The organism is Aurantimonas sp. (assembly GCF_964217435.1).
GTDB classification, from domain to species: Bacteria; Pseudomonadota; Alphaproteobacteria; order Rhizobiales; family Rhizobiaceae; genus Aurantimonas; species Aurantimonas coralicida.
Genome location: NZ_CAXPJM010000054.1, coordinates 109387 through 223256, shown reverse-complemented (window position 1 = coordinate 223256; position 113870 = coordinate 109387). Strand labels below are relative to the sequence as shown.

The 113870-nt window shown below is 68.1% G+C and carries 101 protein-coding genes, 1 pseudogene and 1 riboswitch (2 of these 103 only partly in view); of the genes and pseudogenes, 34 read left to right on the top strand and 68 right to left on the bottom strand.

Features of this window, described 5'->3' with window-relative positions; translation table 11 throughout:
- The 4 genes from treY to ACEQX1_RS19215 form a co-directional block, all read right to left on the bottom strand.
- Positions 1–1226, bottom strand: partial view of a malto-oligosyltrehalose synthase gene (treY, locus tag ACEQX1_RS19230; RefSeq protein ID WP_370197416.1) — the start only. 1483 nt of this gene lie to the left of the window's left edge; only the first 1226 of its 2709 coding nucleotides appear in the window; it begins with the start codon at positions 1224–1226; its stop codon lies beyond the left edge, outside the window.
- Positions 1226–3082 (bottom strand): 4-alpha-glucanotransferase, encoded by a 1857-nt coding sequence (malQ, locus tag ACEQX1_RS19225; protein ID WP_370197414.1) that lies wholly within the window; start codon positions 3080–3082, stop codon positions 1226–1228. Before malQ ends, treY begins: the two co-directional genes overlap by 1 nt.
- Positions 3079–4959 (bottom strand): malto-oligosyltrehalose trehalohydrolase, encoded by a 1881-nt coding sequence (gene treZ, locus ACEQX1_RS19220; RefSeq protein ID WP_370197412.1) that lies wholly within the window; start codon positions 4957–4959, stop codon positions 3079–3081. Before treZ ends, malQ begins: the two co-directional genes overlap by 4 nt.
- Positions 4960–5156: 197 nt before the next feature.
- Positions 5157–6254 carry a putative zinc-binding metallopeptidase gene (locus ACEQX1_RS19215; RefSeq protein ID WP_370193190.1) on the bottom strand — a complete coding sequence of 366 codons (1098 nt, stop codon included), beginning with the start codon at positions 6252–6254 and terminating at the stop codon, positions 5157–5159.
- Positions 6255–6477: 223 nt separating this feature from the next.
- On the opposite strand from ACEQX1_RS19215, the gene ACEQX1_RS19210 reads away from it, so the two are divergent.
- The gene (locus tag ACEQX1_RS19210; RefSeq protein WP_370197410.1) at positions 6478–9879 is read left to right on the top strand and encodes a DUF2126 domain-containing protein; all 3402 of its coding nucleotides are present in this window, start codon (positions 6478–6480) and stop codon (positions 9877–9879) included.
- A 70-nt stretch (positions 9880–9949) separates the two neighbouring features.
- Here the strand turns inward: ACEQX1_RS19210 and ACEQX1_RS19205 are convergent, their stop codons facing one another.
- Positions 9950–10738 (bottom strand): ion transporter, encoded by a 789-nt coding sequence (locus ACEQX1_RS19205; protein ID WP_009210816.1) that lies wholly within the window; start codon positions 10736–10738, stop codon positions 9950–9952.
- A gap of 75 nt (positions 10739–10813) precedes the next feature.
- On the opposite strand from ACEQX1_RS19205, the gene ACEQX1_RS19200 reads away from it, so the two are divergent.
- The 3 genes from ACEQX1_RS19200 (at position 10814) to ACEQX1_RS19190 (ending at position 15380) form a co-directional block, all read left to right on the top strand.
- Complete coding sequence (locus ACEQX1_RS19200) at positions 10814–13207, top strand: circularly permuted type 2 ATP-grasp protein (RefSeq protein ID WP_370197408.1); 2394 nt, start codon at positions 10814–10816, stop codon at positions 13205–13207.
- Complete coding sequence (locus ACEQX1_RS19195) at positions 13204–14100, top strand: transglutaminase domain-containing protein (protein ID WP_370197406.1); 897 nt, start codon at positions 13204–13206, stop codon at positions 14098–14100. The genes ACEQX1_RS19200 and ACEQX1_RS19195 overlap by 4 nt, the downstream gene beginning before the upstream one ends.
- A gap of 113 nt (positions 14101–14213) precedes the next feature.
- The gene (locus tag ACEQX1_RS19190) at positions 14214–15380 is read left to right on the top strand and encodes a GGDEF domain-containing protein (RefSeq protein ID WP_370197404.1); all 1167 of its coding nucleotides are present in this window, start codon (positions 14214–14216) and stop codon (positions 15378–15380) included.
- Positions 15381–15393: 13 nt separating this feature from the next.
- Here ACEQX1_RS19190 and thiD read toward each other — a convergent pair whose 3' ends face one another.
- The 15 genes from thiD to uraH all read right to left on the bottom strand — a co-directional run bounded on the left by thiD (position 15394) and on the right by uraH (position 37915).
- A complete protein-coding gene (thiD, locus tag ACEQX1_RS19185; RefSeq protein WP_370193183.1) occupies positions 15394–16206 on the bottom strand; it encodes a bifunctional hydroxymethylpyrimidine kinase/phosphomethylpyrimidine kinase in 813 nt (270 codons plus the stop codon).
- A gap of 43 nt (positions 16207–16249) precedes the next feature.
- Positions 16250–16348: riboswitch (TPP riboswitch) on the bottom strand.
- Positions 16349–16433: 85 nt separating this feature from the next.
- Positions 16434–18662: a 1,4-alpha-glucan branching protein GlgB gene (gene glgB, locus ACEQX1_RS19180; protein WP_230786274.1), complete on the bottom strand. Its 2229-nt coding sequence runs from the start codon at positions 18660–18662 to the stop codon at positions 16434–16436.
- Complete coding sequence (gene treS / locus ACEQX1_RS19175) at positions 18659–21982, bottom strand: maltose alpha-D-glucosyltransferase (RefSeq protein WP_370197402.1); 3324 nt, start codon at positions 21980–21982, stop codon at positions 18659–18661. Before treS ends, glgB begins: the two co-directional genes overlap by 4 nt.
- A gap of 27 nt (positions 21983–22009) precedes the next feature.
- Complete coding sequence (locus tag ACEQX1_RS19170) at positions 22010–24049, bottom strand: alpha-1,4-glucan--maltose-1-phosphate maltosyltransferase (protein ID WP_370197400.1); 2040 nt, start codon at positions 24047–24049, stop codon at positions 22010–22012.
- A gap of 215 nt (positions 24050–24264) precedes the next feature.
- A complete protein-coding gene (locus tag ACEQX1_RS19165) occupies positions 24265–25113 on the bottom strand; it encodes a fumarylacetoacetate hydrolase family protein (RefSeq protein ID WP_370193180.1) in 849 nt (282 codons plus the stop codon).
- Between the two features lie 142 nt (positions 25114–25255).
- Positions 25256–26647 (bottom strand): guanine deaminase, encoded by a 1392-nt coding sequence (guaD, locus tag ACEQX1_RS19160; RefSeq protein WP_370193178.1) that lies wholly within the window; start codon positions 26645–26647, stop codon positions 25256–25258.
- Positions 26644–27909, bottom strand: coding sequence for a urate hydroxylase PuuD (locus tag ACEQX1_RS19155; RefSeq protein ID WP_370197398.1), 1266 nt, complete (start codon positions 27907–27909; stop codon positions 26644–26646). Before ACEQX1_RS19155 ends, guaD begins: the two co-directional genes overlap by 4 nt.
- Positions 27910–28023: 114 nt before the next feature.
- Positions 28024–29112 (bottom strand): BMP family ABC transporter substrate-binding protein, encoded by a 1089-nt coding sequence (locus ACEQX1_RS19150; RefSeq protein WP_188075999.1) that lies wholly within the window; start codon positions 29110–29112, stop codon positions 28024–28026.
- Between the two features lie 31 nt (positions 29113–29143).
- The gene (locus ACEQX1_RS19145) at positions 29144–30070 is read right to left on the bottom strand and encodes an ABC transporter permease (RefSeq protein WP_370197395.1); all 927 of its coding nucleotides are present in this window, start codon (positions 30068–30070) and stop codon (positions 29144–29146) included.
- Positions 30067–31197 (bottom strand): ABC transporter permease, encoded by a 1131-nt coding sequence (locus ACEQX1_RS19140; RefSeq protein ID WP_370193104.1) that lies wholly within the window; start codon positions 31195–31197, stop codon positions 30067–30069. Before ACEQX1_RS19140 ends, ACEQX1_RS19145 begins: the two co-directional genes overlap by 4 nt.
- Complete coding sequence (locus ACEQX1_RS19135) at positions 31197–32738, bottom strand: ABC transporter ATP-binding protein (RefSeq protein WP_370193110.1); 1542 nt, start codon at positions 32736–32738, stop codon at positions 31197–31199. Before ACEQX1_RS19135 ends, ACEQX1_RS19140 begins: the two co-directional genes overlap by 1 nt.
- 11 nt (positions 32739–32749) lie before the next feature.
- Positions 32750–33625 (bottom strand): xanthine dehydrogenase accessory protein XdhC, encoded by an 876-nt coding sequence (gene xdhC, locus ACEQX1_RS19130; RefSeq protein ID WP_370197393.1) that lies wholly within the window; start codon positions 33623–33625, stop codon positions 32750–32752.
- A complete protein-coding gene (gene xdhB / locus ACEQX1_RS19125; protein ID WP_370197391.1) occupies positions 33622–36048 on the bottom strand; it encodes a xanthine dehydrogenase molybdopterin binding subunit in 2427 nt (808 codons plus the stop codon). The genes xdhC and xdhB overlap by 4 nt, the downstream gene beginning before the upstream one ends.
- On the bottom strand, positions 36045–37547 hold the full coding sequence (xdhA, locus tag ACEQX1_RS19120) for a xanthine dehydrogenase small subunit (protein WP_370197389.1): 1503 nt from the start codon (positions 37545–37547) through the stop codon (positions 36045–36047). Before xdhA ends, xdhB begins: the two co-directional genes overlap by 4 nt.
- Positions 37547–37915, bottom strand: coding sequence for a hydroxyisourate hydrolase (uraH, locus tag ACEQX1_RS19115; RefSeq protein WP_370193987.1), 369 nt, complete (start codon positions 37913–37915; stop codon positions 37547–37549). Before uraH ends, xdhA begins: the two co-directional genes overlap by 1 nt.
- A 170-nt stretch (positions 37916–38085) precedes the next feature.
- Between uraH and ACEQX1_RS19110 the strand changes: the two genes are divergently transcribed.
- The 5 genes from ACEQX1_RS19110 to ACEQX1_RS19090 all read left to right on the top strand — a co-directional run bounded on the left by ACEQX1_RS19110 (position 38086) and on the right by ACEQX1_RS19090 (position 44607).
- Positions 38086–38760, top strand: coding sequence for an HAD family hydrolase (locus tag ACEQX1_RS19110; protein WP_370193988.1), 675 nt, complete (start codon positions 38086–38088; stop codon positions 38758–38760).
- Between the two features lie 79 nt (positions 38761–38839).
- Positions 38840–40285: an allantoinase PuuE gene (puuE, locus tag ACEQX1_RS19105; RefSeq protein WP_370197387.1), complete on the top strand. Its 1446-nt coding sequence runs from the start codon at positions 38840–38842 to the stop codon at positions 40283–40285.
- Complete coding sequence (alc, locus tag ACEQX1_RS19100; protein ID WP_370193990.1) at positions 40282–41304, top strand: allantoicase; 1023 nt, start codon at positions 40282–40284, stop codon at positions 41302–41304. Before puuE ends, alc begins: the two co-directional genes overlap by 4 nt.
- Positions 41301–41807: an ureidoglycolate lyase gene (locus tag ACEQX1_RS19095; RefSeq protein ID WP_370197385.1), complete on the top strand. Its 507-nt coding sequence runs from the start codon at positions 41301–41303 to the stop codon at positions 41805–41807. The genes alc and ACEQX1_RS19095 overlap by 4 nt, the downstream gene beginning before the upstream one ends.
- Positions 41808–41976: 169 nt before the next feature.
- Positions 41977–44607 (top strand): glucose/quinate/shikimate family membrane-bound PQQ-dependent dehydrogenase, encoded by a 2631-nt coding sequence (locus ACEQX1_RS19090; RefSeq protein WP_370197383.1) that lies wholly within the window; start codon positions 41977–41979, stop codon positions 44605–44607.
- A 37-nt stretch (positions 44608–44644) separates the two neighbouring features.
- Here the strand turns inward: ACEQX1_RS19090 and ACEQX1_RS19085 are convergent, their stop codons facing one another.
- From ACEQX1_RS19085 to ACEQX1_RS19070, 4 genes are read right to left on the bottom strand one after another with little or no spacing between them, the layout of a single operon-like run.
- Entirely contained in the window at positions 44645–45982 is a 1338-nt protein-coding gene (locus tag ACEQX1_RS19085) for an 8-oxoguanine deaminase (RefSeq protein WP_370193993.1), read from the bottom strand.
- Complete coding sequence (ureG, locus tag ACEQX1_RS19080; protein WP_230786309.1) at positions 45979–46611, bottom strand: urease accessory protein UreG; 633 nt, start codon at positions 46609–46611, stop codon at positions 45979–45981. Before ureG ends, ACEQX1_RS19085 begins: the two co-directional genes overlap by 4 nt.
- Positions 46608–47300, bottom strand: coding sequence for an urease accessory protein UreF (locus ACEQX1_RS19075; RefSeq protein WP_370194318.1), 693 nt, complete (start codon positions 47298–47300; stop codon positions 46608–46610). The genes ureG and ACEQX1_RS19075 overlap by 4 nt, the downstream gene beginning before the upstream one ends.
- A gap of 23 nt (positions 47301–47323) precedes the next feature.
- Positions 47324–47788: an urease accessory protein UreE gene (locus ACEQX1_RS19070; RefSeq protein WP_230786314.1), complete on the bottom strand. Its 465-nt coding sequence runs from the start codon at positions 47786–47788 to the stop codon at positions 47324–47326.
- A 140-nt stretch (positions 47789–47928) separates the two neighbouring features.
- On the opposite strand from ACEQX1_RS19070, the gene ACEQX1_RS19065 reads away from it, so the two are divergent.
- Entirely contained in the window at positions 47929–48561 is a 633-nt protein-coding gene (locus ACEQX1_RS19065) for a hypothetical protein (protein WP_370194319.1), read from the top strand.
- Positions 48562–48574: 13 nt separating this feature from the next.
- On the opposite strand, the gene ACEQX1_RS19060 is transcribed toward ACEQX1_RS19065, so the two are convergent.
- Both ACEQX1_RS19060 and ureC read right to left on the bottom strand, forming a co-directional pair.
- A complete protein-coding gene (locus ACEQX1_RS19060; protein ID WP_370194320.1) occupies positions 48575–48982 on the bottom strand; it encodes an MliC family protein in 408 nt (135 codons plus the stop codon).
- 68 nt (positions 48983–49050) lie between these two features.
- Complete coding sequence (gene ureC, locus ACEQX1_RS19055; protein WP_370197381.1) at positions 49051–50763, bottom strand: urease subunit alpha; 1713 nt, start codon at positions 50761–50763, stop codon at positions 49051–49053.
- 188 nt (positions 50764–50951) lie between these two features.
- On the opposite strand from ureC, the gene ACEQX1_RS19050 reads away from it, so the two are divergent.
- Together ACEQX1_RS19050 and ACEQX1_RS19045 are read left to right on the top strand one after the other, a co-directional pair.
- The gene (locus ACEQX1_RS19050; protein ID WP_370193746.1) at positions 50952–51362 is read left to right on the top strand and encodes a hypothetical protein; all 411 of its coding nucleotides are present in this window, start codon (positions 50952–50954) and stop codon (positions 51360–51362) included.
- Positions 51363–51479: 117 nt separating this feature from the next.
- On the top strand, positions 51480–52022 hold the full coding sequence (locus tag ACEQX1_RS19045) for a hypothetical protein (protein ID WP_370193745.1): 543 nt from the start codon (positions 51480–51482) through the stop codon (positions 52020–52022).
- Between the two features lie 27 nt (positions 52023–52049).
- Here the strand turns inward: ACEQX1_RS19045 and ACEQX1_RS19040 are convergent.
- The 5 genes and pseudogenes from ACEQX1_RS19040 to ACEQX1_RS19020 form a co-directional block, all read right to left on the bottom strand.
- Positions 52050–52448, bottom strand: a pseudogene (locus tag ACEQX1_RS19040) (carboxymuconolactone decarboxylase family protein).
- Positions 52449–52459: 11 nt separating this feature from the next.
- Entirely contained in the window at positions 52460–53293 is an 834-nt protein-coding gene (locus tag ACEQX1_RS19035) for a cyclase family protein (RefSeq protein WP_370193742.1), read from the bottom strand.
- A gap of 121 nt (positions 53294–53414) precedes the next feature.
- A complete protein-coding gene (locus ACEQX1_RS19030) occupies positions 53415–53720 on the bottom strand; it encodes an urease subunit beta (protein WP_370193741.1) in 306 nt (101 codons plus the stop codon).
- Positions 53717–53839: a hypothetical protein gene (locus ACEQX1_RS19025; protein WP_370193740.1), complete on the bottom strand. Its 123-nt coding sequence runs from the start codon at positions 53837–53839 to the stop codon at positions 53717–53719. Before ACEQX1_RS19025 ends, ACEQX1_RS19030 begins: the two co-directional genes overlap by 4 nt.
- 81 nt (positions 53840–53920) lie before the next feature.
- Entirely contained in the window at positions 53921–54496 is a 576-nt protein-coding gene (locus ACEQX1_RS19020) for a HupE/UreJ family protein (RefSeq protein ID WP_277025354.1), read from the bottom strand.
- Between the two features lie 394 nt (positions 54497–54890).
- On the opposite strand from ACEQX1_RS19020, the gene ACEQX1_RS19015 reads away from it, so the two are divergent.
- Positions 54891–55154, top strand: a complete 264-nt coding sequence (locus ACEQX1_RS19015) for a hypothetical protein (RefSeq protein WP_024349748.1) — start codon at positions 54891–54893, stop codon at positions 55152–55154.
- A gap of 45 nt (positions 55155–55199) precedes the next feature.
- On the opposite strand, the gene ACEQX1_RS19010 is transcribed toward ACEQX1_RS19015, so the two are convergent.
- The 14 genes from ACEQX1_RS19010 to ACEQX1_RS18945 all read right to left on the bottom strand — a co-directional run bounded on the left by ACEQX1_RS19010 (position 55200) and on the right by ACEQX1_RS18945 (position 68685).
- A complete protein-coding gene (locus ACEQX1_RS19010) occupies positions 55200–55502 on the bottom strand; it encodes an urease subunit gamma (RefSeq protein WP_009210852.1) in 303 nt (100 codons plus the stop codon).
- A gap of 22 nt (positions 55503–55524) precedes the next feature.
- Positions 55525–56367 carry an urease accessory protein UreD gene (locus ACEQX1_RS19005; protein WP_370193737.1) on the bottom strand — a complete coding sequence of 281 codons (843 nt, stop codon included), beginning with the start codon at positions 56365–56367 and terminating at the stop codon, positions 55525–55527.
- 192 nt (positions 56368–56559) lie between these two features.
- Positions 56560–57015, bottom strand: a complete 456-nt coding sequence (locus ACEQX1_RS19000) for a YbjN domain-containing protein (RefSeq protein WP_370193736.1) — start codon at positions 57013–57015, stop codon at positions 56560–56562.
- A gap of 129 nt (positions 57016–57144) precedes the next feature.
- Complete coding sequence (gene urtE, locus ACEQX1_RS18995; protein WP_370193735.1) at positions 57145–57840, bottom strand: urea ABC transporter ATP-binding subunit UrtE; 696 nt, start codon at positions 57838–57840, stop codon at positions 57145–57147.
- A gap of 117 nt (positions 57841–57957) precedes the next feature.
- A complete protein-coding gene (gene urtD, locus ACEQX1_RS18990) occupies positions 57958–58875 on the bottom strand; it encodes an urea ABC transporter ATP-binding protein UrtD (protein WP_370197378.1) in 918 nt (305 codons plus the stop codon).
- Entirely contained in the window at positions 58872–60035 is a 1164-nt protein-coding gene (gene urtC / locus ACEQX1_RS18985) for an urea ABC transporter permease subunit UrtC (protein ID WP_370197376.1), read from the bottom strand. The genes urtD and urtC overlap by 4 nt, the downstream gene beginning before the upstream one ends.
- Positions 60032–61678 carry an urea ABC transporter permease subunit UrtB gene (gene urtB, locus ACEQX1_RS18980; protein ID WP_370197374.1) on the bottom strand — a complete coding sequence of 549 codons (1647 nt, stop codon included), beginning with the start codon at positions 61676–61678 and terminating at the stop codon, positions 60032–60034. Before urtB ends, urtC begins: the two co-directional genes overlap by 4 nt.
- 92 nt (positions 61679–61770) lie before the next feature.
- A complete protein-coding gene (urtA, locus tag ACEQX1_RS18975; protein WP_009210859.1) occupies positions 61771–63084 on the bottom strand; it encodes an urea ABC transporter substrate-binding protein in 1314 nt (437 codons plus the stop codon).
- A gap of 247 nt (positions 63085–63331) precedes the next feature.
- Complete coding sequence (locus ACEQX1_RS18970; RefSeq protein WP_024349740.1) at positions 63332–63538, bottom strand: hypothetical protein; 207 nt, start codon at positions 63536–63538, stop codon at positions 63332–63334.
- Between the two features lie 167 nt (positions 63539–63705).
- The gene (locus tag ACEQX1_RS18965) at positions 63706–64515 is read right to left on the bottom strand and encodes a formylmethanofuran dehydrogenase subunit C (protein WP_370192653.1); all 810 of its coding nucleotides are present in this window, start codon (positions 64513–64515) and stop codon (positions 63706–63708) included.
- On the bottom strand, positions 64512–65411 hold the full coding sequence (gene fhcD, locus ACEQX1_RS18960; protein ID WP_370192660.1) for a formylmethanofuran--tetrahydromethanopterin N-formyltransferase: 900 nt from the start codon (positions 65409–65411) through the stop codon (positions 64512–64514). Before fhcD ends, ACEQX1_RS18965 begins: the two co-directional genes overlap by 4 nt.
- A gap of 23 nt (positions 65412–65434) precedes the next feature.
- On the bottom strand, positions 65435–67075 hold the full coding sequence (locus tag ACEQX1_RS18955; protein WP_370192651.1) for a formylmethanofuran dehydrogenase subunit A: 1641 nt from the start codon (positions 67073–67075) through the stop codon (positions 65435–65437).
- Positions 67076–67100: 25 nt separating this feature from the next.
- The gene (locus tag ACEQX1_RS18950) at positions 67101–68147 is read right to left on the bottom strand and encodes a hypothetical protein (protein ID WP_370197372.1); all 1047 of its coding nucleotides are present in this window, start codon (positions 68145–68147) and stop codon (positions 67101–67103) included.
- 166 nt (positions 68148–68313) lie between these two features.
- Complete coding sequence (locus ACEQX1_RS18945; RefSeq protein WP_024349735.1) at positions 68314–68685, bottom strand: 4a-hydroxytetrahydrobiopterin dehydratase; 372 nt, start codon at positions 68683–68685, stop codon at positions 68314–68316.
- A 79-nt stretch (positions 68686–68764) separates the two neighbouring features.
- Here ACEQX1_RS18945 and ACEQX1_RS18940 point away from each other — a divergent pair, with 79 nt between their 5' ends.
- From ACEQX1_RS18940 to fae, 7 genes are all read left to right on the top strand, one after another.
- Positions 68765–69736, top strand: coding sequence for a beta-ribofuranosylaminobenzene 5'-phosphate synthase family protein (locus tag ACEQX1_RS18940; protein ID WP_370197369.1), 972 nt, complete (start codon positions 68765–68767; stop codon positions 69734–69736).
- A gap of 69 nt (positions 69737–69805) precedes the next feature.
- A complete protein-coding gene (locus tag ACEQX1_RS18935) occupies positions 69806–70702 on the top strand; it encodes an NAD(P)-dependent methylenetetrahydromethanopterin dehydrogenase (RefSeq protein ID WP_370197367.1) in 897 nt (298 codons plus the stop codon).
- Positions 70703–70706: 4 nt separating this feature from the next.
- Positions 70707–71825, top strand: coding sequence for an ATP-grasp domain-containing protein (locus ACEQX1_RS18930; protein WP_370197365.1), 1119 nt, complete (start codon positions 70707–70709; stop codon positions 71823–71825).
- Positions 71822–72793, top strand: coding sequence for a methenyltetrahydromethanopterin cyclohydrolase (mch, locus tag ACEQX1_RS18925; protein WP_370192639.1), 972 nt, complete (start codon positions 71822–71824; stop codon positions 72791–72793). Before ACEQX1_RS18930 ends, mch begins: the two co-directional genes overlap by 4 nt.
- The gene (locus tag ACEQX1_RS18920; protein WP_370192637.1) at positions 72786–73742 is read left to right on the top strand and encodes a RimK family alpha-L-glutamate ligase; all 957 of its coding nucleotides are present in this window, start codon (positions 72786–72788) and stop codon (positions 73740–73742) included. Before mch ends, ACEQX1_RS18920 begins: the two co-directional genes overlap by 8 nt.
- Positions 73739–74599, top strand: coding sequence for a triphosphoribosyl-dephospho-CoA synthase (locus ACEQX1_RS18915; RefSeq protein ID WP_370192634.1), 861 nt, complete (start codon positions 73739–73741; stop codon positions 74597–74599). Before ACEQX1_RS18920 ends, ACEQX1_RS18915 begins: the two co-directional genes overlap by 4 nt.
- Positions 74600–74837: 238 nt before the next feature.
- Positions 74838–75347 (top strand): formaldehyde-activating enzyme, encoded by a 510-nt coding sequence (fae, locus tag ACEQX1_RS18910; protein ID WP_009210870.1) that lies wholly within the window; start codon positions 74838–74840, stop codon positions 75345–75347.
- A 198-nt stretch (positions 75348–75545) separates the two neighbouring features.
- Here the strand turns inward: fae and ACEQX1_RS18905 are convergent, their stop codons facing one another.
- Positions 75546–76241, bottom strand: a complete 696-nt coding sequence (locus ACEQX1_RS18905) for a HisA/HisF-related TIM barrel protein (protein ID WP_370192631.1) — start codon at positions 76239–76241, stop codon at positions 75546–75548.
- A gap of 73 nt (positions 76242–76314) precedes the next feature.
- Here ACEQX1_RS18905 and ACEQX1_RS18900 point away from each other — a divergent pair, with 73 nt between their 5' ends.
- The gene (locus ACEQX1_RS18900; protein WP_370192628.1) at positions 76315–77343 is read left to right on the top strand and encodes a hydantoinase/oxoprolinase family protein; all 1029 of its coding nucleotides are present in this window, start codon (positions 76315–76317) and stop codon (positions 77341–77343) included.
- A 64-nt stretch (positions 77344–77407) separates the two neighbouring features.
- Here the strand turns inward: ACEQX1_RS18900 and ACEQX1_RS18895 are convergent, their stop codons facing one another.
- The 8 genes from ACEQX1_RS18895 to ACEQX1_RS18860 form a co-directional block, all read right to left on the bottom strand.
- Positions 77408–79645, bottom strand: a complete 2238-nt coding sequence (locus tag ACEQX1_RS18895; protein WP_370192625.1) for a xanthine dehydrogenase family protein molybdopterin-binding subunit — start codon at positions 79643–79645, stop codon at positions 77408–77410.
- Complete coding sequence (locus tag ACEQX1_RS18890) at positions 79642–80616, bottom strand: xanthine dehydrogenase family protein subunit M (protein WP_187391102.1); 975 nt, start codon at positions 80614–80616, stop codon at positions 79642–79644. Before ACEQX1_RS18890 ends, ACEQX1_RS18895 begins: the two co-directional genes overlap by 4 nt.
- Positions 80613–81167 (bottom strand): 2Fe-2S iron-sulfur cluster-binding protein, encoded by a 555-nt coding sequence (locus ACEQX1_RS18885; protein ID WP_370192659.1) that lies wholly within the window; start codon positions 81165–81167, stop codon positions 80613–80615. Before ACEQX1_RS18885 ends, ACEQX1_RS18890 begins: the two co-directional genes overlap by 4 nt.
- A 121-nt stretch (positions 81168–81288) precedes the next feature.
- Positions 81289–81864, bottom strand: coding sequence for a DUF447 domain-containing protein (locus ACEQX1_RS18880; protein WP_187391101.1), 576 nt, complete (start codon positions 81862–81864; stop codon positions 81289–81291).
- A gap of 34 nt (positions 81865–81898) precedes the next feature.
- Positions 81899–83305, bottom strand: a complete 1407-nt coding sequence (locus ACEQX1_RS18875; protein ID WP_370192621.1) for a DUF6513 domain-containing protein — start codon at positions 83303–83305, stop codon at positions 81899–81901.
- Positions 83306–83396: 91 nt separating this feature from the next.
- Positions 83397–84044, bottom strand: coding sequence for an amino acid kinase (locus ACEQX1_RS18870; protein WP_370197363.1), 648 nt, complete (start codon positions 84042–84044; stop codon positions 83397–83399).
- Positions 84045–84145: 101 nt separating this feature from the next.
- Positions 84146–85210, bottom strand: a complete 1065-nt coding sequence (locus tag ACEQX1_RS18865) for a (5-formylfuran-3-yl)methyl phosphate synthase (protein WP_370192617.1) — start codon at positions 85208–85210, stop codon at positions 84146–84148.
- A complete protein-coding gene (locus tag ACEQX1_RS18860) occupies positions 85207–85755 on the bottom strand; it encodes a DUF3280 domain-containing protein (RefSeq protein WP_277024133.1) in 549 nt (182 codons plus the stop codon). Before ACEQX1_RS18860 ends, ACEQX1_RS18865 begins: the two co-directional genes overlap by 4 nt.
- A gap of 191 nt (positions 85756–85946) precedes the next feature.
- Between ACEQX1_RS18860 and ACEQX1_RS18855 the strand changes: the two genes are divergently transcribed.
- From ACEQX1_RS18855 to ACEQX1_RS18840, 4 genes are all read left to right on the top strand, one after another.
- Complete coding sequence (locus ACEQX1_RS18855; RefSeq protein ID WP_370192657.1) at positions 85947–87143, top strand: ABC transporter substrate-binding protein; 1197 nt, start codon at positions 85947–85949, stop codon at positions 87141–87143.
- A 128-nt stretch (positions 87144–87271) separates the two neighbouring features.
- Positions 87272–88636, top strand: a complete 1365-nt coding sequence (locus ACEQX1_RS18850; RefSeq protein ID WP_370197361.1) for a histidine kinase — start codon at positions 87272–87274, stop codon at positions 88634–88636.
- Positions 88633–89262 carry a response regulator transcription factor gene (locus tag ACEQX1_RS18845; RefSeq protein WP_009210883.1) on the top strand — a complete coding sequence of 210 codons (630 nt, stop codon included), beginning with the start codon at positions 88633–88635 and terminating at the stop codon, positions 89260–89262. Before ACEQX1_RS18850 ends, ACEQX1_RS18845 begins: the two co-directional genes overlap by 4 nt.
- Before the next feature lie 96 nt (positions 89263–89358).
- Positions 89359–89535: a hypothetical protein gene (locus ACEQX1_RS18840; protein ID WP_230786400.1), complete on the top strand. Its 177-nt coding sequence runs from the start codon at positions 89359–89361 to the stop codon at positions 89533–89535.
- 38 nt (positions 89536–89573) lie between these two features.
- On the opposite strand, the gene ACEQX1_RS18835 is transcribed toward ACEQX1_RS18840, so the two are convergent.
- The 4 genes from ACEQX1_RS18835 to ACEQX1_RS18820 form a co-directional block, all read right to left on the bottom strand.
- Positions 89574–90176, bottom strand: coding sequence for a rhodanese-like domain-containing protein (locus tag ACEQX1_RS18835; protein ID WP_370192612.1), 603 nt, complete (start codon positions 90174–90176; stop codon positions 89574–89576).
- A 17-nt stretch (positions 90177–90193) separates the two neighbouring features.
- Entirely contained in the window at positions 90194–91156 is a 963-nt protein-coding gene (locus ACEQX1_RS18830; RefSeq protein ID WP_370197359.1) for a substrate-binding domain-containing protein, read from the bottom strand.
- 3 nt (positions 91157–91159) lie between these two features.
- Entirely contained in the window at positions 91160–91894 is a 735-nt protein-coding gene (locus tag ACEQX1_RS18825; protein WP_024349714.1) for a c-type cytochrome, read from the bottom strand.
- Between the two features lie 180 nt (positions 91895–92074).
- Positions 92075–93922, bottom strand: coding sequence for a methanol/ethanol family PQQ-dependent dehydrogenase (locus ACEQX1_RS18820; RefSeq protein ID WP_370192606.1), 1848 nt, complete (start codon positions 93920–93922; stop codon positions 92075–92077).
- A 214-nt stretch (positions 93923–94136) separates the two neighbouring features.
- On the opposite strand from ACEQX1_RS18820, the gene ACEQX1_RS18815 reads away from it, so the two are divergent.
- From ACEQX1_RS18815 to ACEQX1_RS18805, 3 genes are all read left to right on the top strand, one after another.
- On the top strand, positions 94137–94589 hold the full coding sequence (locus ACEQX1_RS18815) for a hypothetical protein (protein WP_370197357.1): 453 nt from the start codon (positions 94137–94139) through the stop codon (positions 94587–94589).
- A complete protein-coding gene (locus tag ACEQX1_RS18810; RefSeq protein WP_370197439.1) occupies positions 94586–95539 on the top strand; it encodes a quinoprotein relay system zinc metallohydrolase 2 in 954 nt (317 codons plus the stop codon). Before ACEQX1_RS18815 ends, ACEQX1_RS18810 begins: the two co-directional genes overlap by 4 nt.
- Positions 95540–95661: 122 nt before the next feature.
- Complete coding sequence (locus ACEQX1_RS18805; protein WP_370197355.1) at positions 95662–96552, top strand: quinoprotein dehydrogenase-associated SoxYZ-like carrier; 891 nt, start codon at positions 95662–95664, stop codon at positions 96550–96552.
- A gap of 76 nt (positions 96553–96628) precedes the next feature.
- Here the strand turns inward: ACEQX1_RS18805 and ACEQX1_RS18800 are convergent, their stop codons facing one another.
- From ACEQX1_RS18800 to ACEQX1_RS18775, 6 genes are all read right to left on the bottom strand, one after another.
- Positions 96629–96940, bottom strand: coding sequence for a hypothetical protein (locus ACEQX1_RS18800; protein WP_370195920.1), 312 nt, complete (start codon positions 96938–96940; stop codon positions 96629–96631).
- 286 nt (positions 96941–97226) lie between these two features.
- Positions 97227–97388 carry a hypothetical protein gene (locus tag ACEQX1_RS18795; protein WP_085931402.1) on the bottom strand — a complete coding sequence of 54 codons (162 nt, stop codon included), beginning with the start codon at positions 97386–97388 and terminating at the stop codon, positions 97227–97229.
- A gap of 57 nt (positions 97389–97445) precedes the next feature.
- A complete protein-coding gene (locus tag ACEQX1_RS18790) occupies positions 97446–98408 on the bottom strand; it encodes a beta-propeller fold lactonase family protein (RefSeq protein ID WP_370195916.1) in 963 nt (320 codons plus the stop codon).
- The gene (locus tag ACEQX1_RS18785; protein WP_370195919.1) at positions 98408–98947 is read right to left on the bottom strand and encodes an SRPBCC family protein; all 540 of its coding nucleotides are present in this window, start codon (positions 98945–98947) and stop codon (positions 98408–98410) included. The genes ACEQX1_RS18790 and ACEQX1_RS18785 overlap by 1 nt, the downstream gene beginning before the upstream one ends.
- 155 nt (positions 98948–99102) lie before the next feature.
- A complete protein-coding gene (locus ACEQX1_RS18780; RefSeq protein WP_370195915.1) occupies positions 99103–99909 on the bottom strand; it encodes an IclR family transcriptional regulator in 807 nt (268 codons plus the stop codon).
- A 22-nt stretch (positions 99910–99931) separates the two neighbouring features.
- Positions 99932–102007 (bottom strand): 3-hydroxyacyl-CoA dehydrogenase NAD-binding domain-containing protein, encoded by a 2076-nt coding sequence (locus ACEQX1_RS18775; RefSeq protein ID WP_370197353.1) that lies wholly within the window; start codon positions 102005–102007, stop codon positions 99932–99934.
- 273 nt (positions 102008–102280) lie between these two features.
- Here ACEQX1_RS18775 and pimC point away from each other — a divergent pair, with 273 nt between their 5' ends.
- From pimC to ACEQX1_RS18755, 4 genes are all read left to right on the top strand, one after another.
- Complete coding sequence (pimC, locus tag ACEQX1_RS18770; protein ID WP_370195911.1) at positions 102281–103486, top strand: pimeloyl-CoA dehydrogenase large subunit; 1206 nt, start codon at positions 102281–102283, stop codon at positions 103484–103486.
- A 95-nt stretch (positions 103487–103581) separates the two neighbouring features.
- Complete coding sequence (locus ACEQX1_RS18765; protein ID WP_370197351.1) at positions 103582–104730, top strand: acyl-CoA dehydrogenase family protein; 1149 nt, start codon at positions 103582–103584, stop codon at positions 104728–104730.
- Positions 104731–105236: 506 nt separating this feature from the next.
- A complete protein-coding gene (ggt, locus tag ACEQX1_RS18760; RefSeq protein ID WP_370197349.1) occupies positions 105237–107003 on the top strand; it encodes a gamma-glutamyltransferase in 1767 nt (588 codons plus the stop codon).
- A 131-nt stretch (positions 107004–107134) separates the two neighbouring features.
- Positions 107135–108919, top strand: a complete 1785-nt coding sequence (locus tag ACEQX1_RS18755; RefSeq protein ID WP_370197347.1) for an adenylate/guanylate cyclase domain-containing protein — start codon at positions 107135–107137, stop codon at positions 108917–108919.
- Between the two features lie 120 nt (positions 108920–109039).
- Here the strand turns inward: ACEQX1_RS18755 and ACEQX1_RS18750 are convergent, their stop codons facing one another.
- The 3 genes from ACEQX1_RS18750 to ACEQX1_RS18740 all read right to left on the bottom strand — a co-directional run bounded on the left by ACEQX1_RS18750 (position 109040) and on the right by ACEQX1_RS18740 (position 111558).
- Positions 109040–109714 (bottom strand): type 1 glutamine amidotransferase domain-containing protein, encoded by a 675-nt coding sequence (locus ACEQX1_RS18750; protein WP_370196078.1) that lies wholly within the window; start codon positions 109712–109714, stop codon positions 109040–109042.
- A gap of 27 nt (positions 109715–109741) precedes the next feature.
- Entirely contained in the window at positions 109742–110773 is a 1032-nt protein-coding gene (locus ACEQX1_RS18745) for an NADP-dependent oxidoreductase (protein ID WP_370197345.1), read from the bottom strand.
- A gap of 287 nt (positions 110774–111060) precedes the next feature.
- A complete protein-coding gene (locus tag ACEQX1_RS18740; protein WP_024349697.1) occupies positions 111061–111558 on the bottom strand; it encodes a lactoylglutathione lyase family protein in 498 nt (165 codons plus the stop codon).
- Positions 111559–111662: 104 nt separating this feature from the next.
- On the opposite strand from ACEQX1_RS18740, the gene ACEQX1_RS18735 reads away from it, so the two are divergent.
- Together ACEQX1_RS18735 and ACEQX1_RS18730 are read left to right on the top strand one after the other, a co-directional pair.
- Positions 111663–112016: a LysR family transcriptional regulator gene (locus tag ACEQX1_RS18735; RefSeq protein WP_370196074.1), complete on the top strand. Its 354-nt coding sequence runs from the start codon at positions 111663–111665 to the stop codon at positions 112014–112016.
- A complete protein-coding gene (locus ACEQX1_RS18730) occupies positions 111965–112555 on the top strand; it encodes a substrate-binding domain-containing protein (RefSeq protein ID WP_370196072.1) in 591 nt (196 codons plus the stop codon). Before ACEQX1_RS18735 ends, ACEQX1_RS18730 begins: the two co-directional genes overlap by 52 nt.
- 151 nt (positions 112556–112706) lie before the next feature.
- Here ACEQX1_RS18730 and pncB read toward each other — a convergent pair whose 3' ends face one another.
- Positions 112707–113870 carry the 3' portion of a nicotinate phosphoribosyltransferase gene (gene pncB, locus ACEQX1_RS18725; RefSeq protein WP_024349695.1) on the bottom strand. 141 nt of this gene lie beyond the right edge of the window, so 1164 of the gene's 1305 nt are visible here — the last part of the coding sequence; its start codon lies off the right edge, out of view; its stop codon occupies positions 112707–112709.

The following is a 113870-nucleotide window of genomic DNA, read 5'->3' as shown; positions in this document are numbered from 1 at the left end:
CCCGTCAGATAGGACAGTTCACCGGCCAGGTTGCGCTGGAAGATCGCCCGCTTCTGCCGGGTGATCATGGCCCGCAGGTCTTCCTCCTCGCCGAGGAAGTCGTGATAGGCGTCGGTCATCGGCGCCTCGCGGGCAGCGTCGACGTAAAGCCCCGACAGGGCAGTGATGAATTCATAGCCGGTCGTGCCGGCGATCTCCCAGGACGTGCGCAGGCGCTCGTCGCCGGTCAGGATCTTCTCGACATGGATCGAGGGCGAGCGGCGGACCGAATGAAATGCCTGGCGCAGATCCTCCAGATAGCCCTTCGGATCGGCGAGGCCGTCGACATGGTCGATGCGGATGCCGTCGAGCCGGCGCTCGCGGGCCAGCCGCATGATCATCTGGTGGGATTCGCGGAACACCCGGCGCGATTCCTGGCGCACGCCGATGAGGTCGGCGATCTCGAAGAACCGCCGATAGGTCAGCTTCTCGCGGGCCGTGCGCCACCAGGCGAGCCGCCAGGCCTGCGCCTCGTGCAGATCGTGCAGCGCAGCCTCATCGCCCCGGATCGTCGCCAGCGCCTTGTCCAGAGCGGAGCGGAAGGCCGGATCGGCCAGATGCTCGTGGAACCGCTCGGTCATCTCGTCGGCCTCGGTCGGCGTCGAGACGGCGAAGCGGCGGATCAGCCGGTCCTTGTCCGGATGATCCATCAGGCCGAAGATATGGCCATAGGTACGCGGATCGATCGGCAGGCCGTAGCCGGAGGCATCGAAGCGCAGGCTCGACGTCGGCTCGTCGAAGACGACGGACAGGTCGCCGTCGGCCAGCGCCTCGCCATAGGGCTTGGCCAGCACCGGCACGAGGATCTTCTCGGCTTCCCAAGAGATGTCGAAGGTGCCGGCATAGCGGCTTTCGCGGCCCCAGCGCAGCACGTCCTCCCACCAGTGGTTGGTCGGCGAGACGCCCATGTGGTTCGGGACGAAGTCGAGGATCAGGCCGAGATCGGCCTTCACCAGCGCGTCGCTCATCCTGGTGAAGCCGGCGACCCCGCCCAGATCCTCCTCGAAGGAATTGTAGTCGGTGACGTCGTAGCCATGGGTGGAGCCCGGCGAGGCGGCGAAGATCGGCGAAGCGTAGAGATGGCTGGCGCCCAGCTTGCCGACATAGGCGGCGAGCTCCGCGGCGACCGCGAAATCGGTGCCCTCGCGAAACTGCAGGCGATAGGTGGCGACGAGTTGGCGGCTCATTATGCGTTCGGCCTTTCTTCGCGCATGGCTCTGGCCATGGCCCGGAAGCGTTCGTGGTCGATCAGCCCCTCGAGGGGCACGTCGGATCGGATGCGCCAATTGGGATACTGGTCGGTGGTGCCGGGCAGGTTCGGCTGGCGCTCCTGCCCCACCATGTCCTCGAGCTGCACGGTCAGGAGCAGCGACGGCGTGCGCGCGACATAGCGATGGACGGCGACGGCGATCTCCGCCGGCAGCGCCTCGGGCAGATCGGCACCGCCCGCAAGGGTCAGCGCTTCCATATCCTTGGGCAGCAGCTTCGCCTTGGCAAGCGCCGCGAGCAATGCCACGCGGTCGTGGCGGCGCGCGGCGAGATCGCGCTCGGTCGCGGCCTCGTCCTGGGTGCCGGCCTCGGCGCGCAGCTGGACGTCGGCGCCCGTCCACCAACCGGCAAGCGTCGCCAGATCGTGGGTGGAGACGCAGGCGAGCGCCAGTTCGGGATAGTCCTGCGGCGCGACGAAACGGTCGTCCTGCCGTTCGAAATAGAGCACGCGGTAGGACAGGATGTTGGCGTCCTCCATCGTGCCGCGAAAACCTTCCGGGACCGTGCCGAGATCCTCGCCGATGACCAGGCATTCATTGGCCTCGGAGGCTTCGGCCACGGCGTCGACCATCGCGCCGAGCGGATAGCGGACATAGCCGCCACCCGAGGAGCCGGCATCCTGCGGGATCCACCACAGCCGCGCCAGACCCATGGCGTGGTCGATGCGGACGGCACCGGCATGGCGGGTCAGCGCCTCGAAGGAGGCGCGCAGCGGCCGGTAGTCGCGCTCGGCCAGCACCTTGGGCGACAGCGGCGCGAGGCCCCAGTCCTGGCCCTGGCTGTTGAACATGTCCGGGGGCGAACCGACCCGGGCCGCATTGACCGTCAGCGACGGATCGCTCCAGGTCTCGGCGCCGTCCGGCGCAACGCCGACGGCGAGATCGAGATAAAGCCCGATCGTCATGCCAGCCGACTGGGCCGTCGCCTGTGCTGCCGCCAGCTGCGCTTCGGCGGTGAATTGCAGCCACGCATGGAAGGTCAGCCGGTCGGCATGGGCGGCGGCGAATTCCGCGACCGCCGGGCTCGTCCGGTCCTGCAGTTCCTGCGGCCAGTTGTGCCAGCCCGCATGGCCGCCATCGGCCACCTGCGCTTCCGAGATCGCCTCGAACAGGGCGAAACCCGCGAGCGCTTCGCCGCCGGCCGCCCGGAACCGGGTGAAGGCCTTGGAGGCCTCGATGTCGGCGCGCTTGGCTGCAAAGACCCGCTCCAGCGCCTGCCGCTTCACCCGGCCGACAGCCGGATAATCGACAAGGTCGCCGTCGAGCGTATCGAACAGTTCCGGGCTTTCCCGGCGCAAGGCGGCCACCACCCCGTCGCCACCGTCGAGGCGGTCGATGGCGATGTAGAGCGGATTGAGGAAACTGCGGGTCGAGGGCGAATAGGGGCTGAAGCGGCCGGCATCGGCCATGAACAGGGCGTGCAGCGGATTGACGCCGACGAAGGAGGCGCCCTCGCGCGCCGCGGTCACCGCCAGATCGGCGAGATCGGTGAAGTCGCCGAGGCCGAGATTGCGCGCCGAGCGCAGGCCGTAGAGCTGGCAGGCGACGCCCCAGCGACGCTGCCCCTTCACCGTTGCCGGCAGTGCGCAGGCGCGTTCGGGCTTGTGATGGGCTTCGGCAAAGCTGCCCTTCGCGCCGGTGTCCGGATCGACGCCGAGCGCCGCCAGCAGGCTGTGCACCGCCGCATCGGAAATGCGGACCGGCTCGCCCATCTCCGACGTGTATTCGACCTGGATGCCGTGGCTTTCCGCGAGGTCCTGCGGTACGCGGCTCAAGAGACCGGCCCCGCGATCAGGTTCTGGCTTTCGAGGCGGAAGACCACGGAGGTGCCCGGCAGAATGCCGCTCCTCAGCTGCTCGTCGGCGCCCTTGGGATAGGCATGCACCAGCGTGCCGCAGGTCAGATCGCTCTTGGCGACCGTGTCGGGGATCGGCCACGGCTCGTCGTCGAGATTGGCGAAGAGGTGCAGCACTGTCCCGCCGGCCAGCTCCCAGGCCACGACGAAGGCCTTGGACGCGTCCGACGCGAACCACGTGCCGCCATTGCCGCCAATGCCCTTCAGTAGCGGGACGATCGCGGACTGGCGCTTGGCCAGCAATTGCCGCGTCAGCTCCAGCCGGCGCCGATAGGTCGGGCGATCGGGCATGGTCCAGTCGACCCGCGAATTGTGGAAGGTGCTTTCCTCGTTCGGATCGGGGATCAGCTGCCGCGCTTCCTCGTCCTGGAACGCCCCGAACTTGGCGAATTCATTGCGCCGGCCCTCGCGCACCGCGGTGCCGAGTTCGCCGTCGAAATCGGTGAAGAAGCTGAACGGATGGGTGTCGCCGAACTCCTCGCCCATGAACATCAGCGGGATCTGCGGCGATAAGAGCAGGATGGTCTGCAGGCATTCGACCGCGCGGCGCGAGCCGAGATCCGTCAGCCGGTCGCCGAAGGCGCGGTTGCCGATCTGGTCGTGGTTCTGGACGAAATTGACAAAGGCCGTCGGCGGCAGATGCGCCGAATTCTCGCCCACCTCGTGGCCGCGATGCTCGGAATACTCGCCCTGGAAAACGAAGCCGGTGGCCAGGCACTTGGCCATCTGCTCGACGCTGTGGCCGACATAGTCGGCGTAGTAATTGTCGTATTCATGGGTCGCGATGACATGGGCGCAATGATGGAAATCGTCGTTCCATTCGCCCGAGACCAGCGTTGGCTGCCCGGCTTCGTCGCGGGCGACATGCCAGGTGATGTTGCGGTCGTCCTCGGTGGTCAGATGCACGTGGCGATCGGGAAAGGCTGCCCTCACCCGCGCGGCCAGTTCCTTCACCAGCGGCGTGTCGGTGGTGTCCTTGATGGAGTCGATCGCGTCGAGGCGCAGGCCGTCGATCCGGTATTCCTCGAGCCAGTAGAGCGCATTGTCGATCATGAACTCGCGCACCGGCGCTTCGTCATAGGCGATCGCCGCACCCCAGGGGGTGTGGATCTCCTCGTGGAAGAACTCCGGCGCATAGGAGCCGATGTAGTTCCCGTCGGGTCCGAAATGGTTGTAGACGACGTCGAGGAAGACCATCAGGTCGCGCTCATGCGCCGCGTCGACCAGCCGCTTGAGACCGTCGACGCCGCCATAGACCTCGTGCGGGCAGTAGAGCAGCACGCCGTCATAGCCCCAGCCGCGCCGGCCGCCGAACTGGGCGACGGGCATCAGCTCGACCGCGGTGATCCCGAGGTCCCGCAGATAGTCGAGCCGCTCGATCATCGCCTCGAAGGTGCCGGCCTCGGTGAAGGTCCCGGTGTGGAGCTCGTAGAAGACCACCTCTTCCCAGGGCCGGCCGGCCCAGTCGGCCGTCTTCCAGGCATAGGATCGCGGATCGACCAGTTTCGACAGGCCGTGCACGTCGCCCATCTGGGCGCGCGCTGCCGGGTCGGGCACGACCATGCCGTCATCGACGCGGAAGCCGTAGCCGCCGCCGACGGCGACCTGATCGGTCGTGATCCGCCACCAGCCGGCGGCGTCCTTCTCCATCGCGAGGAAGTCGTTCTCACCGCCCGCACGTCCGACGACGAGATCGACATGTCCGGCGCCGGGCGCCCATAGCCGGAAGACGGTCCCGTCATCCCCGTGCCGTGTGCCCCAGGACGTGTCGAAGGAGAAACGATTGCCGCCTGTCATATGCCTGTCCCGTCAATTCCATGGGCCGATGCGGTCCGGCCGCGCTGCACGCGGTGGCGGGTCGTGTCGCTGCGACCGCCTTGCCGGCCGACGCTGCTTCCGTCTCCGGCTCGCATCAGCCTAACTCACGCGAATGGCATTTGTGCCACCGCCGGACCGGTCCGCGCCCGGTAATTTCGATGGTCGCGACCTGCTCGTCAGCTGCGGTGCGCGCCGGCCTTGCCCGTCGCGTTGCCGATCCGCCCATGGACCAGATCGTGGATGAAGCCGAGCTTGCCGATCACCGTTTCGGAGAGCACGAAGGGATAGAGATCCTGGTGCCCCATCGAGCGGTTGAACGAGTTCAGTGCCGCCGACAGCGGCAGCCACGCCCCGGCGATCTCCTGCGTCGTGACGCCTTCCGAGAAAACGTCGAAATCGATCCGGGTGCTGAGGAGCCCGGCCTCGTCGACCCGCGGATTGACGATGACGCCCCAGCTGTGGCCGGTCTCCAGCGTATCGACAATGTGGAAGTAGTGCGCCCAGGTCTCGGCGAAATCCTCCCAGGCATGGGCACCGGCGTAGGACGAGACGTATTCGTCCTGCCAGTTCGGCTTCGGGCCGTTGGCGTAGTGGGTCTGCAGCGCGTCGCCGTAATCCACCGTGTCGTCGCCGAAGATCTCCCGGCAGGCGTCCAGCGCACCGCCGTCGCGGACCAGCCGGTCCCAGTACCAGTGGCCGACCTCGTGGCGGAAATGGCCGAGCAGCGTGCGGTAGGGCTCGCCCATCGATGTCCGGCGCTTCTCGCGCTCGGCGTCGTTCGCCTCGACCAGCGCGATGGTGATCAGCCCGTCGTCATGGCCGGTCATGACTGATTCATTTGTGCCGGGATCGTTCGACAGGAAGTCGAAGCCCAGACCCTCATCGTCTTCGTCGCGGGTCACCAGCGGCAGGCCGAGCCGCATCGCAGTGTAGATCATCCGGTGCTTGGCGATCTCCATGCTGCGCCACAGATCGACCTTCTCGGTGTCGCCGAGGTCGGGCACCGTGACATTGTGCCGGCAGGCCGCGCACAGGCTGTCTGCGCTGTCGCCGGGGATCAGCCAGTTGCAGACGCCATATTCGCTGTTCTGGCAGTATTTCCAGCGGCCGGCATCGCTGTAGGCGCCGACCGACTTCCAGATCCCGTCGTCGGCCTCCAGCGCCAGGATACGGTTGGCCTGCGGCTCATAACCGAGCGCGTGGTGGCAGCGCTCGCAGACGGTGTTTTCGAAGAACACGGTGTGCGAACAGGACGGACAGGAAAACAGCTTCATCTTCAATACCTTTGCGGCGCCTGACGTGGCGTTAGCAGCCAGCGCGCATCAATGCGCCGATGGGCGGCAGGTTCCGGCTTTGTGGCGCCGGAGGCAAATAAATCGGTCCGCATCCCCTGCAGGGGGATGGGAGAGCTTGCCGGGAACCGTCCCGGCCTTATGGTCAAGGAACGTCTGCAGCATCCGCCCCGCCGCGTTCCGAGTGACCTGCACGAAAGTTCCGATGTCGATCCTAGCAGCCCTGCACCATGTCACCCATTACCGCTACGACCGCCCCGTCAGGCTCGGCCCGCAGGTCATCCGGCTGCGGCCGGCGCCGCATTCGCGCACAAGGGTGCCGTCCTACGCGCTGAAGATCCTGCCGGAAAACCACTTCATCAACTGGCAACAGGATCCATTCGGCAACTACCTCGCGCGGCTGGTGTTCCCGGAAGAAGCCACGGAATTCCGCATCGAGGTCGATCTTCTGGCCGACATGACGGTCTACAATCCGTTCGACTTCTTCGTCGAGGAAGCGGCCGAGGCCTGGCCGTTCCAGTACGAGGAGCCGCTGAAGACCGACCTCTCCGCCTATCTCGGCGCCGAGCCGGCCGGTCCGCTGCTGAGCCGCTATCTGGAAGACCTCGACCGCAGCGAAACCCATACGGTGGATTTCCTCGTCGGCCTCAACCGGACGCTGCAGCAGGAGATCACCTATCTGGTGCGCATGGAGCCGGGCGTTCAGACGCCGGACGAAACGCTGCAAAACCGCTCGGGCTCGTGCCGCGACACGTCCTGGCTGCTGGTCCAGGTCCTGCGCCATCTCGGTTTCGCCGCCCGCTTCGTCTCCGGCTATCTGATCCAGCTGAAGCCCGACCAGGTCGCCCTCGACGGTCCTACGGGCACCGATGTCGATTTCACCGACCTGCACGCCTGGGCCGAGGTCTATCTGCCCGGCGCCGGCTGGATCGGCCTCGACCCCACCTCGGGCCTGATGACCGGCGAGAGCCATGTGCCGCTGGCCGCGACGCCGCATTACCGCTCGGCCGCGCCGATCTCCGGCGTCGTCAGCTTCGCCGAGGTCGAATTCGACTTCGAAATGACCGTCGACCGCATCTCCGAGCGGCCGCGCGTCTCCTACCCCTTCTCCGAGGAAAGCTGGCAGGCGCTGGACGCGCTCGGCGAAAAGGTGGACCGCGAGCTGGTGGAGAACGACGTCCGCCTGACCATGGGCGGCGAGCCGACCTTCGTCTCGATCGACGAGTTCGAATCGCCGGAATGGAACGCCGATGCGACCGGCCCGATGAAGCGGGGCCTCGCCGACGATCTGATCCGGCGCCTGCGCGACCGGTTCGCGCCCGGCGGCTTCCTGCATTACGGCCAGGGCAAGTGGTATCCGGGCGAGACCCTGCCGCGCTGGACCTTCTCGCTCTACTGGCGCAAGGACGGCGTGCCGGTCTGGAAGAACGCCGAACTGGTGGCGCGCGAGACCGAGGCGCGCCCGGTCGGGCCGGAAGAGGCCGAGCGCCTGTCGCGCAAGGTCGCCGAGGCGATCGGCGTGTCGCCCGACTACGCCGCCCCGGCCTATGAGGACTCCGCCTACTGGCTCGCCCGCGAGGCGCAGCTCCCCGAAAATGTCGAGCCGACCGACTCCAAGCTGGAGGACCCGGAGGAGCGCGCCCGTCTGGCGACGGTGTTCTCGCGCGGTCTGTCCAAGCCGACCGGCTATGTCCTGCCGGTGCAGGCTTGGCAGGGACGCGGCGAGCGTGCCCTGCGCTGGCAGTCGGAGCGCTGGACGACCCGGCGCGGACATCTGTTCCTCGCCCCCGGCGACAGTGCGCTGGGCTATCGCCTGCCGCTCGGCGCCATCCCGCATCTGGAGCCGAAGGACTATCCCTACATCCACCCGGCCGACCCGATGCAGCCCTTCCCGCCGCTGCCGCCGCAGAACCGCACCCAGTACGGCCGCGTCGAGATGCAGAGCCAGCGGGACGACACGGCCGAGCAGGCAATGGACGGCCCCGCCGGCACGATGCGCCAGTCGGCGGGCAGCGCCGGCATGACGTCGACTTCCGGCGCCGCGGCACCGGCGGCCCCGGCCGAACCGAGCCCCAATGCCATTCTCGGCGCGGTGCGCACGGCCATCGCCATCGAGCCGCGCGACGGCAAATTGTGCGTGTTCATGCCGCCGCTGGAGACCGCCGAGGCCTATCTCGATCTTCTCGGCGCGGTCGAGGAGGTGGCGGAAGCGGAAAACCTGCCGATCCAGATCGAGGGCTACGCCCCGCCGGCCGATCCGCGGCTCAACGTCATCCGCGTCGCGCCCGACCCGGGCGTCATCGAGGTCAATGTCCATCCCGCCGCGTCCTGGCGCGAAAGCGTCGACATCACGACGGCCGTCTACGAGGAGGCGCGGCAGTCGCGGCTGGGCACCGACAAGTTCATGATCGACGGCAAGCATGCCGGCACCGGCGGCGGCAACCATGTGGTCGTCGGCGGCGCGACGCCGCTGGATTCGCCCTTCCTGCGGCGGCCGGACCTTTTGAAGTCGCTGGTCCTCTACTGGCAGCGCCATCCGTCGCTGTCCTATCTGTTCTCCGGCCTGTTCATCGGACCGACGAGCCAGGCGCCCCGGATCGACGAGGCGCGCCACGACCAACTCTACGAGCTCGAGATCGCCATGGCGCAGATCCCGGAGGATTCCACCTCCGTCGCGCCGTGGATGACCGACCGGCTGTTCCGCAACCTCCTGATCGACGTGACCGGCAACACCCACCGGGCCGAGATCTGCATCGACAAGCTGTTCTCCCCCGACGGCCCGACGGGCCGCCTCGGCCTCGTCGAGTTCCGCGGTTTCGAGATGCCGCCGGACGCGCGGATGAGCCTTGCCCAGCAGCTGCTGATCCGGGCGCTGATCGCCAAGTTCTGGAAGACGCCGGAAACCGGCCGCTTCGTGCGCTGGGGCACCACCCTGCACGACCGCTTCATGCTGCCCGAATTCGTCTGGCAGGACTTTACGGACGTGCTCGCCGATCTCGGTGCGGCCGGCTACCCGATGCGGGCCGAGTGGTTCGAGGCGCAGGCCGAGTTCCGCTTCCCCTTCTGCGGCCGGATCGAGCGCAGCGGTGTCACGCTGGAACTGCGCCAGGCGCTGGAGCCCTGGCATGTGATGGGCGAGACGGGAGCCATCGGCGGCACGGTGCGCTTCGTCGATTCCTCGGTCGAGCGGCTGCAGGCGAAGATGAGCGGCTTCGACCCGGCACGGCACATGCTGACCTGCAACGGCCGCGAAGTACCGATGACGCCGACCGGCAGCGGCAAGGACGCGGTGGCAGGCGTGCGGTTCAAGGCGTGGCAGCCGGCCTCGGGCCTGCACCCGACCCTGCCCGTCGACGCGCCGCTCACCTTCGACATCTACGATCGCTGGTCGAAGCGCTCGCTGGGCGGCTGCGTCTATCACGTCGCCCATCCGGGCGGTCGCAACTACGATACGTTCCCGGTCAATTCCTACGAGGCCGAGGCCCGGCGTCTCGCCCGCTTCGAGGAAATCGGCCACACGCCCGGCAGCTACGAGCCGGTCGGCGAGCGGCCCAACGCGACCTTCCCGACGACCCTCGATCTGCGGCGCCCCGCCGGCCTCGCCTAGGCCGCGATCACAAGGAAACCGCAGGCCCGCCCAACCACCTCGGGCGGGCCTGCGGTATCGGTCCCCCGCCTCAGGCGAGCCGGGTCTTGATCTCCGCGAGCTCGCTGCGCAGGGCCCGCAACTCGGCAAGCACCTGCATGTTCTCGTCGTGCACCTGCTCCTGCTCGGCCTCGACGACGGCCTGATGCTCCTCCTGCATGGCCGAGACGATGACACCGATGAACAGGTTCAGGACGGCATAGGTCGTCGACAGGATGAACGGCACGAAGAACAGCCAGGCATGGGGGTGCGCTTCCATCACCGGCCGCACGATGCCCATCGACCAGCTCTCCAGCGTCATCACCTGGAACAGCGTGTAGATCGACGCGCCGATGCTGCCGAACCATTCGGGGAAGGTTGCGCCGTAGAGCTTGGTCGCCATCACCGAGAAGACGTAGAAGACCAGAAGCAGGAGGACGACGATCGAGCCCATGCCGGGCAGTGCCGCGATCAGCCCGCCGATGACCCGGCGCAGCGAGGGCACCACCGAGATCAGTCGCATCACCCGCAGGATGCGCAGGGCGCGCAGCACCGTCAGCGGCCCGGTCGCCGGCATCAGCGCGATCGCGACAATGGCGAAGTCGAACAGGCTCCAGGGATCGCGGAAGAACCGCCACCCGAAGGCGTAGATGCGCAGGCAAATTTCGATCACGAAGACGACGACGATCGTCTGGTCGAGCGCCACCAGCAGCGAGCCGAAGGTCGCCATCATCCAGGGATCGGTCTCGAGGCCGAGCGTGATCGCGTTGATCACGATGACGGTGATGATGAAGTATTCCCAGCGGCGCGAGCGCAGCAGGCTGGCGAGGTGTGCGCGCATGGTGTCCAATCTCTTGCTAGGTCCAGAGAGCGAATGCGGCTATAGCCCATCTGGTCAGGAGTTTTACGAAAAAGCATGCAGTTCCGTGATCCCGCGTCCGTTCTCGCTCGCTACGCCGCCCTTGTCGGCACCGGCCATGACGAGATGCTGGCGCGGGACGGCTCGGTGCGCCCGCATTACCGGCCGCTGATCGATGCCCTGGGGAGCATGGCGGACGGCGAGCGCGACGCGCGGTTCCGCAGCGCCCGGCAATATCTCAGCGAAGCCGGTGTCTTCCACCGGGTCTATGGCGACGCCAGCGAGGTGGAGCGCGACTGGCCGCTGTCGCAGCCGCCGCTGGTGCTCGATCCGGCGGAGTGGCAGAGCCTGTCGGACGGCCTCGTCGAGCGTGCCGACTTCCTGGAACGGCTGCTGGCCGACCTCTACGGCAAGCGCCGGCTGATCACCGAGGGCACCCTGCCCGGCCCGATCCTCGGCCAGAACCCGGAATTCCTGCGGCCCGTCGCCGACCAGGGACTCTCCGGCGAGCCGCTGATCCGCTTCATCGCCATGGATCTCGGCCGCGGTCCCGACGGGCGTTGGTGGGTGCTGGGCGACCGCACCCAGGCCCCGTCCGGCGCCGGCTTCGCGCTGGAAAACCGCGTCGCCACGGCTAAGGCCTTCCCCGAACTCACCCGCGACATGAATGTCGAGCGGCTGGCCGGCTTCTTCCAGCGTTTCCGCGACAGCCTCTACAGGCTGGCCGGCCCCGACGCCTCGCGCATCGGTCTCCTGACGCCGGGGCCCCACAACGACACCTATTACGAACAGGCCTATCTCGCCCGCTATCTCGGTCTTCTGCTGCTGGAGGGCGGCGACCTCGTTGTGCATGGCGACCGCGTCGACGTGCGTACCGTCGACGGCACCCGCGCCATCCGCGTCCTGTGGCGCCGGCTCGACGCCGATTTCTGCGACCCGCTCGAGCTGTTCGCCGGCTCACGGATCGGCACGCCCGGCCTGCTGCGCGCCGTCCGCGCCGGGACGCTGGCGATGGTCAACGCGCCGGGCTCGGGCATTCTGGAAAGCCGCGCCTTGATGGCGTTTCAGGAACCGCTGGCCGAGGCGCTGATCGGCCGCCGGCTGGCGCTCCCGACGGTGGCGACGTGGTGGTGCGGCCAGGAGGCGGAGCGGGCCCATGTGGCGGCCCATCGCGACCGGCTGCAACTGGCCGACGCATTCCCGCCCTCCGCCGCGACCGGCGATGCCGGGCCGGCCTTCGACACCGGCGACAGCGGATCGCGCCTCGTCGCAGAGGGGTTCCGGCTGGTCGGCCAGGAGATCGCCCGCCTGTCCACCGCGCCCGCCTTTGTCGATGGTGTGCTGGAACCACGACCGGTGACCCTGCGGGTCTTTCTCGCCCGCGACGAGGATGGCTGGCACGTCATGCCGGGCGGCTTTGCCCGCATCGCCGATTCCCGCGACGCTCGTGTCGTCTCCATGCAGAAGGGTGGCCGTTCCACCGACGTCTGGATTTCCTCCGAGACGCCGGCAAGCCCGGTCACGCTGCTCGGCTCGGGCGACCGGTTCCTGCGGCGGCTGCCGGGGGCGCTGCCGGCAAGGGCCGCCGACAATCTCTACTGGCTCGGCCGCTATGCCGAGCGCTGCGAGGTCGCCACCCGGCTTCTGCGGCTCTACGCGGCGCGCGCCGGCGAAGGCCAGCGGCTGGCCGAGGTGGAGACCAGTGTCGCGACGCTTCTGTCCGGGCTCGGCGTCTCGATCCCGCCAGCGGACCCGGCAACGGGCCTCCTGATGCTGGCCCGCCAGGCCGCCAGCACCGCCTCGCGCATCCGCGACCGCTTTTCGCCCGATGGCTGGCGCAGCCTGAACGAGATCGTCGAGCTGATCGAACAGGCCATCGCCGACGATGACCGGGACATCGTGGCGCTAACCAGCCAGATCCTGACGCGGCTGTCGGGCTTCACGGGCCTCGTGCGCGAGAACATGTACCAGTTCACCGGCTGGCGCTTCATGCAATGCGGCCGGCGGATCGAGCGCGGCCAGATGTCGGCGCTGATCGCGGCGACGCTGATGCGGGACGCGCCGCCGGAGGGTGCACTGGAAGCCCTCCTTGAATTCACCGACAGCCGCGTCACCTATCGCCGCCGCTATTCGGTGGACCTGTCGCAGGAGACGGTGGTCGACCTCACGCTTCTCGATCCCCTCAATCCGCGGTCGCTTGCCTTCCAGGTCAACGATCTGGAGGCGCGGCTGGTGGAACTGCCGGGCGTGAAGTCGGGCGAGACGCCGGACATGCTGTTTCGCCGGGTGGCGCGCCTCAGGGTTCGGCTGGAAACCGCCGAGGCGGCGGAAGTGGACACCGCCTTCCTCGAACGTGTCGCCGGCGATCTCGGCCTTTTGTCGGACCTCATCGGACGCCGCTATCTGATGGCCGGCCCGGCGGCCCCGACCGACGGGGGCGGCCCGGAATGATCTACGAGATTCGCCTGCAGATCGGCTGCGCCTATCCCTCCGCCGTCGCCGATGCCCGCCATCTCCTTTATGTGCGGCCCCGCAACGACAGCGGCCAGCGCGTCCTCACCTCGACGGTCGTCGTTTCCCCCGATCCCGACGAGCATCATCACGAGCACGATTTCTTCGGCAATCCGGTCGAGGACTTGGCGTTCCGCCGACCGCATGGCGAACTGGCTGTCGATATGCGTGCCCGCGTGCGGGTCGACCGCGCACCGGTGGATCTGGCGGCAACGCCGACGGCCGATGCCATCTCCGATGCCGCGATCACCTGGCGCGGCAGCGATGCGCTGTCGCCGATCCATTTTCTCGGCCGCAGTCGCCGCATCGTGCCGGCCAGCGACATCACCGCCTATGCCGCTTCGAGCCTCGACGAAGCGCCGCAGGCGGGCCCGGGCGTGCTCGCGCTGGCGCGGCGCATCCAGGACGACTTCGCCTACGAGCCCGGCGCGACGGACGTGCGCACCGGCGTCGCCGAAGCCTTTGCGCGCCGCCGCGGGGTCTGCCAGGACTTTGCGCATGTGATGGTGGCGGGCCTGCGCGGCGCCGGCATTCCCGCGGCCTATGTCAGCGGCTTCCTGCGCACCGAGCCGCCGCCGGGGCAGCCGCGCCTCGAAGGCGCCGATTCCATGCATGCCTGGGCCGCCGCGTGGCTCGGCCCGGATGCCGGCTGGGTCGGGTTCGACCCGACCAACGGCGTCGCGGTGGAACGGGGCCACATCATCGTGGCGATGGGCCGCGACTATGACGATGTCGCCCCGGTCGCGGGTGTCGTCGTGACCGCGGGCCACCAGCAGACCTCGCATGCTGTCGACGTGGTCCCGCTGGAAGACGCCACCGCCGCGAGCGACTGAGGCTCATTGCGGACTCATCGTTGCAAGTCGTAACGAAGCGTCGACATCTTTCGCGCTAGTATCCCTACGTCATCTTCGTTTTTCCCGGGCACATGCAGATCCATACCCCCACGATGCTCCTTGTCCTGAGCGCGCTCTGTCTCAGCGCCAGCCTCTGCCATCTGGTCGAATGGCGGAATCTGCGCGAGACGGCGTTGCTGTACTGGAGCGCCGGCATGGGTCTGATCGCGCTGGCTGCGGCTACGGCGCCGCTGCGGGTGTTCGAATTCTATGCGGTGGCCATCGGCGGGGCCAATGCGCTGCTGCTCGCAGGCTACGCGCTGCTCTATGTCGGCTTCGCCCGGTTCTGCGATGTGAAAACCAGCCTCTGGTGGTATGCCGGGCCGGTCGTCTGGCTGCTGTTCTACGGGCTGTCCCCGGCGGCAGAGAGCGTCGAGGCCCGGGTCGCCGTGATCTCGACCATCGCCGCCTTCTATTCGCTGGCCATCGCGCTGACCCTGCTCAACCCGACGGCCCGCAGCGGGCCGGCGCTGATCCTCTGCGCGGCCTTCGGTGCGCATGGTCTGTTCTGCGCCCTGCGCGTGGTGCTGGTTGGGCTGCCAGCCGCCATAGCTGACCAGCAATTGATGACCGGCTTCCTGTTCACGCTGGTGATGACCCAGGCCATCCTGATGATCGGCGTCAGCACCTATCTCGTCATTGCCATGGTGCGCGGGCGGCATGAGCAGTCCCTGCGCCGCCTGTCGGAAACCGACTTCCTGACCGGCATCGACAACCGCCGAGCCTTCACGACCAAGGCGACCGCGCTTCTCAACGACGCCGATGCCGGCGACGTCGCCCTCCTCCTGTTTGATCTCGACCGCTTCAAGAAGATCAACGACGATCACGGGCATGGCTGCGGCGACGAGGTCATCAAGCTCTTCGTCGACAGCACCGCCGACCATCTGCGTCCGACCGACGTCTTCGCCCGGCTTGGAGGCGAGGAGTTCGCCGCCCTCGTCCGGCGCCGCGACAAGCACGAGCCGGCGGTCATCGCCAGGGCGATCGTGCGCGGATTTGCCAACCAGGCCCGCACGGTTGGCGGTCGGTCCATCGCGGCCACCGTCAGTGCCGGCGTGGCCACCAATGAGGCAAACCGCGACCTGAACGGCCTGCTGACGGCCGCCGACCAGGCGCTCTACCGGGCAAAATCCATGGGCCGCGACCGCGTCGAGGCCGTCGCGGTGGACGTCCCGGAGGATGGACCGCCCGCGGACGACACCCTGCTGCAGGTCTCCTGAGCCGAGCGCCTAGCTACCAGTGACCGTGGAAATGGTGCGTCGGACCGTGCCCCGATCCGACGTCCAGCCGGTCCGCCGCGCCGATGGCACCCGCGACATAGGCCTTGGCGATCCTCACCGCCGCGAACGCGTCGCCGGTCAGCGCGAGCTGCGCCGCCAGCGCCGAGGACAGGGTGCAGCCGGTGCCGTGGGTGTTGCGGGTTTGAACACGTGCGCCCTCGAACCATTCGCGCTGCGTTGCCGTCACCAGGAGGTCCGGGCTGTCGTCGCCGCTCAGATGGCCGCCCTTCAACAGCGCCGAGCCGCAGCCCAGCGCCTGCAGGCGGGTCGCGGTCGCCTCCATTTCGTCCCGGTCGGTGGCTTCCGCCGCATCCAGCAGCACGGCCGCCTCCGGCAGGTTCGGCGTGATCATGTCGGCAAGGGGCACGAGTTCGCTGCGTAACGCCGCCACGGCCTCCTCGGCCAGCAGGCGGTCGCCGCCCTTGGCGACCATGACCGGGTCGAGAACGACGTTCCGCGCCTTGTGTCGTTTCAGCGCATCCGCGACGGCATGGGCGATGTCGGCTGTGGCGATCATGCCGATCTTCACCGCATCGACGCGGATATCGGCAAAGACCGCATCGATCTGGCGGGTGACGAAATCGGGCGAGACCAGCTCGACGCCGCTGACGCCCCGGGTGTTCTGGGCGGTCAGCGCGGTGATGACGGCCATGCCGTAGACGCCGTTCGCCGCGAAGGTCTTCAGATCGGCCTGGATGCCGGCCCCGCCGGAGGGGTCCGAGCCGGCGATCGAGAGAACGTTGCGGATGGTGGACTGGCTTGGCATCGCGGTCGGCTCCTGGCCGACGACGAGCCCGACGGAGCATGTGAGAGACCCCGCCGCGACTCCCTCCGCCGGCATTATCCGGGTCAGGTTCGAAGGGTGCATCTCAGCCCGCCGTTTCCGGCAGGCGCCCCCGTCACGCATTCGGTTCTACGCGGTCGCCGCCCTCATGTCAGCAGCGTCCGCGACGGGACGGCGGCAAGTGGGCCGCCGTCCAGCCTTCCGGCGGCTCAGCCTTCCTGCACCAGGACGATGGTGCCGAGCGGCGGCAGCGACAGGGGGATCGAGTAGGGCCGGCCGTGCACCGACACCTCTTCGGCGTCCTTGCCGCCCATATTGCCGACATTGGAGCCACCATAGATCTCCGAATCGGTGTTCAGGCGCTCGACCCAGCGGCCGGGCAGCGGCACGCCGATGCGGTATTCATGGCGCGGCACCGGCGTGAAGTTCGACACGATCAGCACCGGGTTGCCGGCGCGGTCCTTGCGCATGAAGGCGATGACGCTCTGCTCGACATTCGACGTGTCGACCCATTCGAAGCCGGCCGGATCGCAGTCGAGTTCGTAGAGCGCCGGGATCTCGCGATACATGGTGTTGAGATCGCGCACGAGGCGCCGCATGCCCTCGTGACCGGGCTGCTCCAGGAGATGCCAGTCGAGGGAGCGGTCGTGGTTCCACTCGCCGACCTGGCCGAACTCGCCGCCCATGAAGATCAGCTTCTTGCCGGGATGGGTCCACATGAAGCCGAAATAGGCCCGCAGATTGGCGAATTTCTGCCACTCGTCACCCGGCATCTTGCCGAGCAGCGAGCCCTTTCCGTAGACCACCTCGTCATGGCTGAGCGGCAGGACGAAGTTCTCCGAATAGGCGTAGACCATGCCGAAGGTCATGTGGTGGTGGTGGTAGCGCCGGTTGATCGGGTCTTCCTGCATGTAATGCAGGGTGTCGTGCATCCAGCCCATGTTCCACTTGAAGTGGAAGCCGAGGCCGCCAGCGAAGGTCGGGCGTGACACGTCCGGGAAGGCGGTCGATTCCTCGGCGTGGGTCGTCGCCTTGGGGTAGTACTCGCCGACCCGCTCGTTGGTGTCCTTGAGGAACGCCATGGCCTCGAGATTCTCGCGCCCGCCATGGATGTTGGGCTCCCATTCGCCGTGCTCCCGCGAATAGTCGAGATACAGCATCGAGGCGACCGCATCGACGCGCAGGCCGTCGATGTGGAAGCGGTCGAGCCAGTAGAGACCGTTGGCGACCAGGAAGTTCTCCACTTCCGGCCGGCCGTAATCGTAGATCAGCGTGTTCCAGTCCTTGTGGAAGCCGCGGCGCGGATCGGGATGCTCGTAGAGCGCGGTGCCGTCGAACTGGCCGAGACCGTGGGTGTCGGTCGGGAAATGGCCCGGAACCCAGTCGAGGAGCACCCCGATGCCGGCCTGATGCAGCGCATCGACGAGGCGTGCGAAGCCCGCGGGCGATCCGAAGCGCGAGGTCGGCGCGTAGAGGCCGATCGGCTGGTAGCCCCAGGACCCGTAGAAGGGATGCTCGGAGACCGGCAGCAACTCGACATGGGTGAAGCCCATGTCGCGCACATAGGGCACCAGCTCGGCAGCCAGTTCGTCATAGTCGAGATAGGCGTTGTCGGGACCCCGCCGCCAGGACCCCAGATGCACCTCGTAGATCGAGATCGGCTTCTCGCGATCCTGCCAGTCGGCCGCATGGGCCTGGAACTCGTCGTCCTTCCATTCGTGCTCGACGAGGCCATCGACGATGGAGCCGGTCGACGGCGCCATCTCCTGCAGGAAGCCGACCGGATCGGTCTTCAGCGGCAGAAGGTTTCCGTCGGCGCCAATGATCTCGTATTTGTAGACCTCGCCGCGGCCGACGGCGGGGATGAACAATTCCCACACGCCGCACTCATGGCGCTTGCGCATGACATGGCGGCGGCCATCCCAGGAATTGAAATTGCCGACCACGGACACGCGCCGGGCGGCCGGCGCCAGCACCGCGAAGGCCGTGCCCTCGACGCCGTCCATGATTGTCGGATGGGCGCCGAGCTTCTCATAGAGGCGGTAGTGATTGCCTTCCGCCAGGAGATAGACGTCCTGCTCGCCCAGCACCGTGCCGAAGCGATAGGTGTCCTCTTCCTGCCAGCGTTCGCCGCCATGGGTGAACTGCAGGCGATAGGCGTCGTCCGGTTTCAGGCCGGACACGTAGCCCGAATGGAAGCCGTCGGCACCGCCCGCTTCCAGCTCGCCCAGGAGCTTGCCCGCCGTGTCCACGACCGCGGCCGTCTCGGCACCCGGCCGGAAGACGCGCACGATGGTGCCGCCGTCGGCCTTGCGCGGTCCGAGCACGCCGAAGGGATCGCCGTGGATGCCGCGGCCGATGGCATCGATCTGATGCGCGTCGGCGCGATGATCGGTCGAAGCGGCCGCTCCGCGCGATGAGGAACTCGTCAGCGTCATTTCAAAACCTGTCGTTTCTCGAGGAGCGCCACGATTCCCCGCAGCGGGATCGACAGCCATGCGGGACGCATCGTCGCTTCGTAGCGCAGTTCATAGAAAGCCTTCTGGAGCACGAAGAGATCCAGCAACTGCCCGGTCGCCGGGTCGGCAAGCGACATGCCGGAGGCCTCGCTCCAGCGCGCAAGGAAGGTCTCGGTGACCTCGTCGCGCCAGCTCTCGGCCATTTCGCGCAGCCGCTCGACGGTGCCCTCGTCGGCGGGGCCCGCCTTGTCGCGAGCGGAGAAGGCGGCGTAGTCGAAGGAACGGATCATGCCGGCCACGTCCCGCAGCGGCGAGGATTTGCGCCGCCGCTCTTCCAGATCGCGGCCCGGCTCGCCCTCGAAATCGAGGATCGCCACGTCGTTCTTGGCGACCAGAACCTGGCCCAGATGGTAGTCGCCGTGGATCCGGGTCCGGTGCGAATTGACCGTCAGCTTCATGAAGCCGTCGAACCAGGTCAGGATGTCCTTCTCGGCCCCGAGCAGGCGATCGACGTCCAGACCGATGCCGTCGCCGGCATTGTCGCGCATGCGGCGCAGCACGGTCAGCGCATCCGTCGCCTCGCGCTTGGCTTCGGCCAGCATCTCCGCCAGCGACGCCGTGTCTATCGGCTCCGGATCGAAGGCCGGATCGCCGGTGACCGTCGCCAGCGCCGCGTGCATCTCGCCGGTCCGCGTGCCCAGCACATCGCCGACATCGATCTGGATGGCGAGCTTAAGATCGCTCATCGGCGCGATCTCGGCACCGTCTTCCGTGGCCGGCTCGTTGGAATAGGCGTGGTCGCGCAGATAGCGCGCCAGCGCATCGGTCACGACCGTCCAGGCGTCGCCCTGGTTGCGGACCTGTTCGAACAGGGCCGCGATCGCCGTGCGGCTGCCGTCCTCGCGCACCAGTTCGATCGAGCCGAGCAGCGCGGGCGCGGCCTCGAAATTGGTCTTCTCGGTGAGGAAGCGCGTGATCTCGAGTTCCGGCTGCACGCCGTCGCGCAGGCGGCGATAGAACTTCAGGATCGCCTCGTCACCGACAAGGACGGAGGTGTTGGACTGCTCGCCGGCGATCGCATGGATCTGTTCCGGCTCGACGAGCAACGCCCTGGCCAGCCCGTCGCGTTCGGTCTCCGACGCGGCAACGTGCAGGGACGCACCGCCGAGATCGATATCGACACCGGCCGCGATCAGCGAGACGACGAGCTTGGCGAGATCCGGGTCCCGCGTGCCGTCGACGACGGCACCGATGCGCGGACCCTGCCGGATCTTGGTCAGGGTGTAAGGCAGCAGCGGCGCTTGCGAGCTCAGATTCTCTTCGCCCCATTTGGCGCTGAGCGGCATGAAGTAGCGGTGCTGGCCGTCCTCCGCCTCGACGACGATCTCGTTGAAGAGATGGCGGCGGGAGTTCGGCGTCGGCGGCCCAAGCACTTCCAGCGAGACGCTGCGCTGCCCTTCCGCCTTGGCGGCGAACCAGCGCTGGCCGCCGACGAATTCCGGCAGCACCGATTCCAGTTCATGCTGATTGCGCGCATTGATCGTGCCCTTCAGGTCGCCGGAGACGACGAGGGTCGAGAAGGCGGGCAGCGGCGTCGGCTCGGGCGCCCTCGTCGCCGTCGCGGCGAGGTCGAACCAGAAGAAGCCGAAGGCCGGCAGGGTCAGCATGTAGGTGCCGGTGCCAATCTGCGGGAAGGTGGACAGGCCGAGCATCTCCACCGGCATGGCGCCGGCGAAATCGGCGAGTTCCAGCTCAACCGCCTGCGCCGAGGACGAGAGATTGGCGACGCACAGGATGCGCTCGTCGCCATATTCGCGCAGATAGGCGAGAATCTTGCGGTTCGACGGATAGAGGAACTTCACCGTGCCGCGGCCGAAAGCCTCCTTGGTGCGGCGGACCTGGATCAGGCGCCGCATCCAGTTGAGCTGCGAGGCCGGATTGTTCGACTGCGCCTCGACGTTGACGGCCTGGTAGCCATAGACCGGGTCCTGGATCACCGGCAGGTAGAGCCGCTGCGGATCGGAGCGGGAGAACCCGCCATTGCGGTCGGCCGACCACTGCATGGGCGTGCGCACGCCGTCGCGGTCGCCGAGATAGTAATTGTCGCCCATGCCGATCTCGTCGCCGTAATAGACGGTCGGCGTGCCGGGCATCGACATCAGCAGCGCGTTGAGAAGCTCGACCTTGCGGCGGTCGTTGCCCATCAGCGGGGCGAGGCGGCGGCGGATGCCGAGATTGATCCGGGCGCGGGTGTCGGCCGCATAGGTCGACCAGAGATAGTCGCGCTCCTCCTCGGTCACCATTTCCAGCGTCAGCTCGTCATGGTTGCGCAGGAAGATCGCCCACTGGCAGTTGGCCGGGATCTCCGGCGTCTGCCGCATGATGTCGGTGATCGGGTGCCGGTCCTCCTGCGCCACGGCCATGTACATGCGCGGCATGAGCGGGAAGTGGAACGCCATGTGGCACTCGTCGCCGTCGCCGAAATAGGGACGGGTGTCCTCCGGCCACTGATTGGCCTCGGCCAGAAGCATGCGGTCGGGATAGTGCTTGTCCAGATTGGCGCGGATCGCCTTCAGGACGTCGTGGGTCTCCGGCAGGTTCTCGTTGTTGGTCCCTTCCCGCTCCACCAGATAGGGGATCGCGTCGAGACGCAGCCCGTCGACGCCCTTGTCCAGCCAGAAATGCATGACCGACAGCACTTCCTCCAGAACCTTCGGATTGTCGAAGTTCAGGTCCGGCTGGTGCGAGAAGAAGCGGTGCCAGAAATACTGCTTGGCGACCGGGTCCCAGGTCCAGTTCGAGGTCTCGGTGTCGGTGAAGATGATCCGGGTGAGATCATAGCCCTTGTCGTCGTCGGCCCAGACATAGAAGTCTCGCTCGGGCGAGCCCTTGGGCGCGTTGCGGGCGGCCTGGAACCAGGGATGCTGGTCGGAGGTGTGGTTGATGACCAGCTCGGTGATCACCCGCATGCCGCGGTGATGGGCCTCGGCGATCAGCCGCTCCACGTCCTCGATATTGCCGTAGGACGGATTGACCGAGCGATAGTCGGAGATGTCGTAGCCGTCGTCGCGCAGCGGCGAAGGATAGAACGGCAGCAGCCAGATCGCCGTCACGCCCAGCGCCTGGATGTAGTCCAGCTTCTCCAGAAGCCCCGCGAAGTCGCCGATCCCGTCCCCGTTGGAATCGAGATAGGTCTTCACGTGGAGCTGGTAGATGATCGCGTCCTTGTACCAGTCCGCGGCATCCGGATCGGGTCCGGTGGCGTGATCGGTCGGCTGGACGGAGGCTTGTTCGTTCATGGAGAGGCTGCTTCCCGAAGATTGGTGTCAGCGTGAGATCTTGAAGACCGCGTAAGGCCGTTCCTGCGGATTCAGCCACCAGTGCTGAATCTTGCCGTGCCAGGCGAACTCGCGTCCGTCGACCATGTCGGTGACCCGGACCGTGCCGTCGTCGGGCAGTCCGAGCTCCCACATCGGCACCTCGAAATGACCGCCCTGCGCCGAATGCGGATCGAGATTGACGAGGAACAGCAGGAACGAGGAGCGATCCTCCGTCCGCTTGCCGTAATAGAGGACCTGGTCGTTCCAGAAATTGTAGAAGGCGAGCCTGCGGAAATCCTGCAGCGCCGGCTCCTCGCGGCGGATCCGGTTGAAGAAGGCGATGTCCTCGCGGATGTTGCCCTCGGCCTTCCAGTCGAAGGCGCGGATCTCGTATTTCTCGGAGTTGAGATATTCTTCCTTGCCCGGCACGGGCAGGAATTCGCACAGCTCGAAGCCGGAATAGACGCCGTAATTGCCGCCCAGCGAAGCCGCCAGCGCCAGCCGGGTCTGGAAGCCGGGGCGACCGCTGACCTGCAGATAGACCGGGTTGATGTCCGGCGTGTTGACGAAGAAATTCGGCCGCATGTACTCGGCACATTCTTCCTGCGTCAGTTCGGTCAGATATTCGGCCAGCTCCGCCTTGGTGTTGCGCCAGGTGAAGTAGGAATAGGACTGGTTGTAGCCGACCTTGGCAAGCCGCTTCATCACCTTCGGCCGGGTGAAGGCCTCGGCGAGGAAGATCGCGCCGGGATCGACACGGCGCACCTCGGCGATCATCCACTCCCAGAAGGGAAACGGCTTGGTGTGCGGATTGTCGACGCGGAAGATCCGCACGCCCTTGTCCAGCCAGAACAGCACGATGTCGCGCAGGGCGTACCAGATCGACGGCAGCGCGCCGCGGTAGAAATGGACGTTGACGATGTCCTCGTATTTCTTCGGCGGGTTCTCGGCGTATTTGATGGTGCCGTCCGGCCGCCAGTCGAACCATTCCGGATGCTCCCGGATCCACGGATGGTCGGGCGAGCACTGGATGGCAAAGTCGATGGCGACCTCCAGCCCGTGGTCGCGCGCCCGCGAGACCAGCCGGGCGAAATCATCGAAATTGCCGAGCTCCGGGTGGATGGCGTCGTGGCCGCCCTCGGGCGAACCGATGGCATAGGGGCTGCCGGGATCGGTGGGGCTGGGCGTCAGGGTGGTGTTGCGCCCCTTGCGGTTGGCGGTGCCGATGGGATGGATCGGCGGGAAATAGAGGACGTCGAAGCCCATTTCCTGGATGTCGGGCAGCCGGTCGATGACGTCGTCGAAGGTCCCGTGGCGGTCGACATCGCCGGACTGGGAGCGCGGGAACAGCTCGTACCAGGCGGAAAAGCCCGCCGCCGTGCGATCCACCCAGACCGGGACGTTGCCCGGATAGCGGGAGAGGTTGGTGCGCTGGCCGGCGACGGACAGCAGGGCGATCGTCTCGGGGTCCTGCAGCAGATGATACTGGCCGTCGGCGTCGCCCTTGGCCTGCAACGCTTCCAGCTTCTCGTGCAGCCGCGAAATCCCGTCCTGCTGCGCCCCGGTGCCCCGGCCGGATTCGCGGGCGGCGCGAACCAGTTCGCGCCCCTCGGTCAGTTCCAGATCGGTCAGCTTGCCAGCATCGCGCTTCTTCTTCGCCTCGTCGCGCCACGTCGCGTGCAGATCGCGCCAGGCAATGACCGAGAAGCGATACGGGCCCGGCTTCTCGAAGACGATCTCGGCCGACCAGCGATCGTTCTCGACGAAGATCAGCGGGGTCTCGTCCCAGTCCTCGGCATCGGCCGGCCCGTAGATGACGGCGGCGGCGATCTTGTCATGGCCATCGGAAAAGACGTCCGCCTCGACGACCAACGGTTCGCCTTCCAGCCGCTTCACCGCAAAACGCCCGCCATCGATTTCCGGGGTGACCGTCTCGATCGCGACGCGGTTCTGCGCGAGCGCCAGGAGGGCCGCCTCGCCGGTCGGAGCCTCTGCCGCCTTGCGGGACGTACGGGATGCGCGCGCGGGCTGGACTGCCTTGGCCATGAAAATCCTTCCCCAGATCGGAAAACCGTCCCCTCGACATTGGAGGGCGGCATGGAAGTCGACAAACGCGCCCGGTGCGGTATCGATCCCCTCTTCCGCGGTTCCTTTCGCGGTGACGGCAAAGCGACCGGGCATCGCCGCCATCGAAGAAGAAAGCCGCCCGCCGGCGCAATGTTCCGTCCCGCCCCGCATCCGTTGCAGGCGGGACGGTCCGGTCAGGCGGTGGCGGCGCGGATGGTCTGGCGCTGTTCTCCCAGATGGGTGCCGCCTAGGGTGACGATGTCGCCGGGCTTGAGGAAACGCTGTGGGCTCATTCCCATGCCGACGCCGGGCGGCGTGCCGGTGGTGATGACGTCGCCGGGCATCAGCCGCATGAACTGCGAGATGTAGGAGACCAGGGTGCGGACCCCGAAGATCATCGTCGCGGTGGAGCCGGTCTGCATGCGCTCGCCATTGACGTCGAGCCAGAGATCGACGGCCTGCGGGTCGCCCAGCGTGTCGGGCGTCACTAGCCAGGGGCCGAGCGGGCCGAAGGTCGGGGCACTCTTGCCCTTCATCCACTGGCCGCCGCGCTCGATCTGGAAGCTGCGCTCGGAAACGTCGTGGCAGAGGCAGAAGCCGGCGACGTGATCCATCGCATCGGCTTCCGAGACGTAGCTCGCCTCGTCCCCGATCACGATGGCGATCTCGACTTCCCAGTCGAGCTTGTCGGAGCCGCGCGGCACGACGACGTCGTCATGGGGACCGACGATGCAGGAAGGCGCCTTGTTGAAGAGGATCGGCTCTTTCGGAATGTCGGCGCCGGTCTCCCTGGCGTGGTCGCTGTAGTTGAGCCCGACCGCAATGAAATTGCCGACGCGACCGACGGGCGATCCGATGCGGTGCGACGGGTCGGCCTTGGCGAGGCTCTTGGGGTCGATCGCCCGGATCCGCTCCATCTGGGCCCGGCCGAGAAACTCGCCGGCGATGTCGCCGACATCCTCCGACAGATCCCGCAGCACGTGATCGTCGTCGATCAGTCCCGGCTTCTCGTTGCCGGCCTCGCCGTATCTTACCAGTCGCATCCGATGTTCCTTCTCCAGCGCCGCCCGGGCGGCATGGTCTGGAGAAGAGATAGACGGCAATGGCGTCATGTCGCGGCATTGCAGCGACTTTTATGGTGCTGCCAGCAATTTCAGCCGGTTGCGCGGTCCCCGAACCATGCACTCACTGCGGTGCCTCACCCTGGCTGCCGGTTGCGGACATCGGCGCCGGATCGGCGCGCGGCGGCAGCGTGCGTGCGGGCGACCCGCGATCAAAGGCGCGGCGTCCCTCGACGTAGGTCGCCACCGTCGCCCGGTCGTCGCCGAGCACGATCAGCGCGAAGAGCTCTTCCTCCAGCGTCTCGACCCGCTCCATGCGCCGCCGCATGGCGGCGGTCGCGTGGCTGTCGAGAACGACGAAATCGGCCTCCATGCCCGGCGCGATCCGGCCGATGCGATTGTCGAGACCCATGGCGGCCGCATTGCCGGCGGTCAGCATGTGGAAGGCGTCGAAGGCCGGCAGTCGCTGGCCGGCAAGGGCGAGCACCTTGTAGCCCTCGGACGCGGTCCGCAGCATCGAATAGCTGGTGCCGCCGCCGATATCGGTCGCGATGCCGGCGAGGATGCCGGCCTCGCGCATGCCGGCGAGATCGAACAGGCCGGAGCCGAGGAACAGGTTCGAGGTCGGGCAGAACACCGCCGTCGCCCCGCCCGCCGCCAGGGCGCCGCGTTCGCGCTCGGACAGATGGATGCAATGGCCGAACATCGCCTTCGGCCGCACGAGGCCGTAGCGCTCATAGACCTCGGTATAGTCCTTGGACCAGGCAAATGCTTCGCGCACGAAGGCGATCTCGGCGGCGTTCTCGGACAGATGCGTCTGGATATGCAGCTCGGGATACTCGCCCGCCAGGGTCTCGCAGGCTTCCAGCTGCGCCTCGGTCGAGGTCGGCGCGAAGCGCGGCGTGATGGCGTAGTCGAGCCGGCCCGTGCCATGCCAGCGCTCGATCAGTGCCTTGGACTGCTGGTAACCGGTCTCGGCCGTGTCGAGCAGCGCCGCGGGGGCGTTGCGGTCCATCATCACCTTGCCGGCGACCATGCGCATGCCGCGCCGCCCGGCCTCGGCGAAGAAGGCGTCGACGCTTTCGGGATGGCTGGTGCAATAGACCCCGGCGGTGGTAGTGCCGTTGGCCAGCAATTCGTCGAAGAGAAAACGCGAGGCGGCCTCGGCAACGGCCGGATCGCCGTAGCGGCTCTCTTCCGGGAAGGTGTATTTCGCCAGCCATTCCATCAGCTCGGTGCCATAGGAGGCGATGACCTGGGTCTGGGGCATGTGCAGATGCGGGTCGATGAAGCCCGGCATCAGCAGATGCGGACGGTGGTCGACGAGGGTCGTGTCGGGCGACAGCCGGCGCAGAATGTCCGCCGCCTCGCCCACTTCGCGGATGACGCCGTTCTCGACGACGACGATGCCGTCGGCGACATAGCGCACGGCACGCGCCTCGCCCTCCTCGGCCGGATCGGCGTCGAACCAGAGAAGCCGCGCCCGGAGCGCGGTACCGCCACCGGGGCGCTTCACCGCGAGGCTCCCGCCACGTAGAGGCCGGAACCCGAGGCGATCCAAGCCGCCAGCGTCTCGCGCTCGGCCGGCTCAATGCCGGTGACGTTGCCGGGCGGCATGGCATGGCTGCGCACCGCCTGCCGCTCGATCAGCGGCGCGAAGTGGATGATCTCGTCGGCCGTCTCCAGCCGCACATTGCCGGGCGCGTGGCCGATGCCGGGCCAGAGCGGTTCGTCGGCATGGCACATGGAGCAGCGCGCCATGACGATGGCCTGCGCGTCCTCGAAATGCGGCGAGGCCGCCAGCGCCAGCTGCGGATCGCCGTCCCAGCGGCGGCCGGCGTCCTCCTCGGCGGCGGCAGCGGGTTCGTTGCTCCAGCCGGGCGCACCGGACAGGGTGATGACGGCGGCAAACAGCACTCCGGCGACGGCCCAGCACCACCAGAGCTGCCGGCCGGTCGCATGCATGGTGTTGAAGAAATGCCGGATCACTGCACCGATGAGGAGCACCAGCCCGGCGATCGCCCAGTTCCATTCGGTGGCGAAGGCCAGCGGGTAGTGGTTCGACAGCATCAGGAAAATGACCGGCAGGGTCAGGTAGTTGTTGTGCAGCGAGCGCTGCTTGGCCTCCTTGCCGAGCCGCGCCTCCGGCGTGCGGCCGGCCTTGAGGTCGGCGACGACGATGGTCTGGTTCGGGATGATGGTCAGGAAGACGTTGGCGGTCATGATCGTCGCGATCATCGCGCCGGTGTGGAGCATGGCGCCGCGACCGGAAAACACCTGCGCGAAGAGATAGCTCGCCAGCACCACATAGACGAAGAGCGCGGCCAGCAGCGCCGTGTCGTTGTTCTTCAGCGGCGACTTGCAGAGCCCGTCATAGACCAGCCAGCCGAGCGCCAGGCCGCCGATACCGATCGCCGTCGCGCCCCAGACCGGCAGGTCGGCGCGGCTCGGGTCGATCAGATAGAGCTCGGCCCCGACGTAATAGACCAGGAACAGGAGCGCCGCCCCCGACAGCCAGGTGGCGTAGCTCTCCCATTTGAACCAGGTCAGGTCCTCCGGCATGTGGCCCGGCGCGACCATGTATTTCTGCACATGGTAGAAGCCGCCGCCATGCACCTGCCAGGCCTCGCCGCCGACGCCCTCCGGCAGTTGCCGCGAGCGCCTGAGGCCGAGATCGAGGGCGATGAAATAGAAGGACGAGCCGATCCACGCGATGGCGGTGATCACATGCACCCAACGCACGGCGAAGCCCAGCCATTCGGCAAAATAGGTCCACATCGGCGAAACGTCCCTTACGTGAAAACGGCGGCGAAAGGTCCAGAGGGACGCTCCGCCGCCGACAGGCTGGCCGGAACGGTCCGCGACGGGACCGCTCCGCAACTCAAGGCGTGATCAGTTCTGCACGCCCTCGACATACCAATCCATCTTGAGGAGGTCGCCGTCGGGGATGACCTCACCCTCGGCAGCGCGCTCCTCGCCGGCCTGATCCTTGATCGGTCCGGTGAAGATCTCGTAATTGCCGGCCTTGGTCTCGTCGACGATCTTCTGGGCGGCGGCCTTCACGTCGTCGGGCATCTTGTCGTTGAACGGGCCCATCTCGACCTCGCCCTCAGCCATGCCGAGCCAGACATTGTCGGCTTCCCAGGTGCCGTCCAGCAGCGCCTCGACCCGCTTGACGTAATAGGGACCCCACTGGTCGACGATCGCGGTCATGTGGGCGTTCGGCGCGAAGCTGGTCATGTCCCAGGCCTGGCCGAAGGCGATGGCGCCGGCCTCTTCGGCGGCCTGCAGCGGAGCCGGCGAGTCGGTGTGCTGGGTGATGACGTCGGCACCCTGGCTCAGCAGCGCCTTGGCGGCGTCGGCTTCCTTGGCCGGATCGTACCAGGACGAGACCCAGACGACCTGGGTGGTGAACTCCGGATTGACCTTGCGGGCCGCCAGGGTGAAGGCGTTGATGCCCATCACCACCTCGGGGATCGGGAAGGAGGCGATGTAGCCGGCCTTGCCCGTCTCCGACATCATGCCGGCGATCGTGCCGAGCACGGCGCGGCCCTGATAGAAGCGCGAATTGTACAGGCCCATGTTGTCCGAGCCGGTCTGGTAGCCGGTCGCGTGCTCGAACTTCACGTCCGGGAACTGCTTGGCCACCTTGATGGTCGGGTTCATGAAGCCGAACGACGTCGTGAAGATGATGTCGTTGCCTTCCTGGGCGAGCTGGCGGATGACGCGCTCGGCGTCCGGCCCCTCGGCGACATTCTCGACATAGGAGGTCTCGACCTTGTCGCCGAGCTTCTCCTCGAGATATTTGCGGCCCTGGTCGTGGGCGTAGGTCCAGCCGAAATCGCCGATCGGACCGACATAGACGAAGGCGGCCTTGACGGTGTCCTTGCCGTCCTGCGCGAAGGCCGGCAGGGCGAAGGATGCGGCGGCGGCGAGCCCGACGGCTCCGGCCATCAGTCGGCGTCTGGTGGTGTCGAACATCTGGGACTCCTTTTCGTGTTCGTGGACGGGTTCAGGCACTGGCCCTGAAGGGTTGGCCGAGACAGGCGGGCGCCGCAGTACCGGCCCCGCGCCGGCCGGCGGAAATGATCGCGAGGACGAGCACCGTCGCCAGATAGGGAAGGCTCGCCAGAAGCTCGGGCGCGAAGAAATTGAGCCCGGCCGCCTTGGCCTGCAGCTCCAGCGTGATCACCGCGCCGAAGAGATAGGCCCCGGCCAGCACCCGGCCCGGCCGCCAGGAGGCGAAGACCACCAGCGCGATGGCGATCCAGCCGCGCCCGGCGGTCAGCCGCTCGGCCCACATCGGCGTCAGCACCAGCGAATAATAGCAGCCGCCGAGACCGGCCATGGCGCCGCCGAACAGCACCGCCAGATAGCGGATCTTCAGCACCGGATAGCCGATCGAATGGGCGGCGCTGTCGCTCTCGCCGACGGCGCGCAGGATCAGCCCCGGCCGGCTGTGCTTGAGAAACCACCACACGCCGAGCGTCAGGAGAAGCCCGGCATAGACCAGCGGCGAATGGCCGAAGAGGATCCGCCAGACCGGGTCGGCCGCGAGCGCGTCCGGGAAGACCGGACCGAGCGGCGTCGTGGTGATGCCGACATAGGGTGCGCCGAGCAGCGCCGAGACGCCGGTGCCGAAGATCGTCAGCGCCAGTCCTGTCGCGACCTGGTTGGCCATCAGGCTCAGGGTCAGGACGGCGAAGATCAGCGCCGCGAGCGCGCCTGCGCCCATGGCGGCGATCGCGCCCACCGCCGGCACGCCGGTGACCGACGCAACCGCAAAGCCGGTGACCGCGCCGATCAGCATCATGCCCTCGACGCCGAGATTGAGGACGCCGGACTTCTCGACGACGAGTTCGCCGAGCGCCGCAATCAACAGCGGGGTCGCGGCGGCGGCGACCGTCATCAGGATGGTGATGAACAGCGCAAGGGTCATGCGGTCGCGGCCTCCGCGCGGGTCTTGGTTGCGCCCTGGCCGGCCGCCGGCAGCGGATGGCCGGCGGTCGGCCGGCGCCACGCCAGCCGGTAGCGCACGAGGATGTCCGTCGCCAGCAGGAAGAACAGCATCATCGCCTGGAAGACGCCAGCGGCCGCCGACGGCAGGCCGAGCGCCGTCTGGGCACTCTCGCCGCCGACATAGGTCAGGGCCAGCACCAGCGCGGCAAGCAGAATGCCGAGCGGATTGAGCCGGCCGAGAAAGGCGACGATGATCGCCGTGTAGCCGTAGCCGGTGGGAAATTGCGGGACCATCTGCCCGAAGGGACCGCTCGCCTCGAGGATGCCGGCGAGCCCGGCCATGCCGCCGCCGACCATCAGCGCCAGCCAGACGGTGGAGGACTGCCGGAAGCCGCCATAGCGCGCCGCGCGCGGGGCGAGACCGACGACGCGGATCTGGAAGCCGGTGATCGAGCGGGCGATCAGGAACCAGGCGGTCAGCGCCAGCGCCGCGGCAATCGGGATGCCGAGATGGATCAGCGTACCCGGCACGGCGACGGGCAGCGTCTGCGCCGCCGAGAACATCGCCGTCTGCGGGAAGTTGAAGCCCATCGGGTCCTTCCACGGCCCGCGCATCAGATAATACAGGAGCTGGATCGCCACGTAGTTGAGCATCAGGCTCGACAGAATCTCGTTGACGTTCATCCGCGTCTTGAGAAAGGCCGGCACCGCTGCCCAGGCCATGCCGCCGAGGATGCCGGCGACGACCATCAGCGGCAGGACCCAGCCGCCGTCGAGATCGAGCGTGGCAAGCGCAATGCCGGTGCCGGCGAGGCCGCCGAGAATGTACTGCCCCTCGGCACCGATGTTCCAGACATTGGCGCGGAAGCCGATGGCAAGCCCCGTGGCGATGATCGCCAGCGGCGCGGCCTTCACCAACAGATCCTGCCAGCGATAGGGATTGAACAGCGGCCGCACGAAGATCTCGTAGACCGCCAACGCGCCATTGTGGCCGAGCAGCGTGAACAGCAGCGCACCGACGACGAGGGTAAGGGCGACTGCGATCACCGGGGCGGCCAGCATCATGGCCCGGCTCGGCTCGCGCCGCGGTTCGAGGACGAAGGCCATCAGGCGGCCCGCTCCGCACCGACCGACGGCTGATCGGCCTCGCCGTGGACACCGCCCATCAGCAGCCCGACCCGTTCAACCGAAATGCCCTTCACCTCCATCGCATCCGACAGATGTCCCCCGTTGATGACCGCCATGCGGTCGCAGAATTCCAGAAGCTCGTCGAGGTCCTGACTGACCACCACGATCGCCGTGCCCTTGCCAGCCAGATCGACCATGGCCTGGCGGATGAAGGAGGCCGCGCCGGCATCGACACCCCAGGTCGGCTGCGAGACGACCAGCACCGCCGGCTCCTGCATGATCTCCCGGCCCATGACGAATTTCTGCAGATTGCCGCCGGACAGGCTGGCGGCCGAGGCCGCCGGACCGGTGGCCTTTACCGAAAAGGCGTCGATGACCGCAGCGGCGAAGCGGCGCGCGGCCCCGGCGCGGATGATGCCGCCCGACACCAGCCCCTTGCGCCGGCGCGCCGACAGGATGGCGTTCTCGGCGAGTGAGAGTCCCGGCACGGCGGCGTGGCCGTTGCGTTCCTCCGGCAGGGTCGCCAGCCCGGCGACACGGCGCCCGGTCACAGAGAGGCGGGTAATCGGCGTCTCGTCGAGGGTGATCGCCCCGCCCTCATAGTCGGCGCGTTCGCCCGACAATGCCGAGAGAAGCTCGTTCTGGCCGTTGCCCGCGACGCCGGCGATGCCGAAGATCTCGCCGGCCCGCACTGCGAAGGAGACGTCGGCAAGGCTGGTGCCGAAAGGCGGCTCGCCGGCCATCGACAGGGCTTCGACCACCAGCCGGTTGGCGCCGGAGCATTCGCCTTCGCGCGGCGCCAGATCCTTCAGGCTGCCGCCGATCATCAGCTCGGCCATGGAGCGCGCCGATTCCGCACGCGGATCGCAGGTGGCCACCACCTTGCCGCCGCGCAGGATGGTCGCCGACTCGCAGAGTTCCTTGATCTCGTGCAGCTTGTGGGAAATGTAGAGGATCGAGCAGCCCTCGGAGGCGAGGCGCCGCAGCGTGTCGAAGAGCTGCTCCACCTCCTGGGGCGTGAGCACCGAGGTGGGCTCGTCCATGATCAGCAGCTTCGGGCGCTGCAGCAGCGCCCGCACGATCTCGATGCGCTGGCGCTCGCCCACCGACAGGGTGTGGACGTAGCGGTGCGGGTCGAGGGTCAGCTTGTAGGTCTCAAGGACGTCGCGGACCGCGGCCTCCAGTTCGCGGCGCGGCGGCGGATTGTCCATGCCCAGCGCGATGTTCTCCAGCACCGTCATCGCCTCGAACAGCGAGAAATGCTGGAATACCATGCCGATGCCGAGGGCCCGCGCCTCGCGCGGCGAGTCGATGGACACCGCGTGGCCGTCGAAGGCGATCTCGCCCTCATCGGCCTTCTGGACGCCGTAGATGATCTTGACGAGGGTCGACTTGCCGGCGCCGTTCTCACCCAGGAGGGCGTGAATCTCTCCGGGCGCCACGGAAAACGACACCGCCTCGTTGGCGACGACGCCCGGAAAGCGCTTCGTGATACCGGAAAGCTGCAGCCGTGGCGCCATGGCGGAGCGGGTCACCTCGTTGATCGGACTGGCGCACTATTGCACCGCGCAGACGCAGCTGCAAAGCGATCGATCACTATTTCCTGTTGACTGGAAAGCAGGCAGGTCGCCATCTCGGCAGCCGTCAGCGCGGCGATCACTTCGGGCCGCTTGTCCCGCACCGCAGCACCGCCGATCGGCAAGGTCAGCCGATCGATGTCGCCGCCACGTCCGGCGGCTTCCAGATCGCGGCGCAGCCGCTCGCGCTTGGTCGCCGAGCCGATCATACCGACATAGGCGGCATCGCCACGCGCCAGCGCCGCGCCGGCAATGAGGAAGTCCAGCGAGTGCTCGTGGGTCATCACCACATAGGCGGCGCCCGGCGGTGCGGCGTCCACTTCGGCCTCGGGCAGGGCGGCGGCGACGGTCGTGACGGTATCGGGCAGGCCGTGCAGCGTTTCCGGCCGGCTGTCGACGAGCCGCACCGAGAAGGGCAGCAGCGCCAGCGCCGTCGCCAGCGCGCGCCCGGTATGGCCGGCACCAAAGATCAGCACGGTCGGCTGGGCCGCGCGCCGGGCTTCGTCGTCCCTCGCCAAGGCCTGCAGCGTGACATCGTCGGCGCGGGCAAGGTCGAGCTGGACGCGGCCGCCGCAGCACTGGCCGATCTCGGGGCCGAGGGGCACGTCCATCCGGGCCGTGTCCTCGCCGGCCTCCAGCATCATGCGGGCCCGTTCGATGGCCTCGAATTCCAGCCGCCCGCCGCCGATCGTACCGGCCATGCCGTCGGTGGTGACCAGCATTGCCGCGCCGGCTTCGCGCGGGGTCGAGCCGCGGACCTCCGTCACCGTGACGAGAACGGCGGAATCACCCGCGGCAAGCGCCGCGCGCAGGGCGGCCGCGAGGCTCATGCGGCGCCCCTGACGCTGTCCACCGCCGCCAGCACCCGCTCGGGCGTCGCCGGCACGTCGAGATCGGGGAAGGCCCGGCCGTCACCCGCCGCGATGATCGCATCGGTCAGGGCCGAGAACACCGAGATCGCCAGCATGAAGGGCGGCTCGCCGACGGCCTTGGAGCGATAGATCGTTTCGGAGCGGTTCTCGCCCTTCTCCCAGATCGCCAGACGGAAATCGTCCGGCCGGTCGTTGGCCGTCGGGATCTTGTAGGTCGAGGGCGCATGGGTCCTGAGCCGTCCGGCGTCGTCCCACCAGAGCTCTTCCATGGTCAGCCAGCCCATGCCCTGGATGAAGCCGCCCTCGATCTGGCCCCGGTCGATGGCCGGATTCAGCGACCGGCCGACATCGTGGAGAATGTCGGTGCGCAAGAGCCGGTACTCGCCGGTCAGCGTATCGATCACGACCTCCGAACAGGCCGCGCCATAAGCGAAGTAATAGAAGGGCGTGCCGCGGGCATTGTCGCGATCGTAGCTGATGCCGGGCGTGGCGTAGAAGCCCGTCGAGGACAGGGAGATGCGGGCCAGATAGGCCTCGCCAACGAGATCGGAAAAGCGCTTCTCGGCATTGCCGATCCGCACCCGGCTGGCCTCGAACACGACCTGGTCGCGGGGCACGTGATAGCGCTCCACGGCATAGTCGATCAGCCGGTCCTTGATGGTGCGGGCGGCCGCCTGCGCCGCCATGCCGTTGAGGTCCGAGCCGGACGAGGCGGCGGTGGCCGAAGTGTTAGGGACCTTGCCCGTGGTGGTGCCGGTGATCTTCACCTGGTCGATGTCGATCTGGAATTCCTCGGCGACGACCTGCGCCACCTTGGTGAACAGCCCCTGCCCCATCTCGGTGCCGCCATGGTTCAGCGTCACCGAGCCGTCCTTGTAGACGTGGACGAGCGCGCCGGCCTGGTTGAGATGGCTGGTAGTGAAGGAGATGCCGAACTTCACCGGTGTCAGGGCAAGGCCCTTCTTCAGCACCGGATTGGCGGCGTTGAAGGCCGCGATCTTTTCGCGCCGGGCGCGATAGGCGCAGCTCGCCTCCAGTTCCTCGAGGATCTCGCCGATGACCGAATCGGTGACCGGCATGTGATAGGGCGTCGATGCCGGGCCCGCCTCGCTGCCGGGCGCCGGATAGACATTGCGCTTGCGCACGTCGAGCGGATCGAGACCGGTGGCGAAGGCGATCCGGTCCATGGCGCGCTCGATGCCGACCATGCCCTGCGGACCGCCGAAGCCGCGAAACGCCGTGTTGGAGACCGTATGCGTCTTCAGCCGCCGCGAATGGATGCGCGCGGCGGGCAGCGCATAGGCGTTGTCGGCGTGGAACATCGCCCGGTCGGCAATCGCCGCGGACAGGTCCTTGGAATAGCCGCAGCGCACGAAATGGGCAAAATCGACGGCCTCGATCCGGCCGTCGGCGTCGAAGCCGAGATCGTACTCGATCCGCACCTCGTGGCGCTTGCCGGTCATGACCATGTCGTCATCGCGGTCGAGCCGGCATTTGGCCGGCCGGCCGGTCTTCACCGCCACCAGCGCCGCGACGGCGGCGAACAGTGCCGGCTGGCTTTCCTTGCCGCCGAAGCCGCCGCCCATGCGCCGCACCTCGACGGTCACCGCATGGTCGGGAATCCCGAGCATCTTGGCGACGTTGTGCTGGACCTCGGAAGGATGCTGGGTCGATGAGCGCACGAGCACGTCGCCGTCCTCGCCCGGGATCGCAGAGGCGATCTGGCCTTCCAGATAGAAATGGTCCTGGCCGCCGATCTCGATCCGGCCGCGCAGGCGGTGATGGGCCGTCTTGAGCACCGCCTCGGCGTCGCCGAGTCGCATCTCGTGCGGCGGCAGCAGATCCTCGCCGGCCTCGTCGGCCATCGTGATCGCCGCGTCGAGGTCGATCGCCGCAGGCAGATCCTCATAGGCGATCGTCGCGCATTTCGCCGCCGCCCTCGCCTGGGCCAATGTCTCGGCAGCGACGGCGAAGATCGGCTGGCCGACATACTGGACGACGGCGCCCTCGGCTTCGAGCGGCGGGAAGATCGGATCGTCGCCGAAGACCGGCGAATAGTCGTTCTGGCCCGGAATGTCGGCTGCCGTCAGTACCGCCACAACGCCCGGCGCGGCGCGCACCGCGTCGATATCCATCGACAGGATGCGGGCATGGGCGCGCTCGGACATGGCGATGAAGATCTGGAGCGTGCCCGGCAGTTCCGGATCGTCGTCGATATAGCGGGCGGCGCCGGAGACGTGCTTGGCGCCGCTGTCATGGGCGAGCGCCGCGCTGACGCCGCCCCGGATGGCGCGGGCCTCGCCCGGCGGCTGCTCGCCGAGTTCGGCGGGCGCCGGCTCGCCGGCCGCGCCACGATCCTGGATGCGGGTTTCATCGATCATGATGCCGCACCGACCGTTTCGCCGACCGACTCCGGCTGCACGTCGGACAGGCCGATGCGCGGCGCGCCCCCTTCCTGAAGCAGGAAGCGCCGCAACAGGTTCTGCGCGGTCTTCAGCCGGTATCCGGCCGAGGCCCGCATGTCGGTCAGCGGCGTGAAATCCTCCGCCATTGCGGCGACGGCTGCCTCGATGGCGTCGGGGCCAAGCGGTCGACCAACAAGGGCCGCCTCGGCCCCCACGGCGCGCCTGGGAACGCCCGCCATGCCACCAAAGGCCAGCCGCGCCTCGGTGAGGCGCGCGCCCGGCCCCTCGCCTTCGACCGTCAGGCGGAAGGCAGCCATGACCGCCGAAATGTCGGAATCCAGCCGCTTGGAGATCTTGTGGGCGAAGAAGCGCTGACCGTCCTCGAGCCGTGGCACTTCGACGGCGATGACGAATTCGCCCCTGGCGCGGTCCTGCCTTCCATATTCGAGGAAGAAGTCTTCCAGAGGCACCTGGCGGAAATCGTCGCCCTTGCGCAGATGCAGCACCGCGCCGAGCGCGATCAGGCAGGGCGGCAGATCGCCGATGGGCGAACCGTTGGCAATATTGCCGCCGACCGTGCCGGCATTGCGGATCTGGTAGCCCGCGAAGCGGCGCAGCATCTCGCCGAGATCCGGGTGAATGTCGGCGAGGATGTCGCGGGCTTCGCGATGGGTGACCGCCGCGCCGAAATAGACCCGGCCGCCGGCTTCCTCGATCACCCGCAGGTCGCGGACATGGCTGACGTCGATCAGGGTCGGCAGCTCACGATGCTGCTTGGTGACCCAGAGGCCGACATCGGTCGCGCCGGCGACCAGCACGGCGTCGGGATGCTCGGCATAGAGGTCGGCGAGATCGTCGACATTGGTCGGCGCGAACCAGCGCCCGCCATCCTGCTCATAGGCAAAGACCGCGTCGCCCTCGATGACGCGCAGGCGACGGGAGAGCACCGCGTCCTCTGCCCGCGTGTCGGGCACGGGCTCGGCGGCCAGATCGAGCCCGGCATCGATGATCGGACCGTAGCCGGTGCAACGGCACAGATTGCCGGCGATCAGATCCTTCACCGATGCCCGGTCGGAAATCGCGCCGGTCAGCCAGCCCGCATGAAGCTGCATGACGAAGCCCGGCGTGCAGAAGCCGCACTGGCTGCCGTGACGCTCGATCATCGCGGTCTGCACCGGATGCGGCCTGTCGCGCCCGATATGCTCCACGGTCTCGATGGCGCGGCCGTTCATCGCCGGCAGAAACTGGATGCAGGCATTCACCGCGCGGCGATGCAGGCCACCGGCCCCGTCGGATTCGGCCAGAAGCACCGTGCAGGCGCCGCAATCGCCCTCGGCGCAGCCTTCCTTGGTGCCGGTCAACCGCTCGGTGCGGCGCAGATATTCCAAGAGCGTCGTCGTCGTCGCGACGCCCTCGACGGCGCGTTCCTCGCCGTTGAGGACGAAGCGGATCGGCCGGGCGGAGATCGCCGTCATCAGCTCCCCCGATAGGTCGAATAGCCGAAGGGCGAGAGCAGCAGCGGCACGTGATAATGGGTGCGTTCGGCGATGCCGAAGCGCAGCACCACGTCGCCGAGGAATTTCGGCTCCTGCAGGTCGATGCCCATGGCGTCGAAATAGGCGCCCGCCGCGAAGACCAGTTCGTATTCGCCGATCGCGAAGGCCTCGCCCGCCATCAGCGGCGCGTCACAGCGCCCATCGGCATTGGTCACGGCCTTCGCGACCAGCGTGCGGCTGCCGTCCGGGCCGAGCCGGGTCAGCGCCACGGCGATGCCGGAGCCGGGACGACCGAGACTCGTATCCAGCACATGCGTCGTCAGCCGCGCCTGATCTGCTTCGCCCATCGAGGCCGTTCCATTGCTTTTTTGACCATCCGGTCAGCATCCTGCACTGCCCGGTGCGGAGCCGTAAAGCGGGGCGCTGCACAATAATCCACTCGCCGCAGCGCCTTGGCGCCACACATCCCCCGTGACAGCCGTTCCGCCGGGATGGCCGACACCAATGGAGCCAGAACATGCGTGACGGACCGGCCTTCCTCTTCGACCTCGACGGCACCCTCGTCGACAGCGTCTACCAGCATGTCATCGCCTGGCAGGAGGCGCTCGATTCGGAGGGCATCGCCCTGTCGGTCTGGCGCATCCACCGCAAGATCGGCATGAGCGGCGGGCTGTTCACCAACCAGCTCTTACGCGAGACCGACCGCGAGATCACCGAGGAGACCTCGAAGCGCCTGCGCAAGCTCCATGCGGAGGCCTATGGCCGGCACGCCCACATGGTGCGCCCGCTGCCCGGCGCGGCGGAGCTCCTGGCGGCGCTGACCGAGGCGGGCGTCAAATGGGCGATCGCCACCAGCGGCCGGATGGAGACCGCGCGGCACAATCTCGACCGGCTCGGCGTCGATCCGGACAAGGTGCCGGTGATCACCCGCGACCTGGTCAAATACGCCAAGCCCGATCCGGACCTGTTCATCGCCGCTGCCGAGAAGCTGGGCGTTGCGACCGACACCACCATCGTCGTCGGCGATTCGATCTGGGACATGCTGGCCGCGCAGCGCTGCCGGGCGCTCGGCGTCGGGCTGCTGTCGGGCGGCTACGGTACCAACGAGCTGGAGCGGGCGGGCGCCTTCCGGGTCTACGAGGACCCCGCCGACATGCTGCTGCATATCGACGAGGTGGGCGGTCGCCGCTGACCCTTCGCGACGTCTCTCGCCGACGCTTCCAGAGACCACCGGGTTCGGGCTATCTCTTGCGCAGACTGACGGAGCCTGCATGACAACATCCCGCTACCCGCGCGACCTTCTCGGCTACGGCCGCACGCCCCCCGCCCCGGCATGGCCCAATCCGGGCAGCAGTGGCGACGCCAAGATCTGCGTCCAGTTCATCGTCAATTACGAGGAGGGCGGCGAAAATTCTGTCCTCCACGGCGACGCGGCGTCGGAGGCGTTCCTGTCGGAGATCGTCGGCGCCCAGCCCTGGCCGGGCATGCGCCACATGAACATGGAATCGATCTACGAATACGGTTCGCGCGCCGGCTTCTGGCGGCTCTGGCGCATGTTCACCGAACGGGCCATGCCGGTCACGGTCTATGGCGTGGCCACCGCGCTCGCGCGCAACCCGGACGTGGTCGCCGCGATGCAGGAGGCCGATTGGGAGATCGCCTCGCACGGCCTGAAATGGGTGGAATACAAGGACTATAGCCGCGAGGACGAGCGCCGGGACATGCAGGACGCCATCGCGCTGCATTCGGCGATCACCGGCGAACGCCCGCTCGGCTGGTACACCGGCCGCTCCTCGCAGCACACGCTTGAGTTGGCCGCCGAAGAGGGCGGCTTCCTCTACGCCTCCGACGCCTATGCCGACGACCTGCCCTACTGGCAGGAGACGGAGTCCGGGCCGCTTCTGGTCGTGCCCTACACGCTCGACACCAATGACATGCGCTTCGCCACCCCGCAGGGGTTCAATTCCGGCGACCAGTTCTTCGCCTATCTGAAGGACGCCTTCGACGTCCTCTATGCGGAGGGCGAGGCCGGTCAGGCGAAGATGCTGAATATCGGCCTGCACTGCCGGCTGGTCGGGCGGCCCGGCCGCGCCGCGGCGCTGGCCCGCTTCCTCGACTATGTCCAGTCGAAGCCCGACGTCTGGGTCGCACGGCGGATCGACATAGCCCGCCACTGGCGCGAGCGCTTTCCCCATGCCGCGCCCTGGCGGCCGAGCCGACTGTCGAAAACGGCCTTCGTGGACGTGTTCGGCTCGGTCTTCGAGCATTCGCCCTTCATCGCCGAGCGCACCCTGACGCGCGGTCTCGGCGCCGCCAACGACACGGCCGAAGGCCTTGCCGCCGCAATGACCCAGACCTTCCGCCTCGCCTCGAAGGACGAGCGGCTGGGCATCCTCAAGGCGCATCCCGATCTCGCCGGCAAGCTGGCACTGGCCGGCGACCTGACCGAGCAATCGAAATCCGAACAGGCCGGCGCCGGCCTCGACCGGCTGAGCGAGGCGGAGCTTAACCGCTTTACCGATCTCAACACGCGCTATGTCGCACGCTTCGGCTTTCCCTTCATCATCGCCGTGAAGGGGCTGACCAAGGACGACATCCTCGCCGCCTTCGAGGCGCGGGTCGACAACGACCAGGCCACAGAATTCGCCACCGCATGCCGGCAGGTCGAGCGCATCGCCCGCCTGCGCATCGCCCAGATCTTCGAGGACGCAACATGAGCTCCGAACGCTTCATCACCGCCGACCCCGCACCGGAGGCCGACGACCTCCTGAAGCGCTATGTGGATCTCGCCCATCCGCGGCTCGGCACCGAGGTCACCTTCGCGACAGACGATTTCTTCGCCGACAAGAGCCGGATGATCGCGCCCGAGGCGCCGGTCTTCTTCCCGGACCGCTTCGACGACCACGGCAAGTGGATGGATGGCTGGGAATCGCGCCGCAAGCGTACGCCCGGCCACGACCATGCGATCATCCGCCTCGGCCAGCGCGGCACCATCGCCGCCGTCGACATCGACACCGCCTTCTTCACCGGCAATTTCCCGCCGGAAGCCGCGCTCGAAGCGGCCGACACGGTGGACGCGCCGGGCGAGGACGACTGGCAGACCATCGTGCCGCGCATGGATCTGAAGGGCGACAGCCACAACATCGTCGCCAGCGACGCTGCCGGCCCGTTCCGCTGGCTGCGCCTGCACATCTACCCCGACGGCGGCGTTGCGCGCCTGCGGGTCTACGGCACCATCGCCAAGGACTGGTCAGAGGTCGCCGACGACGAGGTGGTGGATCTCGCCGCCCTCACCAATGGCGGCACTGCCATCGCATGGAACGACGCCCATTACGGCGCGCCCGCCAACATGCTGGCGCCGGGCCGCGCGCCGGTGATGGCCGATGGCTGGGAGACCGCCCGCCGCCGCCGACACGGCAATGACTGGTGCGTCCTCAAGCTCGGCACCGCAGGCACCATCTCCAACCTTCTGATCGACACGCGCCACTTCAAGGGCAATTTCCCCGACCGCTTCAGCCTGCGCGCCGTCCGGCTCGACGCCGATCCCGCGCCTGACGTCATCGAGGCGGAAAGCGCCGCATGGCCGCTGCTCCTCGACGAAACCAGGCTGGCGGCCGACGAAGAGCGGACCTTCGACGACCTGATCGATCTCGGTCCGGTGACCCATGTCCGTCTCGACATCTTCCCCGATGGCGGCGTGTCGCGGCTGCGCCTCTACGGCACCAAGGCATCATGAGCGGGACTGGCCGAACGCTGCTCGCGCGCCCGCTGACACGGGAGGCCTTCGCCCCCTTCGGCGACGTCATCGAGACCGATGGCGCGGCGCATTTTGCGATCAATGGCGGCACCACCACCCGCTTTCACGATCTCGCCCATGTGGATGTCGCGACCGAGGGCGGCCGTCCGCTGATCTCCATCTTTCGCGGCCAGGCCTTCGCCTGCCCGGTGGAAATCCGGATGATGGAGCGCCACCCGCTGGGCAGTCAGGCCTTCATGCCCCTGCAACCGGTCCCGTTCCTGGTCGTCGTGGCGCCGGATCGGGACGGCCAGCCCGGCGAGCCCCAGGCCTTCCTCGCCGCCCCCGGCCAGGGCGTGAACTACGCCCGCAATGTCTGGCACCACCCGCTGGTGTCGCTCTCCCAGACCAGCGATTTCGTCGTCGTCGATCGTGGCGGCGAGCAGCCGAACCTCGAGGAGAAGGTCTACCCGGCACCCTATTCGGTGCTGGCGGAGCAGTAGCCGCGGGCAAGGGCGGGGCAACCGGAGCGCCGACCGACCGAGCGTGAGCCGGCAAGGCACCGGCAACCGCTCGCCCGTCCATTTTGCATTGCCGCAGGCGCCAAAGGCTGGACTTGCTGGCCGAGGGCGATAGGTCGATCCGACATGCTGCACAGCGAAAGGACGTCCGATGCGCTCCGGTCCCGGCTCGATCATCTCCCTCATCACGATCGCGATCCTGGCCCTGGCCGGCCTGTTCCTCACCGGCGGCGGCCTCTGGCTGATCGTCGCGGACGGTTCCTGGTACTATCTGATCGCCGGCCTCGTCATGCTGGCGACCGCGCTGCTCCTGCAGTTCCGCCGTCCTGAAGCGCTGTCGCTCTACGCCGCGCTCGTCGTCGGCACGCTGGTCTGGGCGATCTGGGAGGTCGGCTTCGACTGGTGGCCGCTGGCGGCCCGCGGCGGCGTCATTTTCATCCTCGGCCTCGTCCTGCTCCTGCCGTGGATCACCCGGCGCCTTGGCCGCCGCAATGTAGCCCAGGCATTGGACGGCGTCGTCGTCACGCCGTCGGCGCGGCGCGGATCGGGTCTGGCGCTTTCCGGCGCCCTCGTCATCGCCCTTGTCGTGGCCGGCATCTCCTGGTTCACCGATCTGCACTCGGTCGAAGGCCGTCTGCCGGAGCGCCAGACGGCGTGGAACGATCTCGGCGTGCCGGCCGGCGAGTGGCACCAGTACGGCCGCACCAATTACGGCCAGCGCTATGCGCCGCTGGACCAGATCACCCCGGACAATGTCGACCGGCTCCAGGTGGCCTGGGAGTACCATACGGGCGACGAGACCCAGCCGGGCGACCCGGTGGAGACCACCTTCGAGGTCACCCCGCTGAAGATCGGCGAGCGGCTGTATCTGTGCACGCCGCATCAGAACGTCATCGCCCTCGATGCCACGACCGGCGAAGAGATCTGGCGCTACGATCCGCAGATCCAGGGCGAGCTCGCCCTGCAGCACCTGACCTGCCGCGGCCTCGCCTATCAGGCACCGGGCACGCCCGATCAGGCCGGTGCCGACGCGGCCGCCGCGCCGGCCGCGGATGCGGCGTCGCCGGCCTCCGACGCGCCCACCGGCACGGCCACCGCTCTTGCCCAGAGCGGCCAGCTTGCCGCGCCCCAGACCGACGGCCAGCCGGCAGCGGCGGGTGACGCCACGACCGCACCGGCCACGCCGGTCGAGACGCCCACCAGCAACCAGCCGGTGGCGGCGGCGACCGCCGCGCGCACCAGCGACGCCTGCGACGGCAAGCTGTTCATGCCGACCGCCGACGGCCGGCTGATCGCCCTCAACCTCGACACCGGTGCCGTCTGCACCGGCTTCGGTGGCGGCGACGGCCAGATCGACCTCTGGCGGAAGATGCCGAACGTCAATCCGGGGTCCTATTACTCGACCTCGCCGGTCGTCGTGACGCAGGACATCGTCATCGTCGGCGGCACGGTCCTCGACAACGTTTCCACCAACGAGGCCTCGGGCGTCATCCGCGGCTACGACATCGAGACGGGCGATCTCGTCTGGGCCTGGGATTCGGGCAATCCGGACCAGACCGCGCCGCTGCCGGAAGGCCAGACCTACACACCGAACTCGCCGAATTCCTGGTCGATCTCCGCGGCCGACGAGGCGCTCGGCATGGTCTATGTGCCGCTCGGCAACCAGCCCCCGGACCAGTGGGGCGCAAACCGCTCCGACGCCGTCGAGCGCTTCTCCTCCTCGGTCGTCGCCCTCGACATCGCCACCGGCGAAGTGCGCTGGGTGTTCCAGACCGTCCATCACGACCTGTGGGATTACGACGTGCCGTCGCAGCCCTCGCTGCTCGACCTGACCATCAGGGGCGAGAGCGTGCCGGTGCTGGTCCAGCCGACCAAGCAGGGCGAGGTCTACGTCCTCGACCGGCGCACCGGCGAGCCGGCCCTGCCGGTGGTCGAGAGCCCGGTCCCCGGCGGTGCCGTCGAACCGGACTTCACCGCGCCGACGCAGCCGGTCTCGGCGCTGTCCTTCGATCCGCCGGCGATCCGCGAGACCGACATGTGGGGCGCCACCCTGTTCGATCAGCTCGCCTGCCGCATCGCCTTCCACGGCTATCGCTACGAGGGTCGCTACACGCCGCCGTCGCTGGAAGGCTCGCTGGTCTATCCGGGCAATTTCGGCGTGTTCAACTGGGGCGGTGTCGCCATCGATCCGGTGCGCGACGTGATGTTCTCGACGCCCGCCTATCTGGCCTTCGTCTCGAAGCTGGTGCCGCGCGACAACGACAGCGACCTCGTCGTCAACAAGTCGCAGCCGGAAGGCGCGCTACCGGCGCTGAACGAGAATTTCGGCGCGCCCTACGCGGTTGAGCTGTCGCCCTTCACCTCGGTGCTCGGCCTGCCCTGCCAGTCGCCGCCCTGGGGCTATGTCGCGGGTTCCGACCTTGCCACCGGCGAGACCGTCTGGATGCACAAGAACGGCACGGTGCGTGATTCCTCGCCGATCCCGCTGCCCTTCGAGATGGGCGTGCCGGATCTCGGCGGGCCGGTCATCACCGCCGGCGGCGTCGCCTTCATCTCCGGCACGCTCGACTATTACGTGCGCGGCTTCGACGTGACAACGGGCAAGCAGCTGTGGCGCGCCCGGCTGCCGGCCGGCGGCCAGTCGACGCCAATGTCCTACGAGGGCGCCGACGGGCGGCAGTACGTGCTGGTCGCGGCGGGCGGACATGGCTCGCTCGGCACCAAGCGCGGCGACAGCGTGATCGCCTATGCGCTGCCCGACGAGGCCGCAGCCACCGAATAGGATCTGCGTCCGGGGCCGCCACTCGGCCCCGGACGGCTCAGGCGAAGCGCAAGGCCGCCGCGCCGTGCGCGGCCCGCAGTTGGCCGATGTCAATGCCGACGGGCATGCCGTCCTCGACCCGCCACTGGCCCTTGACCATCACCCGGTCCGCATGGGTCGCACCGCAGAGAACAAGCGCGGCGATCGGATCGTGCGCGCCCGAAAAGCGCAGCTCGTCCAGCGTGAACAGGGCGAGATCGGCCTGCATGCCGACGGCGATGCGGCCGATATCGGTCCGGCCGAGACAGGCCGCCGAGCCTTCCGTGCCCATGGCCAGCACGTCGCGGGCGGTGACCGCCTCGGCGGAGCGATAGTTCAGCCGGCCCACCATCAGCGCATGGCGCGCCGCCTCGATCAGGTTCGACGCATCGTTCGATGCCGAACCGTCGACGCCGAGGCCGACGGGCGAGCCCGCCGCGCGCAGTTCGTTCACCGGGCAGAAGCCGGAGGCCAGCACCGCGTTGGACGCCGGGCAATGGCAGACGCCGACCTTGTGGGCGCCGAGCCGGCGGCATTCGTCGGTGGTGAAATGGATGCCGTGGGCCAGCCAGGTGCGCGGCCCGAGCCAGCCGACGTCCTCCAGATAGTCGACCGGACGGCAGCCGAAGCTCTCGACGCAGAAGCGGTTCTCGTCCTCGGTCTCGCCAAGATGGGTGTGCAGCCGGCAATCGTGCCTGTCGGCAAGCTCGGCGCTCGCCATCATCAGGCTCTTCGTCACGGAGAAGGGCGAGCACGGCGCCAGCGCGATCTGTGTCATCGCGCCGTCGCTGCGGTCGTGCCAGCGGCCGATCAGCCGCTCGCTGTCGGCGAGGATCTCGTCCTCGTCCTGCACCACCGAATCGGGCGGCAGGCCGCCATCCTTCTGGCTGAGATTCATCGAGCCGCGGGTCAGCGTCACCCGGATGCCGAGCGCTGCTGCCTCCTCGGCCTCGATGTCGATGGCGTCCTCGAGCCCCTTCGGGAACAGATAATGGTGGTCGGCCGCCGTGGTGCAGCCGGACATCAGCAATTCGGTCAGGGCCAGGCGAACCGACAGGTGGAAACTGTCCGGATCGAGCCGCGCCCAGATCGGGTAGAGGCTCTGGAGCCAGGGAAACAGCTCCTTGTCGATCGCCTGCGGATGGGCCCGCGTCAGCGTCTGGTAGAAATGATGATGGGTGTTGACGAGACCCGGCAAAACGACATGGCGCGCCGCGTCAAAAGTCTCGTCCACCGGCGCCCGGGGCTCACCACCCGACGGCACCAGTTCGACGATGCGGCCGTCCTCCACGACGATGCCACCGCCGGCCCCCTCCGCGAGGATCGCCAGCGGCGTCTTCAGCCAGAGCCGTGTCACGCGGCGCTCTCCACCGCTCTCATGCCGCCGCGCTCGGACAGGAAGGCGAGGATATCGCCGATCCCCTTGGCGCGCGACAGATCGGCGAAGATCGTCGGGCCGTCGCCGCGGCCCTTCGCGGCATCGCTGCGCATCCGCTCCAGATCGGCCCCGACATGGGGGGCGAGATCGGTCTTGTTGACCACCAGCAGGTCCGAGCGGGTGATCGCCGGTCCGCCCTTGCGCGGAATGTCGTCGCCCTGGCAGACCGAGATGACGTAGATCGACAGATCCACGAGGTCCGGCGAGAAGGTCGCGGCCAGATTGTCGCCGCCCGATTCCACCAGCACCAGGTCGAGGCCGGGATGGCGTGCGTTGAGATCGCGGATCGCCGCGATGTTGATCGAGGCATCCTCCCGGATCGCCGTATGGGGACAGCCGCCGGTCTCGACGCCGATGATCCGGTCGGAGGGCAATGCCTGCAGCCGGACCAGCGCCTCGGCGTCCTCGCGGGTGTAGATGTCGTTGGTGACGACGCCGATCGACCAGCTGTCGCGCGCCGCCTTGCAGAGCTTTTCGACCAGGGTCGTCTTGCCCGAGCCGACGGGGCCGCCGATGCCGACGCGCAGGGGACCGTTCTTGGACATCATGAGCGGAAAAGCCTCGTGGGAAGGGTTTCGTGCCGCAGTGCGGCAATGTCCGACCCTAGCGCCGCCGAGCCGAGATCGTCCAGAGTCGAGCGGCCCGCCCGCTCAACCAGGGCGCGGATGTCCGGCTCCAGCCGCCGCAGGATCCGAACCGCCTCGCTCTGGGCCAACGGCACCAGCCGCACCGCCGCCGACACCAGCGACGCGGTAAAGCCGTGCACGAAGGCCAGCAGCGTCTCGTCCACCCCAAAGCCGGCTTCGGCGGCCAACCGCCCGACCGCGACCGGATAGGCGATGGCATCGGCGCCTTCCGTGCGCTCCGCATCGCCGGTTGCCGCCCATGGCTGCGAGGCTTCGGCGAAGGCGGCGCCCAGCGCCAGCGTTTCGGCGCGGCGTTCGGCACTGCCGGCCAGCGCCTCGGCCAGCTCCGCGACGGCCGCGAATCGGGCCGCGTTCCCTGCCTGATGCGCGGCGTAGGCCTCGACCAGCAGCACGGCGTCGTTCCAGCCACTGCCGCGATCGAGCAGCACCCGCACCCAGGCCTCCACCGAAGCCCCGTCCGTCAGGACGCGCTCGGCCACCGCCGTTTCCAGCCCGTGCGACCAGGCGAAGGCGCCGATCGGGAAGGCCGGCGAGAACAGGGTCAGGAGTTCGGCCAGATGCGAAGAAGCAACCGATGCCGCCTTCGACACCGGGCCTGCGTCGGTTAGCCGGCTCAAAGCGGGGCCGTCTCGACCGGATGGTGATGGCCCGACGGCTCGTAGGCGCCGCCTTCGGGATCGAAGGCCGCCTCGGTTTCGGTGATCTCGGCGCCCAGCCCCTCCAGCATGGTGCGCACCACGGCGTCGCGGCGGATCAGGATGCGGTCGTCCAGCAATTGCGCCGCCAGATGCCGGTTGCCGATCTGCCAGGCCAGCGCCAGCAGGTGGCGGGCATCGCGGCCGCGGATCTCGTAGAGCTCCTCGGGCTTGGCCTTCACGGCGATCAGCCGGCCGTCATCCAGAAGAATGGCGTCGCCCTCGACCAGCAGCAGCGCCTCCGGCAGGTCGAGCAGGAAGGCGATGCCATCGTCGCTGACCATCGCCATACGACGGCGATGGCGCGCCGATTCGTCCAGCGTGATCGTGTCCGCCGCCGTGGTCCACTCTCCAGCCCGCTTGATGGTATCGCCGACGATCATCCCACTGTCTCTTTCTGATGGGCCATGCCCGTTTCACTGTGCGTGCCGCGACGATACGGTGCCCCGTGGCTCCGGACCAGCCCTTCGTCCGGGAGAACCATGGCGAGGAAAACGTCGGCAGATGGGCAGGGGAACGCAGCATGGCTCTGCAGAACCGCGTCACCCCGCTGGGCGAGATCGTCGCCGACCCGGCCAGGGGCGATTTCATGGGCAATCGCGGCATCCTGCATGACGGCACGCGCCACCTCGGCGTCAGCCGCTGGAAGCACAAGGCGTGGATCGTCTGCACGCTGGCGTTCAAAAGCCGCCAGCGCGAGATCATGGCGCCGGGCCGCTACACCGAACTGTTCTTCCTCGACGAGGCGACGGCGTTTGCCGCCGGCCACCGGCCCTGCTGGGAATGTCGCCGCGCGGCCGCCCTCGCCTATCGGTCCGCTTTCGCCGAGGGCAACGGGCTGGAGGTCGCCCCGTCGAGCCGCGAGATCGACGATCTTCTGCATGGCGCGCGCATCGTCACGGGCACGCGCCGTCAGCGCCGGGCGGAGCGCGTCGGACGCGAGCTGCCCGACGGCGTCTTCGTCATCGTCGAGGAGCGGCCCTGGCTCGTTCTGGACAATCGCCTGCTGCGCTGGACGCCGGCGGGCTACGATGCCGTGCGGGAGATGCCGGGTGGGCTGGTCACAGTGGCAACGCCGCTGCCGAGCATCGCGGCGATCGCAGCCGGCTACCGCCCGGCCCTGCACGCCAGTGCCGCGGCGCTCGTCGGCGGTTGAGCACCCGTCCCGATCAGCGGCGCACTTCGCAGACCGTCGTCTGGCTCGGATCGCTGCGCATCTCGCTGTAGAGATCGCCGCGCCGTCCCTTGGTCCACCAGACCATCGCGCCGGCCGCGTATTTCGCGCCCGAGCCGGACATGACATCGACGAACAATGTCTGGCGGCCGTCTACCGGCAGGATGGCGAGCGAGTTGGACGGCAGGTTGATGTATTCGACAGCCATTTCCACCGGTTCGGCCTCCTCCGCGTCCCGGCAGAGATAGGTGACGGTGGTGCGCTCGGCCGGTCCCTCCAGATCGAGGGTCAGCGGCTCTCCGTCCTGCGCGAGTGCAGGGACGGAACCGATGGCGGCCAGCGCCAGGCCGAGCGCAAGCGCCCTGCCCCGTGCGGCGATCGAAACGTCATTGCGGTGCATCATGGCTCCTCCCCTTTGGCCGCGACGGTCCGATCGTCCTTCGGTCGCCGGCTGCAATTCTTCGGGAAAGCCTAGAACAGGAAGTAGCGCTGCGCCATCGGCAGCACCGAGGCGGGCTCGCAGGTCAGCAATTCACCGTCGGCCCGCACCTCGTAGGTTTCCGGATCGACCTCGATATGGGGTGTCGCATCGTTGAGGCGCATCGACGCCTTGGAGATGCCGCCGCGGGTATTCTCCACCGCCAGGAACGCCTTCTCGCAGCCGATCTTTTCGCGCAGCCCGTCGGCCATCGCCGCGCCCGAGACGAAGGAGATCGCGGAATTGCTGACGGCCTTGCCGAAGGCGCCGAACATCGGCCGGTAATGCACCGGCTGCGGCGTCGGGATCGAGGCGTTGGGGTCGCCCATCGGGGCCGCCACGATGGTGCCGCCGATCAGCACCATCATCGGCTTCACGCCGAAGAAGGCCGGGTCCCACAGCACGATGTCGGCGCGCTTGCCGACCTCGATCGAGCCGATCTCCTTCGACATGCCCTGCGCGATGGCCGGGTTGATCGTGTATTTCGCGACATAGCGGCGGGCACGCAGATTGTCGTTGTCGCCGGTCTCGCCGGAAAGCCGCCCGCGCTGCCGCTTCATCTTGTCGGCGGTCTGCCAGGTGCGCACGATCACCTCGCCGACCCGGCCCATGGCCTGGGAATCGGAGGCGATGATCGAAAAGGCGCCGAGATCGTGGAGAATGTCCTCCGCCGCGATGGTCTCCTTGCGGATGCGGCTTTCGGCGAAGGCGATGTCCTCGGGAATCGACGCGTCGAGATGGTGGCAGACCATCAGCATGTCGAGATGCTCTTCCAGCGTGTTGGTCGTGTAGGGCCGCGTCGGATTGGTCGAGGACGGGATCACGTTGGGCAGGCCGCAGACCTTGATGATGTCCGGCGCGTGGCCGCCGCCGGCGCCCTCGGTATGGAAGGCGTGGATGGTGCGTCCTTTGAAGGCGTCGACGGTGTTCTCGACGAAGCCGCTCTCGTTCAGCGTGTCGGTGTGGATCATCACCTGCACGTCGTGATCGTCGGCCACCGACAGGCAGCAATCGATGGCGGCGGGCGTCGTGCCCCAGTCCTCATGCAGCTTCAGGGCGCAGGCGCCGCCCCGCACCATCTCCTCCAGCGCGGCCGGCAGCGAGGCGTTGCCTTTGCCCGAGAAGCCGATATTCATCGGCATGGCGTCGGTGGCCTGCAGCATGCGCGCCAGATGCCATGGGCCGGGCGTGCAGGTCGTTGCCAGCGTGCCATGCGCCGGCCCCGTGCCGCCGCCCATCATGGTGGTGACGCCGGAAAACAGCGCCTCCTCGATCTGCTGCGGGCAAATGAAGTGGATATGGCTGTCGAATCCGCCGGCGGTGACGATCTTGCCCTCGGCGGCGATCGCCTCGGTGCCCGGGCCGATGATGATGTCGACGCCGCCCTGTGTGTCGGGATTGCCGGCCTTGCCGATGGCGCAGATGCGACCGTCGCGCAGGCCGATATCGGCCTTGTAGATGCCGGTATGATCGAGGACCAGCGCGTTGGTGATCACCGTGTCGACCGCGCCCTCGGCCCGCGAATGCTGGGACTGGCCCATGCCGTCGCGGATCACCTTGCCGCCGCCGAACTTCACCTCCTCGCCATAGGTGGTGAAATCCCTCTCCACCTCGATGAACAGTTCGGTGTCGGCCAGGCGCACCTTGTCGCCGGTCGTCGGGCCGAACATGGCGGCATAGGAAGAGCGAGCGATCCGGGCGGGCATGGGCGATCTCCAGACGGGTCGAATTCTAAGGATACGGCCGCTCTCGTTGCGGCGCACCATCAGCGACCATATGTCGGTCGCGAAAGCTTGTCTTCCCGGTTTTGTCGATCGGGGCGAGACTGGCGGCAATTCGGCCGCCGCGGCGCGCATGCCGGCCATGGCCGCGCGCCCCCGATTCAGGAGCCCAGATGATCCGCTTCGCCCTCCTTGCCGCGCTGCTCCTACCCAGCGCCGCCCTCGCCCAGGCCTATGATCCGGGGCCGATGGGCGACGTGCCGGGCTCGTCGGCGTCGGGCATGCGCATCGGCGGGTCGCCGGCGGCGCCGGCCGGTCCCCGCATTCGCGGCGCCGACGTCTTCGGCGACACGGTCACCGAGCGGGCCTACGGCAAGAATTTCGACGACAGCTATCTGAAGCCGAAGGTGCCCCGCAGCCGCGCTGCCCAGCCGAGCACGGAGGAGCGCGCGGTCGAAGGCCGGTCGGATCTCAACGGCATCAATGCCGGCAGCTTCGCGCGGCAGGGCCCCGGTGCCGCCGGCCGCAGCGGGGTGACCCGCGGCCGTTCAGTCGGCTCCCACCGCGCCATCATCCGGCGGTAGGCGGCGCACGGCTTGACGGCGTTCGGGAACCGGTCGGAAGCGCGCGGAGTTGGTCATCAGAGGCAGCGGGCCGCCGACACCCACCGACCCGCGCCGTGAAACCGGAAGGCAGAGGCCATGCGCAGATCCCTCACCCCCCTGATTGCAATTGCGGCGGTGCTGACCGCGGCTCCCGCACTGGCCCAGCTCTCCGGCGGCGTCGGCGGCTCTTCGGGTGCCGGCGGCTCGTCTGGCATCGGCGGATCGTCGGGCAGCGGTGTCGTCACCGGCTCCGGCGCCAGCGGTATCGGCAGCACGGGCGGCGTCGGATCGGGATCGGGCCTGTCAAATACGGGCGCATCCCCGACCCTCTCCGACCCGATCGCACCGGGGGCGAGTTCCGGCAGCACCGGCCTCGGCGCCAACACCACCGAGGGGCTGGCGAGCGAGGGTTCGTCGACGATCAACAGCCTCAATGCCGAAGGGCTGGCACGCTCCGAGGACGGCGCCGGCACCTCGTCGGTCACCAGCTTCGGCACCAGCGACACGATCGGCACGCCCGGCGCCGGATCCGACCGCGCCTACCGGATTACCAAGCCGACCGTCGCCGTCGATCTGGGCTCCATTCGCCGCGGCCTGTCGAACGCCCCGAGCGCCATTCCCAAGGCCAATGGCGACTGAGCCACGCCTGGTAGCATGAGGCGGCGATCAGACCTCGAAGGCGTCGTCCACCGGCACCTGCAGCGCCTGCGCCAGCTGGTTGGTCCTGGCGGCAAGGCCGACGACGGCCAGCAGCTCGCCATATTGCGCATCCGTCATTCCCTTCGCCCGCGCCGCGGCCGTGGGGGAATGGACGCACTAGCTGCAGCCATTGGTGGTCGAAACGGCGATATAGAGCATCTCGCGGGTCAGCGGATCGAGCGCGCCCGGTGCCCCCATCACCGCCTTCACTTCCTCCCATGTCCGCTTCAGCGTCGCCGGATCGGCGGCCAGCACGCGCCAGAAATTGTTGACGAAGTCCGAGCCGCGGGTCGCGCGGATGTCGTCGAAGACGGCGCGCACCTCGGGGCTGGACTGTGCATCCGAAACCAGCGGTGCCGTTGCCATGGCCTGTCCCCTCAGGTGAGTGCGAAGACGCGGGCCGGACCACCCGAGCCGCCGCGATGCTTCGGCGCGCCGACGATCAACGTCGCACCGGTCGCCGGCATGTCGTCGAGCCCGGCGATGCACTCCAGCCCCCATCGGCCTTCCGGCAGCCAAGCGTAATGCACGGCGAAGTCCGGCGACATGCCGAAGTCGAGCGACAGTGTGTCGACAGCGATGCCGACCGCCGATCCCTCCAGCAGCATCTGCACCGCCTCCACATGGAAGCCGGGGAAATGCATCGTGCCGTCCTGGTCGGCATTGCGGAACTTGTCGGTGTCCAGATGCCGGGCCCAGCCGGAATTCATCGCCACGCAGCAATTCTCCGGCATGTCGCCATGGGCCGCGATCCAGGCCTTCAGATCGTCGGGCGTGACCTGCGCGTCCGCATCCTTCTCCGCCTTCTCGCGGATGTCGACCACGACCAGTGGCGCCATCAGCTTGTCGACCGGGATTTCCGCCACCGACTGGCCGTCGGCGGAGAAGTGCAAAGGCGCGTCGACATGGGTGCCGGTGTGCTCGTTCACCCGCAGCTCGAACAGGTTGAACTTGTGCTCGGCGTAGGAGAATTTCTGCTCCATGAAGAATTGCTGGTCGCCGAAGAAGGTCGGGAACTCCGGATAGAGCTCATGGGTCAGGTCGGCGATGGAATTGGCCGGCATCGTGGAGGCGGCCGCCGGCCTGGCGGCGTCCTGCGCAAAGGCCGGGCTGGCGGTCCCCGCCGCGGCCGCGGCGAGCCCGCCGCCGAGAAGCCCGCGCCGGCTCAGCATCCGGCTCTTCACGCTGTCGATCACGCAATGGTCGCACATTCGCCCGTCCCCTTTTCCAGCTCGCACCAAGCCGCGCCTGTGCCATCTGCCAGGCTTGCAGCCATCGTCCTCACGGCCGGGAATCAGGGGTGGCGCCTCAGCGGCGCCGACGTCGCGCCGGTCAGAGCGCGCCCATCACCTTGCCGTTGAAGCCATAGACCTTGCGCGCGCCGCCGAGCGGCACCAGCGTGACCTCGCGGGTCTGGCCGGGCTCGAAGCGCACGGCGGTGCCGGCGGCCAGATCCAGCCGCATGCCGCGCGCGGCGTCGCGATCGAAGGTGAGTGCGGGATTGGTTTCGGCGAAATGGAAGTGGCTGCCGACCTGGACCGGCCGGTCGCCCGTATTGCCAACCATCAGGGTGATTGGCTTGGCGCCGTCATTGAGGACGATGTCGCCGTCGGGGGTGAGGATTTCGCCGGGGATCATGATCCATTCCTCCAGAGCTTGCGAATGGCGATGATCGCCAGAACCACCAGCAGCACGGGGCCGATCGCCATCAGGTCGTATTCGCCGACCGGCTGCGGCGCCCGGACGAATTCAGGCACGCCGTTGCTCTTCTCTCAGGCCCGCCCGTCTCCGGGCGAGCCCTGTCGTCTGCGGGCCAGAGCCCGGATGCGTCACGTGGCTCAGGCCGCGATCATGTAGAGGCCGGCAAGCGCCGAGGCCGCGCCGAGCGCCCGGACGATCAGCGGCTGGCGGCCGGCGGTCAGGGAATGGCCGAGAGCCAGGCCGACGCCATGCAGCGCGGCCGTGGCCACCACGAAACCGAGGCCGAAGGAAAGCGCGCCGGCCGAACCGAGCTCGGCGCCATGGGCCGAACCATGGAACAGGGCGAAGGCGCCGACGGCTGCGGCCGCGGCCGGAACCGGCAGGCGAACCGCGGCGGCGACCAGCAGGCCGAGGGCGACGACCGACGCCATGACCACCGGCTCGACGAAGGGCAGCGACAGGCCGTTCAGGGCCAGCACGAAGCCAGCCCCCATGGCGGCGACGAAGGCGACAGGAACGGCAAGGCGCGCACGGCCGCCGAGCGTGGCAGCCCACAGGCCCACGGCCACCATGACCAGGACGTGGTCCCAGCCGAGCAGCGGATGCGACGCGCCGGCGGCCAGCGAGCCATGCGCAACCGGATCGAGATGGGCGAAGGCGGGCACTGTTGCGGCGGCCAGGGTTGCGGCGGCAATGGCGAAGCGTGTGAGCATGCGGATGTCCCTCAGATTGGTCGACGGGCGCCCCGATATGGGTCGCGTCCAGCCCACCGCCAGCACCGCCTCGAAAGGCCGTCCGGCACGGCGGGTTCGGGCGCGATCATGGAAGCCGGCCGACCCGGTGTCAAAGGCTTTCTGGCGCTGATCTCGCAGATGCGAAGAGCGGCGGGATGGCCTGTAGGATTTCGGAAAGCCTACCGATAACCAAGGTTGCGCCGGCAAGAACTCGTGAAACTTTCGCGGGTTATGTCTCGGCTCCGCGTTAACGGCTTTGGGCAAAAAGAGCTGGTGCGCGGAACGAAACGTCGCATAATGACGTTGCGGAAGAAGGCAAAGGTCCGGCATCGAACGATCGGACCGCGCAACCGCACAACAGGTTGGAGTTCACATGCTGAGGTCGCTTCTGATCGCGGCGTTTCTCGGTCTGCTCCTCGGTCCCGTCGGACCGGCGCAGCCCCTGATGGTCCGCACTGTCACCATCGGTCCCGTCACCGGTCCCGCCTATTATTCCGTCATCGAACAGGGGTTCCGATTCGTCGGAGACGCGCCCGTCGCTGTCGCAGCCGACGAGCCGGACATCACCGTGTCCTCCCTCGAACCCGCCGCGAAGGCGGACACACTGGCCGAGGCCCCGGCAACGGAACGGCGATAGGCAACGCGTCCGGTAGCGCAGGCCCCAGGCCGCAGATCGCCCGGATCAGCGGATCGGTTCGTGCACCGTCACCAGCTTCGTGCCGTCGGGAAAGGTCGCCTCGACCTGGACGTCGTGGATCATCTCGGCAATCCCCTCCATCACCTGGTCGCGCGTGATCACATGGGCGCCGGCCTCCATCAGGTCGGCGACGCTGCGGCCGTCGCGCGCGCCTTCCACCACATAATCGGTGATCAGCGCGATCGCCTCGGGATGGTTCAGCTTCACGCCGCGTTCCAGCCGGCGGCGCGCTACCATGGCGGCCATCGAGACGAGCAGCTTGTCCTTTTCGCGCGGGGTCAGTTGCATGCCGGGTTCCTTCGCAGATGCGTCATAGCGACCATACAAGCGGCAACGGCCCGTCCGCCAGACCCGAAAGCACCGGCACCAGCCGCTGGCGCAGATGAAAGCCGGACACGGCCCGGATGCGGGCGACGAGAAGACCACCAACCAGACTGGCGCCGCCGTCCTCGCCGATCACGGCGCGCAGCCCGTCGAGGCGCGCCTCGGCGTCGGGCAGATGAGCTACCACCGTCGCCAGCGCGCGGTTCGGGCCGAGCGAGGCGGGCTCCGCCATCGCCGCAGCGATGTCGCCGGACAGCTGCAGGTCGTCGGCAAAGACCAGCCGGCCGCCCAGCCGCACCCGCCAGCGATCGTGGAAATGGCCGGCGGTCACGCTCTCGCCCATGAGCTCGCGGCCGAGGATCAGCGATTCGCATAGCAGAAAGCGCACATCCGGCGCGGCCTCGACCTCGAGCGTGCGTCGCACCCGGCCGCCGTCGAAGAGGATCGTCTCCTGCGGCAGCCAGGCCAGCCTTGCGCCCGCTTCCAGGGTCGCGCTCGTCGTCACATGGGCAGTATCCCCGCCCGCTGCGCGGTAGATGCGTTCGCAGGCCTGGGTGGTGACGGTGAGATCGGCCCCGGCCGCCACGGTGAAATCCTGCGCCAGCCGGTCGCCGCCGGTCAGGCCGCCCGAACTGTTGATCAGGATCGCCTCGGCCTGCTGGCGCGGCAGCCGCGGAAACCGCAGCTTGAGGCAGCCGGACTGGTGCAGCCGCTGCAGCCGGGTCCGCTTGTCTACGACGCGGAACTGCGCCGACGCCGACCCTTCCGAGCGCTGCATGCGGCGCGGGGCCGCTGGGTCCGTCTGCGGCAGGTTGCGCACCGCGCTCATGCGGGCAGGCCAGCGCGGACGCGCGGCAAAGCGGCTAGATCCGGCGGGGCACCGGCTGCGTCATTCATGGTGATCTGTCCATGGGGATCCGTGGAGATGGCGCGAGGCTCGCAGGTCCCGGCATGGACGGCAAGAGTGCGACCGGGCGCGAATTCCAGCCCCACGGCTGGCCACCGGAAGTCGCGAATGGCCCTAGAGCTTGAGGATGCCCGACTTGAACTCTCTCAGGGACAGACGCCACCAGTCGAACGTATCCTCGAGATTGCCGCGGGTGACTCCGTGGCGCAGGTTGACGTCCATCTCCAGCACCGGATCGTTCTCGGCGTCGATATAGGCCTTGGCAAAGCGCTTGTCCCGGTTCCAGCCGTTGATGGCGGCCTGATCGACAGGAACGCCGTCCCAGGAGGCATAGAACTGAAGGCTCTGGCATTCGCTTCTGTCGGAATTGCAGTCGTTGAAGAAGATCACGTAGAGCGTGCCATCGATGCGCCCCCGGACATATTCGGTCTCGTCCTTTTCCAATGTCCCGGAGCCGAAGCCACGGGCGATGTCGACGATCTGATCGACCTCGCCGGGCTTGACCAGCGTTTGCGCCTGACTGGCACCGGCAAGACAAAGGCAGGCAAGAAGCGTCGCGATGAAGCGCACTGGGTATCCTCCCAAAAGCGGAACGCACCACATGCCGCAGATCGAGGGACATCGGCCGCGACCGTGTCATCCTTTCTAACATGCCGCTCGGGAAGACTGAAGCGAGGGCGATCATCGCGGAGATCGGGGTCACACCGTGAGATGCCGGCGCACCTCGGGATCGTCGAGGCCCTCGGCGGGGCCGTCGAAGACGATCTCGCCGCGATCCATGATGTAGACCTGATCGGCGAGCTCGCGGCAGAAATCCAGATATTGCTCGACCAGCAGGATGGCGAGACCGGACTGGTCCTTCAGATAGCGGATGGCCCGGCCGATATCCTTGATGATGGACGGCTGGATGCCCTCGGTCGGCTCGTCGAGGACGAGAAGCTGCGGCCGCGTCACCAGCGCCCGGCCGATCGCCAGCTGCTGCTGCTGGCCGCCTGACAGGTCGCCGCCACGCCGGCCTAGCATGTCGGCGAGCACAGGGAAGAGCTCGAAGACATGGTCGGGGATGGTCCGGTCGGCGCCCTTCAGCGGCGCGAAGCCGGTCTGGAGATTCTCCTTCACCGTCAAAAGCGGGAAGATCTCGCGGCCCTGGGGTACGAAGCCGATGCCGCGCCGTGCCCGCGTATAGGGCGCCTCACGGCCGAGATTATCGCCGTCGAGCGCGATCTGGCCGGCGTGGATCGGCTGCTGGCCGACGATGGCCCGCAGCAACGAGGTCTTGCCGACGCCGTTGCGACCGAGGACGCAGGTGATCTCGCCCTTCCTGGCATTCAGCGACACGCCGCGCAGCGCCTGCGCCGCACCGTAATAAAGATCGACGTTCGAAACGGTCAGCATGGGGCGTTCGGCGCTCCTGCAGGAAATGTTGGATGGGCCGCGAGCGAACCGGCAAAGCAACGCGTCGTGCCCTTCCTGGGCGGCATCGCGCGCAGATCTCGGCCCGCTTCGTAGGTCTCAGCGGCCAAGATACACCTCGACGACACGCGGATCGGCGGAAACATGGTCGAGCGTGCCTTCGGAGAGCACCGAGCCCTCGTGCAGGCAGGTGACCTTGACGTCGAGGGCGCGCACGAAATGCATGTCGTGCTCGACGACGACCACCGACCGGGTGCGGGCGATCTCGCGCAGGAGCCGCGCCGTCTCCTCGGTCTCGGCGTCGGTCATGCCGGCCACCGGTTCGTCCACCAGCAGGAGTTCGGGATCCTGCGCCAGCAGCATGCCGATCTCCAGCCACTGCTTCTGGCCATGGCTGAGATCGGCTGCCAGCGTGCCCGCTTTGGCGGTCAGGCGCGTCGTTTCCAGAATGTCGGCGACCGTCTGGCGCTCGCCGGAACTGTCGCGGTGCAGCAGCGCGGCGAAGATCGAGCGCGAGCCGGCCATCGACATGCGGATGTTGTCGGCCACCGTGTGGCTCTCGAAGACGGTCGGCTTCTGGAATTTTCGGCCGATGCCCATATTGGCGATGGCGGCCTCGTCCTGCTTGGTCAGGTCGACATCGCCGGCGAAATAGACCTCGCCCTCGTCGGGCCGGGTCTTGCCGGTGATGATGTCCATCATGGTGGTCTTGCCGGCGCCGTTCGGGCCGATGATCGCCCTCATCTCGCCCTTCTGGATGACCAGCGAGAGATTGTTGATCGCCTTGAAGCCGTCGAAGCTCTTGGTGACCCCGTCGAGATAGAGCAGCGTGTCGCGCCGCGCCTGGCCGAGGGCTTCGCGCTCGGCCAGCAGGGCGGCGCGCTGGGTGGCATAGGGGTGCGGCGAGACGATTGGCGGTGCCAAGGCGGCGTCCGCATCGCCGGCGGGCGCGGCCGGCCCGCCTGCCGTGGCCGTGGTCTTGTCGGGGGCGTCGGTCATCTGGTCCATCATGGTCATTCCGCCGGTCCCGGCGCCGGCACGGGCGTCTTGTCGACCGCCTCGCCCTTCTCGCGGTCGGCATCACCGCGCCGGGCACGCCAGGCGTTCCAGCCATGGTCGATGGTGCCGACAATGCCGCGGGGCAGGAACAGGGTGACGAAGACGAACAGGCTGCCGAGGACGAAGAGCCAGAATTCCGGCGCGACGGCGGTGAAGGTGCTCTTGCCGAAATTGACCAGCAGCGCCCCGATGACCGGGCCGATCAGCGTGCCGCGGCCGCCGACCGCCGCCCAGACGACGATCTCGATCGAATTGACCGGGGCGAACTCGCCGGGATTGATGATGCCGACCTGCGGCACGTAGAGGGCGCCGGCAATGCCGGCCATCACCGCCGAGACGGTGAAGGCGAAGAGCTTCACATGCTCGGGCCGCCAGCCGATGAAGCGGGTGCGGCTTTCGGCGTCGCGCACGGCGACCATCAGCTTGCCGAGCCGCGAGCGGGTGATCCAGCCGACGATGACCACGGCCACCGCCAGCGCGATGCAACTGGCGGCGAAAAGGCCGGCGCGGGTGGTGTCGGCCTGCAGCGAGAAGCCGAGCAGCTCCTTGAAGTCGGTCAGGCCGTTATTGCCGCCGAACCCCATGTCGTTGCGAAAGAAGGCCAGCAGCAGCGCGTAGGTCATCGCCTGGGTGATGATCGACAGATAGACGCCGGTGACGCGGCTGCGGAAGGCGAAATAGCCGAAGACGAAGGCCAGGATGCCGGGTGCCAGCACGACCATCAGCGCAGCAAACCAGAACTGGTCGAAGCCGTACCAGTACCAGGGCAGCTCCTGCCAGTTCAGGAACACCATGAAGTCCGGCAGCACCGGGTCGCCATAGACCCCGCGCGAGCCGATCTGGCGCATCAGATACATGCCCATGGCGTAGCCGCCGAGGGCGAAGAAGGCGCCATGGCCGAGCGACAGGATGCCGACATAGCCCCAGACCAGATCGAGGGCGAGCGCCAAGAGCGCGTAGCAGACATATTTGCCGAACAGCGGCACGGCGTACGACGGCACATGCAGCGGATGGCCGGCCGGCAGCCAGAGATTGGCCAGCGGCACGAGGATCGCCGCCGCCAGGATCACGGCGACGAGGATGAAGATGCGGGGACCGAGGAAGCGCGCGAGAATCATGCGTCGACGAACCTCCCCTTCTGGGCGAACAGGCCGCGCGGCCGTTTCTGGATGAAGAGGATGATCAGGACGAGCACGATGATCTTGCCGAGGACGGCGCCGGCATAGGGTTCGAGGAACTTGTTGAGGACGCCGAGGCTCATCGCCCCGACCAGCGTGCCCCACAGATTGCCGACCCCGCCGAACACCACGACCATGAAGCTGTCGATGATGTAGCCCTGTCCGAGGCTCGGCGAGACATTGTCGATCTGGCTGAGTGCGACACCGGCGACGCCGGCGATGCCCGAGCCGAGCGCGAAGGTCATGGCATCGACCCAGGGGGTACGGATGCCCATGGCCGAGGCCATCTTGCGGTTCTGGGTGACGGCGCGCATCTGCAGGCCGAGCGGCGTGCGGTTGAGGACGGCGAGCAGCGCCAGGAAGACGACCAGCGCGAAGACGATGATCCACAGCCGGTTCCAGGTGATCGACATCAGCCCGACATCGAAGGCGCCGGACATCCAGTCGGGATTGCCGACCTCGCGGTTGGTCGGGCCGAAGACGGTGCGCACCGCCTGCTGCAGGATCAGCGAGACGCCAAAGGTCGCCAGCAGCGTTTCCAGCGGCCGGCCGTAGAGAAAGCGGATCAGGCCGCGCTCCATGACGAGACCGACGAAGCCGGAGACGAGGAAGGCCAGCGGCAGGGCGATGGTCAGCGACCAGGGAAACAGCCAGGGCGCCGAGCCGCGGATCGCCTCCTGCACCACGAAGGTCGTGTAGGCGCCCAGCATGACCATCTCGCCATGGGCCATGTTGATGACGCCCATGACGCCGAAGGTGATGGCCAGCCCGATGGCGGCGAGCAGCAGCACCGAGCCGAGCGACAGGCCGTACCAGACATTCTGCATCTGGTTCCAGAAGGCGATGTTGGCCTCGATGCCGGCGATGGATTCGCGCGCCGCCTCGCGGGCCACCGGATCGTCGGTGGCATCGGCGAAGATGCGCAGCATGTTCAGCGCCTCGCGGTCGCCGCGCGTCTGCAGCGCCTTGGCGGCCTCGGCCTTCTCGGCGGCCGGACGGTCGGAGGCGAGGATCGCGGCGGCGCGCGCCTCTTCTAGGCGGGCCAGGACACCGGCGTCGGTCTCGGCGGCGATCGCCGCTTCCAGCGGCGCGATCATCTCGGGATCGGCGTCGGAAAAGACGGTGCTGGCGGCCCGCAGCCGCTGGGCCGGGTCGGCGGCGCGCAGGGTCAGGGTGCCGAGGGCGGCGGTGACCGCGTTGCGGATCGAATTCTTGATGCGAACCTTGGTGACGTCCGCCTTGGCGACGGTACCGGCAGCCTCGCCGGTGATCGGATCGGTGAGGACCATCTCGCCGCCGCGCGACGTGGCGACGAAGACGGCCTCGTCGCTCTTGCGCCAGTAGAGGCCGCCGTCACGCAGGGCCTTGAGGGCGGGCGCCAGCGCGGCATCGCCGCTGGCCGCTGCTTCCGCGATCACCGCCTCGGTTTCGCTGAAGCTCTGCTTACCGCCAAATTTCTGGACGATCGTGGCCGGGTCGGCGCCCTGGGCCCATGCAGGCTGCGCCGCCAGAAGTCCGGCCGCCAGCAGGAGACCCGCGACCAGCATGAGACCGGTCCGGCATCGCTCGAAGAACTGTTGCATCACATCCCACCTGAGGGCCGCTGGGGGACGGGGACGGTCGCCTGGGACCGCCCCCGCCGGGTTCGTCTTGGGAGGACGAAGGTCGGACCCGCTTACTTGGCTTCCGCCGAAGCGCCGCCGCAGGTCTTGGTCTCGGTGTTGTAGTTCCCGCAATTGATCGGGTCGGTCCAGTCGGCGGTCAGCTTCTTGGATTCCGGCAGGAAGTCGGACCAGGCGTCGCCCGGCACCAGTTCCTCGGTCTCCGAGACGATGTCGAACTGGCCCTCGTCGTTGATCTCGCCGATCAGCACGGGCTTGGTGATGTGGTGGTTGGCCAGCATGGTGGACATGCCGCCGGTGAGGTTCGGCACCTCGACGCCCGGCAGGGCGGCGATGACCGCGTCGGCCTCGGTCGTGCCGGCGGCCTCGACCGCCTTCACCCACATGTTGAAGCCGATGTAATGGGCTTCCATCGGATCGTTGGTGACGCGCTTGTCGTCACCGATGAAGGTCTTCCACTTCTCGATGAACTCGGCATTCTCGGGCGTATCGACCGACTGGAAGTAGTTCCAGGCGGCGAGATGGCCGACCAGCGGGCCGGTGTCGATGCCGGCCAGCTCTTCCTCGCCGACGGAGAAGGCGACGACAGGAATGTCGGTCGCGGCGATGCCCTGGTTGGCGAGTTCCTTGTAGAACGGCACGTTGGCGTCGCCGTTCACGGTCGAGACGACGGCGGTCTTCTTGCCGGTCGAGCCGAATTCCTTGATGGCCGACACCTCGGTCTGCCAGTCGGAGAAGCCGAAGGGGGTGTAGTTGACCTTGATGTCCTCGGCGGCGACGCCCTTGTCCTTGAGATACTGCTCGAGGATCTTGTTGGTGGTGCGCGGATAGACGTAGTCGGTGCCTTCCAGCACCCAGCGCTCGACGCCTTCCTCCATCAGATAGTCGACGGCGGGGATCGCCTGCTGGTTGGGCGCGGCACCGGTGTAGAAGATGTTGCGCGAGGATTCCTCACCTTCGTACTGGACCGGGTAGAAGACGACCGTGTTGAGCTCTTCGGCCACCGGCAGGATCGACTTGCGCGACACCGAGGTCCAGCAGCAGAACACCGCCGCCACGTCCTGGGCCGAGACGAGGTCGCGCATCTTCTCGGCGAAGAGCGGCCAGTCGGAGGCCGGATCGACCACGACACCTTCGAGCGGACGCCCGAGCAGACCGCCCTTGGCGTTCTGCTCCTCGATGAGCATCAGCATGGCGTCCTTCAGGGTGGTCTCGGAAATCGCCATCGTGCCCGACAGCGAATGCAGGATGCCGACCTTGATCGGATCGCCGGACGGCGCGTCCTGCGCCACGGCACCGGTCAGTGCGACGCCGCTCATCGCGGTCGCGGCGACGGCGCCACGAAGCCAATTGATAGGTGATGTCATTCACGCTCTCCAGTTGACAGGTCCCGCTCTCAGCGACGGGCTCCGGTCACACAGGGAGCAATCCCCGTGCCAGACTGGTGATGCGCGAAGGACAGCAGGGGAACGCGGCCATCCGGCGGGTGAAGCCACCGGTTGCGCGACAAGCCTGACCCTGGGGCAGATCAAATCTGCCTGTATTTTGTTCAATGCCTAGTTTTTCACCGCAGTGAGCAGCGCGGCAGCAGACGGGATCTGATGCGCTGTCCGCTCAGATCGCTTCCTTGCGATCTTCCGGCCAGTGGCACTTCCAGCTCTTGATCGTCCATTGCGGATGATCGCCGGCCCAGGCCGCGACATAGGGCGTCGACAGCATCATGCATTGCGCCAGCGAGCCGCGGCTCTGATAGGTCAGCCGCTCTTCCCGGCAGTTCGACGGGTCGCTCACCATGCAGACGGTCAAAATCAGGTCAATCATCGTCTCGGCCGTTTCCTTCCTGGGGAATCCGACGGTGCCCGGTCGAACTGGATACGCTCTTCACATACGCAGCGATGCTGCATCCGGATGCAGAACTAGCGGCTCCTTCCGGCAAGTCAGCAGAGCGGTGGCGCCGTGTCGCATGGCAATTGTGCAGTCCCGCCGCCTCAAAGCGGCAGGAAGATCTCGCCCATGCCGAGCACCGCCGTGTCGCCGCCGAACCGGCGCATGGGCGCGCCATCAAAGGGCACCGGGCCGGCGGATCCCGCGGCGATATCCCGGGCCATCAGCTTCAGGATCAGGAGGTCGGCCGGGCCGTTGTCGAGGAAGGTCGGCGACAGGCGCTCGACCCCGCCGGGCAGGATCAGCGTGCCGCGTTTCATCATCCGGCCGGGCACGCCCGCGGCGCGGCCGCCGGCGATCAGCGTGCCGGCGATCATCCGGCTGGCGGCATTGGCGCCGAGCGCGCCCGCGACGACGATGGTGCCGCGCCGCATGCGATCGGCCACCCGTTCGCCGGCCGCGCCGCCGACGCGGATCGTGCCGCCCGACATGCCCGCCATCTCGCCGGCCAGTGGACCGCCGAGAAATTCACCCGCATCGCCCTCGATGTGCAGCTCGCCGCCGCTCATGGCCGAACCGGCGAAGCCGCCGGCCGAGCCCGTCACCGTCAGCCGTCCGGCGCTCATCACCCGGCCGGTCCGCCAGCCGGCGTCGCCCTCGACATGGATCTCGCCGCCATCGAGCCCTTCGCCGATCCGGTCGAAGCGGTGCGAGCCGCCCTCGAAGCGCAGGCTTGCCGGATCGTCGCCCGACACGTCGAAGAGGTCGCCGACCGTGACCAGCCAGCGGGTCGTGCCGATCGGCAGGGAGGCGATCTGGGTCGTGGTAAGGCCGGCGAGGCGCGACGGGATCAGGGCCGACAGGTCGATGCGCTGGTCCGGTTCGGCCCGCTTGCGGAAGGTGAGCCCGCTCATGGCGCCAGCTCCTTCAGATGGAAGTGATGCGGTCCGAGATTGCCGCCGTAATTGCCGGCGCCGATCCGCAAGGCGCCCTTGTCGGGTCCCAGATCGACCGCAGCCTTCAGCCCGGCGCGCATCGCATCTGCCACAGCCTTCTTCGACAGGCCGTCGATGACGATCTCCAGCACCGAGCCGATATCGGACGTCAGAGCCGATGGGGTGACGCCCTTCAGGGTCGGGCAATAGGCATCGTTGGTGGAGGCCATCATGCCCTTGTACTTGCCGCCGACCTTGGAACCGGAGCGCACGATCCCGCCGGGAAACGGCATGATCGCACCGGGCACCGCACGCATCGCCTCGAGCGCCGCCTCGGCCGCCGCCAGCGCCTGTGCGCTGGTGCGGGCCATGAACAGGAGATTGCCGCCGCCGACGCCGTCGCCGGTCATGCCGGTCGTCGCCTCGCAGAGGAATTCGCCCTCCATCACCGGCATGCGCCAGAAATGCCGGCCGGCGAATTTCTTCGAGATCTGCCAGCCATCGGCGAAATAGCGGATGGCCGAGCCGAGATCGATCTGCGTCTCGCTGTCGAAGTCGGCGTAGCAGGCCGAGGACGGGCTGGTGAGGATGCACTGGCCGAGCCGGGTGCCGAGCTGCTTGGCGAGGCCGTCCTTGTCCATGGAGAACAGGAGAATGCGCACGCCCGGCCGCCCGTCGCGGGTCTCGCTCGCCGGCACGACGCGGTCGATGCCGGCCTCGCAGCCGCAGGCGATCACCGAGGTGGCAAAGCCGGTGAAGGAGCGCGCGGCCTCCATCGCCCATTTCTCGGAATCGGCGGTGACCTGGATGGCCGTTCCGCTCATCGGAAACGCTTCAGCGAAGGTGTCGTCGATGACGACGCCATTGCGGGTCATCGCCGTGGACGGCGCGTCCTGTGTCACGTCCGGCATGGCATCACCTTGAACGGATCCTCTTGACCGATGGCGAAGTCCGGCACCTCGAACCAGCGCGACGGCAGACCGAAGCGTTCGTCGAAATAGCGGTCGAGGCGCCTGGCCATCGCCTTGTCCGCCTCGGGCCGGACCGTCAGCGTGCGGCCATTGGTGCGGTTGACGACGGTGCCGTCCTTCACGACCAAGGCTCCGTCCTTGAAGACATAGGCCGCACGGCCGAACATCTCGGCCTTGTCGTGGCCCGGACGGTAGATCGCCACGTCGCCCACGGCCCCTGCCCCCAGATGGCCGCGATCGGACGTGCCGAGCAGGCGGGCCGGGGCGGCGCGGGTCATCGTCGCGATCTCCCGCAACGTGTATTCGCGGGTGATCTCCGGAAGGCTGGTCATCCGCACCACCGATTTCGGCAGCGCGTCGAGCCAGAGCTGGCGCACGCCGCGGTCCATCAGCAGCGCGAAGATGTCGGGGTAGCTGGTGAACGGCGCGCCATTGGGATGATCGGTGGTGAAGAACACCCGCGACGGGTCCTCGATCAGGAGGAACAGTTCCAGCCCGATCGCCCATTGCAGCGCGTTGAAGAAGCTCTTCTGCTTGTACTCCATCGGCACCACGCCGCCGCCATTGGCCTCGTGGTCGAAGATGATCGTCTTGCCGGGGCTGGCCTGCGGCCGGCCGGCGAACTGGCGCATCTCGTCCGAGGAGATCGTCACGGTCTGGCCGAACATCACCTGACCGATATCGACGGTGACCTCCGGCGTCCGGTTGACGAGATCGGCCAGTCGCTGCCCGACGGAGGAAAAGCCGCGCTTGCCCTCGGTGCCGTAGCCGTAGAACTGGATATGGGCGAGATGCATCGGCAGGCCCTCGGCCGCGCCGATGGTCGCCTCCGCCGACGAGGCAGAATCGCCGGGCACGCCGAGATTGTTGCAATGAACATGCAGCGGATGCGGGATGCCGAGCCCGTTCACCGCGCCCTGCAGCGTCTTGACGATCTTGCGCGACGACACGCCGTAATCGGGCACGATGTCGTCGAAGTCGAACTTGCGGACATTCTCCTTGAAGGCCGCGGAGCCGCCGGCATTGATGCATTTGACGCCGAGCGCCCGCGACGCCGAGACGGTCCAGGCGACATAGTCGGCAATGGCGCTCTCGCTCTCGCCGTCGCGGATCATCGCCATCAGGAAATCGTCATTGCCGAGGACGACGAGCGTTGCCTTGTCGATGATCGGGATGTCGGCGAGTTCGAGATGGGAATGCAGCGCCGAGGACGGCGCCATGGCGGGCTCGACCACAGTGGTGAAGCCCATTTCGGCGTAGCGCAGGCCGGTTTCCTCGGTGGTCCAGCCGACCTTGGAGAGCCCGGTCGCGCCCGGCCGCGACTGGAAGGCCCGGTGATATTCCGGCAGCAGCAGCCGCGCCGTGTTCACGTGCCCGCTGGCGATGTGGGAATGAATGTCGATGGCGCCCGCCATGACGATCAGCCCCTTGCAGTCGATCGTCTCGTCGGGCCGGCGCCCGTCCGTCGGCGCACCGACGACGACGCCGTCGGCGAGATACAGATCCCCTACCGCGTCCCGGTCGTTGGCCGGGTCGACGACATGGCCGTTCTTCAAATGCGTCAGCATGCAGACGCCCCTTTCCGTCCGACGATCATGCTGCCGCTTCCGTCGTCGTCTGTCCCAGATGCGCGGCGATCGCCGCAAGGACGGCCGCCGCCGTCATGCGCCCACCGGCGTCCTCGCCCGTCCGCGACGCCGCGACCGGCACGAAGCCGCCGAAGCGATTGTCGTAGAGGACGCTGTCGTGATCGCGGCCGGCCGTCGCCACGGCGAAGGCGATCTTCGGCGGATGGGTCCAGTCGGTCGCCTCGCCGCACAGCGCGACGACCGGTACCTTGCCGGACCACTCCGGTTCGATCTCGTCCTCGCCGTCCAGCGCGGCGACATGCACCGCCAGATCCGCCTCTCCATCGGCGATCAGCCATTCGCCGCGATACAGATGCGGATCGTGGTCGGGGTAGCCGCGGCCGAAACCGCTGCGCAGCGGAAATCCGGTCGTCCAGGTGGTCGCCTGCGCCGCGGCAAAGGCCTGGTCGCTCCGCAGCATCGGCAGGCTGGTGAAACGGGTCTCGGCGTTCAGGTCGAAGACCAGCCCGGCGAGCATCTCGATGGTGAGGCTGTCGAGGCTGGCCGGCGCGAAGATGGCGCAGCCGAACGCCGCCTCCTTCAGCCATTCGGCGACGAATTGCACGGTTGGCGCCGGCAGCGGCCCGGCGCCGTGCTGGTGCCCGGCCAACTCGGCGCGGATCGCCGACAGCGCGTCGAGGAGATCGTCACCGGCGCAGTCGATGCCGTGCAGCGCGACCGATTCCGGCAGGTCCGGCATGTCGTCGCCAGCGCCCAGCCACAGGATCTGGCGCTCGACGCCGCGGGTCGGCTTACCGAGATCCGGCGTTTCATCGAACAGATAATCCGGCATGTCGGGTGCGTCTTCGAACGCGTCGTCACCGATCACCAGCACGCGATCGGCACGGCGCCGGATCTCGGACGGCGCGGCCAGCATCATGCCGCTGTCGCGCATCGCCGAGATCAGCGGGTAGATGCCCTTCGAGGCGGCATGATCAATCGCCCCGCCAGCGATCTGCGCCAGGGCGACCGCGGCCTTGATGCCTGCGATATCGGTCGAAAGTCCGGTCACGAGAGGCAGGCGGCTTCGGCCGATCAGCTCCGCCGCTGCGGACACAGCCTCCTGTGTGGACGCCGGTTTCCCGTCGATCCATGCGTTCTGCAAAACCATTCGCTTTCTGTGCCCGTGATGCAAACTACAGCCTTGGCGGCGAAGATCAAATCCCCGCCGCCAGGTCTCAGCTCTTGTCGTATTTGATATAGGCGAAGCGCGGATCGTCCGGCGTGCCCGACAGCGGCCCGTCCTCCTTGCCCGGCTGCCACATGACCACCTGCTCGATCATCTTCGCCAGGGCGAAGTCCGAATCGGTGATCCCCTTGGCGGCGTGATTCACCAGCCGCACCTCGACCCAGGCATAGGAGGCGGTGATGTCGGGATGGTGGAATGCGGCCTCGGCCAGATGGCCGACGGCATTGATCACCATCAGCGTGCCCTTCCAGCCCGCGGTCTTGTAGGTGCGGCGAATCCAGCCGTCCTCGAGCCGCCATGTGGGCAGCTCCGCCTCCAGTCGCTTGGTCACCTCGGCATCGGAATAGGTCTTCGCCGCCATGGTTTTCTCCTCCACTACGCTTGCCCCATCGGTATTCGCCGCAATAATAGGGTGCGGGCACGCAAGTTCAGGGGACAAAGTGACAGACGACGTCGTCAACGTCTCGGCGCCCGCTCGCCTGCATCTGGGATTTCTCGATCCCGGCGGCCAGTCCGCGCGCCGGTTCGGCGGAATCGGCATGGCGCTGGAAGAACCAGCAACGCGGCTTTCCATCCGGCGGGCCCGGCAGGACCATGTCGACGGTCCGGAAGCGGGTCGCGCAGCCGCCTATCTCGTCGACATGCGCCGGCATCTGGGCATCGGCGTCCGCCACGAGCTGACGATCTCGGACGCCATCCCCGCCCATTCAGGCCTCGGATCGGGCACCCAGCTGGCGCTGGCCGTGGCGACCGCCCTGCGTGCCCTGGAAGGGCTGCCGGCCGACCTCGCCGGCGACGCCGCACGGCTCGGCCGCGGCAATAGGTCGGGCCTCGGCGCGGCCTTCGTTACCGGCGGCGGCGTGGCGGTGGATGGCGGCAAGGGCGAGAGCGACATGCCGCCGCCACTGATCGCGCGGCTGCCGTTTCCGCACGACTGGCGGGTCATCCTCGTCCTCGATCCGAGCGATACGGGCTTTCACGGCGCCGACGAAGTCGCCGCCTTCGCGACGCTGGCGGCCTTTCCCGAGGCGCAGATCGCGGAGATCTGCCGGCTGGTGCTGATGCAGGCCCTGCCGTCGCTGGCAGAGACCGACATTGCCGGCTTCGGCGCCGCCATCGCCACCATCCAGCAGATGGTCGGCGAGCATTTCGCCCCCGCCCAGGGCGGCGTCTTCACCAGCCCGGCGGTGGCCCGGGCCTGCGAAGCGCTGGCTCTGGCCGGCGCCCACGGCATCGGCCAGAGCTCATGGGGCCCGACCGGCTTCGCCTTCGCCCCCTCGGCCCGCGAGGCCCGCCGCCTCGTCGCGGCGATCGGCGAGGCCGCCGCGGGGCTCGACATCCGCATTCTTGCGGGACGCAATCATGGAGCCGGCGTCGAACGCCGCGGGCTCCGACTGACGGGCACCGGCTAGCGGCGACGAGCCCTGGCACCGTCGTGGCCGACCGGCCCGGCGAACGCACATGCAGACCGGAGACTTTCCATGGCGCACAAGAACATCCTGCACATGATCACGCCGCAGAAGCACATCAGCCCCTTCGACGTGAACATGGCGCTCGACGCCGGCTACGATGCGGTGCTGCCCTATGAGAGCGTGGAGATGGCGGAGGTCGCCGACCTCGTTCAGGACGTAATCTTCTCGCGCCCGCCGGATCGCGGCGTGCGCTCGGCGGTGTTCTTCGGCGGCAATGATTCGGTGCTGGCGCTGGACATGATCGCGGCGGCGAAGGACGCGCTCGTGCCGCCCTTCGGCTGCAACATCATGGCCGATCCGTCGGGCTCCTTCACCACGGCCGCCGCCATGGTCGCCTGCATCGAGCGCACCCTGAAGAACCGCAAGCAGACGGCGCTGAAGGACGTCACCATCGCCGTCTTCGGCGCCACCGGCGTCGTCGGCTATTGCGCCGCCGTCATCGCCGCGTTGGAAGGCGCCACGGTGAAAGTGGTCGGCTATGACGGGATCGAGCGGATCTCCAAGCGCGCGGCCGAGATGAAGGAGCGCTTCGGCGTAGAGGTCGAGCCGGTCGACGGCTCGTCCGACGACAAGAACACCGCAATCATCGAGGACGTCCACGTCATCATCGCCGCCGCCAAGGCCGGCGTGCAGGTGCTCGGCAAGGACCAGATCCGGGGCGCGCCGAAGCTCCTCGTTGCCGCCGACGCCAACGCGGTCCCGCCGCTCGGCCTCGAGGGCATCGATGTCATGGATGACGAGGAACAGATCGACGGCACCGAGGCCTTCGGCATCGGCGCGCTGGCGGTCGGCCCGTTGAAGTCGAAGACCGAATCCGGGCTCCTGCAGCGCATGATCGAGGCGGAGGAGCCGCAGGTGCTCGACTTCCGCGATGCCTTCGCGCTGGCCCGCACCCTGGTCTCGTAACCCGATGGCATCGCGCCCCAGCATCCTCTGTGCCGCCTTTTCGGCGCGTCAGATCGCCGAAAGCGCCCGCCGCTCCGGCATCGACGCGCTGGCGGTCGACTTCTTCGGCGACCTCGACCTGAAGCAGTCGGCACTGGCGGCCGAGGTGCTGCATGGCGACTATCCCGACGGCTTCGACGGCGAGGAACTGCTGGCGATCCTCGGCCGGCTGGCCGACGGCCATGCGCCGATCGGCTTCGTTCCGGGCGCCGGCTTCGAGGATCGCACCGAGCTGTTGGAGCGGATCGGCGCGCGCTGGCCGGTCCTCGGGACCGACGCCGCCACGACCCGCCTGCTCAAAGAGCCCGAAGCCTTCGCCGCGCTCTGCGCAAAGGCCGGAATTGCCCATCCCGAGACCCGGCGCAGCGTTGTCGGCGATCCCGCCAGCTGGGTGTCCAAGAAGATCGGCGGCGCCGGCGGCAGCCATGTCCGGCCGGCAGACGGCACGGCGCTCGACGCCGATCGCTATGTCCAGCGCAGGGTGACGGGCGAGAAATGGTCGGCGGCCTTCCTCGCGGCCGAAGGCCGGATCGCGGTGCTGGGCTTCACCCGGCAATGGGCGGCCCCCTCAGCCGATGAGCCGTTCCGCTATGGCGGCGCGGTGGGCCCGCTGGTCCCGCCCGGCGACAGCGGCCCGGCCATGGTCGCGGCACTGGAGCGGCTGACGCGCGAGGTGCCGCTCGCCGGCATCGCCAGCGGCGATTTCGTGCTGACGCCGGAGGGGCCGGTGCTGCTCGAAATCAACGCCCGCTTCGGCGCGACCGTCGACATCTACGACCGGGACGACGCACCGTTTCTGGCGCTGCATCTCGATGCCTGCCGGGGGCGCCTGCCGACGAGCGTTCCGCCCGCCGGCACCGTCCGCGCCTCGGGCCTTGCCTGGACCGACGTCGCGGTGACCCTGCCGGCCGATTTCGACTGGCCGGAATGGACCTGCGACCGCACCCTGCCGCCGGCCGCGTTCGGTCCCGGCCAGCCGCTGTGCACGGTCGTTGCCGAAGCGGCCGACGCTGCGGCCGCCGAGGCCCTGTTCCACGCCCGCGTGGACCAACTGCATGAACGAACCGGGAGGATGGCCGCATGAGCCGTGCATCGCAATTGTCGGTCAACGGAGGCGTTCTCCCCCTGATCGAGACCCTGCAGCGTCGCGCGGCGGAACTGCGGATCGGAATCTCCACCGGACCCGCCGGCGAAACGCTGATCGATGCCGGCGCGTCGGTCACCGGCAGCCTCGAGGCCGGCAGGCTGATGACGGAGATCTGCCTCGGCGGGCTCGGCGAGGTGACGCTCGGCTCCGCCCCCTACCTGCCCCGCTGGCCGTTCACCCTGACGACGCGCACCTCGCAGCCGGTCGTCGCCTGCCTCGGCAGCCAGTATGCCGGCTGGCAGCTGACCAGCGGCGAGGGCGACGCGGCCTATTTCGCCATGGGTTCGGGCCCCGGCCGGGCGCTGGCCGGCAAGGAGGCGCTGTTCAAGGACATCTCCTATGCCGATCAAAGCGCCACGGCGACGCTGGTGCTGGAATCCGGCAGTCCGCCGCCGGAAGACCTCGTTAGGCAGATCGCCGCCGATTGCGGCGTGGCGCCCGAGGCGCTGACCATCATCTACGCGCCGACCCAGAGTCTGGCCGGCTCGGTGCAGATCGTCGGCCGCGTGGTCGAGGTGGCGCTGCACAAAGCGCATGAGCTGAAATTCGACCTGTCGCGGATCCTCGAGGGCACCGGCACGGCGCCGCTCAGCCCGCCGCATCCCGACTTCATCACCGCCATGGGCCGCACCAACGACGCCGTCATCTATGGCGGGCGCATCCTTTTGCATGTCACCGGCCCGGCCGCCGACGCCAAAGCACTGGCCGAGAAGCTGCCGAGTTCGACCGCCAACGACTACGGCACGCCTTTTGCCGAGATCTTCCGCCGCTACGAGGGCGATTTCTACAAGATCGACCCGATGCTGTTCTCGCCCGCCGAAGTGGCGGTCGTGGCCTTGGAAACCGGCGAGACTTTCCGCGGCGGCGCGGTCGATCCCAAGCTGATCGACGCCTCCTTTGGCTGAACCGGCGGCTCCCGGCGCATCCGGCGCCCCGCGCATCCTCCTGGTCTCGGCCGACCGGGACCGGCATGCCCGCGACCTGATCGCGGCCTTCGGCGCACTCGGCGCGACGGTGGTGCTGGCCGGCCTGTCGGAGATCGGCTTCGACACCGGCGCGGCAAGCGGCCTGCGCATTCCGCAATTCGGCGACGAGCTGCCGGACGCGGTCTGCCTGCGCACGATGGATGCCGGAAGCTTCGAGCAGGTCACACGCCGGCTCGGCATCCTCCACGCTCTGGCGCGCAGCGGCGTGCCGGTCTCCAACGGCCCGCGCGCCGTCGAGAACTGCGTCGACAAGTCGATGACCAGCTTCCTCCTGCACCGGGCGGGCCTGCCGAGCCCGCGCAGCTACGCGGTGGAGAGCCGCGCCGAGGCCGCGCGCATCCTCGCCGCCGAGCCCGGCCCGATGGTGATGAAGCCGCTCTTCGGGGCGCAGGGCAAGGGGCTGAAGCTGGTGCGCGGCGCGGACGACCTGCCGCCGGCCGGCGAGATCGCGGGCGGCGTCTATTATCTGCAACGCTATGCCGGGGTCGAGACCGGCGGGCGCTGGAGCGACGTGCGGGTGCTCGTCTCGGCGGGCCGCGCCGTTGCCTCGATGCGGCGCGAGGCGGCGAACTGGATCACCAACGTCAAGCAGGGCGCCAACGCCGTCGCCATGCCGGCCGACCGTGAGATGGAAGAGCTTGCGATCGCCGCCACCGCCGCCGTCGAGGGGGATTTCTGCGGCGTCGACCTGCTGCGCGACGAGAGCGGCCGCGCAGCGATCATCGAGGTCAATTCCATGCCCGCCTGGACCGGACTGCAGCGCGCCACCGGCAGCGACATCGCTGCCATCCGCGCTCGCGACGTGGTGGCGCTGGCCGAGGCCCGCCGCCGTCAGCTTCTGTCGCAGCCGCTGCCCCACGCCGTATGAGCCTTGCGCCCGACCGGATCGCCGCCGCCTTCCTCGCCGCCTGCCGGGCCGAGCTCGACGCCGCCAAACCCGGCAATGTCCACCGCTTTGCCGGCGGCCACGGCATGCGTGCCGACACCTTCGAAGCCGCCGCAAGGGCAACCGCGCCGTGGATCGCCCGGCACGATCTCGGCGTCGGCGCGCGCATCCTCGGCGCAACCCGCGCCAGCTGGGGGGCGGTCGGCCTCAACGCCAATCTCGGCATCGTCCTTCTCTGCGCGCCACTGGCGGCGGCGGCCGAGGGTCATGCAACTGGCGGCGGCGATCTGCGCGAGGCGGTGGCGGATGTCCTCGCCCAGCTGGATGCGCAGGATGCGCAGGACACCTTCGCAGCCATTGCCTTGGCGACGCCCGGAGGGCTCGGCGAGGCCGCCGAACAGGACGTGCGCTCGCCGCCGACAATCGGCCTCGTCGAAGCCATGCGGCTTGCCGCTGACCGGGACCTCGTCGCCCGGCAATATGCCGACGGGTTTCGCGAGATCTTCGAGATCGGCCTGCCGGCCCTCGCCGCTCCGGACACCGCGGTGCAGACGCCGGGAACCGGCCCGGCGCTCGCCGCCTATCTCGCCTTCGCATCGGTCTTTCCCGACAGTCACCTCCAGCGCAAATACGGGCTAGGCGTTGCCGAGACGGTGCGCCGGCAAATGGCCGGTCTCGCCGACGATCTGGCCCGGACGCGGGATCCGGACGCCCGTCTTGCCCTGGCGCTTCGCCTCGATGCCGCCCTCAAGCGCGACGGCCGCAATCCCGGTACATCGGCCGATCTGACGGTCGCCAGCCTTTTCGCGCAGAACCTTGCGGAAGCGCAACGGGAGTGATTGACTGTCGGCCGTAAGGGTCCATGTGACACCTTGACTATCTGGCTAACCGGTCCCGCGGGGGACGCCGCTAACAAGGATAGACGTATGCCGGTCGGGAGGCCGTCCGGCGACCGGGAGGGAGATGCGGTCGCGTGCTTTTGGAGGGCGCTGCCGAAGATGCCTTTCGGGATCGTAAGTTCTTAGAGCCGGGCCGGCGGCAAGCCGCGTCAGGTTGGCACATTTGGAGGAATTGCTCATGGCAACAATCAACAAGGTCATGGTCGGCGAGTCGCTCGTCGGCGAAGGCAACGAAGTCGCCCATATCGATCTCATCATCGGACCCCGCGGGTCCGCCGCCGAGTCGGCGTTCTGTAACTCGCTGACCAACAACAAGGACGGCTTCACGACGCTGCTCGCCGTCGTCGCGCCGAACCTGCCGTGCAAGCCGAACACGGTCATGTTCAACAAGGTCACCATCAAGGGCGCCAAGCAGGCCGTCCAGATGTTCGGACCGGCGCAGACCGCCGTTGCGCGCGCCGTCGCCGATTCGGTCGAGAAGGGCATCATCCCGCAGGCCGAAGCCGACGACCTGTTCATCTGCGTCGGCGTCTTCATCCACTGGGAAGCCGAGGACGACGCCAAGATCCGCGACTACAACTACCAGGCGACGATGGAATCCATCGAGCGCGCCATCAAGGGCACGCCGACCGCCGCGGAAGTGGTCTCCAAGAAAGGCTCGGCGGCTCACCCGTTCGCCGGCGCTTAGACAAGGAACCATCCCGGGGGAGACGACAAGCCGGCGATGCCCGCCGGCCTCCTCCGGCGATTGGCCGCCAAGTTCGGTTTCCAATAGGAAGCCAGTTCCCGCGGGAACGAGGACGACAGACGGAAAAGGGGCCCTTGCGGCCCCTTTTTTCTTGCACTTCCCACCGGGCGACAACGCGCCGGCCGTATCTTGCTAAGATCAGACGAGGCGCTGCAGATCCGCCGGGGCCAGCCGGCCGTCATGCAAGGCCGTCGACACCAGCGCACCGGCGATCCCTGCCTTTTTCAACGCAGCGACGTCGCCCGCGCCGCGCACGCCGCCGGCGGCAAAGATCGCCCGATCCCCGGCCCGCGCCGCCACGCTCGCCAGCCGCTCCAGATCCGGACCGGCGCCGCTGCCCACCCGCGCCAGGGTCATGACGATCAGGCGCCGCGGCCAGAGGGAAGCCTCTGTCCGAAGTTCCACCGGACCGAGAAAGTCGTCGCCGCGAAAGTCCAGCGACAGCACCGCCCGGGGCTCGTCCGCAAGGTCGCGGGCAACGCCGGCACCCTCGACCGATTCCGAGCCGACCACCGCCACATGGCGGGGCCCGGCCAGAACGCGCCGCGCATCGGCGGTCGTGTGCACGCCGGCATCGATCCAGATCTCCGTCGTCGGAAAGGCCGCCCCGAGCTGGGCAATGGCCGCGTCGTTGGCAGGCCGCCCCTCGATGGCGTCGAGATCGGCGATGTAGAGGCTGCGGAACGGCGCCAGCGCCATCAGCCCCCGCGCCACCGCCACCGGATCGGCGCTATCCGCCAGCGGCGTCTCGATCGGCCGGTAGTTGGCGCGGTCGCCCATAACGCCGCGCACGACGCGGCCGTCCTTGAGGTCGAGTACCGGGATGATCTGCATGGGGCCCTCGGCTCGCGCCGCCGCGCTGTTCGGTGGTATAGGATGCCCCGTATCAGAAACGAGCGGACATGGCATGACGAGAACGCTGGGTTGGGACGTCGGTGGCGCGCATCTGAAGGCGGTGCTGGCGGAGGGAGAGCGTGTCCTCAAGGTCTGGCAGGAGCCGAGCCCGATCTGGCAGGGGCTGGAGCATCTGGATCGCGCGCTGACGACCATACTGGAGGGTATGCCGGAGGTGGACCGGCATGCCGTGACGATGACCGGCGAATTGTCGGACGTCTTCGAATCGCGCCGGGACGGCGTGGCGCAGCTCACGCGGATCTTCGCCGAGCGCCTGAGCGGCGACGTCCTGATCTATGCTGGCGCGTCCGGCTTTCTCGCCCCCGGCGACGCCCGCGGCCATGCCGACGCCATCGCCTCGGCGAACTGGCATGTGAGCGCGGCGCTGGCCGCGACCGCCATCGAGGAAGCCCTGTTCCTCGACATGGGATCGACGACGACCGACATCGTGCCCCTCGCCGGCGGCACTGCCAGGGCGCGCGGCTTCACCGACCGGCAGCGGCTGGTGGAGGGCGAGCTCGTCTATCAGGGCTACACCCGCACGGCGCTGATGGCGGTGGAAAACCGCGTCCCCTTCGCCGGGCGCTCGATCCCGGTGATGAACGAGTTCTTCGCGACCATGGCCGATGTCCAACGCATCGTCGGCACGCTCGACGAGGCCGATGACCTGCACCCGGCCGCCGATGGCCACGAGAAGACGCTGGAGGCCTCGCGCCGGCGCCTGGCACGGATGGTGGGCATGGATGCCGCCGATGCCGGCGACGGCGCCTGGGAATGGCTGGCCCATGCCTTTGCCGAGGCGCAGGTCCGCCATGTCCACGACGCGGCGCTACAGGTGCTTTCGCGCGAGGACGTGTCGGACGACGCGCCGGTGGTCGTGGCCGGCGCCGGCCGCCCGGTGCTCCGCCGCCTCGCCGCGCGGCTCGACCGGGGCATCGTCGACTTCTCCGACCTGTTCGACTGCCCCGGCGAAATGCGCGACGCCGTCTGCCGCGCCGCGCCCGCCGCGGCACTGGCACTGCTGGCGGCCAAACAGGCGTAGCGCCTCACACGAAAAAGGGGCCGGCGCGATGCCGACCCCTTCCTTTGTTGTCTATTTGCGTGGCTTATGCGGCCGCGTCGATCTCCGGCGACATGCCGGCAAGCACCTTGTCCAGCGTCATCGGATAGTCGCGGACGCGGGCGCCGCAGGCATTGTAGATGGCGTTGGTCACCGCCGCGCCGACGCCGGCCAGCGCCAGTTCGCCGATGCCCTTGCCGGCCAGCGGGCTGGCATGGGGATCGCGCTCGGGCAGCAGCACGACATCGAGCTGCGGCACGTCGGCATTCACCGGCACGTGGTATTCGGCGAGATCGTGGTTCACCAGGAGGCCGGTGCGCTCGTCGGTGACGAGTTCCTCGGTCAGAGCGGAGCCGATGCCCCAGATCTGGCCGCCATAGCACTGCGACGTCGCCGTCTTCTCGTTGAGAATCCGACCGGCAGCGGCCACCGTCAGAAGCCGGCGGACGCGCGTCTCTCCGGTCACGGCATTGACCGCCACCTCGCAGAAATGCGCGCCGTAGCTCGCCTGATTGTAGTTCTGCGAGGTCTCGCCCGGCTTGATGGTGCCGAGCTTCATCAGGCTCTCGCCGTCGAGGATCTCGGTGAACGGCACCTGCCGGTTGTTGGCGATGGCGTGGCCATCCTTCAGGGTCAGCCCGTCCGGCTCGACGCCGAGACGCTGGGCGATCTCCCCGATCAGGGCCTCGCAGGCGACATAGACCGACGAGCCGGCGCTGTTGGCGCCCCAGGAGCCGCCGGAACCGGACGAGGACGGCAACGACGTATCACCCAGCTCGACATCGATGCGGTCCAGCGGCAGGCCCAGCATCTCGCCGGCGATCTGCTGCAGGATCGTGTAGGTGCCGGTGCCGATGTCGGTCATGGCGGTGCGCACGACCGCGCGGCCGTCCGGCGTCATCTCCACCTCGGCCGAGGACTTCATCAGCGAGTTGGCGCGCGAGGCCGCGGCCATGCCGTAGCCGATCAGCCATTCGCCCTCGCGGACGCTGCCCGGCCTGGCCGGACGCTTGTCCCAGCCAAAGCGGCGGGCGCCTTCCTCGTAGCATTCCACCAGCTTGCGCGAGGAGAACGGCAGGTCGTCCTGCGGCGCGACCTCCGGCTCGTTCAACTTGCGGAACTCCAGCGGATCGAGCCCGAGCTTCTCGGCCATCTCGTCCATGGCGTTTTCCAGCGCCAGCATGCCGACGGCCTCGCCCGGCGCGCGCACGGCCGAGGTCATCAGGACGTCGGTCTCGGACAAGCGATGGGTGACGCTGCGATCCTTGCCGGCGTAGAGGAACACGCTGGAAATGCCGGCCGGCTCGAAGAAGCCGTTGCCCGGCGAATTGGCCGCGAAGGTCTCGTGGGAAAAGGCCGTGATGTGGCCGTACTTCGTCGTGCCGATGCGGATGCGCTGGATGGTCTCGGACCGCCGCGACGTCGTCTGGAAGACGTGCGGCCGGCTGAGCGCCAGCTTGACCGGGCGGCCGGCAGCGCGGGCGGCGAGCGCCGACAGCACCGCATCCGGGCCGATGCCGAGCTTGGAGCCGAAGCCGCCGCCGATATAGGGGCTGAGCAGACGGACATTCTCGACCGGCACGCCGACGCCGTTGGCTATCTGCTGGACGTTGGTTTCCAGCAGCTGGCAGGACGACCAGACGGTCAGCTTGTCGCCGTCCCACTTCGCCACGCTCGCATGGGGCTCCATGGCGGAGGAATGGTGGCTCGGCGTCGTGTAGGTCTGGTCGAACTGGATTTCGGCCTTGGCAAACGCCGTCTCGAAATCGCCGCGCTCCGTGTCGGCCGGCATCACGCCCTGGTCCGAGGCGCGGCCCTGATCCTTGACCTGTTCGAGAGAGTAGCGACCGCTGCTCGCCGGAGCGTACTCGACCTCGACCAGCTTGGCGCCATGACGCGCCGCCTCGAAGCTCGTGGCGACGACGACGGCAACCGGCTGGCCGTAATGGAAGACCTCGCCGTCGATCGTCTGGGCGGCCGGCGCCATCGGCTGCGAGGAGGCCCGCAGGATCCTGTCGCCGTCTACAATGGCGAGAACGCCCGGCGCGGAGAGCGCCTTGGACCCATCGACCTTGACGATCTTCCCCTTGCCGATGCTGGCGGTGACGATGAAGCCATAGGCGACGTTCTTGTCGTCGGCGAGATATTCATAGGCGTAGGTCGCCTTGCCGGAGACCTTCAGCGGGCCTTCGTAGCGGTCGACGGGCTTGCCGATGACGCCCTGCGTCTCGCGGTCGAGCCGCGTTTCGCCGATCTCCTTGTCCATGACATGGGTGTTCATCATGCGTCTCCCTTCGTCGCCTCGGCCAGCACTGCGGACAGCGTGCGGCGCGCCAGCGGGATCTTGAAGTCATTGCCGCCCTGCCCCCGGGCATCCTTCAGGAGGATGTCGGCAGCCTTGGCGAAGAGGTCCTTCGACGGCGCCTGGCCAATCAGCGCGGCCTCGACGGCCTCGTCGCGCCACGGCATGTGGGCGAGCCCGCCGAAGGCGAGACGCGCCGCCGAGATCGTGCCGTTCTCGACGGTGATCACGGCCGCGACCGAGACGAGCGCGAAGGCGTAGGACGCACGGTCGCGGACCTTGCGGTAGACATGGACGCCGCCGGCGGGCCTGGGCAGGCGCACCGCGGTGATCAGCTCGCCCGGCTCCAGATTGGTCTCGATCTCGGGCGTGTCGCCCGGCAGGCGGTAGAGGCCGTCGAAATCGAGCTCACGGGTCGAACCGTCCGGCAACACCGTCTCGACCATGGCGCCGAGGGCGCGCATGGCCACCGCCATGTCGGAGGGATGGGTGGCGATGCATTTGTCGCTGGCGCCGAGAATGGCGTGGATGCGATTGAAGCCGCCGATGGCACCGCAGCCGGAGCCCGGCTCGCGCTTGTTGCAGGGCGACGTGGTGTCATAGAAATAATAGCACCGGGTGCGCTGCAGGAGATTGCCGCCGGTGGACGCCTTGTTGCGCAGTTGGCCGGACGCGCCGGCGAGCAGCGCCCGCGACAGCACCGCGTAATCGCGGCGGATGCGCGGATCGGCGGCCAGATCGGCATTGGTGACCAGCGCGCCGATGCGCAGGCCTCCATCCTCGGTTTCCTCGATGTCCTTCAGCGGCAGCCGGGTGATGTCGACGAGCCGGTCCGGCGCCTCGACTTCCAGCTTCATCAGGTCGAGCAGATTGGTGCCGCCGGCGATGAAACGGCCGGCCAGTTGACCGGCTTCTGCGACCTCGGAGACGCGGGAATATTCGAACGGCTTCATGCCGGGCCTCCCGAGTTGTTCTTGGTGCTGGCGGTGCGGATCGCATCGACGATGTTCGGATAGGCCGAGCAACGGCAGATATTGCCGCTCATGCGCTCGGAAATCTCGGCGTCGGTCAGTTCGACCTGGCCGTCGAGCTTGTCGGTGACATGGCTCGGCCAGCCATCCTTGACCTCGCCCAGCATGCCGGTGGCCGACATGATCTGGCCCGGCGTGCAATAGCCGCACTGGTAGCCGTCATGGTGCAGGAAGCTCTCCTGCATGGTGTCGAGATTGCCGGGCTCGCCCAGCCCCTCGATGGTGGTGACGTCGTCGCCCTCGTGCATGACGGCGAGGGTCAGGCAGGAATTGATCCGCCGGCCGTTGACGAGCACGGTGCAGGCGCCGCACTGGCCGTGGTCACAGCCCTTCTTGGTGCCGGTCATGGCAAGGTGGTCGCGCAGCGCGTCGAGCAGCGACGTCCGTACGTCGGCCTCGAGCTGATGCTCGGTTCCGTTGATGGTCAGATTGATCAAGGTGAAGGTCCCTTCGCTTCGCCCCGCCTGCGCGATCCCGGCCGCTGCAGGTTGGAATGGTTCGAAATCGAGAAGGGAACGACGCGAGAGGCGAATTGGTTCGCCGCTGCGACAGTCTGTTCAGTGGAGCCGCATTATTTCGGTCGGTCGCGAAGGCTCAGGCGGTCGGCTCGACCTCGGCCAGATGGGCGATGACCTTCTCCAGAAGCCAGTACCACGCCTGCTCCTCATCGGGTCCCGCCGTCTTGTCGATGGCGATCTTCAGATAGGCGATCTCGTCCTCGATCTTCTCGGTCGGCAACATCTTGAGCCGGCTGACGAGAATGGCGGCCTCCAGCACCGCCGCCTTGGCCCGGTTCATGCCGAGGAACGGCCGATGCTGGCCCGACGAGGCGACGCGGCAGTGGAAGCGCGGGCGGATGTCGTCGCCTGTCACCGAGACGACTTCGAGCACGTCGTGGCTGAGGGCCGCCTCAAGCCGCGGCACGGCGCAGCCCTCAACCGGGGCCAGCGGCCAGTCGCGGCGGCCGGTCAGGCAGCCGGCGAAGATCTTCGCCTCGTCGGTGTAGTTGACGACCGCGACGCCCGTCGCCTCGATATTGGCAAGGGTCGTCGAGGGCCGGAACGGCGCGATCACCCAGCCGTCGCCGTCCTGGATGATGCCGAGCGGCGCGATATGCACCACGCCGTCGGCCGAGGCCGTGGTCAGGATCGTCTCGCGGATATAGGGCATCGTCGGTCTCTCGCGGGTTGTCTCTGTCGGCCCGTCAGCCGGACGGGGTCTGCTTCTTCGCCTTCAGCGTATGGCCGGCTTCCTCCAGCCGGGTGCGGTCCTCCTCGCGCCGCGGCGCGGCAACGCCGAAGTCGAGGGGCGTGTCCTGCGCATAGCGCTTGCCGAGCCGCCAGGCGATCTCGGCCTTCTGCAGTTCGGCGCCCAGATAGAAGGCATGGCCGGTATCGCCCGCGACCTCCAGTTCGGGGAAGAACTCGAAAGCGTCGGTCGCGGTGACATGGCTGTCGCGATTGTAGAGATGGACGCCATCGGCCGCCGTCTCGATGCGGTAATTGCGGTCGCGGATCGTCGCCGCCTGCTCGGCCAGTTCCTCAGGCGTCGCCGCATGGGGCTTCACGTCGTGGACCTGCAGCAGCGCGCCGGAATAGCCGCGCGGCAGGGCGCCGTCGGCGCGGGCGGCAAACATCATGCGCCGCGCCGCGTCGTGCTCCTCGACGGTGCGCCGCGTATGCGGGCTGACATGCACGACCAGGAGGTTGCGGATCGCCAGTTCCGAGCAGATGCCGAGCAGGGTCGCGGTGATGCCGGAGGTATCGGCGTCGGTCAGCTCGGTGAGATTGCCCGTCCCCATCAGGATCTCGACATCGGGATAAGCTTCGCGCAGCCGGTGGTAGCGCACCAGCGAGGCGGCGAAGCCGAAATGGATCGGGTCGAGGATCGGGTCGGCGACGAAAGCGATGCCCATCTCGCGGGCCCGGTCGATGGCGCGTTCCAGCGAGGCGAAATCATGAGGCCTTGCCGGCACTAGGATCGGCACGGCCTCGCCTTCGCGGGCAATGTCGAGGGTCTCTTCGGTGAGGCTCAGAAGGAAGTCGGCGCCGGCACGCGTGGCCCGGGCGAGTTCGTCGGGATTGGCGGAATCGACGCTCACCCGGTGGCCGGCGGCCTTCAGCGCGCGAACGGCCGCCTCCAGATGATCGAAGGGCGTGTCGGGCAGGCAGCCGAGATCGATCACGTCCGCCCCGGCCGCACGCATCGCCTCGGCCCGCCCGACGATGTCCTCGACGGTCAGCGCCGAAGCATCGACGATCTCGGCGAAGATCCGCATGTCGTGCCGCGACAGATCCGGCGGCGTGCCCTTGCGGCCGAGAAAGGCCGGCAGGTCGGCCAGCTCGTCCGGACCGCGCTGGAACGGCACGCCGAAGCTCTCGGACAGGCGATCGAGATCGGCGCGGCAACGCCCCGGCAGGATCACCCTGTCGGCCGCAACGGGTCGCGCGAGGCGACGCTCGATGATGTCGCCGGTGGCCAGCGCCGCGACCTTCACGCCGATATCGGCAATCGCCCAGTCGAAATCGGTCTCGCCGAGCCCCGTCAGCACGCGTTCGAGCCGCGGACGCGCCAGATGACCAGTCAGAAAGAGCAGGGTTTCCTTCGCCATGGCCGGTTATGTCGGCCAGTGCGGGAGCGATGGGAAGCGCCGAAGCAACGCATGCGACGCAGACGCCAGGGATCGTGACATGGGCGTCGTCTCAGTCCGATGCCGAGGCGGCCGGCGCGGGCATCGGCTGGCGCAGGATCCGGCGTCCGGGGATCGTCCCCTCGCCGAGATTGATGCCGGCCGCCGACAGGTCGGCGGGACCGGCGACATACAAATCCGTCGCCTCGCCCAGGACCCGCGAAAACGCCTCGTCGACGATTTCGGCGCCGGCCAGGGCCGCGAGGGTGGAATCGTCCGGCAGGTCGATCTGCTTGATCAGGCAGAGGCGGGCGCCGGGGATATGACCGGCGAGCCAGGCGGCGAGGCTGTCGGAAGTGACGGACCAGTCCCGGTCGATCTCCGGCGCCGCCAGCGCCATCTGCCGCGGCATCCAGACCGGGATGTCGCCGCGCTCCAGCGCCGCCGCGATGCCGGCATCGTCGCTTGCCCGCACCAGACGGCTGCCGAGGCCGACCAGCGCCAGGCCGAACTGCTCCATGGCCAGGATCGCCATCTCGTGGGCGGTCGCGTCGTCGAAGCCGATGCGTGGCTGGTAGCGCCGCACCGCCTCGGCGAAGGGGCCGCCGCCCGGCACGATCACCACCGGCATCCGGGTCGCCTCGATCGCCTTCAGCCAGCGCAGGAGATCGGGCGTGGTCGCATAGCTGCCTCCGAACTTCACGACCAGGATGTTGTCCACGAAGCTGCCCCCTGCAACGCTCTGCCATTCACGCGGCCACCGTGTCACGGCCGGCCCGGCCATGCCACCCGCCCCGCGAGATTCTTGGATCGGAGCCCGGTTCAGCGTCTGCCGGCGCGGCGGCGCGTCAGTTCGATGCCGACGGCCTCGGGCCCGAGTTCGAGCTTTTCGACCCGCACCGTCACCTCGCGGATGCGGGCGTCGGCCAGCACCGTTTCGGCGAGTTCCACCGCCAGCGTCTCGACCAGATCGGTGTGGCCGCGGGCGGCGAGCGCCCGGATGGCGTCGAGGATCAGGTCGTAGGAATAGATGTCGGCCATCGACCGCGCATCGGCGCCGATCGGGGCGATCTCGGCCTCGACCGAGAAACGCACCTTCTGGGTCCGGCCGCGCTCATGGTCATAGGCGCCGATCTCCATCGGCACGGTGAAATCGCGCACCAGGATGCGATCGCCGCGCCCGGCGACCGGCTCGACGCCACGGGCGGCTTCTTCGGTCGCCGGCAGCAGCGCGCGGATCGTGCGCACCGCGGCAAGATCCACCGGCGCGTCGCGGGCGCCCGTCGTCAGCGCGCCGCGAAAGCCGAGATAGTCGGGCCGCAGGACGGCAAGCCGCGGCACGTCCGGCGGCTCCAGCGATCCGGCCAGTCCGCTCATCAGGCCGAGGTCGCGCGCGTTCCGCACGAAGTCGCCGAGCGCTGTCATCGACAGATGCGCCATCAGCCGGCCGCTCGACTTGCCGATCGTGTCGATCATCGCCCCCCTGAAGCCGGCCTCCGCCAGCACCGGCAGCAGGCTGAAATCCGGGTCGCCATCGGCGAAGAACACGGCGATGAGCCCGGTGCGCTTTGCCAGCGGCCGCAGTCCCTCGATCACCGCGAGGCGCGCGTCGCGGCTGGCCGGAAACAGGCCGATCTTGACGAAGTCGGCGACGACACGGGCTTCGGCCGCCTCGCGCACCGTGTCCGGCAGCATGGGCAGGTCGCCGGCGACGGCCGACACCGGCCGGCGGCCGCCAACCATGTCCATGGTTTCCGCAAGCACCTGCGGCGAGACGGCGCCGAGGGCGCCCTTTGCCGGGTCCTTCAGGTCGACGAGATCGGCACCGCCCTCGAGGACGATGCCGGCTTCGTGCGGCCCGGTGACGCTCGCCAGGAGTTTGATCAACGTGCGGCCTCGAACTGCGTCTCGAGGACGTTCTCCCAGAGGTAATCGATACCGCGCTGCCAGCTCTGGTCCGTGTTGGAGCGGATGTCGGCGCTGCCGCGGGCGATCGCTTCGCCGGTCTTGGCATCGAAGGCATAGGCGTTGATGTTGAGGATCAGGTTGGAAACCTTCTGCACCGTGCCGGTGACGGCGATGTCGGCACCGATCTCGCGGGCGAAGGTCTGGCTGCAATTGCCGCAACTCTGCAGATACTGCTTCTTCGCCCGTTCGCGCACCGGCGCGATGTCGACGACGCTGTAGCCGGGCAGTGCCGCGATTGCCTCGCGCAGGTCCGGTGCCAGGCGGTCCAGCCGGGCCTGCTCGTCGGCGTTCTCACCCATCATCGAGCCTTCGAGGCTGGAATCGATCAGTTCGAAGTCGAAGATGGCGACGGTCCTGTCGGCGGCTGCGGCGGGCAGTGCCAGCGCCAGAAGGAAGGCGACAACGGGAAAAACTCTGCCTTGCCTTGGCGCGCGGCCTTGGGGAAACAATGGTAGGACGAACACTCTCGCTTCTCCGTGGAACGCGATGCCCACCGCGCTGGCGCTAGAACTAACGCCCTGAGCCCGTGGAGCAAACGATTTTCGCGGGTGTGCGCGGGAGGCGGGTGGGAGCCCGCCGGGGGAATGGGAGGCAGATCATGTCGAAGACGGCGATGGCACGCGCGCTGACGGGGGCCGCGGCCCTGATGCTGGTGATGGCCGGCGCGGGACAGGCGCAGGAGCCGGCTGCCGAGCCGGCAACCCAGGCGGCTCCCTCGGCAACCGAAGCCGCTCAGACCGTCAAGCTCGGCTATCTCAGGACCTGGGAGCCGACCCTCGCCCTCTCGGTGCTCAACATTCCGCCGGAGGATATCGGCGTCGCCGGCGCCGAGGTGGGGATCGCCGACAACAACACCACCGGCTCCTTCATGGGCCAGAATTTCACCATGGACGTGGTGACGCTGAAGCCGGGCGAGGACGTGGCAGCGGCGGCCCGGACCATGCTGGATGCCGGCGTCCATTACATCGTCACCGACCTGTCCGGTCCCGACACGCTGGCGGTGGCCGAGCTGGCGGCCGCGGCCGATGCGCTGGTCTTGAACGCCGGCGCCACGGACGACAGCCTGCGCGGCGCGGACTGCCGCCCCAACATGCTGCACACCGCGCCCTCGCGGGCCATGCTGACCGACGGTCTGGCGCAATATCTGATGTGGAAGCAGTGGCGCGAATGGGCGCTGGTGGCCGGCGAACATCCCGACGACCAGAAATTCGCCGAGGCGGTGAAGCGTTCGGCCACCAAGTTCGGCGGCAAGATCGTCGCCGAGAAGCTGTTCGAGGACAAGGGCGGCGCCCGGGCGACCGATTCCGGCCAGGCGCTGGTGCAGCGCCAGATTCCGGTCTTCCTGCAGGATCTGCCCGATCACGACGTGCTGCTGGTCGCCGACGAGAGCGAGGTGTTCGGCAGCTATGTGCCCTGGCGCAACTGGATTCCCCGTCCCGTCGCCGGCACGGCGGGCCTGACGCCCGGCTCCTGGCATCCGGCCAGCGAGCAATGGGGCGGCGCGCAGATCCAGAACCGCTTCGTGGACGCCGCCGACCGGCGGATGGAATCCAAGGACATGCAGGCCTGGACGGCGGTGCGGGTCATCGGCGAGGCCGCCTCGCGCACCCAGTCGGTCGATCCGGCGACGATCGATGCCTTCATCAAGAGCCCCGACTTCACCGTCGCCGCCTTCAAGGGCCAGCGCCTGACCTTCCGCGACTGGGACTGGCAGCTGCGCCAGCCGGTGCTGCTCGGCACCGAGGCCTCGGTGGTGTCGTCGTCGCCGCAGGAAGGCTTCCTGCACCAGGTCTCCGAACTCGACACGCTGGGCATCGATGAGCCGGAGACGGCCTGCGATTTCGGCGGCTAGCGCGACGGATCATCGGCGCCGCCGCCCTTGACGGCTGACCACGCCAGCGCGTCTGAATGAATGCGATCCGGGCTGCGGGCGGCACAGCCGCCGGGCCCGCCTTCCCGTCACCGCAACGATCGGCCGCCTTGTCCCTGAAAGCTCGCCTAGCCGCCACGCTCACCGCCGCCTTCCTCGCCATCCTGGTGATCGGCGGCCTTCTGGGCTTTCGGCAGGCCTCGTCCAACATCGAAGCCGAACTGACCGCGGCGCGCACCGTCGCCTCCAACCGCGTTGCCCAGCTGATCGCCGAACTGCCCGCCTCCCGCGACACGCAGGGCGAGCTGGCCAGCTTCGTGCGCGCCTTCAACGGCGACCGCCATGTCCAGATGATGCTGATCGATGCCACCGGTGCGGTGCGCGCCGCCTCGCAGCCGGCCGAGGCCTATGGCGGCCTGCCCGAATGGTTCGTCGATTTTCTGGCGCCCCCGCCCTCGACCATCATCATGCCGCTGTCGGGCAGCGCGTTGCCGATGACGGCGGCGGTCGTTTCCATCGACCCGCGCAACGAACTGGCCAGCAGCTGGATGGACCTCGCCACCAGCCTCGCCATCCTGATCGCCTTCCTGCTGATCGCCTTCGCCGCAATCTGGGTCGTTGCCGACCGGGCCCTGCGCCCCCTCGCCGACATCCAGGCGGCCTTCGCCCGGATCGGCGGCGGCGACTACGATATCGACCTGGCTCCCGCCGGCCCGCCGGAGATGCGGGCGCTGGCCGCCGGCTGCAACGACATGGCGAGGCGGCTCGACGAGATCTCGGCCCGCAACCGCCGGCTCTCCGAGCAATTGCTGCTGCTGCAGGACGAGGAGCGCGCCGAACTGGCGCGCGATCTGCACGACGAGATCGGCCCGCTGCTCTTCGTCATCGACGTCGACGCCTCGGCGATCCGCCGGGCGTCGGCCAAGCTTGCGGGCGGCGAGACGATCGCGTCGCGGGCCGAGGACATCAAGTCGGCCGCCCATCGCGCCCGCCAGGAAGTGCGCCGCATCCTCACCGATCTGCGCCCCGGCCTGATGCCCGGCCTCGGCCTCAAGGCGTCGATCGAGGATCTCGTTGCCGACCTGTCCCGGCGCCACCCCGACATCGCCATCACTGCGGCGCTGGAAGATGGCGACTGGGGCGGCACGCTGGAGGTCCTGGTGCTGCGCGCGGTGCGCGAAGCGGTGCACAATGCGCTTCGCCATGGTCACCCGAGCCGCATCGCCATCCGGCTCGAGACCCGCGCACGACGGCTGGAATTTTCGGTGGTCGACGATGGCGGCGGCCTGCCCGCGACGGGCACGGCCGGCGGCTTCGGGCTCATCGGCATGCGCGAGCGGGTCGAGGCGGTCGGCGGGCGTCTGGACATCGCGCAGGTGCCCCTGCCGCCGGGCGTCCGGCTCGAAGGCTGGGTGCCGCTGCCGCGCGGAACCGGCCCCCATATCGACGGCGACGACAGGCAGGAGACGTCATGAAGATACTGATCGTCGACGATCATACGGTGGTGCGGGACGGCGTCCGGCGCCTCGTGGAAACACTGGAGGTCAGCGAGATCGGCGAGGCGGAGACCCCGTCCGAGGCGCTGGCGGAGTTCCGTCGCCTGCGGCCCGACGTCGTCGTCCTCGACATCAACCTGAAGAATGGCAGCGGTCTCGACGTCCTGCGACGGCTGCGGGCCGACGACCCGAAGGCGCGGATCGTCGTGTTCTCGATGTATTCCGACATCGTCTATGCCGCCTCGGCGCGGCGCGAGGGCGCGCTCGGCTACGTCGCCAAGAGCGCGCCGTCGGACGAACTGGTCGAGGCGATCGAGATGGCGCTGAAGAACGAGCCCTATGTCGACAGCGAGACGGCGGCACTGATGGCGACCCATGCGGGCCGCGGCGCCGGGCCCGACGACCTGACGCGACGCGAATTGCAGATCCTGCACATGCTGGGCGAAGGCAAGAGCCTGACCGAGATCGCCGAGGGGTTGGGCGTCGCCTACAAGACGATCGCCAACACTTCGACGCGGATCAAGGAGAAGCTCGGCGTCGAACGGACCTCCGATCTCGTCCGCTTCGCCATAGAAACCAAGGGCGGGCGGATGCTCAACCGCTGACCGGCGGACGCGAAACGCCGACGACCGCTTGACGCATTGGAATGCGCGGGGCAGTCCTCGGACCGGCCCTTTGCCGATGCCGAAGAAGGAAAAGCCATGCCGCTCCTGCTGATCGTCCTGATCGCCATCCTGATTGCCCAGATCGGTTTCTGGGACACGTTCGGCGCGCTTCTCGGCGCGGTGGCGATGCTGGTCCTGTTCGTGGTGGTCGCGATCGTCGCGGCGGGCGTCGCCGGCTACATCTTCGTACGGCGCACGCGCCGGCGCTTCTGACCGGCCGCTCGTCCCGGCGGGGGCACCGCTGACCGGCGTTACTCGTCCGGTCGCGGCTCCGGCCGGTTGGCGGCCAGATCGTTGCCCGCCTCGGCCCAGCCCTGGACGCCGTCGGGATACCAGTAAACGGCCTCATGGCCGGCGCGGATCGCGCGCTTGGCGGCGTTGTAGCTCATCCAGCAATCGCGATCACAATAGATGACGACCGGGCGGCTCTTGTCGCCCTTGGTCGCCTTGTCGAGGCCGTCGAGGAGATAGGCCTCCATTGCCGGCGTCAGCGCGCCATAGCCGGTATCCACCAGCCAGAGCGAGCCCGGAATGTCGTTGCGGGGGCGTTCGCGCCACAATGTGCCCGCCGGCAGGTCCGGCCGCGGCGGACGCGGCAGCACGTCGATGAAGGCAACGCCCTCGCCATGCAGGCGCTCCGCCGTCTCCGTATCGATGACGGTGCCGCCGGCAAGGGTCGCGGGCACCGGTGCCCGGTAGGCTTCGGTGCGGTAGTCTTCAGGCTCCGGGACCGCGACGCCGTCCACTGCCGCCGTCTGCGCCTGGGCAGTGAAACCGCCCGGGCCGTGGCTCGTAAGGCCTACACCGCCGACCGCCAGCGCCAGCCAGGCCAGCGCCGGGATGATCCGCCGCATGGCCGGGCCTGGGCGGGTCACCCCTTCGGCTCGGGACTGGCCGCGGTGTCCGTCGCGTCAGCCGGAGCCGTCACGTCGGCAGCCTGTGCCCCTTGCGGCAACGGCAGGTCCTGGGCGGTCTTGCCGGCTTGCGACAGGATCGGCTGGTCCGCCTCGTCGAGCAGCGGCACGCCATAGGCGAGCAGGATCTCGTTGATCTCGCCCTGATAGTCGCGGATTGCCCGGTTGAGCGTGCGCTTCCATTCCTGGTCGGAGGCCCGCACGCCCATGGTGATGCGATAGGCCAGGGCCGGTCCCGGACCTTCAGCCACCAGCGGCACGACGGTGTAATCGGCATCGGCGAGCTTGGCGTAATAGCCGGCCATCGGGCCCCAGAGCACGGCCGCGTCGATGTCGCCGGTGCCGAGATCGTCGATCATCGACTTGGCGGAATTGTCGACCCGCGTGTCGATCATCAGCTGATAGGGCTTGGCGCGGCCGATCAGCCCGGCGCGGGCGAGATAGGTGGCCGGCGGCGTACCGGCGACGATGCCGATCCGCTTGTCCTTGAGCTTGGGGTCGGCGATCGTCGTCACCCCGGCGAGAGCGCCATCCTTCGGATAGACCAGCGCGTAGGAGGTGCGGTAATAGGCGTTGGTGTTCTGGACGAGTTCGTCACCCTGCGGGTAGCTGATGATCACGTCGCAGAGATTGGAGCCCAGCGTCATCCGCACGAAGCCGGTGGCCTGCGGAAAGTAGGAATAGCTCACGTCCTCGCGGTCGAGCTTGTCGGCCAGAAGCTCGGCGATCGCCTGCTCCATGCCCTGTTCGGCCTGGTTGGAGAAGGGCATGTTGTTCGGGTCGGCGCAGACCCGCAGGACGTTCGGGTCGACGAGTTCGATCTCGCCGCCGAACTCGCGATCCTGCGCTGCCGCCGGAAACGACATCGCGAGCGCCAGAACGCTCGCGATGCCGGCAGATGTCCTCGACACTGCTGTCATGCCTTAAAATCCCAGACAGTCGTACTCTTCCTGCTGGGCCTCCTTGTTGTTGGCGATCCGCTTGGGCTCGCCCCGCCCGATGGTGCCGTCGGCGCGGCCCCGCAGGTAGATGTAGATCGAGTCCAGCGAGCACATCACGTTGGGATCCTCGCCCCAGGCCGGCATGATGGAGTTGCCGGCGCTCCACTTGTTCTGCTGGCCGCCGACGACGATGCCGGCATAATCGTAATAGGTCAGGTCCTGCAGGGACTCCGCCAGATTGGGGGCGAAGGACGAGCCCATGCCATCCGGGCCGTGGCACTGCATGCAATTGGCCATGTATTTCTTGTAGCCACGCCAGGCGTACCAATCGACCTTGCCGTCGGGTGCGACGACATAGGTCGGGTTGCCGGCCGGATCGGCATTCTTGCCGAGATCGCCTTCCGTCGGCGCATTGCCTTCGGTGGCCGTATCCTTGGACGGATGGGCGTCGGGCTTCATGTGCTCGGCGGATGCCATTTCGGCATCGCCGCTGGCCGGGGCCGTCTCGGCGGCAGCCGCCTCGGGGGCCTTGTCGGCGGCGGCGGGCGCGGCCGTTGCGGTCGCCGCGGCGGCACCGCCTGTCTCCGCGGCCGGCGCTGCTGCGGCAGGCGCCGCTTCGCCGGCGGGAACGACCGTGGTGCCACTGTCCTGCGCGATGGCCAGGGTGCTGGCCGACAGGAGGGCGGCGCCCATGATCGCGATCAACTTGCTGTTCATTCAAGGCCTCATGTTGACAACCGGGCCACTCAAGCGGCCCGAGCTTCGGACGATGCGCGCGGATGGCGCGCACCCTCCCCTCCCAAAAGCGAAGGCCCGAGGTCGAGGTCGATGCCTGACGACGGGCCCTCCAGTCATGCGGAGGGCCCCGCCCTGTTCAGAGCGAGGCCCCTTGTCAGCTTACTTGCTCGCGGTCTGGTCCGGGACGGTGAAGACCGTCAGCTGACCACCGAGCGCGGTGTACTTGGACAGGGCTGCATAGCCGCCGACCGCGCCGAGACCGGCGTTGGGATCGGTGAGGCCTGCCGCCAGGCCGATGCCGGCCCAGCCGCCGATGCCGGACAGGATGCCGACATACTGCTTGCCGTCGTTCTCGTAGGTCATCACGTTGCCGATGATGCCCGACGGGGTCTTGAACTTGTAGAGTTCCTCGCCCGTCTGCGCGTTCACCGCCTTCAGGTAACCCTCGAGCGTGCCGTAGAAGACGATGTCGCCCGCGGTCGCCAGAGCGCCGGACCACACCGAGAACTGCTCGGGCAGCGACCAGACGATCTCACCCTTGCCGGCGTCCCAGGCGATGAAGTTGCCCATGCCGCCATGGCTGTTCGGCGCCGGGTACATCGACAGGGTCGCACCGACGTAAGGCTGTCCGGCGGTGTAGGCCACGCGGAACGGCTCGTAGTCCATGCAGACGTGGTTGGTCGGGACGTAGAACAGCTTGGTCTCCGGCGAATAGGCCGCCGGCTGCTGGTCCTTGGTGCCGAGCGCGGCCGGGCAGATGCCGGTCGAGTTCACGTCTTCGCCGTTCTGCTCGGTCGAGTATTCGGCGACCACCTGCGGACGGCCGTACTGATCGGACTCCTTGTCCATGACGACTTCCGTCGCCCAGTTGACGGCCGGATCGTACTTCTTGGCCACCAGCAGCTCGCCGGTCTCGCGGTCGAGGGTGTAGGCGAAGCCGTTGCGGTCGAAGTGGACGAGCGCCTTGCGCTCGGAACCGTCGACATCGATGTCCGCGAGGATCATCTCGTTGACGCCGTCGAAGTCCCACTCGTCATGCGGGGTCATCTGGTAGACCCACTTGGCCATGCCGCTGTCGGCATCGCGAGCCATGATGGTCATCGACCATTTGTTGTCGCCCGGGCGCTGGGCCGGGTTCCAGGTCGAGGGGTTGCCGGTGCCGTAGTAGATCAGGTTCAGGTCCGGATCATAGGCGAACCAGCCCCAGGTGGTGCCGCCACCGATCTGCCACTGGTCGCCTTCCCAGCTGTTGAGCGAGGAATCGGCGCCCACCGGCTCGCCGAGAGCCATGGTCTTCTCGGGGTCGAACAGCATCTCGTCGTCCGGACCGGTCGAGTAGGCACGCCATGCCTGCTTGCCGTCGGAGAGATTGTAGGCGGTGACCGAGCCACGTACGCCGAACTCGCCGCCGGAAATACCGATCAGCACCTTGTCCTTGAAGACCATTGGCGCGGCCGTGCCGGTCTCGCCCTTGGACGGGTCGCCGTTCTGGACGGACCAGACCTGCTCGCCGGTCTTGGCGTCGAGCGCCACGACGGTGGTGTCGGCCTGGTGGAGGATGACCAGGTCCTGGCCGCCGTCACCCTGCGCCGGCGCATAGGCGACGCCACGGTTGACGGTGTCGCAGCACATCACCGGAATGACGTTCGGGTCCTGCTTCGGCTCATACTTCCAGGTGATCGACGCGTCATCGGACAGATCGAGCGCGTAGACCATGTTGGGGAACGGCGTGTGGACATACATCATGTCGCCGACGACCAGCGGGTTGCCCTCGTGACCGCGCAGCACGCCGGTCGAGAAGGTCCAGGCCGGGACCATGTCGCCGACATTGTCCTTGTTGATCTTGTCGAGCGTCGAATAGCGCTGGTTGGCGTAGTTGCCGGTCGGCATGACCCACTGCGTGGCATCGCCCTGCAGTTCCTGCAGTTTCTCGTTGGCGAAGGCGGTGCCTCCGATACCAACGAGCAGGCTGGATGCAAGTGCAGCCTTCGTGATGAGCTTCAACATTCACTGTCCTCCCAAGGAACTGTGCCGGCGACGGCTGGCGGCAGGATTGCCGACATACGTCGAACCATCGGTAGCGTCGGGGGAAGGTTTCCGGCAGCGTGTCACGACCGCCAATAGGGGTCTTGGTGGGCACCGTTGATCAACGCCCTACCGTGGCCTTCGAGATTCGCAGCGCTCCCAACACTGCGACCTTGAAGCCGGAAACCATGGAAGGATGCTAGTTCGGGAAATTTTCCTGCGCAAGCGCCGAATGCCACTTTTCCTGTGTGCGCTGCAGCATTTCCTGGGTGCATTGCAGTGGAAGCGCCGCGTTCATCTGGCCATCCGGCGCATAAACCGGAGAAATACCGTTGTTTTTGCGCGATATACTGTCCGAAGCGCCGCAAGTCGCGACGAGGCGCCGCAGGACCGCCCGGATGTTCTGCAACCCGATCGGGGAATGACCCTGCGCGCCGTCGGCAATTCACGCGTGATACTAAAGTGGCAGGACAGCCAATGGTCGAAACGACGGAATCATCTCGCTCGGCGCTGCGATCAACGGCGCATGGGCAAGGTTTATCGACCGGCGCGGTCGTCGAACGGCCAGGCGAAGACCGCCGCGTCACGTCCAGTTGAAGCGGCGGCGCGCTTGCCCTGTGGCATCGCCGCGTGCCTGATACCGGGATGATCTGGACCTTGCCTTCCCCCCTGCGCCGGCTGCCGGCGGCGCTGCTCGCTTCGACGCTGTTCCTCGGCTCAGCCTTGCCCGCCGCCGGCGAATCGGCGCCCGGGTTCGAGGAGATCGCGCCGGGCATTCATGTGCGGGCCGGACTTGTCGCCGAAACCACGCCGGACAATCACGGCGCCATCGCCAATCTCGGCTTCATCGTCGGCGCGAATTCCGTCGCGATGATCGACAGCGGCGGCAGCGTCGCCGATGGGGAGGCCGCGCTTGCGGCCATCCGCGCCGTGACCGACAAGCCGGTCCGCTATCTGATCAACACCCACATGCACCCCGACCATGTGTTCGGAAACCAGGTCTTCGCCGCCGCGGGCGCGACGATCATCGGCCACGCCAAGCTGCCGGCCGCGCTCGGGGCGCGGGCCGAGCACTACAGATCGTCGATGCGCGAACAGCTCGGCCCCGAAGCGGCCGAGGCGGTGGCGGTCACCCTGCCCGACGAGACGGTGGCCGACACGCGCCGCCTCGATCTTGGCGGACGCATCATCGAACTGCGCGCCTGGCCGACGGCCCATACGGACAACGACCTGACCGTCTTCGACGAACAGACCGGCACGCTGTTTGCCGGCGACCTGGTGTTCATGGCGCATGTGCCGGTGCTGGATGGCTCGCTGAAGGGCTGGCTCGCCCGGATCGCCGACCTTCGCGATCTGTCCGCCGAGCGGGTCGTGCCCGGCCATGGCCCCGCCAGCGCGCCGTGGCCGCAGGCGCTCGAGGCCGAGACGGCCTATCTCGAGGCCCTGGCCGCCGACCTGCGCGCGGCCATCGCCGCCGGCGTGCCGCTGGCCGAGGCGGTGGAGACGGCGGGCGCAGGCGAGGCCGACCGGTGGCAGGTGTTCGACGCCTTCAACCCCCGCAACGCCACTGCCGGCTTTGCCGAGCTCGAATGGGAGTGACGGCGCTTCCTGGCGTGCTCCTCGTCAAGTGTTGATCGGTGCCGGCCTTGCCGTCGAGGCCACCGGCGGTCAGATTGACCGCAGGCGAACGGGCACTCGCAGGACATAACCGGGAGGTTCTCATGCCGAAGGCTCTATTCGGAGCGCTGCCGCATTCGACATCGGCGACCAGAGCGGGCCGCTTGTCCCGGCTCGGCGGCGTCGTGACGCTCGGACTGGCTGCGGCCTTTGGCGCCTTTTCCGCCGGCAGCACCGCATGGGCGGCATCGCCGGAAGAGATCGCGGCGGCAGCGGATTCGGCCTGGCCGGGCCTGAAGGGCGACCTCTTCGGCGACCGGGAACTGGTCGAGGGCAGCGGCGCGATCGCGCTGGACGCGCCGGCCCGGGCGACCGACCCGGCCATCGTGCCGATCAAGCTGACGCTCGATCCGGCCCGCGACATCCGCCGCGTCACCCTGGTCATCGACGAAAATCCCGCCCCGGTGGCGGCGACCTTCGAGATCGCGCCGGGCGCCGGCCTGACCGAGCTGTCCACTCGCGTGCGGGTGAATGCCTATACCGATATCCACGCCGTGGCCGAGGCGGCGGACGGCACGCTCTATGTGACGAAGCAGTTCGTGAAGGCGGCGGGCGGCTGTGCCGCGCCGGCGGCCAAGGACCCGGAAGTCGCGGCCCGCCAGATGGGCCAGATGAAGCTGCGACAGTTCGCGGCGGCGGAGGACGCAGGCGACACCGCCCGCCACGAGGCGCAGCTGATGATCCGGCACCCGAACAATTCCGGGCTGCAGAAGGATCAGGTGACGCTGCTCTACATCCCGGCGCATTTCGTCTCGGAGCTGGCCGTCACCCATGGCGGCGAGCCGCTGTTCTCGATGACCGGCGGCATCTCGATCTCGGAAGATCCGAGCTTCCGCTTCGACTATGCGGGTGATCCGGCGCTGCCGTTCCACGCCAAGGCCACCGACACCGAGGGCAATGTCTTCGAGCAGACCTTCACCGCCGGCCAGTCCTGATCGCGGCCTGACCCCGGCGCCTGGCGTGCCGGTCTTGCCGGACCGCCTGCTCAACGGGTGAAGGCAGCCCCCACCGTCAGTTGAAGCAGCGGATCTCGGCTTCGGCCTGGGCGCGGCGCAGGTCGGCAACCGTCGCCTTGGCGTCGGCGCTGGAGCGGAACAGCACCCCCTTCTCGCCGGTGACCTGTCCCATCGACAGATAGGTCGAAGCGTCGACATAGCGCTGATAGGGCAGCAGCGTCGCCACCACGTCGAAGGAGCAGGAACATTGTTCCAGCGCCGTGCGGGTGTTGCCGTTGCTGGACATGCAGCCGAACACGTAGTCGGCCGTCGCGGTCGTCGGGTAGTCCGCGGTGGCGGCGTTCGGCACACTGCCGGTGACCGGCACCTTGGCCGACCCGGCTTCGCCGACGATCACCTGGGGCGGCTGCGGCGACTGCGCGGCGGCCGGCAGGGAGGTGAGCGCCGCAAGGCCGGCGGCGACCACCGCCATCGCCAGCCCCTGCCCCAGCGCGTTGATTCGTCCCATCTTGGTTCCTCCCGATTTTCCGTTCCGTCTCCGGCGGGCGGGACCGAATTCCCGCCTGCCTTATGCCGCCCCAGTGCCACCAGGTGCCGCATGGGCGCCCCTCCCGGTCGCCCTCGCCGGCTTGGCGTCGCAGCACGGCGGCCGGCTAGAAATGCCGCCCGATCGTATTGCCGAAACCGGCCCCGATCGCGATCCCGACGGCGATGCCGAGCGCCACATTGTCCAGGACGAAGGCGCCGAGCAGCGCCCCCAATCCGGTTCCGATTGCGGCACCGAAAGCGATGCCGCCATAGCGATTGTCCGTCATGGCATGTCTCCTTCGCGCGCGAATCTGGCGCAAGAGTCTGGCCATGATGTGATATCGTCAGGGCGCCTTGCCGATGAACTCGCCGAAGGCGCGCGGGCCGCCGCCGACCTCGACGCTGCCGACCACTTCCAGCGTGCCGGCATCGATCTTCGACAGCGTGTTGTCGAACCAGTTGGCGACATAGACGAAGCGTCCGTCGCTGCCGACATCGATGCCTTCGGGATATTCGCCGGTTTCCAGTTGCTCCAGACGCGTGCCGCTCGCCGCATCGAAGACGGTGACGGTGCTGCCATACTGGTCGGTGACGAATACCTTGCCGCGGCTTTCGGCCACCGCATAGGGGTGCGAGCCGACCGGGACCGTGGACGTGACCGCATGGGTCGCCATGTCGATGATGCTGACGTCGTCGCTGCCGACATTGGCGGCATAGACCCTTTTGCCATCCGGCGAGATGGTCACGCCGAAGGGCCGCTCGCCGACTGCAACGCGGGCGATGGCCGCGCCGGTTTCCGTGTCGATGAAGGAGACCTGGTTGGAATCGCGGTCGGCGGTGACGACCACCCTGCCGTCGGCGCTGACGGCGACGCCGGAAGGCGATTCCCCGGTTTCGAAGGACCCCACCACCTTGCGCGTCCCGGGATCGAGAACCAGCAGGGAATGGGAAAACCAGTCGGCGACATAGACCGGCGCGCCGGACGGATGCACCGCGATGCCGAGCGGTCCGCCGCCGGTTGCGATCTCGCCGATCGTCTCGCCGCTTGCGGTGTCGACGATGCTGATCGCCTTGTCCTCGGGCCGCGAGACATAGGCGCGGCGGCCATCGCTGGAAACCGCGATCCCCGCCGGCTTGCCGGTCACGGCGATGGTCTTCGTCACCGCCATGGCGTCGAGATCGACGAAGGCGAGTTCTCCCGCCTCCTGGCTGGTGACATAGGCGATGTCGCCGGCCGCGGCCGGCAGCGACCAGAGCAGCGCGGCGACGAAAGCCGCTTTCGCCCCGCTCGCCGCGACGCGCGGCATCAGGAGCCCGATTCGACGGTCGCCTTCAGATTGTCGAGACCCTCGCGGATATAGGCGGTGACCCCTTCCACGGCGGCTTCGTCGTTCAGCTCGGCCGGCGGATCGTTGTTCGGATAGCCGCGATAGAAGGCGGCGCGCCACTGCACCTCGGACCCGGCGCCGTCCTTGGCCGGCTTGACGGTGATGGTGGAGGAGTAGTTCGTCGCCGGCAGCAGGTCGACATTCACATGGCCGATGAAGGTCGAGTAGCTCATCTTGGTCGCGTCGTATTTCGACAGCTCCTCCTCCATCATGCCGCCGTCGCTAAAGCCGAGGGTGCGGATCGAGCCCTTCTCGTTGCCCTTGGGGGCATCGGTCATGGCGATGCGCGGATGCCAGGACATGTCGCCGAACTCGGCGATCTTGGCCCAGACCTTGTCCGGTGCCGCGTCGATCGTCACGGTTTCGCTCGCCTTCTGGCGGGTCGGGCCATGCGCGAGGGCCAGTCCCGGCAGGACGAAAAGCGCGACGATGAAGCTGATGATGCGTGCTGCCACGATCGGGGTCTCCCATTGAGTGTGACCGACCGGTCCGGTGCCCAAAACCGACGCGGATTGCGGCGAAACCTATTGCCATCGCGCTGGAAGGAAAAGGGACTTCGTCCCGGCGCGACGATTTTCCTATGCGCATCGCAAAAGCCGGCGGCGCGGCGCGGCTACAGTCCCAGCGCGCCACGCACCGCTTGCGCCGTGCGTTTCAGCTTCGGCCCGACGTCGCTGCGCAGCCGCTCGGCCGGCAGCGCGAAGGCCGGCCCGCCGCAATTCAGCGCGAAGGCGAGACCGCCGGTGCCGATGGCCAGCGGCACGCCGACGGCGTTGACCTCGCGCTTCCAGTCGCCGGCCGAGACGACGAAACCCAGCTCACGGAAATCCTCGAGCGCCGCGGCGATCCCCGCCTCCATCGCCGGCCAGGCCTCGCCCTCGCGGGCGGCCAGCTTGGCCATCAAGTCGGCGCGGTCGCGGTCCGGCAGGCCGGCGAGATAGGCCCGCCCGATGGCCGAGGTTGCGAGCTTCAGATGGCTGCCGACGTCGAGATCGACCCGGATGGCGCTCGATCCCCGGCAGGCCTCGACATAGAGCATCGCCATGCCGTCGCGGGTCGCCAAAGCAACCGAGCACTGGGTCTCGTCGGCCAGCGCCTGCATGAAGGGCCGGGCCACGTCGCGCACCCCGAGCGAGCCGAGCGTGGCGAAGCCGAGGGCGAGCGCGCCCGGCCCCAGCCGGTAATTCGCCGATTCGGGCAGATGCACGAGATAGCCGAGACGGCTCAGCGTGTAGGTGAGGCGCGACACGGTCGCCTTGGGCAGGCCGGTGCGCCGGGCGATCTCCTGATTGCCGAGCGCGCCGTCGTCGCGGCGGAACGAGCGCAGGACGTCGAGGCCGCGCACCAGCGCGGTGACCATGCCGGGATCGTCCTCCGGCGCTGGTCCCTCTGCCGTGCCGTCCGCGTCCCGCCTGCGCATCGCCGGGTCCTCCGCCGCGTTCTCAGGCGGCGCCGGTGAAGGAGCCGCCCTCGCGCACGATCCGCTCCAGCATCGGCGCCGGGGTGAAATCCGCGCCGAAGCGGGCCTCGAATTCGCGCATCTTGTCGAGGATCACCTCGGGCCCGATCGTGTCGGCGGTGAACATCGGCCCGCCGCGATAGACCGGCCAGCCATAGCCGTTGATCCAGACCACATCGATGTCCGAGGCGCGCTGGGCGATCCCCTCCTCGAGGATCTTCGCGCCCTCGTTGATCATCGGATAGACCAGCCGTTCCAGGATCTCGTCATCGCCGATGGCGCGGCGCTCGAAGCCCTCCTCGCGCGACTTTGTGAGGATGATCTCCTCGACCATGGCCGAGGGCGAGCCCTTGCGGTTCTCGTCATAGTCATAGAACCCCGCCGAGGTCTTCTGACCACGGCGATCGGCCTCGCAGAGCCGTTCGCGGATGGTTTCGCCCTTCGACGTCTCGCGGTTCCAGCCGAGATCGAGCCCGGCGAGATCGGCCATCTGGAACGGCCCCATCGGCAGGCCGAAATCGGTCAGCACCCGGTCGACGTCCCAGGGCATCGCGCCTTCCAGGATCAGCTTGTTGGCCTCGCGCTGGCGGGCCGACAGCATGCGGTTGCCGACGAAGCCGTGGCAGACCCCGACGAGCACCGCGGTCTTGCCGATGTCGCGGCCGATCTTCATCGCCGTGGCGATGACGTCTCTGGCGGTCTCGCGGCCGCGCACGACCTCCAGCAGCTTCATGATGTTGGCGGGCGAGAAGAAGTGCATGCCGAGCACGTCCGCCGGCCGCCTTGTCACCGACGCGATCGCGTCGATGTCGAGATAGGAGGTGTTGGAGGCGAGGATCGCACCGTCCCTGGCGATCGCGTCGAGGCGCGTGAAGATCTCCTTCTTGACCGCCATTTCCTCGAAGGCCGCCTCGATGATCAGGTCGCAATCGGCGAGATCGTCGAATTCCAGCGACGGCGTCAGGAGGGCATTGGCCTTCTCGGCGTCCTCCGCACGGATGCGGCCACGCCGGACCGAGGCGGCGTAGTTCTTGGCGATGGTGCCGGTGCCGCGGTCGAGCGCCGCCTGGGCCTGCTCGACGATGGTGACGGGGATGCCCGCCGACAGGAAGTTCATGGCGATGCCGCCGCCCATGGTGCCGGCGCCGATGATGCCGACGCGGCCGATTTTGCGCGTCGGCGTGTCGGCGGGAATGTCGGCGATCTTGGCAACAGCCCGGGTGGCGCCGAAGACGTAGCGCTGGGCCTTGGACTGGGTGCCGCCCAGAAGTTCGACGAAGATCTCGCGCTCGCGGGCCAGCCCTTCGTCGAAGGGCAGACGCGCGGCATTGGCAACGGCCTCCATCGCCTCCTCGAAGCTCTCGAAGCCGCGCATCTTGCGGCCATGGCGCTCGCGCGCGCCAGCCAGCGCGGCGTCCACATCCTCGCCGTCGAGTCGCTGCGCTTCGTCCCGGATCCGGCGCAACGGCCGGCCTTCGGCGACGATCGCATTGGCGAAGCGCAGCGCCTCGGCGCGCAGGTCGCCGGCCGCCAGCTCGTCGACGATGCCGAGGGTCACCGCGCTCGCCGCGCCGACCGGCGTTCCGGTGAGGATCATGTCGAGGGCGCGGGGCAGGCCGACCAGCCGCGGCAGCCGCTGGGTGCCGCCGGCGCCGGGGATGATGCCCAGCTTGATCTCGGGCAGCCCGACCTTGGCCGAGGGCGAGGCGATCCGGTAATGGCAGGCGAGCGCGAGCTCCAGCCCGCCGCCGAGCGCCGTGCCGTGCAGCGCCGCGATCACCGGCTTGTCGAGGGCCTCGATCTGGTCCTGCAAATCCTGCAGCGTGGGCGCTGCGATCGGCTTGCCGAACTCCTTGATGTCGGCCCCGGCGATGAAGGTGCGGCCAGCACAGATCAGGACGATGGCCTTGACCGCCGGGTCCGCGGCAGCGGCCTCGAGCCCCGCGGCGACGCCTTCGCGCAGGATGTGCGACAGCGCGTTGACCGGCGGGTTGTCGAGCGTCAGCACTGCGATCTCTCCCTCGACGTCCAGCGTCGTGGCGGGATTGATTGTCGTCATGAAACTGTCCTGGAATAGCTGGCGGGCCGGGCCCTGCGGAGAAGGCAGCCGGGGTTGCGGGGGGCGGCAAACTGCCCGGACGGGAGCGCCGCGTCGTCGTTGACAGAGGCTAGGGCGATTTCTACCTTGCGGCAATTGCAAAACCGAATTCCACGATGCGGAATCCGGGACGCGGATCGCAGGGCCGGTTCTGCTTCACGAGGGGCCGGAGACGAGGCCCGCGGCGGGTCCACCTGCCTCCGCATCGCCCTTCACCGACAAGGATGGACACAGATGGACCTTCGCTTCACCGACGAAGAGGTCGCGTTCCGCAACGAGGTCCGCAGCTTCATCCGCGAGAACGTGCCGGCCGACGTGACGGCGGCGCTGCGCGACGGTCGCCACGTGTCGAAGGACGGGATGGTGCGCTGGACCCGCATCCTCAACGCCAAGGGCTGGTCGGTGCCCCACTGGCCGGTCGAACATGGCGGCACCGGCTGGTCGCCGATCCAGCAATACATCTTCCAGGACGAGATGCAGCAGGCGCCGGCGCCGCAGATGCTGCCCTTCGGCCACAACATGGTCGCCCCGGTGATCTACACCTTCGGCAACGACGCCCAGAAGGCGAAGTACCTGCCGCGCATCGCCAATCTCGACGACTGGTGGTGCCAGGGCTTTTCCGAGCCCGGCGCCGGCTCCGACCTCGCCAGCCTGACGACCCGCGCGGTGCGCGACGGCGACCATTACGTCGTCAACGGCCAGAAGACCTGGACGACCCTCGGCCAGCATGCCGACTGGATCTTCTGCCTGGTGCGCACCGATCCAGACGCGCCGAAGAAGCAGATGGGCATCTCCTTCCTGCTCATCGACATGACGACGCCCGGCGTCACCGTCCGGCCGATCCAGACCATCGACGGCGGCCACGAGGTCAACGAGGTGTTCTTCGACGACGTGCGCGTACCGGTCGAGAACCTCGTCGGCGAAGAGAACAAGGGCTGGGACTACGCCAAATTCTTGCTCGGCCACGAGCGCGTCGGCATCGCCCGGGTCGGCGGCTCCAAGGAGCGGATCCGCCGCCTGAAGGAGATCGCCCGGCTGGAGTTTGCCGGCCAGACCCCGGTCTGGGAGAACCGCCGCTTCCGCGAGAAGGTGGCCGCCGTCGAGGTCGAGCTGAAGGCGCTGGAGATGACCCAGCTGCGCGTCGTTTCGGCAGAGGCCAAGCGCGGCCATGACGGCAAGCCCGACCCCGCCTCCTCGATCCTGAAGATCAAGGGCTCGGAGCTGCAGCAGGCGACGACCGAGCTCCTGATGGAGGCGATCGGCCCCTATGCCCTGCCCTACGAGGCGGAGCGCGAGGACGGCCGCAACGAGCCGCCGGTCGGGCCGGACTACGCCGCCTCGCTGGCGCCCGCCTATTTCAACTACCGCAAGGTGTCGATCTACGGCGGCTCCAACGAGATCCAGAAGAGCATCATCGCCAAGGCGATCCTCGGCCTCTGATCGCGCCCGCCGCGTCGGTCCTTCGCCCTTCCCTCATTCGCCGGCTCAGGCGCGCAATCGCGCCGCCGGCCCCGCCAGCAGCAGGACGCCTTGCAATGGATTTCGACCTTTCCGACGAACAGACCATGATCCGCGATTCGGTCGAGCGGCTGATCCTGGACCGCTACGGCTTCGAGCAGCGCGGGCGCTACCGCGCCGAGGAGCCCGGCTTCAGCCCGGCCATGTGGTCGGCCTTCGCCGAGCTCGGCCTGACGGCGGTACCCTTCGCCGAGGACGATGGCGGCTTCGGCGGTGGCCCCGTCGAGACGATGATCGTCATGGAGGCCTTCGGCCGCGGCCTCGTGGTCGAGCCCTATCTCGCCTCGGTGGTCATGGCCGGCGGTGCGATCCGCCATGCCGGATCGGACGCGCAGCGCGCCGCATGGGTGCCGGGCCTTGCCGACGGCTCGACCCGCCTCGCCTTTGCCTTTGCCGAGCGGAGCATGCGCTACGATCCGGCCGCAGCGGCCATGGCGGCGACGCCGTCCGGGGACGGCTACACGCTGACCGGCGAGAAGTCGCTGGTGCTGCATGGCGACAGCGCCGACGGCTTCGTCGTCCTCGCGCGCACCGGCGGGTCCGCCGGCGACCGCTCGGGCCTCGGCCTGTTCCTGGTGCCGGCCGATGCGCCGGGCCTGTCGCGCCGGGGCTACCCGACGCAGGACGGCATGCGGGCCGCCGAGCTGACCTTCGACGGCGTCTCGGTGCCCGCCGACAACGTGCTTGGCGATCCGGCCGGCGCGTTGCCGGTGGTCGAGCGGGTGATCGACGAGACCATCGCCGCGCTCTGTGCCGAGGCCGTCGGGTCGATGCAGCGCATGCACGAGTTGACCATCGCCTATCTGAAGGAGCGCAAGCAGTTCGGCGTGCCAATCGGCGGCTTCCAGGTGCTGCAGCATCGCGGCGCCGAGATGTACATGGCGCTGGAGCAGGCCCGCTCGATGATGCTCTACGCCACGATGAACGCCTCCGAGCCCGACGCCGCCACCCGGCGCGAGGCGATCTCCGCCGCCAAGGTGCAGATCGGCCGCTCGGCCAAGTTCATCCGCGAAAGCGCCGTGCAGCTTCACGGCGGCGTCGGCGTCACCATGGAATACGAGGTCGGCCACCACATGAAGCGCCTCGCCATGATCGACCTCGCCTTCGGCGACGCCGACCACCATCTGGAGCGGCTGGGCGAAAACGGCGGCCTCGCCGCGCTGTAGCGGGCTCAGCCGTCTCGGCGCACGAGGGGCGCTCATATTTCTCTCGCGACCGCGCTGAGCTGCAATGCTGAGGCATGGGTCCTCGGGTCAAGCCCTAGGATGACGACCTTGTTTGGTGGGCGCGGATGATCGCGTACGTGGCTGTCCGGTTCCTGGCGGAGATGTTGGGGATGATACGGCACTGACGACGATGCTCGACGAAGGTGATGGCGGAGTGATCTCGGCACTCCGCCGGCAGCCTGTGACAGACTGCAGCCTCGCCTTGCGGGCTCGCGTTCCGTCATCCGCAACGTTGACGGCAAGTTGCCCTCACCCCAACGCGCGTCATCCTCGGGCTTGACCCGAGGACCCATGCCAGATCGCCGCCACCGCTGCCGACGTAGGGATACCGCCGCCGCTCCGACCCCATCCTCGCGCCGCCCCCACCGAACCGACGCCCCGCCAAATCCACCTTCCACCCCGCCCCGTCGCGCGCTAGCTTTTGGGATCATCGGGAGGATCGCGCCATGCGTCGTTTACCGCTTGCCGGGCTGTGGCTCGGCATCTGTCTTGCCATCACCGGATCGGCCGTCGCCCAGGAGCAGGCCACCGATCGCGTCCAGCCGGAGACCGCGAGCGAGGCATCCGAGAAGGCGCTGGTGCGGGCCGAGCGGCAGATGGTGGCGGCGGCCAATCCGCTGGCGGCAAAAGCCGGGCTCGCCATCCTGCGCGACGGCGGCAACGCCATCGACGCCATGGTGACGACGCAGCTCGTGCTTGGCTTGGTCGAGCCGCAATCCTCGGGGATCGGCGGCGGCGCCTTCCTGGTCTATTTCGACGCCGAGGCCGGCCGGCTGACCACCTTCGATGGCCGCGAGACCGCGCCGGCGGCGGCGACGCCGAAGCTCTTCCTCGATGCGGCCGGCGAGCCGCTCGCCTTCTACGACGCCGTCGTCGGCGGCCGCTCGGTCGGCACGCCCGGCACGGTGCGGCTGCTGTTCGACACCCATGAGCGCTACGGCAACCTCGCCTGGGCTGCCGTCGTGCAGCCGGCGATCGACGTTGCCCGCAAGGGCTTTCCCGTCTCGCCCCGGCTTCACGAACTGATCGCCGAGGATGCCGAGCGGCTGTCGCGCTATCCCGGCACGAAAGGCTATTTCTTCGGCGCCGATGGCGCCGCGTTGCCGGTCGGAACCATCCTGACGAATGCCGCCTATGCCGACACGCTGGCGGCAATCGCCGCGAACGGCGCCGACGGCTTCTACGCCGGCCCGGTGGCGCAGGGCATCGTCGATACGGTGCGAAACGCCGAGGGCAATCCCGGCGTGCTCGCGCTGTCCGACCTCGCCAGTTACGCCATCGTCGAGCGCGAGCCGGTCTGCGTCGTCTATCGCAGTGCCGATGTCTGCGGCATGGGGCCGCCCTCCTCCGGCGCCCTGACCATCGGCCAGATCCTCGGCGTGCTCTCTCCGCACGACATGGCCGCCCTTGGCCCCGACAGCGCCGAAGCCTGGCGGCTGATCGGCGACGCCTCTCGCCTCGCCTTCGCTGATCGCGGTCGCTACATGGCCGACAGCGACTTCGTGCCGATGCCGCAGCGGGGCCTGCTCGACCCCGATTATCTGGCCGGGCGGGCCGCGCTCCTGTCGGGCAATAACGCGCTGGCCGACGATGCGGTCGCCCCCGGCATGCCGCCCTGGGACCACGCCATGCTTCTGGGCGACGACACGGCCCTCGAGCTGCCGTCCACCAGCCATTTCGCCATCGTCGATCCGGACGGCAACGTCGTCTCCATGACGACGACCATCGAGAACGGCTTCGGCTCGCGGCTGATGACCGGCGGCTTCCTGCTGAACAACGAGCTGACCGACTTTTCCTTCGCCACCCATGACGCGGAGGGGCATGTCATCGCCAATGCAGTGGCGCCGGGCAAGCGGCCGCGCTCGTCCATGGCGCCGACCATCGTCATGCGCGACGGCACACCGGTGATCGCCATCGGCTCGCCCGGCGGCAGCCGCATCATCGGCTATGTGGCGCAGGCGCTGATCGCCATGCTCGACTGGGAGATGGACGTGCAGCAGGCGATCGCCATGCCGCATCTGGTCAATCGCTTCGGCACCTTCGACGTCGAGGCCGGCACCAGCGCCACGGCGCTGGCCGCCCCGCTGCGCGATCTCGGCTTCGAGGTGAACGAGACCGATCTCGATTCCGGCCTGCACGGCATCGTCATCACGGCGGAGGGGCTGGAAGGCGGGGCCGATCCGCGCCGCGAGGGGGTGGCGGTCGGCGACTGAGGTTTCGCGGGCCGGGCGGCACCCGCGTGCCCGGTTCCGCTGGCCGTCAGCCGGGCTGAGTTTTCCATTGGCCGGCCTTCCGCAAGTCTGGTAAAACCCAGCCGTTCGCTCCAATAGGAAACGCGTCGACCATGACGCCCCTGCGCCGGCTTGCAGCCATCCTGTCACTGGATGTCGAAGGCTTTTCCGGTCTGGTCGAGGCTGACGAAACTGCAGCCCTCGCCGCGGTCGAACGCGCCTACAAGCGGTTCGTGCGCCCCACCGTCGGTGAGTTCGGCGGCGACATCTTCAAGACCAGCGGCGACGGCGTGCTCATCGAATTCGGCAGCGCCGTGAACGCCGTCCAGTGGGCGGCGCGCTTCCAGCGAGCGCTGCTTGCCGACCGCCAGGAGCACAGGCCGGCGCTGCCGGTGCGGATCGGCATCGTCATCGGCGACGTCGTCGTCACCGAGCACGACCGCTTCGGCGAAGGCGTGGTACTGGCAACCCGCGTGCAGCAGATCTCGCCGGCCGGTGGCATGGCCATCAGCCGCGGCGTGTTCGAGTATCTGCAGGGCAAGACCGATCTCTATTTCACCGGCATCGGCCCTTGCGAACTGAAGGGCTATGCCCGGCACGAGCCGATCTGGGTGTGGACGCCCAAGGTGATCAGCGCCAGCCGGGCGCGCCGCATCGCGGTCCCCGATCCGCACACCCAGCCGTCGGTGGCGGTCATGCCCTTCGACAATCTCAGCGGCGATCCGGGACGCGACAATTTCATCGACGGCATGGTGGAGGAGGTCACCGCCAGCCTCGCCCGGGTCCGCGAGTTCCTGGTCATCGCCCGCCAGTCGGCCGCCACCTACCGGGGCAAGTCGCTCGGAGCGAAGGAGATCGCCGCCGAACTCGGCGTGCGCTACATCCTGCAGGGCAGCGTGCGCTTTTCCGACCGGCGCATGCGCGTGTCGCTGAATCTGGTGGATGGCGAGACCGCGCTGCAGATCTGGAGCGAACGGATCGACGCGGAGATCGACGATCTCTTCCATGTCCAGGACTACATCGCCGAGACCGTCTCCGGCGCGCTGCATCCGACGATCCGCCGCGCCGAGATCGAACGCGCCCGCCGCCGACCGCCGGACAATCTCGTCGCCTACGACCTCGTCATGCGGGCGTTGCCGCATCTGTGGGCGCATCGCCACGACGAGAACGACCTCGCCATCGGGCTGATCGACGAGGCCCTGGCGCTGGAGCCGGACAACGGGCGCGCGGCGGCGATCGGCGCCTGGGCGCATGCCCAGCACATCGCCTATAACTGGGCGAACGATATCGGCGAGCAGCGAACCCGCGGACGGGCGCTTCTGGACCGCACGCCGGGCCGCATCGACGACGACCCGCTGGCCCTGACCGCAGTGGCCACCGCCACCATGCTGATCGAGGCGGATCTGGAGCGGGCGAACGCGCTGTTGGACCGGGCGCTGGATCTCGACGTCAATCACGCCTGGGCCTGGACGCGGCGGGGCTTCGCCCGCGTCTATGCCGGCCAGCCGGACGACGCCTTCGCCTGTTTCGAGCGGTCGCTGCGGCTGTCGCCGCTCGACCCGTTCGCCTTCAACTCGTTCATCGGCATCGGCCTGGCGCATTTCGCCTCCGACCGGCCCGAGGAGGCTGCCCGCTGGACGCGGCGGGCGCTGGCGGAAAAGCCGGGCATGACCTGGCCGCATCGCGATCTGGCGGCCTTTCTCGGCGCCTGCGGCCAGGAGGCGGACGCGCGCCTGGCGCTGGACCGCTTCACCGCCAGCCGTGCCGGCACGACCATCGCCACCGTGCGCGATGCGCTGCGCTTCATGAACGGGGCGCTTCTCGATCGCTATTGCGCCGGGCTTGCGGCCGCGGGACTGGACGAACGCGAGGATATCGGGCTGCGCGCCGCCACGTGACCACGGCCCTTCCGGTCGGCGGGCGACGCAACAGCTGCAGACAGCAAAAGGCGGAGGCAACCGGGGCTGCCTCCGCCTTGCTTCAACGTCTCGGAGCGCTGCAGCGCGCTCCCTTCAGGCTCAGAGGAAGGTCAGCAGCTTGCGCGCGGCTTCTTCCGAGGAGGCCGGGTTCTGGCCGGTGACCAGCTTGCCGTCGGTGACAACGAAGGACGCCCAGTCGTCGCCCTTCTGGTACTCGCCGCCATTGGCGGTCAGCATGTCCTGAACGAGGAACGGCACGACGTCGGTCAGGCCGACGCCCTCTTCCTCGGTGTTGGTGAAGCCGGTCACGGTGCGGCCCGCGACCAGCGGCTTGCCGTCGGCGGTCTCGGTGTGACGGAAGACGGCCGGGGCATGGCAGACCGCGCCCACCGGACGATCGCTTCGCGCGAAGGTCTCGATCAGCCGGCGGCTGTCGGCGTCCTCGGCAAGATCCCAGAGCGGGCCGTGGCCGCCGGGAAAGAAGATCGCGTCGAAGCCGTCGGCATCGACCGAGGAGAGAACCTGGGTGCTCGCCAGATCCTGCTGCGCCGCCTTGTCGAGCTTGAAGCGCTTGGTCGCGTCGGTCTGCGCGTCCTCGGAATCGCTCATCGGATCGAGCGGCGGCTGACCGCCCTTCGGCGAGGCCAGCGCGACGTCGGCGCCGGCGTCCTTGAAGACGTAATAGGGCGCGGCGAATTCCTCGAGCCAGAAGCCGGTCTTCTTGCCGGTGTCGCCGAGCTGGTCATGCGACGTCAGAACCATCAGAATTTTCATGGTTGGTATCCTTCGAATGTGTCGGTTTCAGTCAGCGAGGTGGATGACGCGCTTGCCGAACGCTTCACCCTTCAGGAGGCCAATGAACGCGCCCGGCGCCTGTTCCAGCCCGGAGATCATCTCCTCGCGGTAGCGGATCTTCCCGTCCTTGACCCAGGCGCCCATCTGTTCGGCGAATTGCGGGTAGAGATGACCGAAATCGTCGAAGACGATGAAGCCGCGCATGGTCATGCGCTTGCGCAGGATCTGGCCCATCAGATAGTTCATCCGGTCCGGGCCGTCGGGCAGCGAGGTGGCGTTGTACTGGGAGATCAGGCCGCACACCGGGATGCGGGCCGAGGGGTTGAGCAGCGGCAGCACCGCGTCGAAGACCGCCCCGCCGACATTCTCGAAATAGATGTCGATGCCATCGGGCGCGGCCTGCTTCAGGGCATCGGCGAAGCCGTCGGCCTTGTAGTCGACGCAGGCGTCGAAGCCGAGCGTCTCCACCACATGGGCGCATTTCTCCGCCCCGCCGGCAATGCCGACGACGCGGCAGCCGAGGATCTTGCCGATCTGCCCGACGGTGGCCCCGACCGGGCCGCTGGCACCGGCGACGACCAGGGTCTCGCCCGGCTTCGGGGCGCCGATCTGCGTCAGGCCGGCCCAGGCGGTCAGGCCCGGCATGCCGAGGACGCCAAGCGCCCAGGACGGGTTCTCGGGATTCTTGCCCATGTTGATGACGCCCTTGCCGTCCGACAGGGCGTAATCCTGCCAGCCGCCGAAGGCGACCACCCAGTCACCCTCGGCAAAGCCGTCGACATTCGAGGTCACGACCTGCGCGACGGTGCCACCCACCATGACCTCGCCGATCTCCACCGGCGCGGCATAGGACGGCGCGTCGCTCATGCGGCCGCGCATATAGGGGTCGAGGGAGAGGTATTCGTTGCGCAGGAGCATCTGCCCGGCGCCGGCTTCCGGCCGCTCGACCGTTTCCAGGCGCAGCGTGTCGTCATTCGGCTCGCCCTTGGGGCGTTCGGCCAGCACATAGCGGCGATTGACTTCGGTCGACTGGGTCATGGTGTCCTTCCGGATAATGTGGGTCGGTCGGGGCTCTCGCCCGCAACCGCCGACGACAACGGCCGACGGTGGCGAACCACGGCGTCGGCCGGCATCGGCAATGTCGGTCGGGACGTCTGGCGTCCCGGGATGCGCCTAAGCTGTGGTCGCGATCGTCGAATGCAATCCCGACGCACCGTTCATCGGCAGGCGGACAGGCATGCATTCGGCGCCCCCTGACGACACAGGCCGGCACCGCCGGAGACGATGCCGGCCTGCTCGTGCCGTGCGGACCAGAGTTTCGCCGATCAGGCGTAGGCGCCAGCCGAATAGGTCAGCTCGTAGCTGTGGCTGTAAATCTCGAAGACGATGCCGAAGGGGTCCTCGACATAGACCATGCGGTAGGGCTTCTCGCCGGGGAAATATTCGCGCACCGGCATGCGCTGGCGACCGCCCGCCGCGACGATCTTCGCCAGAAGGCCTTCCAGGTCGGGGTCCTGGATGGCGAAATGGAACATGCCATGCCGGCGGAACGGCAGATTGTCGTCGGGTGCCTCGTTGCCGTCGAACTCGAACAGCTCGAAGCCGATGCGGTCGGCCGTCGCCAGATGGGCGATGCGCAGCGACCGCCAGCCGGGGCCGAAGACGTCGGTGCACATCTGGCCGATGTCGCTGTCGTCCTCGGTCACCGTGGTCGGCGCCATGATCGTGTAGAAGCCCATGACCTCCGTGTAGAATGTCACGGCCGCGTCGAGGTCGGGGACGGACAGGCCGATATGGGAAAAACTGCGGGGTGTCGGGAGCATCGTGCGATCCTTCGCTGGAATTGACTGATCCCGAGATAGGCCTTCGCCGCCCCTGACGTGAAATTATCGTTTGAACGGTTTTCCATAACATTTCACAATGAGCCATGCTGAACGCCCAATGGCTCGAGACCTTCACCACGCTTTGCGAGACCGGCCATTTCACCCGGGCCGCCAGCCGGCTGGCGATGACCCAGCCGGGCGTGTCCCAGCATCTGCGCAAGCTGGAAGAGCAGCTCGGCGAGAGGCTGGTTACCCGTGACGGCAAGAGCTTCAGCTTGACCCCGGCGGGCGAGGCCGTACTGGCCGTGGGGCGGGCGCGGCGGGTCGAGGAACAGGCCTTGCGCACGGCTATTCTGCGCGACGATGCCGATGAGCGGTGGCGATCGCCTGTTCGGGCAGCTTCGCCATGCGGCTCTTCCCGCAGATCCTGCCGCGCATGGCAGCGGCGCCGCAGCTGACGATCCGGCTGGAGGCCGCGCCCCAGGAGCGGGTGCTGGCCGGGGTTGCCGACGGCGCCTTCGATCTCGGCATCGTCGATCATCCGCCGGGCCATGCGCGCCTCGCCGCGGAGCATCTGGGCCGCGAGGAGCTGTGCCTCGTCCTGCCGGCGGCCACGGAGAACCGTCCCGTCAGTTTCGCCGATCTGGACGCGCGTGGCTTCATCGCCCATCCCGACGGCTTCGCCTATGCCGACGAATTGTTCGCGCTGAACTTTCCGGAGGCCTTCAAGGGCGCCGATCGCCTCAACGTGCGGGCGCATGTGAACCAGATCAACCAGATCCCGGCACCGGTTGCGGCAGGCATCGGCTACACGCTTCTGCCGCGCAGCGGTGTCGAGGCCTATCCCGGCCGCGACAGGCTGCGCATCGTGACGCTGCCGCAGCCCCGCCACCACGATCTCTGGCTGATCCAGCGCCGCGGCCGGGTGCTGCCGGCGCGGGTCAATGCGGTCGCCGGCCAGATCCGGGCGACCGCCGCCAGCCTCTCGGGCGGCTGACGCGCAGCCTGGACAGAGGCGTCGCTTGTGTCGATGCAGCGCCGGCGGTCTAATAACCCTGCTTATGATAAGCAATTCATAGCACGGCCGTCGACACGGATTTTCCCGCCGCCATCGGCGACAGGGGTATCGACCGGTCATGCCGGCCTGTTCAGACCGCCAGCGCCCGCTCGGCATAGGCGGCTTCGCCGAAGACCCGGTGGTAGCGCGCCACGGCCTCGGGATCGCCGCTGGTCTTGGCGGGATTGTCGGAGAGCTTCACCGCCGGCCGGCCATTGGCCGAGGTCACCTTGCAGACCAGCGAGATCGGGTCGAGCCCGGTGCTCGGCTCGGGCGAGGCGCCGCGGAAATCGTTGGTCAGATTGGTGCCCCAGCCGAAGCTCATGCGCACCCGGCCCTCGAAATGCCGGTAGGTCCGTTCGATCGTGTCGGAATCCATGCCGTCGGAGAACACCAGCAGCTTGTCCTTCGGGTCCTGCCCCATGCGCTTCCACCAGGCGATGATCTCCTCACCGCCCTCGATGGGGGGCGCGGAATCCGGTCGGAAACCGGTCCAGGACGCCAGCCATTCCGGCGCATTCTGCAGGAAGGCGGAGGTACCAAAGGTATCGGGCAGGACGATCAGCAGATTGCCGCCATAGTAGCTCTGCCACTCGCGCAGCACCTCGTAGGGCGCCTGGCGCAGTTCGGCGTCGCTGCCGGCGAGCGCCCCCATCACCATGGGCAGTTCGTGGGCGTTGGTGCCGATGGCCTCCAGATCCGTCTCCATGGCGAGGAGCACGTTGGAGGAGCCGAGGAAGCGGTCGCCGAGCCCTTCCTTCAGGGCCTCCACGCACCAGCGCTGCCACAGGAAGGAGTGCCGCCGGCGCGTGCCGAAATCGGAAATGCGCAGATTCGGCAGGGCCTGCAGTCGCTCGACCTTGCCCCACATCTTGGCCTTGGCGCGGGCATAGAGCACGTCGAGCTCGAAGCGGCCGAGATCCTTCATCGCGGCGCGCGAGCGCAGCTCGTTGATGATCGCCAGCGCCGGGATCTCCCACATCATGGTGTGGGTCCAGGGACCGTGGAAATCCAGCTCGAACTGGCCGTCGACCCGGCGCAGCTCGTATTCGGGCAGGCGGAAATCCTCCAGCCATTCGAGGAAGTCCGGCCGGAAGATCTGCCGCGTCCCGTAGAAGGTGTTGCCGGCGAGCCAGATCATCTCCCGCTTGGTGAAGGAGAGCGTGCGCACATAGTCGAGATTCTCGCGCAGTTCCTGCTCGTCGACGATCTCGGCGAGGCGCACATGCTTCGAGCGGTTGTTCAGCGAAAACGT

Bases quoted from the DNA above. Each gene is read 5' to 3' on its own strand.
- treZ (WP_370197412.1), bottom strand. From the start codon at position 4,959: ATGACAGGCGGCAATCGTTTCTCCTTCGACACGTCCTGGGGCACACGG.
- ACEQX1_RS19215 (WP_370193190.1), bottom strand. From the start codon at position 6,254: ATGAAGCTGTTTTCCTGTCCGTCCTGTTCGCACACCGTGTTCTTCGAA.
- ACEQX1_RS19210 (WP_370197410.1), top strand. From the start codon at position 6,478: ATGTCGATCCTAGCAGCCCTGCACCATGTCACCCATTACCGCTACGAC.
- ACEQX1_RS19205 (WP_009210816.1), bottom strand. From the start codon at position 10,738: ATGCGCGCACACCTCGCCAGCCTGCTGCGCTCGCGCCGCTGGGAATAC.
- ACEQX1_RS19200 (WP_370197408.1), top strand. From the start codon at position 10,814: ATGCAGTTCCGTGATCCCGCGTCCGTTCTCGCTCGCTACGCCGCCCTT.
- ACEQX1_RS19195 (WP_370197406.1), top strand. From the start codon at position 13,204: ATGATCTACGAGATTCGCCTGCAGATCGGCTGCGCCTATCCCTCCGCC.
- ACEQX1_RS19190 (WP_370197404.1), top strand. From the start codon at position 14,214: ATGCTCCTTGTCCTGAGCGCGCTCTGTCTCAGCGCCAGCCTCTGCCAT.
- thiD (WP_370193183.1), bottom strand. From the start codon at position 16,206: ATGCCAAGCCAGTCCACCATCCGCAACGTTCTCTCGATCGCCGGCTCG.
- glgB (WP_230786274.1), bottom strand. From the start codon at position 18,662: ATGACGCTGACGAGTTCCTCATCGCGCGGAGCGGCCGCTTCGACCGAT.
- treS (WP_370197402.1), bottom strand. From the start codon at position 21,982: ATGAACGAACAAGCCTCCGTCCAGCCGACCGATCACGCCACCGGACCC.
- ACEQX1_RS19170 (WP_370197400.1), bottom strand. From the start codon at position 24,049: ATGGCCAAGGCAGTCCAGCCCGCGCGCGCATCCCGTACGTCCCGCAAG.
- ACEQX1_RS19165 (WP_370193180.1), bottom strand. From the start codon at position 25,113: ATGCGACTGGTAAGATACGGCGAGGCCGGCAACGAGAAGCCGGGACTG.
- ACEQX1_RS19155 (WP_370197398.1), bottom strand. From the start codon at position 27,909: ATGTGGACCTATTTTGCCGAATGGCTGGGCTTCGCCGTGCGTTGGGTG.
- ACEQX1_RS19150 (WP_188075999.1), bottom strand. From the start codon at position 29,112: ATGTTCGACACCACCAGACGCCGACTGATGGCCGGAGCCGTCGGGCTC.
- ACEQX1_RS19145 (WP_370197395.1), bottom strand. From the start codon at position 30,070: ATGACCCTTGCGCTGTTCATCACCATCCTGATGACGGTCGCCGCCGCC.
- ACEQX1_RS19140 (WP_370193104.1), bottom strand. From the start codon at position 31,197: ATGGCCTTCGTCCTCGAACCGCGGCGCGAGCCGAGCCGGGCCATGATG.
- ACEQX1_RS19135 (WP_370193110.1), bottom strand. From the start codon at position 32,738: ATGGCGCCACGGCTGCAGCTTTCCGGTATCACGAAGCGCTTTCCGGGC.
- xdhC (WP_370197393.1), bottom strand. From the start codon at position 33,625: ATGAGCCTCGCGGCCGCCCTGCGCGCGGCGCTTGCCGCGGGTGATTCC.
- xdhB (WP_370197391.1), bottom strand. From the start codon at position 36,048: ATGATCGATGAAACCCGCATCCAGGATCGTGGCGCGGCCGGCGAGCCG.
- xdhA (WP_370197389.1), bottom strand. From the start codon at position 37,547: ATGACGGCGATCTCCGCCCGGCCGATCCGCTTCGTCCTCAACGGCGAG.
- uraH (WP_370193987.1), bottom strand. From the start codon at position 37,915: ATGGGCGAAGCAGATCAGGCGCGGCTGACGACGCATGTGCTGGATACG.
- ACEQX1_RS19110 (WP_370193988.1), top strand. From the start codon at position 38,086: ATGCGTGACGGACCGGCCTTCCTCTTCGACCTCGACGGCACCCTCGTC.
- puuE (WP_370197387.1), top strand. From the start codon at position 38,840: ATGACAACATCCCGCTACCCGCGCGACCTTCTCGGCTACGGCCGCACG.
- alc (WP_370193990.1), top strand. From the start codon at position 40,282: ATGAGCTCCGAACGCTTCATCACCGCCGACCCCGCACCGGAGGCCGAC.
- ACEQX1_RS19095 (WP_370197385.1), top strand. From the start codon at position 41,301: ATGAGCGGGACTGGCCGAACGCTGCTCGCGCGCCCGCTGACACGGGAG.
- ACEQX1_RS19090 (WP_370197383.1), top strand. From the start codon at position 41,977: ATGCGCTCCGGTCCCGGCTCGATCATCTCCCTCATCACGATCGCGATC.
- ureG (WP_230786309.1), bottom strand. From the start codon at position 46,611: ATGATGTCCAAGAACGGTCCCCTGCGCGTCGGCATCGGCGGCCCCGTC.
- ACEQX1_RS19070 (WP_230786314.1), bottom strand. From the start codon at position 47,788: ATGATCGTCGGCGATACCATCAAGCGGGCTGGAGAGTGGACCACGGCG.
- ACEQX1_RS19065 (WP_370194319.1), top strand. From the start codon at position 47,929: ATGGCTCTGCAGAACCGCGTCACCCCGCTGGGCGAGATCGTCGCCGAC.
- ACEQX1_RS19060 (WP_370194320.1), bottom strand. From the start codon at position 48,982: ATGATGCACCGCAATGACGTTTCGATCGCCGCACGGGGCAGGGCGCTT.
- ureC (WP_370197381.1), bottom strand. From the start codon at position 50,763: ATGCCCGCCCGGATCGCTCGCTCTTCCTATGCCGCCATGTTCGGCCCG.
- ACEQX1_RS19050 (WP_370193746.1), top strand. From the start codon at position 50,952: ATGATCCGCTTCGCCCTCCTTGCCGCGCTGCTCCTACCCAGCGCCGCC.
- ACEQX1_RS19045 (WP_370193745.1), top strand. From the start codon at position 51,480: ATGCGCAGATCCCTCACCCCCCTGATTGCAATTGCGGCGGTGCTGACC.
- ACEQX1_RS19035 (WP_370193742.1), bottom strand. From the start codon at position 53,293: ATGTGCGACCATTGCGTGATCGACAGCGTGAAGAGCCGGATGCTGAGC.
- ACEQX1_RS19030 (WP_370193741.1), bottom strand. From the start codon at position 53,720: ATGATCCCCGGCGAAATCCTCACCCCCGACGGCGACATCGTCCTCAAT.
- ACEQX1_RS19020 (WP_277025354.1), bottom strand. From the start codon at position 54,496: ATGCTCACACGCTTCGCCATTGCCGCCGCAACCCTGGCCGCCGCAACA.
- ACEQX1_RS19015 (WP_024349748.1), top strand. From the start codon at position 54,891: ATGCTGAGGTCGCTTCTGATCGCGGCGTTTCTCGGTCTGCTCCTCGGT.
- ACEQX1_RS19010 (WP_009210852.1), bottom strand. From the start codon at position 55,502: ATGCAACTGACCCCGCGCGAAAAGGACAAGCTGCTCGTCTCGATGGCC.
- ACEQX1_RS19005 (WP_370193737.1), bottom strand. From the start codon at position 56,367: ATGAGCGCGGTGCGCAACCTGCCGCAGACGGACCCAGCGGCCCCGCGC.
- urtE (WP_370193735.1), bottom strand. From the start codon at position 57,840: ATGCTGACCGTTTCGAACGTCGATCTTTATTACGGTGCGGCGCAGGCG.
- urtD (WP_370197378.1), bottom strand. From the start codon at position 58,875: ATGACCATGATGGACCAGATGACCGACGCCCCCGACAAGACCACGGCC.
- urtC (WP_370197376.1), bottom strand. From the start codon at position 60,035: ATGATTCTCGCGCGCTTCCTCGGTCCCCGCATCTTCATCCTCGTCGCC.
- urtB (WP_370197374.1), bottom strand. From the start codon at position 61,678: ATGCAACAGTTCTTCGAGCGATGCCGGACCGGTCTCATGCTGGTCGCG.
- urtA (WP_009210859.1), bottom strand. From the start codon at position 63,084: ATGACATCACCTATCAATTGGCTTCGTGGCGCCGTCGCCGCGACCGCG.
- ACEQX1_RS18970 (WP_024349740.1), bottom strand. From the start codon at position 63,538: ATGATTGACCTGATTTTGACCGTCTGCATGGTGAGCGACCCGTCGAAC.
- ACEQX1_RS18965 (WP_370192653.1), bottom strand. From the start codon at position 64,515: ATGAGCGGGCTCACCTTCCGCAAGCGGGCCGAACCGGACCAGCGCATC.
- fhcD (WP_370192660.1), bottom strand. From the start codon at position 65,411: ATGACCCGCAATGGCGTCGTCATCGACGACACCTTCGCTGAAGCGTTT.
- ACEQX1_RS18955 (WP_370192651.1), bottom strand. From the start codon at position 67,075: ATGCTGACGCATTTGAAGAACGGCCATGTCGTCGACCCGGCCAACGAC.
- ACEQX1_RS18945 (WP_024349735.1), bottom strand. From the start codon at position 68,685: ATGGCGGCGAAGACCTATTCCGATGCCGAGGTGACCAAGCGACTGGAG.
- ACEQX1_RS18935 (WP_370197367.1), top strand. From the start codon at position 69,806: ATGGCGCACAAGAACATCCTGCACATGATCACGCCGCAGAAGCACATC.
- ACEQX1_RS18930 (WP_370197365.1), top strand. From the start codon at position 70,707: ATGGCATCGCGCCCCAGCATCCTCTGTGCCGCCTTTTCGGCGCGTCAG.
- mch (WP_370192639.1), top strand. From the start codon at position 71,822: ATGAGCCGTGCATCGCAATTGTCGGTCAACGGAGGCGTTCTCCCCCTG.
- ACEQX1_RS18915 (WP_370192634.1), top strand. From the start codon at position 73,739: ATGAGCCTTGCGCCCGACCGGATCGCCGCCGCCTTCCTCGCCGCCTGC.
- fae (WP_009210870.1), top strand. From the start codon at position 74,838: ATGGCAACAATCAACAAGGTCATGGTCGGCGAGTCGCTCGTCGGCGAA.
- ACEQX1_RS18905 (WP_370192631.1), bottom strand. From the start codon at position 76,241: ATGCAGATCATCCCGGTACTCGACCTCAAGGACGGCCGCGTCGTGCGC.
- ACEQX1_RS18900 (WP_370192628.1), top strand. From the start codon at position 76,315: ATGACGAGAACGCTGGGTTGGGACGTCGGTGGCGCGCATCTGAAGGCG.
- ACEQX1_RS18895 (WP_370192625.1), bottom strand. From the start codon at position 79,645: ATGATGAACACCCATGTCATGGACAAGGAGATCGGCGAAACGCGGCTC.
- ACEQX1_RS18890 (WP_187391102.1), bottom strand. From the start codon at position 80,616: ATGAAGCCGTTCGAATATTCCCGCGTCTCCGAGGTCGCAGAAGCCGGT.
- ACEQX1_RS18880 (WP_187391101.1), bottom strand. From the start codon at position 81,864: ATGCCCTATATCCGCGAGACGATCCTGACCACGGCCTCGGCCGACGGC.
- ACEQX1_RS18875 (WP_370192621.1), bottom strand. From the start codon at position 83,305: ATGGCGAAGGAAACCCTGCTCTTTCTGACTGGTCATCTGGCGCGTCCG.
- ACEQX1_RS18855 (WP_370192657.1), top strand. From the start codon at position 85,947: ATGGCCGGCGCGGGACAGGCGCAGGAGCCGGCTGCCGAGCCGGCAACC.
- ACEQX1_RS18845 (WP_009210883.1), top strand. From the start codon at position 88,633: ATGAAGATACTGATCGTCGACGATCATACGGTGGTGCGGGACGGCGTC.
- ACEQX1_RS18840 (WP_230786400.1), top strand. From the start codon at position 89,359: ATGCCGCTCCTGCTGATCGTCCTGATCGCCATCCTGATTGCCCAGATC.
- ACEQX1_RS18835 (WP_370192612.1), bottom strand. From the start codon at position 90,176: ATGCGGCGGATCATCCCGGCGCTGGCCTGGCTGGCGCTGGCGGTCGGC.
- ACEQX1_RS18830 (WP_370197359.1), bottom strand. From the start codon at position 91,156: ATGACAGCAGTGTCGAGGACATCTGCCGGCATCGCGAGCGTTCTGGCG.
- ACEQX1_RS18825 (WP_024349714.1), bottom strand. From the start codon at position 91,894: ATGAACAGCAAGTTGATCGCGATCATGGGCGCCGCCCTCCTGTCGGCC.
- ACEQX1_RS18820 (WP_370192606.1), bottom strand. From the start codon at position 93,922: ATGTTGAAGCTCATCACGAAGGCTGCACTTGCATCCAGCCTGCTCGTT.
- ACEQX1_RS18815 (WP_370197357.1), top strand. From the start codon at position 94,137: ATGCTAGTTCGGGAAATTTTCCTGCGCAAGCGCCGAATGCCACTTTTC.
- ACEQX1_RS18810 (WP_370197439.1), top strand. From the start codon at position 94,586: ATGATCTGGACCTTGCCTTCCCCCCTGCGCCGGCTGCCGGCGGCGCTG.
- ACEQX1_RS18805 (WP_370197355.1), top strand. From the start codon at position 95,662: ATGCCGAAGGCTCTATTCGGAGCGCTGCCGCATTCGACATCGGCGACC.
- ACEQX1_RS18795 (WP_085931402.1), bottom strand. From the start codon at position 97,388: ATGACGGACAATCGCTATGGCGGCATCGCTTTCGGTGCCGCAATCGGA.
- ACEQX1_RS18790 (WP_370195916.1), bottom strand. From the start codon at position 98,408: ATGCCGCGCGTCGCGGCGAGCGGGGCGAAAGCGGCTTTCGTCGCCGCG.
- ACEQX1_RS18780 (WP_370195915.1), bottom strand. From the start codon at position 99,909: ATGCGCAGGCGGGACGCGGACGGCACGGCAGAGGGACCAGCGCCGGAG.
- ACEQX1_RS18775 (WP_370197353.1), bottom strand. From the start codon at position 102,007: ATGACGACAATCAATCCCGCCACGACGCTGGACGTCGAGGGAGAGATC.
- pimC (WP_370195911.1), top strand. From the start codon at position 102,281: ATGGACCTTCGCTTCACCGACGAAGAGGTCGCGTTCCGCAACGAGGTC.
- ACEQX1_RS18765 (WP_370197351.1), top strand. From the start codon at position 103,582: ATGGATTTCGACCTTTCCGACGAACAGACCATGATCCGCGATTCGGTC.
- ggt (WP_370197349.1), top strand. From the start codon at position 105,237: ATGCGTCGTTTACCGCTTGCCGGGCTGTGGCTCGGCATCTGTCTTGCC.
- ACEQX1_RS18755 (WP_370197347.1), top strand. From the start codon at position 107,135: ATGACGCCCCTGCGCCGGCTTGCAGCCATCCTGTCACTGGATGTCGAA.
- ACEQX1_RS18750 (WP_370196078.1), bottom strand. From the start codon at position 109,714: ATGAAAATTCTGATGGTTCTGACGTCGCATGACCAGCTCGGCGACACC.
- ACEQX1_RS18745 (WP_370197345.1), bottom strand. From the start codon at position 110,773: ATGACCCAGTCGACCGAAGTCAATCGCCGCTATGTGCTGGCCGAACGC.
- ACEQX1_RS18740 (WP_024349697.1), bottom strand. From the start codon at position 111,558: ATGCTCCCGACACCCCGCAGTTTTTCCCATATCGGCCTGTCCGTCCCC.
- ACEQX1_RS18735 (WP_370196074.1), top strand. From the start codon at position 111,663: ATGCTGAACGCCCAATGGCTCGAGACCTTCACCACGCTTTGCGAGACC.
- ACEQX1_RS18730 (WP_370196072.1), top strand. From the start codon at position 111,965: ATGCGGCTCTTCCCGCAGATCCTGCCGCGCATGGCAGCGGCGCCGCAG.